We start from the raw sequence: 113244 nt of genomic DNA, 5'->3' as shown, positions 1-113244 counted from the left end.
GATTTCCTAACCATCTTGCTCGCACAGCGAAGGCATGATCCGCAAATTGCCTCCCTTGTTGCATGCCGGCATGCCGCTGCTCGTTCAGCTGACTCTGCTGCTGTTCGGCTTTGCCTTTGTCGTGCTCACGCCGCCGGCGCATGGGGCGATCTTGCTCGTTCCGCTCAATCGCGATGCGCGGGCGCATGTCATCGCTCTCGCGGTGGAGCGGGGTGCGCTTTTGATCGGCCGCGGGCCGTTCGAAGGATCGCTCGTCGTGCGGGGAGATAGGAAAATGCTTGGGGGTGCGTTGCTGCGCCGGGGAATCCTGCCGATCGCCGCCTCGGACACATCCTGTGGTTCCTCGACGGGCGGAGCGCTGGCAGCATGAGGGTGGCCGAACTCGATCAGATCCGAATGCGCAGCATGAGGATGATGACTGTCGTCAGTTGCTTGTTCGTCGTGCCGCTCGCCGCAGGCGTCGCTTTGGGGGCAATAAGCGGAGGCTGGCCGCTCGTCGTCCTGGCGGCCCTTCTGAATATCCTGCCCGTCCGGATGGCGCTGGCGCGCCGCCACGACCTGCAGGCGCGGCTCATGATGGGCGTGCTGGCGGCGGCACTCCCCGCCATGTTGACCTACGCATTGAAGGGGCATGTCTGGCAGATGGACATGCACATGTACTTTTTCGCCACGCTGGCGGCGCTGATGCTGCTGTGCGACTGGCGGCCGATGCTGCTGACCACTGTCCTCGTGGCACTGCATCACCTGCTGCTCGACTATATCGCGCCGGAATGGGTGTTCACAGGAACGGGAAATCTGGCGCGCGTGCTGGTTCATGCCGTCGCGCTGGCCACCGAATTTAGCGCGCTCACCTTGATGACCCTGCGGCTCCAGGCCCTGTTGGCCGCACAGGCCACGGCGCGGGCGGCGAGCGAACGGCTTGCAGCCGAAGCGGAGAATGCCATGGTCGAAGCCCGCAGCGCCCAGGCAAGTGCCGAACGTGCGCTGGCGAAGGCCGCCGACGCCGACCGACGTACCGCGGCAGAGCGCAGCCGTCGTGAAGACGGCGAGCGTGCCGCCGCTGCGACGCGAGCCGCCGAAATGCTCAACCTCGCCGAACAGTTCGAAGGCTCGGTCCGTGCGGTCGTTACATCGGTGGGAGCCGCAGCGACCCAGCTCGAATCGGCGTCGACCGCCTTGAGTGACCTCGCCAATGACAGTGGCCGGCAGAGCGCGGAGGTCGCCAAGCGCGCCGATGGCGCCAGCCAGGCGGCCCGCGCGGTCGCCAGCAGCGTTGTCGAGCTGTCGCACTCGATCACGGGAATCGCTGCGAGCGTCGACCAGCAGGCCGATCTGAGCGCCCGTGCCCGAAATAATTCAGCCACGGGAGACGAAGCTGTTCGCGCATTGGCGGGCCGCGCGACCGACATCGGCGAGTTCACGGGTCGGATCAGGTCGATCGCCTCGCATACCAACCTCCTTGCGATCAACGCTACGATCGAAGCCGCGCGCGCCGGCGCCGCCGGCCAAGGCTTTGCGGTGGTCGCCGCCGAGGTGAAGAGCCTTGCGTCGCAGGCAGCGCTCGCGACCGCCGAGATCACCGCGCTAATCGACGGCGTTCATGCCGGCGCCCGCATCGCCGAGGGATCGCTCAACGACGTCTCCTGCGTCGTCGACCAGCTTGCCGATGCCGCCGCGGGGATACGCAAGATGCTCGCCGAACAGCGGCGGACGGCGCAACTGCTCGAGGACAATGCGCAGCATACCGCGCAGGGTGCCGACGAGATGGCAGAACGCATCGGTGCCGTCGCGGCAGTGGCCAACGAAGCCGGTCGGCTATCGAGCCAGGTGCGCGGCGCGGCCGGCGACCTCGTCAGCCATGCTCAGGGCCTGGAGGCGGCGACGCGGACCTTCGTCCAGCGGTTGAAGGCGGCGTAGTTTGTTTTAGCCCTCACACGCCGGGCGCAGCACATCCGTGCTGCTTGGCTTCCTCGCAATAAGCTCGGGCGGCCGTTCGGCCTTGCGGAGCCGGGCCGGCTCCGACGCCGAACTCACAGCTGCGTATAAGTGTTTCGAAGAGGGAAGCGCGTGCAGCGCGTCCGAGCGAAAGCGAGGAAGCCAAGGCCGGGGGAGGCCGGCCGCCCGCCGTCTGAGGGAGCCATCGAGAATCGATGGTCAACAAAGAAGCGCAGCCGCGTTCACGCGGCTAAGCGCATCTCCATGCGATCCCAGATCTCGACCAGGGCCTGGGTCAGTTCGCGCATCATAGCTTCGCTGTGTGCGGGACCGGGCGTGAAGCGCAGGCGCTCGGTGCCGCGGGGGACGGTCGGGTAATTGATCGGCTGCACATAGACGCCATACTCGGCGAGCAGGATGTCCGATACCTTCTTGGCCTTGATCGGATCGCCGACCATGAGCGGGACGATATGGGTCGCGGTGTCCATCACCGGCAGGCCGGCGTCGGCGAACATCTTCTTGAGCGTGGCGGCCGCAGCCTGCTGTCCATCGCGTTCCACCGAAGACTGCTTGAGGTGGCGCACACTGGCCAGCGCTCCGGCGACCAGCACCGGCGCCAGCGATGTCGTGAAGATGAAGCCGGGCGCATAGGAGCGGATCACGTCGATGATCATCTTGTCGGCCGCGATATAGCCGCCCATCACGCCGAACGCCTTGCCCAGCGTGCCCTCGATCACGGTCAGCCGCTTGGCGGCATCGTCGCGATCCGAAATTCCGCCGCCGCGCGGGCCGTACATGCCGACCGCATGGACTTCGTCGAGATAGGTGAGCGCGTTATACTTGTCGGCAAGGTCGCAGATCGCGTGGATCGGGGCGACGTCGCCATCCATCGAATAGACGCTCTCGAAGGCGATCAGCTTGGGAACTTCGGAGTCTTCGGCCGCCAGCAGCTCTTCGAGATGTTCGAGATCATTGTGGCGGAAAACCCGCTTCACGCAGCCCGAATTGCGGATGCCCGCGATCATGGAGGCGTGGTTGAGTTCGTCCGAGAAGATGATGCAGCCGGGCAGCACCTTGGTCAGCGTCGACAGCGTAGCCTCGTTCGAGACATAGCCCGAGGTGAACAGCAGCGCGCCTTCCTTGCTGTGCAGGTCGGCAAGCTCATATTCGAGGTCGACATGATAGTGGGTGTTGCCGCCGATATTGCGCGTGCCGCCCGAGCCGGCGCCGACATCGTGGAGCGCTTCCTCCATGGCCTCGATCACCTTGGGGTGCTGGCCCATGGCGAGATAGTCGTTCGAGCACCAGACGGTAACGGTCTTCGGGCCGTTATGGCCGGCGAAGCAGCGCGCGTTGGGGAACATCCCCTTATTGCGCAGGATATCGATGAACACCCGGTACCGGCCTTCCGCATGGAGACGGTCGATGGCCTGGGTAAAAACGCGATTATAGTCCAAGAGCTCTGCTCCCCGCCGCCCCGCTCTACCAAGAGGCTGAATCGCCCGCCTTTTAAGGTGTCGTTCGCGCAAATGCCAGAGCGAACCTTTCGCAACAATATAGGCTAGAGAATCGAGATGCCGGCGAGGCCGCGCGCTGCCAGCCCGGCGCGCAGCGCGTCGCCGATCTGCAGCGGCGCGGTGAACACCGCCTCGCCCCGCGGCACCGCCGGCCATGCCTGTCCATCGGTCAGAAATGCCACCCGCCGGGCGATTCCGGGCCCGCCATCGACGAAGGCGAGCGGACGCGGTGCGGCGGCGGCCAGCTCGTCGGCGACCAGCGGGAAGTGGGTGCAGGCGAGCACCACCGTATCGATCCGATCGCCGCCGGGCTGATCGAGCAGGCCGCGAAGCACCGCGCCATAGTCGGCCGGATCGGTCGCCTCGCCGCGCAGCTTCGCCTCCGCCAGTTCGACGAGTCGCGCCGAGCCATGGCGCAGCACGATGCAGTCGGATGCGAAGCGGGCGGAGAGATCGTCGACATAGGGCTGGCGCACCGTTGCCTCGGTACCCAGCACGCCGATCGCCCGGGCCGCCGAGCGTTCCGCCGCCGGCTTGATGGCCGGCACCGTGCCGACCACCGGAAGGTCCAGCGCGGCGCGCACGGCCGCCAGCGCGATCGTCGAGGCGGTGTTGCAGGCGATCACGACCAGGCGGGGCTTGTGCCGCTCCACCAGCCGGCCAAGAAGCGCCGGCACGCGGGCTGCGATCTCCGCCTCGCTGCGGATGCCATAGGGAAAGCCGCCATTGTCGGCGACATAGATGTAGGAGGCTTGGGGGAGCAGCACACGCGTCGGCGCCAGCACGGAAAGGCCGCCCACCCCGGAATCGAACATCAGGATCGGGCGTTCGTCTGGCATCGCAGTCCCCCATAGTGCCGGATGATGCGTCGTGGAAGCGCCCTGCGCATCCACCGGCGCGGCGAAGCGTGCGTCTAATTAACCTGCATCATGCCGTACCCGTAACCTTCTGTGCACTTGTGTGTGTTGCCATGCACATTGCATCGCTTATGGTCAGCCGCGAAGGGGAGCAACGTTCATCCATGGTTTCGTTGATGGGATTCGCTACCCTTGTTGGCGCTTATCTGCTCGGCTCGATCCCGTTCGGGATCGTGCTCACGCGGCTGGGCGGCGCCGGCGATCTGCGCCAGATCGGCTCCGGCAATATCGGCGCGACCAATGTGCTCAGGACAGGGCGCAAGGGGCTGGCGGCGGCGACGCTGCTGCTCGATGGCGGCAAGGGCGCGGCCGCGGTGCTGATCGCGGCCCAGCTGGAGCCGGGGCTTGCGCTGCTGGCGGGCGCGGCGGCGTTCGTCGGGCATCTTTTCCCGGTGTGGCTCAACTTTCGAGGCGGCAAGGGCGTGGCGACGATGCTCGGGGTATCGCTCGCGGCTTGGTGGCCTGCCGGTGTCGCCTTCGCGCTGGTGTGGCTCGCGATGCTGGCGATCAGCCGCCGTTCCTCGGTCGGCGGGCTTGCCGGCGCGACGGCAGCGCCGGTCGCCGCCGCGGCCGGCGGCCAGTCCGCCCTGGTGCTGGTGATGCTCGCCATGGCGCTGCTCGTCGTGTGGAAGCACCGCGAGAACATCGCCCGGCTGATCGCCGGAACCGAACCCAGGGTCGGCGAGAGCTGAGCTGGACGCCCCGGACCTGAACTCGGCCGACCCGCCCACAGCCAATCTGAGCGGGGCCGAGCGCCTTGCCCGACTGCGGCTGATCCGCACGCCCCGCATCGGGCCTGTCGCCTATCTCCACCTGCTCCGCCGCTTCGGCAGCGGTGAGGGGGCGCTGGCGGCACTGCCCGATCTCGCCCGGCGCGGCGGCGGGCAGGTGCCGGCCGTGCCGCCGGTGCAGGCCTCGCAAGCCGAACTCGACCACATCGACCGGCTCGGCGCGCGCTGCCTGTTTCGCGGTACCGCGGCCTATCCGGCGCTGCTCGACCAGATCGAGGCCGCTCCGCCGATGCTGATCGTCAAGGGCGATCCGGCGCTGTTCGCCCGCCGCGTGGTGGCCATCGTCGGTGCCCGCAATGCCAGCGGCGCTGCCGTCCGTTTTGCCCGGATGCTGGCCCATGATCTTGGCGAGCAGGGCTGGCTGGTCGTGTCGGGCCTGGCGCGCGGCATCGACACCGCCGCGCATGTCGGTTCGATCGCGACGGGGACGGCGGCGGTGATCGCGGGCGGCATCGACGTGGTCTATCCACCCGAGAATGATGCGCTTCAGCGCGACATTGCCGAGCGTGGTCTGCTCATCGCCGAACAACCGCCGGGCGTCGAGCCGAGGGCGCGGCATTTCCCCTATCGCAACCGGATCATCGCCGGTCTGGCGGCGGGCACGGTGGTGGTCGAGGCCGCGCCCAAGTCCGGCTCGCTGATCACCGCCCGGCTCGCCACCGAGTTCGGCCGCGAGGTGATGGCCGTGCCGGGCTCGCCGCTCGATCCGCGCGCGCAGGGCTGCAACCTGCTGATCCGCGAAGGCGCGACGCTGATCCAGTCCGCCGCCGACATCGCCGAGGCGCTCGCGCCGATCGGCGGAGTCTCCGCGCGCGGCCCCTTCGGCTTCGAGCCGGCCCCCTCGGCGGCGGAGGCCGACGCCGATGATCGCGCGCGAACCGCGATCGTCGATCTGCTCGGCCCGGTGCCGCTGCCGGTCGACGAACTCATCCGGCAGACGTCCATCGCCGCCGGAACGGTCCAGACGGTGCTCCTCGAGCTCGAACTGGCCGGCCGTATCGAGCGCCATGCCGGCGGCCGCGTCAGCCTGATCGCCTGAAGCCCGCCGCGAGAGCCCCTTGACGACAGCTTCAACCGATCTCCACCCTCGTACGTGTACGTGCGTGCAAGAGGATTGCCCGAAGCTATGAAGCTCGTTGTCGTCGAATCCCCCGCCAAGGCGAAGACCATCGAAAAATATCTGGGGCCGGGGCATCGCGTCCTCGCCTCCTACGGCCATGTCCGCGATCTGCCGGCCAAGGACGGCTCGGTCGACCCGGACAACGGCTTCGCGATGGAGTGGGAGGCCTATGCCGACAAGGCGAAGCAGCTCAAGGCGATCGCCGACGAGGCGAAGAGCGCCGACACGCTGATCCTCGCGACCGATCCCGATCGCGAGGGCGAGGCGATCAGCTGGCATGTCCAGGAGGTGCTCAAAAAACGCAAGGCGCTGCCCAAGGACGTCCAGCGCGTCACCTTCAACGCGATCACCAAGCCCGCGGTGCTGGAGGCGATGGCCAATCCCCGCGCGCTCGACGAGGATCTGATCGACGCCTATCGCGCTCGCCGCGCGCTCGACTATCTGGTCGGCTTCACCCTGTCGCCGGTGCTGTGGCGCAAGCTGCCCGGCGCCAAGTCGGCCGGCCGCGTGCAGTCGGTCGCGCTGCGCCTGGTGGTCGATCGCGAGCGCGAGATCGAGATTTTCAAGCCGCAGGAATATTGGTCGGTCGCCGCCGACATGGAGCATGACGGCATCCCCTTCGTCGCCCGGCTGGTGCGCTGGAAGGGGCAGAAGATCGAGCGGCTGACGATCGGCAACGGCAAGGACGGCGAGGCCGCCAAGGCCGATGTCGAGGCCGGCCGCTTCTCGGTCGCCAGCGTCGAGACCAAGCCGCTCACCCGCAATCCCCCCGCGCCGTTCACCACCTCGACCCTGCAGCAGGAGGCGGCGCGCAAGCTCGGCTTCTCCGCCAGCCACACCATGCGGATCGCCCAGGCCCTCTACGAGGACGGCGCGATCACCTATATGCGGACCGACGGCGTGCAGATGGACGCCGGCGCGATCAACGAGGCGCGCGGCGCGATCGCCAAGCGCTACGACGCGTCCTATGTCCCCGACAAGCCACGCCAATATGTCGCCAAGGCGAAGAATGCCCAGGAAGCGCATGAGGCGATCCGCCCCACCGATTTCTCGAAGGATCGTGCCGGCGGCGGCGATCACGCCCGCCTCTACGACCTGATCTTCAAGCGCGCGCTCGCCAGCCAGATGGCGTCGGCCCGGCTCGAGCGCACCACTGTCGAACTGATCGACGGCACCGGCCAGCACGGCCTGCGCGCGACCGGCCAGGTCGTGCTCTTCCCCGGCTATCTCGCCTTGTACGAGGAAGGCCGCGACGACGAGGGCGACGAGGAATCGCGCCGCCTGCCGCGCATGCGCGAGGGCGATGCGCCCGCCAAGAAGGCCGTCACCGCCGAACAGCATTTCACCCAGCCGCCGCCGCGCTATTCGGAGGCGAGCCTCGTCAAGAAGATGGAGGAGCTGGGGATCGGCCGCCCGTCGACCTATGCCTCGGTGCTGCAGACGCTGAAGGACCGCGACTATGTCACGGTCGACAAGAACCGCTTCATCCCCGCCGAGAGCGGCCGGCTGGTGACGAGCTTCCTCGAGCGCTTCTTCGAGCGCTATGTCAGCTACGACTATACCGCCGGGCTCGAGGAGAGCCTCGACGACGTCTCGGGCGGCCGCGCCGGCTGGCAGGCGGTGCTCGAGGCCTTCTGGAAGGACTTCAAGCCCAAGACCGCCGAGGTGATGGAGCAGAAGCCGTCCGAGGTCACCAAGGCGCTCGACGAGTTCCTCGGGCCCTATCTGTTCCCCGACAAGGGCGACGGCACCGATCCGCGGCTCTGTCCGGTGTGCAGCGCGGGCAGCCTGTCCCTGCGCGGCGGCAAGTTCGGCGCGTTCATCGCCTGCTCCAACTATCCCGAGTGCAAATATACCCGCCGCTTCGCCCAGGCGGGCGGCGCCAATGACGGGGCGGATACTGGGCCGGTCGTGCTCGGCACCGATCCGGAGACCGGCCTCGAAGTGACGAAGCGGGCTGGGCGCTTCGGTCCCTATGTCCAGCTCGGCGACGGCAAGGACGCCAAGCGCGGCTCGATTCCCAAGGACGTGCCTGCCGACGAACTCGACCTCGCCATGGCGCTCCGTCTGGTGTCGCTGCCGCGCACCGTGGGCATGCATCCCGAGACCGGCAATCCGATTACCGCGTCGATCGGCCGCTATGGCCCCTATCTGCTCCATGACGGCAAATATGGCCGGCTGACCTCGACCGCCGAGGTGTTCGAGATCGGCATGAACGCGGCGGTGGTCAAGCTCGCAGAGGCGGCCGCCGGCGCCGGCCAGCGCCGCGGCGGCACCGAACCGCTCAAGACCTTCGGCGAGAGCCCGGTGACCGGCAAGGAGGTCAAGCTGATGGCCGGGCGCTTCGGCCCCTACGTCACCGACGGCGTCACCAACGCCACCCTGCCGAAGACCGCCGATCCTGACACGCTGACGCCGGAAGGCGCGCTGGAGCTGCTGGAGGCCCGCGCCGCCAAGGGGCCGGCCAAGGGCAAGAAGCCGGCGCGCAAGGCCGCCGCGGCGAAGACCCCCGCCGCCAGGAAGACCGCGGCCAAAAAGGCGCCCGTCAAGAAACCGGCGCCAAAAAAGGCCGCAGCGGCAAAGGAATAGCCCGCCAATCGATCTTCCTCGTCGGACCCGCACCTCACCTGACCCGATAAAGACACAAGCTGCCGCTACGGCCGTTCAACGGACGGACCGCGCCGAGCCGGGCGGAGTTTTATTCCCCGGCGCAGCCTCCGGTGATCGATCGCCGAACGGATGGGCCTCATCGAACAGTGCGAATGTATGTCCTGCCCTTGGCAGGGGTGCAGTCGCGCAACATTCAGCTTGACGATGTGAAGTACGAGGAAACGGCGAAATGACCCTTCGACAGATCCTGCAGTCCGCTACTCAAAAGAGCGAGGAGATCATCGACAAAATATCCAATACTTCGAACCAGGCAGTGAAGACGCGCGAAAGCCTGTTCGCAGAATTGAGCGATGAATTGTCAAGATATGTGGAACTTGAAGAGCGATATATATTGCCGATTCTCCGCAAAGACCCCGAGAATAAGGTCCTTGCGGCCGATGCCATGAAGGGTAACAAGGAAATCAGATCGCGGCTTGAGGAGCTTGGCGCCGCACCGAAAGACGATGATGCCTTCCTCGCCAAGATCGCCGATCTTAACAAGGGTCTACGGCAACATGTGCGCGACGAGCGCAAGGAGCTTCTTCCGGCCGTCCTCAAGGTGCTGAGCGAGGAGGAAGCGCAGGATATCGCATCCAAGATCCAGGACGGCCTGGCCGATGCGGAACGGGCCAGGCGCGAAGCCAGGCAGCGGCAGGCCGACCAGGCCCGGCGCGAGCAGGACGCCGCCGATCAGGCCGCCGAGGCACGGCGGAAAGCGGAGCGCGCGCAGAAGGCGGCGGAAGGCGAGGCTCGTCGATCGATCGCCGATGCTGCCGAAACGATCGAGCGAGAGGCGGCCTCTGCGGCGGAAGGCGTCCGCAATGTGGCCGTCGATATGGCCGAGAGCGCGCAGCGGGTGACCGAGGCCGCTGGCGAGGCCATGGCGATCTATGGCGGAACGGCCCGGCAGGCGGGCGACGATATGCGCGTGATGATCGAGGCGTCGAACAGCGCACTCAGGACGGCCGCGGAGATTCCGTCCGCGTGGATGGAGTGGACGAGCCGGATGGTGCGTTCCAACACGGAAGCGCGCCAGCGACTGATGGCCTGCCGAACGGTGAAGGATCTCGCGGAGACGCAGCGCGATATCTTCAGCAACGCCCTGCGCGACTGGATGGAAGGGAGCTCGAAACTGCTCGATATCACCCAGCGCGCCTCCAGGCAGGCGCTGCGCCCGCTCGACGCCCGCCTCCACTGATCGGCCCATCTCCCGCCTCATGCCAGACGGCGCCAATCCGACGATCGCCCCTCCCTTTCGGGGGAGGGGCACGGGGCGGCTCTCTCCTCGAAATCACGGCAACAAAAGCAACACTGGACTCGATGCGGTTCATTGGAACGGGAGCGAGTCTAGACAAAGTCGGTCGTCGTAAATGAACCCGCGCTCGCGCCTGCGACCAGAATGGCGGAATCGACGTTGTTCCCACCATCGCTGGAATAGAATAGATAGGTATCCGAACCCACCATGAGTGCTGCGATCTCGCCGCTGCCGCTGTGGCCATCGAAGAGCTGTTGGGCAACGGAAGCGGCCTCATCGCCCGCCTTCACCGTGCCCGTCAGAATGATGGTGGGAGCGAACCCGACCGAGATGTGATCCGTGCCGTCCACATAGTCGACGATGCGATCAGCGCCCGCGCTTATCGCGGATCCCTGCCCCGAAAAGAGGAAGATGTCCGCGCCGGCGCCCCCCGTCAGGACATCGCTGCCAAGATCTCCCGCCAGGAGATCATTGCCATCGCCGCCGGAAATGCTGTCATTGCCCTGGCCCCCACGTAAACTGTCATTGTCGGAACCACCGTCGATGGCGTCATCGCCACGATTGCCGTTGACGCTGTCATTGCCCGCGCCGCCCAGGATGCTGTCATTGGATGCGCCGCCCATGATCCTGTCGGACCCGTTACCACCATCGATGGTGTCGGCTCCGCTATTTCCCTGCAGATAGTCACCTCCATCGCCCCCGTGGAGTTCGTCTGCTCCGTCGTCCCCACCCATCGCCGACTGTCCGTAGATATGATCGTTTCCGGAGCCGCCCGACAGCGTATCCGCGCCGGGCCCGCCGAACAGATAATCGTGACCCGAAAAGCCATTGAGCACGTCGTCGAATCTCGTGCCGTGCAGGGCGTCGTTGCCGGAAAAGAGGAGTTCCAGTGCACCCATGCCGTCCGCACCGAATGCGTAGAATCTCGCTGCGTCCGAGGCGAGGCCGGTGACGTCGAACAAGGTGGCGCCGTTCAGGGTCTGGGTGATTCCGGCGATCGTTCCGGCAGTCGGCTCTCCACTCCCTGAAAGGGCGAAGCCCTCTCCAGTAACAATGCTATGCTTGCTACCGGATGTTGTCTCGAACGAAGAGCTTGAACTTGATGTTACAGCACCATCGAATATACCTCGGAACATTAGGTCGTTCATGATTAATGCTGCCGCGATGCCGCCAGACAATTGTGCCATGCCTACCTCCGCTCCCATTGCTCCGACCGATCTCTGCTGAAATCATCTCTCGCCGAGAGCGATTTCGCTAATGGCAGGGCATGTTAATTTAACTTCAGTTGTTGTTTTATATCACAGCTACTCGCTTCATATCTCGATTACGGGGTGGTAATCCCTAATACGTATCCCGGAACAAAAGAAATAGGACACAGCCTGGCCGGCATCGCATTGTATATTAGGAGATATGGTCGTGATCAGGAGGTGGCGGTGGAGGAACTGATCTAATAGACTCCTTGTCCGACACCTGCTGAGCAGCCTGATGACTGCGCCGAAACATAATTCGCCTGCCTCATGGGGCAGGGCGTTCCTACTTGTTCAACGATCGACTCTTATATTTTCGCTTTGGTTTGAATACCTTGCCGATCTAGCCACTGTGAAGGAGCGCCACGGCCCTCGACCGCCACAGAGCGGCTAAAGCGCTCGAAAAATCAAACCTCAGTTGCGGCGATCGACGGTAGGTTGCAACATGCGGACATGGGTGAACGATTGACCGCTACCAATATAATGATGGCTTTCGCCCTGTTCCTTTGGGGCGGGTTATACCTGCTCGGAAGCAGCATCATGTCTGGAGCAACCGACAGGCGGGTTCCTGGCCTGCCTGACAGCGGCGGGCTTTCAGCTGACGGCTGCGATACTCTCGATACTCGCCTTCTTTCCGTACATCATTTTCTACACGGGCGGGGTATGACGGGCAGGCTCGAACAGAACCTGCCGCAACGAGGCGGCCCGTTCAAAACTGGATACCCTATGGAGTGTATGAATGAGTAAGACAGTCGCGGTTTTCGGCGCCACGGGTACATCGGGCGGTGCAGCCATGCGCCACCTGATCGCGGCTGGCTTTCATGTCCGCGCAGTCACCCGGAACCCGGACAGCGACGCTGCGCGCCACGCCGCCAGCTTCGGGGCCGTCCCGGTGGCTGGTGACCTGAACGACCGCGCATCTATCCGCAACGCCATACAGGGTGCGGACGCGGTCTATTATGTCGGTACCTCGGCGGAAAATCGCTGGGACATTGGGCAGGCTGTTCAAGGCATCAATGCCGTTGACGCCGCGATCGAGGTGGGCATTCAGCACTATGTTTTCCAGTCCGCGCTCGTGGCGGATGCCCGGGGCGTGCTCATCATGGGATCGAAACGTGCGATTGAGGAGCGGCTTGCCGAGCTGCCTCTACGCACCACCATTTTGAGGCCCGGGTTTTTCATGGAAAACCTGCTGCGGTTCTTCGCTCCGGTGGAAAAGGACGGGAAACTGGTGTTCGCCATCCCGATCCCACCCGAGAAGGAAAACGGATTGATCGCCGCGGAGGACATCGGCAAGGCGGCTGCCGCGGTGATCTCCGATCCGGATCGATATGCCGGCGCCGAGATCAAGCTGGTGTCCGATGTCGGCAGCCCCAGTCAGATGACCCGGATATTGGGTGAGGAAATGGGCTGCGAAGCCAGCACGGTCTACATCCCGCTGGACGACATCAAGCGTGATTGGCCGCAGGGTGTTGACGATATCCACTGGCTCAGTACGCGCACCACGAAGGACAATAGCGCCGAACTTACGGCGCTCATCGGCAAGACGACAAGCTTCCGCGAGTGGACCAGGGAGATTTTCATCCCTTTCTTCAAACGCCTAAACGGCGAGACCAACGAGCCCGCCTGACGCGCCTCCTCGATCACCTGATGATAGCGCTTCCGAGTTACGCTTTAAGTGTATTGGCTCAAACGGCATTCTCGCTCGTATTCCCACCAGAAATTTTTTTTGGAGGAACAGCAATGGCGATCCGGATCCGTGAAGCAACTGTGATGGCGGCCATGGTGTTTCTAGCCACCGCACATCCTGCACAGGCTGAAAAAGGGACCACACCCAACGGCATCGGACAGGGTGCAACTCCTGGCAGCAGCGATGACGGTTCGCAGGGCGGCGGCGGCGACGCCAAAGGCACTCCCGCCCCCATTGCGGGCCTCGGAATTGGCGCGCTGGCAGCCCTCGGCTATTTCGTTCGAAGGTTGCGGGCACGTAAGGAGATATGAGTTCCGCATCCTTCCCACATTGTCGGGCCTGGGAGTCGGCCCTCGGCGGAACGGGCATAACCTAAACGATCCTTGAACTGATCGATAACAGGCCGTCATCCCGATCCGGCGCAGCTCGCGTTGGTGCCGCCAGCGACTAAACGGTCGCTGTCAGGCATCGGAACACCAATGGTCTTGGTCGGATGGTTACGATTGGAGCGCGATCACTCCTACTCATCGGCGCGGTGTTCCCCATTTGTTCTTGCCTTTTCACCGGTTTTGCGCTAGCTAAGCCGCACCGTCGAAAGGCCCTCGATGAACAAACCGACCGGCGATCCATCCCGCCTCCACGATCGAGCGGACCACGCCCGGCACCAAACCCCACAACCACAAATACTCGCCCGCGCCCCCCGCTGCGGCGCGCGCACCCGCTCCGGCGCACCGTGCCGCTCCCCCGCTATACGCGGCAATCAACGCTGCCGGATGCATGGCGGCAAGGGCAGCGGCGCGCCGCGCGGCAATCGCAACGCCTGGAAGCACGGCATCCACTCCGCCCGGGTCAGGGAGATCGCCCGCTATCTGCGCGCGGTCGGGCCGGCGGCGATGGCGCGCATCCTCTCGGACGCCGGGCTGGGAAAGGAAAAATATAAAAAACGGGCAGACAACCCCATGCACCCGGAAATTGCGGCGCGATCCGGCCCCGATATCCCCGCTTCGCCGGCAGGGGAATTGCCACCAGATCTTGTCGTCCCGGACTTGATCCGGGACCCCGCTGTCTTTGGTCGAGCCGATAAGCAAGCGGTAGAGAGAGAGAAGAAGCGGGATCCCGGATCAGGTCCGGGATGACGGTTTTTCGGGGGAGCGCAGGCGCCCGGCTACGGCCCCTTCGCCTCGCACGTCGCCCGATCTCGCGAGATTTCTCACCAGATCGTCTGGCCCGGGACGTGGGGAATGGAGCGGCTCTGCTTGGCGAGGAAGGCGCCCTTTTCCACCACGACAATGCTGTCGTAGAAATGCACCGCCCGGGTCAGGCGGCCGATGTCCGAGCAGGGCAGATCGTGCCCGATCTGGCGCTTGTTGTGCGGGTTGCCGGCATGGAGCTCGTCGACGATCCGCTTCATCCGTTCGATGAAGGTGGTCGGCACGCCGAGGCCGCCGCCCCATCCCGGCCAATAGCAGGCATGGGTGTCCTCGACGACATAGAGGGCCTCGCGGGGCATGTCCGGATAGAGGAAGTCGAAGGTCGCGTTGACATGCGCCGTCATGTGGCTGCCGTCGTCGAGCACGATGTCGGGATATCCGAACTCGTCGACGATCGATTTCAGGAAAGCAGGATCCGACTGGTCGCCGATCCTGACCGCGATCTGCTCATCCTCGAACCGCCGGCATTCCTCCCGGATGTCGACCGTGACGATCTGGGCCGCCGGTCCGAAATAATGCTTCCACATCCGGGACGATCCGCCCTGGCCGGTGCCGATCTCGAGGAACATGATCCGCCGATCGCGAAATCGCGAGAAATAGCGCTCGTAGATGGGAAGATATTGGAGCCACTTGTTGATCGGCTCGCCCTGGTTCGTCCAAAAATACTGGTTCAGCGACATGGAACAACCCGATGGCTAGAGGAAGATCGCCTCTCTGTCAGGAGCGGCCGCGGGCGATCAGAGCCCCATCGCCTTGTAGGCCGCCGCCAGCGTCGGCGCCGCCAGCGCGCGGGCCTTTTCGGCGCCCTTGGCGAGGATCGCGTCGAGTTCGTCGGGGTTGGCGTTGAGCGCCTTCAGCCGTTCGGCGATCGGCCCGAGCTTCTCGACCAGCAATTCGCCGAGCGCCGGCTTGAATGCGCCGAAGCCCTGGCCGCCGAACTGCTCCAGCACCTGTGCGGGCGTGCTGTCCGTCATCGCCGCATAGATGCCGACGAGGTTGCGCGCCTCGGGGCGGCCCTCCAGCCCCTCGACGGTCTCGGGCAGCGGCTCGGGATCGGTCTTGGCCTTGCGGATCTTCGACAGGATCGTCTCGGCGTCGTCGGTCAGGTTGATCCGGCTCATGTCCGACGGATCGGACTTGGACATCTTGGCCGATCCGTCGCGCAGGCTCATCACCCGCGCGGCCGGGCCGCCGATGACGGGCTCGGGCAGGGTGAACAGCTCGACGTCGAAATCGGTGTTGAACTTGGTGGCTATGTCGCGCGCCAGTTCGAGATGCTGTTTCTGGTCCTCGCCGACCGGCACATGGGTGGTCTGGTAGAGCAGCACATCGGCCGCCTGCAGCACCGGATAGCCATAGAGGCCGATCGAGGCGCCCTCGCGGTTCTTGCCCGATTTCTCCTTGAATTGGGTCATCCGGTTCAGCCAGCCGATCCGCGCGGTGCCGTTGAGCAGCCAGCACAGCTCGGCATGGGCGGGCACGTCGCGCTGGCGGAACAGGATCGCCTTGTCCGGGTCGATCCCGCAGGCGACCAGCGCCGCGGCCATCTCGCGGATGTTGGCGGACAGCGCCTTCGGGTCGTTATGGACGGTGATCGCGTGGAGATCGGCCAGGAAGAACAGGCACTCGCCCTCGTCCTGCATCTGCACCCAGCGCCGGATCGCGCCGAGATAGTTGCCGAGGTGCAGGTTGCCGGTGGGCTGGATGCCCGAGACTGTGCGCTTGTGGGTCATGATGCGCGGGCTTTTGCGGCGCGGGGGAGGGGAGGTCAAGGCGGTTGCCTTTTCTGCAGGCAAGGCCAACCCAGTAAGCGCTGCTCGTGTCGGTCATGATGATCTCCCTCCGGCTGCGAGGAGAGTGCGGAGATGCATTGTGCTGCGTTACCGCCGTCAGTTGTTTGAAGGCTGTCCAAACCAATCTACGTCGCCCCAGCGAAGGCTGGGGCCAATGGCTCTCTACAGCCAGATGCCGTCTAAGGAGGAAGCAGACATGGATTCCAGCCTGCGCTGGAATGACGATTGCGAAGGGGTTAACGCCGTCTTCTGAACTGCCCCTTCAGCGTCGCCATAGAATAGGCGCCCAGCCCGAACACCAGCCCGAAATAGACGACTGCCGCCGCCCCGATCATCGCCGACAGCGCGGCGATCCGCTCGATCAGGCTGCGCCCGGTCCAAGGGTCGATCCAGGGGTTGAGCGCGAACAGCAGGGCCGCCATCGCCAGCGTCGCCGCGATCAGCCGGATGCCGGTGCGGCGCAGGCGGTCATCGATCGCGAAATGGTCGCGGCGGCGCAGCATCGCGTAAAGCAGGATCGCATTGACCCAGGCCGAGATCGCGGTCGACAGCGCCAGGCCGACATGCGCCATCGGCCACATCAGGATCAGGTTGAGCACCAGGTTCACCAGCATCGCCACCAGCGCGATGCGCACCGGCGTCTTCGTATCGGCGCGCGCGTAGAAGCCGGGCGTCAGCACCTTGATCAGCACATAAGCGGGCAGGCCGAGCGAAAAGGCGGCCAACGCGCGCGCGCTGGCGATGGTGTCCTTCGCGTCGAACGCGCCATGCTGCAGCAGCGCGCGGATCAGCGGGGTTGCGGACACCATCAGCGCGGCGGTGGCGGGGAGGGTCAGCAGCAGCACCAGCTCGATCGCGCGGTTCTGGGTGTCCATCGCCGCGCGGGCATCGCCGCCGCCCAACTGGCGCGACAGGCTCGGCAGCATCGCCGTGCCGACGCCGATGCCGATCAGCCCGAGCGGCAGCTGGTTCAGCCGGTCGGCATAATAGAGATAGGACACCGACCCCTGGGGCAAGAACCGCGCGGCCAGCGTGGTCGAGATCAGCAGGTTGAACTGTACCGCGCCGGCGCCCAGCGCGGCCGGCCCGATCAGGGCGAGCAGCCGCTTCACCTCGGGGCTGAGTCGTGGCAGGCGGATGCGCAGCCGCACCCCGGCCTGCCAGCACGCAAGCACCAGCCAGCCGAGCTGCATTGCGCCCGAGATCGTCACCGCGATCGCCTGGGTCCGTGCCGTCTCGATGTCGCTATGGCCGCGGAAGAAGACCAGCCCGACGATCAGGCAGATATTGAGCAGGATCGGCGCCGCCGCGTTGACCCAGAAACGATTGATCGAATTGAGGATGCCGCCGAGCAGCGACACCAGCGAGATCAGCATCAGATAGGGGAAGGTGATCCGGGTATATTGGGTGGCCAGCGCGAACTTCTCCGGGCCGCCATCGGGGAATCCGCCGGTCATCGTCCAGACGATCGGGCCCGCGGCCAGCACCATGACGACGGTGAACAGGATCAGCACCGGCAGCAGCACCGACAGCACATCTTCGGCAAAACGCAGCGCGATCGCCAGGCCCTCGCCCGGTCGTTCGGTCTCGCCCTGGGCGACGGTGCGGTTGAACATCGGCACGAAGGCGGCCGAAAAAGCGCCCTCGGCAAACAGCGCGCGGAACAGATTGGGCAGCCGCCACGCGATCAGGAAGGCATCCGATGCGAAGCCCGCTCCCACAAAGCGCGCCATCAGCATGTCGCGCAGGAAGCCGAGGACGCGGCTGACCAGCGTCAGTCCCCCGATCGTGGCGCTGGCGCGGAGCAGGCTCATCGAACCGCTCCTACTCGTCGCCCCAGCGAAGGCTGGGGCCCATGTCTGTCTTCATCTGCAGCGGCATTTCATGCCGGGAGAGACATGGATCTCAGCCTTCGCTGGGATGACGGACTGGATGGGGTCATTCCGCCCTCAGGCTTCGCCTGCCGGCTGCGCCTCGGCGAGCTGCGCCTGCTGCTCCGCCTGCTGCATGTAGAGCGCGCCGAAATCGATCGGCTCGAGCACCAGCGAGGGGAAGTTGCCGTCGCGGATCGCGTCGGCGACGACGCGGCGCGCGAACGGGAAGAGCAGGCGGGGGGCTTCGGCGAGCAGGAAGGGCGGGATATGCTCTTCGGGCACGTTGCGGATGCCGAATATGCCGGCGTAGACCAACTCCACCGCATAGGCCGTGAGTTCGCCCATCTCGGCCTTCACGTCGATCTTGAGCGACACTTCGTACACGTCCTCGCCGACAGGCTGCGAACCGATGTTGAACTGGACGTCGATCCGGGGTTGCTCGGGCGCCTGGTAGATTGCCGGAGCGCTCGGATTCTCGAAAGAGAGGTCCTTCACATATTGGGCGATCATGGCGACCTGCGGCATGGTGTCTTCGCCGTTGCTCATCGACTCGGCGGCACCCGTCTCTTCGCTCATTGCACTCTTTCCATCATCTCGTGGGGGCCGGGTTATCGAGCGTTCCGCCCGCGCCCGGCAATGCGCCACGCGCCTAGCAGGCGGCGCGGGACGGAGCAATGGCAGGGTTATCGGAGCAGCCCGTGCGCTAATCGCGGCAGCAGCATTTGAATATTGACGCCATTGTCCCTATGTTAACGGACAGGCAGGCACATGGAGGCCCGGTGACCACGATTGTCATTCTTGCGATGGTGTTTCTTTTCGTGGCGTTCCGGCTTTGGAGCGTTCTGGGGCGTCGTACGGGACATGAGCAGACCATTGCACGCCCGGCGGAGGCCGCGCCTGCGCCGCTCGGTGCCGGGCGCTCGCTGCCCGACAGCTCGACGCCGGCGCTCCCGGCCCGCTCACCGGTGGTCGAGGCGCGTGCCGAAGCCGGGGTGCGGGCAATCTCGATTGCCGACGGCGGCTTCGACGCAGGTCATTTCCTCGAGGGTGCACGTTCCGCCTATCGCATGATTCTCGAAGCCTATTGGCGCGGCGACGAAGACTCGCTGCGCCGGCTGACCGACGATGGTGTCTATGAGGCCTTTTCCGGCGCTATCGCCGAGCGCAGGGCCGCCGGTCAGGTGCTCGACAATCGCCTCGTCTCGATCGAAAGCGCCGTCATCGAACAGGCCCGACTGGCAGGCCAGACCGCTAGCGTCACGGTGCGTTTCGAAGCCGACATCGCCGCCGTTACCCGGGACACCGAAGGCAATGTCATTGCCGGTTCGCTGACCGACGCGGTGCCGACGCACGACGTGTGGACGTTCAGCCGGAATGTCCGCTCCGACGATCCGAACTGGATATTGGTCGAAACCGACGAGGCAGCGTGATCCGCCGTCTTGGTGCGGGGCTTGTCGGCCTCGCGATGCTCTCCGCCTGTACCGTCGTTCCCACCCCCGGTGGCGCCGATCGCGCGCCGCCGCCGGCGCATCATGCGCCGCGCGTAGCAGCCCCGGCTCCGGCGCCGGTGACGCCGGCCCCGCTTCCGAAGCCCGCGACGGCGATTGCCAGCGGCATCCAGCCCGGCCCGGCCATCACCAGCTTCGCGATCGCGCCGGATGCCGCCAGCGCTGCGCTTGTCGCCTTCCGACTGTCCTGCCCCAGCCTGCAGCGCCGCAGCGACGCCAGCGGGCTCACGCTGGCGGGGGACTGGTCGCAGGTCTGTGCACAGGCGGCGGGCTGGGCGGACAGCGATGCGATCGGCTTCTTCTCGAACCAGCTGGCTGTAGTGCAGGTCGGCGATGGCCAGGCCTATGTCACCGGCTATTATGAGCCGGAGATCGCCGGCTCGCGTACGCCCGCTCCCGGCTATGAGGTGCCGATCTACAAGCGGCCGCCCGATCTGGTCGAAGGCGATCTCGGCGATTTCTTCCCCGAACTGAAGGGCAAGAAGATCCGCGGCAAGGTGCAGGGCGGCAAGCTCGTCCCCTATCCCGATCGCGGCGAGATCGAGGATGGCGCGCTCCGCGGCAAGGCGCTCGAGATCGGCTATGCCGCCGATCCGGTCGAGTTCTTCTTCCTCCAGGTCCAGGGATCAGGCCGCCTGCGGCTGCCCGACGGCTCGGTGATGCGGATCGGCTATGATGGCCAGAACGGGCGCGACTATGTCGGCATCGGCAAGCTGATGCGCGACCGTGGCCTGCTCGGCCCGGGCCAGCTTTCGATGCAGGGCGTGATGGCCTGGCTGCGCGCCAATCCGGCCGAGGGCGACGCGATCATGCGGGAGAATAAGAGCTTCGTCTTCTTCCGCGAACTCACCGGCGCCGGCCCGATCGGCGCGATGAACGTGCCGGTCACCGGCCGGGTGAGCGTCGCCGCCGATCCGGCGTTCGTGCCGCTGGGCGCGCCCGTTGTCCTCCAGCTGGACCGCACCGAGGCGAACGGCCTGTGGATAGCGCAGGACACCGGCGGCGCGATCAAGGGCGCCAATCGCTTCGACAGTTTCTGGGGCGCGGGCGATGACGCCCGGACCATTGCCGGCGGGATGAGCGGCCGCGGCCGCGCCTGGCTGCTGATCCCCCGCATCTCGGCGCAGCGTTTGGCGGAGGGCCATGGCGGGGCGGCGGCTCGATCCTGAGGAAAGCGCGCTCTGGCAGCGCGTCACCGCAACGGTCCGCCCGATCGCGCGGCGGCCGTCAAAGGCCGCGCCACCGACCATCGCCGAAACTCCGGCAGCGCCCGCCGGGAAGCGCGGCCGCGTTCCGCCGCCCAGGGTGCCCGCGGCAACGCCGGTCGCCCAGCAGAAGCCGCTCGCCGACAGCCTCGACGGCGGCTGGGACCGCCGGCTCCGGCGCGGCGTCACCCAGCCGGACTGGACGATCGATCTCCACGGCCACACCCTCGACAGCGCTCGCCGCACGCTCGATGCCGCGCTCGACCAGGCGTTGGCGGAAGGCGTGCGGGTGCTGTTGCTGATCACCGGCAAGCCGCCGCGCGACGGGGACCATGACATCGATGGCCGCCCCAGGCGCGGGCTGATCCGCGCTTCCCTTTCGAGCTGGCTGCAATCGTCCCACCACGCCAGCCGCATCGCGGCCGTGCGCAACGCCCATCCCCGTCACGGCGGCGCAGGCGCGCTCTACATCATCCTGCGCCGCGAGCGGGATTAGCTCCTGACGAGAAAGGGCCGTGCTACCTTTGAGCAGCACGGCCTCCTCGACCTTGGCGAGCGCCCAGCCCCGGTCAGTCTTCCGACTGGCTGCCCGACCGGGTGCCGGTCTTGCCATGTTGTCCCTGAGCCTTGGCGTTCTGGTTTTCCGCGTGCTGGTTCTGCGACTTGGCGGTGTCCTTGACCTCGCCCTTGCCCATCGCCGACACCAGGACATTGCCCGAGCCGCTGAAATTGCTGGCCGGCAGGCTGGCGGTAGCGTCGCCCACTTTCATGACGACCGACTGGACAGTGCCGTTAGCCGTGGAGCGGACATCCTGCACCGTACCGATCACCCGGCCGCCGGCATCGCGCACGACCATGCCGGGTGCGACATCGAAACTGCCGGCCGTACTGGCGGCGGCGGTTCCCGCCAGCGCGAGCTGGCCGAGGCTGCCCGTCGCGCTGCCGGCGGCATTGCCCGAAGCCGATCCGCCGGCCGTCGGCGCGGCGGTCGCGCTACCGGCCGTCGAGCGGGCTTGACCGGCGGTCGAGCGCGCAGCGGAAGCGGCGTTGCCGACGGCCCCGCTGACCGCGTCGGTGCCGACCAGCTGCGCATCGGCGCTGCCGCCGGCGGACCCTGTCGCACTGCCGGTGATGCCATTGACGGCACCGTCGACACTGCCTGCGCCGTGGCCGCCGCCCGATACCTTGCCGCTGCGGCGGTCGACACTGTGCGAGCCGCTGGCCGAGGCGCTGTTATCCAGCGAACCGGTCACGCCCGAGCCCAGCGAACCGACGCCACCCAGGCTGCCGGCCCCGCCAAGACCGCCGCCGATCATGCCGCCCAGACCGCCGCCGAGCCCGCCACCGCCCAGCAGCTGGGCCGACGCCGGCGCGGTCGTGATGGCAAGCGCGGCGGCCGCGCTGGTCAAGAATAGCTTGTTCATCGCTTTCATCCTATTTGGCCAACGGCGTCATGTGCCGTGCGATGAGGCAACGGTGCGGCCCATGGCTTTCATCCCGAAAACCGAATGTTTTTTATTTTTCACGACAGATCAATGCGTTGTGCAGGAGGCGCACACTACGCCACGGCCATAGAGTCGCGCCGATCCGCCTTTCGGCTGTGTCGTCTCAGCCGTCAGCAGCGCAATAGCGCGCGTTCGTGGTAGTGATCCAGCGACGGCGAGTCGCGCCAGCCGGCCGGCCACGAAAGGTGCTGCGAAGGAGGTGCCGCGCACCTTGATCGTGCCCCCCGCCGCGTTGGCCGCGATCAGGTCGGCGCCCGGCGCGGCGAAGTCGAGATGCGCGGCCCTGCCCGCCTCGATCAGCGTCCGGCCGCGCCCATCTACTCCCGTGACGGCGATCACCTGCGGACAGGAGGCGGGGAAGGCGGCGGGGGCGGCAGCGCCGTCGTTGCCGACCGCGGCGACCATCAGGACGCCACGCTCGTCGGCCGCGGCCACTACGCGTGACAGCAGCGGGTTCGGCGGGCCAGCGAGGCTGATGTTGACCACTTTTGCGCCGCTCGCGGTAAGCCATCCCAGCGCGCGCGCGATCGCCAGAGCATTGCCGCCGCGCGGGTCGCGGCCGTAGATGTCCGCGGCCAGCAGGCGGCTCTGCGGCGAGACACCGCGGAGAGCCCCGCGACCGACCAGGATCGAAGCGATGGCAGTGCCGTGGTTGCCGGGAGCTGGAGCCCCTTCGGCAAACCCTCGCTGGACGATGGTGGGCGGGAGCGCGGGATGCTGCGCCACCCCGCCATCGATCAGGCCGATCGTCGCCCCGGGACCGGTGGACGAAGTCGCCGGCGGATGATCGCTTCCGCCCGCTGGCGCGCCACTTTGCCGGTAGATCGGATTGGACTGGACCATCGCCGATGGCGCGAGCCTGGCGAGCAGCTTTTCCGCCTTGGTGAGCAGCATGCCGGGGGGCACGCGCAGTCGCGCCATGGCAATGCCGAGCCCTTCGACACCGCCCCGGTCGATGACCGCGAAGCCTGCTGCCGTGGCCGCCGCGATCATCGTTGGCGTCGGATCGAGGACGATCAGCTCGCCTTTCACCGCGGGATCGCCGCGTGCATCGAGCTCGAGCGCCTGCGGGTTGCGGCGGACCAACTCGCCGAGCTGGTCGAGCCGGAGCCGCGCCAGCCGATCGACCAGGCCGCCCGCCTGCTCGGTCGTCTCTTCCACCGCCCCGCCGATTCGATTGCCCAGCTGGTCGATGCCGCCGGTTGCCTGGCCGAGGCCGCCGCCGAGCGGAGGCAGCAGCTGGGCGATGGCCGCACCCGACATCATCAGCAGTGCGGCGAGTGCCAGAGGCGTAGCGCGGCTGCGCATGGGATCGACTTCCTTTCACGACCGTTATGATCAAACGGATTTCAGCTCCGGTGGTTTCATGGGATTAAACGCGTCGCGCCATCCGTTTCATCCTCAAGGACGGCAGCGCCTGGCAAGCGGGCTGTCGAAGGGCGCAAGGAAAGGGCCGACTTGACCCTGTTCGAACGCGAATTGCTGGCGTTGCTGCCCCGGCTGCGGCGCTTTGCGCGTGCGCTGGCGATCGACACCGCCGACGCCGACGATCTGTGCCAGAGTGCGCTTGAACGCGCGTTGAAGGCCGAGGCGCAGTGGGAACGAGGAACGAGACTGGATTCGTGGATGTACAGGATCATGCGCAATTGCTGGATCGATGAGGTGCGCGTTCGCAAGCGCCGTAGCCAGACCTTCGTTGCCGAAGAGGAAGGCGCCGAGGTCGGTCAGGCCGACGACCGCCGCATCGAGGCGCGCGTCGAACTCGGCAATGTCGACCGGGCGATGGCCGCACTGCCGCCCGAACAGCGCGAGGTCATCGCGCTGATCCTGGTCGAAGGGCTGGCTTATCGCGAGGCGGCCGAACTGCTCGACCTGCCGATGGGCACGGTGACCTCGCGGCTCGTGCGCGGGCGGCAGGCGCTGATGGAGATGCTGGGAGAGGTGGCGTGACCGAGGAACAGATCATCGCCTATGTCGATGGCGAGCTTGGGCCGATCGAGGCGCTGCGCTTCGAACGCGCGATGGAGGCCGACCCTGCGATCGCCGCCGGGGTCCGCCGCCACCGCAGGTTGCGTGCCATGATCGAGAGCCATTTCGCGCCCGCGACCGGAGAGCCCGTGCCGGCGCGGTTGACGAAGCTGGTCGACAACAATGTCGTAGCCTTTCCGCAGCGCCTGCGCAGCCGGTTCGGCGACAGCGGCCGCTATGCCGCACTGGCGGCGACGCTGGTCGCCGGGCTGGTCGCGGGCCAGCTTCTGCCGCACCGTGAAGCGTCGCCCATCGGGGAGCGCGACGGCGCTGTCGTCGCGCAGGGCGTGCTCGCCCGCGCCCTCGATACGCAACTCGCGTCGGAGCCCCAGGCGACGGACTATCATATCGGCGTCAGCTTCCGCAGCGTGGACAATCGCTATTGCCGCACCTTCAGCGGGGCGACCGGTGCGGGACTAGGCTGTCATGACCGTTCGGGCTGGACAGTTGAACGCTTCGTGGCCGGTGGCCCGAGCGAACGAAGCGCCGCCTATCGCCAGGCCGCAAGCCCCTCCGCCGAAATCCTCGCGGCCGCGCAGGACATGATGGCTGGCGCACCGCTGGACGCGGAGCAGGAGCGGAAGGCGCAGGCGCACGGCTGGCGCGAAAGCTCGAGCGGAAGCTGAACCCGTACTGTCAAAAGGACGGCGGTAGGTTTCAGCGCTGAAATATTCGGGCAATCTATCGGTTCGAAAGCGGCGGCACGCCACCCCCGCGGAAGGACTCCGCTCATGCCGCTCCAGCCGGTTTCGACTATTTTGCCACAGGGCACCCAGTTCAAGATCACTGCCGCCGGCTGCGAGAACGGCCGCCATTCGGCGATCGGCAGCAGCAAGGTCGAGATCGACGGCATCGTTCACGCCACCTGCCGCCATTGCGGCTGCGAGCTGATGCGGCTGGGTGCGTCTCGCCGCTGGTTCCGCACCGGCGAGATGGGTGGCTAGACTCGGATGGCTTTGCCTTGGTGCACATCCTGCTCCCGTTCGTGTCGAGCGAAGTCGAGACACGGAGCGCCGCGCTGCAGGTCAGTCCCTCGACTTCGCTCGCGACGAACGGATCAAAGTAAAGCGGTCTTGTTCTAGGCCAAGCCGGTCAGCGCCCCTGATTGCGCCAGCGGTGGATGACATGCTCCACGATTGCATCCTCGTCGCCGCTATGGCGCCACAGCTCCGAGAAGACCGGATCGTTCGACGCGGGGCGTAGCCCTTCTTCGAGATCGTCGAAAGCAACGCGGAACGGAATCGAGACGCCTTCACCGCAGATGATCGCCTCGCGGTTGCGCAGCGCCGGGATCGCATCGAGGAAGCTGCGCGCACCTTCGGGCATCGCCGCCTTCACGAAAGCCTGGTCGCGCTCGTTGTTCAGGCGCATCGCGATGATCGTGCCGCACTGGGACAGCACGCCTTCAGCCAGGTCTGACGGGCGCTGCGTCACCAGCCCCAGCGATACGCCATATTTGCGCCCTTCCTTGGCGATGCGCTCGAGGATCTTGCGAACCGGTCCATTGTTGGTCGAACGGTCCGACGGCACGTAGCGATGCGCCTCCTCGCAGACCAGCAGCACCGGATGCTGCGCCTGGCCGCGGGCCCAGATCGCATAGTCGAACACGCAGCGCGCCAGCACCGCGACCACCACCGAAGTAATCTCGGACGGCACGCCCGAGACGTCGATCACCGATATCGGCTTGCCGTCGCCGGGAAGCCGGAAGATTCGCTTGATGAAGCTCTTCATGCTGTCGCCGACCAGCATGCCGGAGAACATGAAATGATAGCGCGGATCCGAGCGGATCTCGTCGATCTTCTGCTTGAGCCGCAGATAGGGCGCGCTGTTCGATGCCTTGTCGAGCTTGCCCATCTCGGTCTGGATGATGTTGCAGAGATCCGACAGCACATAGGGAATTGGGCTGTCGACGGTGATCCGCGCGACCGTCTCTGCAGCGCGGTTCTTCTGCCGCGCGACGAGCAGGCATTTGGCAAGGATGTCGGCATCGGTCTGGCGCTCGGCGCCGGTCGTCGTCAGCAGCACCTCGCAATGTTCTTCGAAGTTCATCAGCCAGTAGGGCATGGCGAGATTGGTGACATCGTAGGACGCGCCGACTTCCGCGAACGCCGCGTCATATTCACCGTGTGGGTCGATCATCACGATATGGCCGGCGGGCGCCAACTGGCAGATGCGGTGGAGGATCAGCGCGGTGGCGGTCGACTTGCCGGTGCCGGTCGATCCCAGCAGCGCGAAATGCTTGCCGAGCATGGCGTCGATCAGCAGCGCCGCTCGGGTCGAGCAGGTCGGGTGAACGGTGCCGATTTCGACATGCGGGATACTGCCGGCGCTGAAGATCGCGTTCATATCGCTGCTCGATACCGCGTGCACCGGGGTGCCCGGCAGCGGATAGCGGGTAACGCCGCGGCGGAAAGAGATGATGCTGCCTGCGCCGTCGAGCGTGCCTTCGCCGAGGAAAGCGATCTGCGCGCTGATCTCGTTGCCCTCATGGCCGAGGCTGTGGACCGACGCGACCACGCAGCGGCCGCCTGCCGTCATCCTGAGCATCGAGCCGATCTCGCCCGCCATGGCGACGGCGGCATCGGAATCCTGCGCAATCAGCTGGAGCATCGCCGGATCGAGCCTTGTGTCGGCACCGCCGCCAGAGACCGTTTCGATCCGGCCCAGAGCAGCGGCGGCCAGCATCTCCGCGTTTCCGAAGGCATCTACGCCGGTAAAATCATTCATCTGGTCACCGCTTCCGCTGCATCGCGAACGGCGTAGCGGGCACCGGTTAATTCCGGGTTTCGCCCTTAGTAGCGGCTGCCGTCATTGCGCGAAAAATACCAATGTCCATTCGCGTCCAGATCCGCGCGGATATCGTCCTGCGGAAAGGTTCCTTCGTCGCCTCGCGTGCGATCGCCGATTTCCAGATATGTTACCTCCTCGGCGGAGCGATTGACGAGGTGATGGGCCAGCCCTGCCGCGGCGAAGCCAGCGCACATGCCGGGCGACAGCAGCACCTCTCCCGCTTCGGTCACGAGAGTTGGTGCGCCGCTCAGCACATAGATGAACTCGTCCTGGCGGCTATGGCGGTGCATCAGCGCCGACTCCGCACCCGGCTTCAATGTCGTGAGATTGACGCCGAAATTGGTCAGCCCGAACAGATCGCCCAGAGCGCGCTTCTCGCGCCCTGCGACGCGAGCCCGCAGGTGGTCGGGATAGCCGGAGGGCTTGGTGCGGGGCGCAACGGTTTGAGCGTTCACCGCCAGAAAATCAGGAGCTGGTTTGTCGGTCATCACTTGCGTCCATGCCTTGCCTTCATTCTCGCAGCCGCTTGAAGGCGGCGCTGGCGGCCCAGCCGAGGCCCAGCGACAGCAGCACCGCGAACAGGCCGTAGAGGAAGCTGTGCCGCACCGCCGCGCGGGCGACGAACGCCTCCATGCCCGACTTATCGATGTCGATGTCCCGCGTTGCGGCGGCGATCACGCGGCCTTTCTCAATGAGGAAGGTCTCGGCGGTATAGCGGCCGACCGGAACCCGCGCGGGGATCGCGATGCGGGCGCGATAGAGCACGCCTTCGCTGATCTCGACGCCCCGCGCCGTCTCGGAATAATAGCCGCCGCGGCGCTTGAGATCGATCAGCCCCTGCTCGAATCGGCGGTCCTCCGCAGGATCGCCGCCGCTCGCGGGCGACAGCTGGAGATTGTCGATTCCGAGTTCGTAGATCACTGCGGTGCGGCGATCCACGATCCCGTCGATCTTACGCGACGAGGCGAGCGCGTAGAAGGAGGGCACCGATCGGAAGTCGGCGCTGTCGGCATTGATCCACATGCCTGCAATCTTGCGCTTCTCGCGGATCAGCACCGGCTCGGCCGGACCCTTCACCACCACCGCGATCTGGGCGTCGTCGCTTGGCGCCTTGCCGCCCGGATAGAGGATGGCCCCGAACAGCAGAAGCTCGGCGCCGGTGAAGCTGTAGATGATCTCGATCTTGCGCTGCGAGACATCGGGCACCAGCCGCGGGCTTTCCGCGGAGGCGAGCAAGGGCGCGAGCAGCAGGAGGAAAAATCTTCTCACAGACCCTGCACCGTGAAGATCTCCGGTGGGCGCCAGGTCAGGCCCAGCAGCATCCGGATCGCCACCACCAGCACGATGAAGGCCAAGGCCAGGCGCAGATATTCGGGCTTGATGGTCTGCGCCATGCGCGCGCCGATCTGGGCACCGGTGACGCTGCCGATCAACAGCAGGCCGGTCAAGACGAGGTCGACTGCCTGGGTGGTTACAGCGTGGATCAGGGTCGTCGTCGCGGTGACGAACAGGATCTGGAACAGCGACGTGCCGACCACCACCCGCGCCGACATGCCCAGGATGTAGATCATGGCGGGCACCAAGATGAACCCGCCGCCGACGCCCATCAGCACCGTCATGACGCCAGTCAGGAAACCGAGCAGAAACGGCGCGAGCGGCGAGATGTAGAGCCCGGACTTATAGAAGCGCCAGCGGAACGGCAGCATCGCGATCAGCGGATTGTGGCGCTTGCCCTGCGGGCTGGGCCGCTCACCGCGCCACTCCGCGACCAGCGCGCCGATCGCTTCGCGCGCCATGACGAGGCCGATGCCACCTAGCATCAGCACGTACATGACGTTGACCACCGTATCGATCTGGCCGACATTCTGGAGGACGCGGAACAGGAAACCGCCAAGCAGCGATCCCAATGCGCCGCCCGCCACGAGCACCGCGCCCATATGATAGTCGACGCCACCGCGGCTGCCATGCGCGAGCACCCCCGAAACGCTGGCCCCGGTGATCTGCGGCGCCGACGAGGCGACCGCGACCGCGGGCGGAATGCCGTAGAAGATCATTAGCGGCGTGGTCAGGAAACCGCCGCCGACACCGAACATTCCGGACAGCAGGCCGACCAGCCCGCCCAGGCCGATGATGACGAGAATATTCACCGAGAGGCCGGCAATGGGCAGGTAAAGATCCATGACCAAGGGCTAGAGCATTTTGGGCGCACGAGGGAAGGGCGAGGTCATGGAAAATGCAGGTGGAGGGGGAGCCCCGCGCGAGCCCGCTTGCGAAGCCCGTCGGTTGGGAGCGGGGCGCTCCAAGCAGATATCCTCGTCCTGCCTTTGCAGAGAGCGGCCGATTGAATCTTGCCGACAGCGCATGTCGCGATATAGCTAGGTCATGGTTCCCTTTTCGTTCTGTTCTGTCGAGATGTGCGCCTTGCCTGAAGGTGGGCTGTTCCACAGCGCCTCGCGCAGCCTGTTGCTGGCCGACCTCCATCTCGAAAAGGCGAGCAGCTATGCCCTGCGCGGGCAGATGCTACCTCCTTATGATTCGATCGAAACGCTGCGCCGGGTCGCCGCGCTGATCGAGCGGACAGGGGCCGTAGCGCTCTATTGCCTGGGTGATTCCTTTCATGATCGCGGCGCCGCCGGACGGCTGCCGGACGAGGCCCTCGGCCTGCTAGGGCTGCTGACGGCGAAGGTCTGCTGGACCTGGATCGTCGGCAACCATGACCTGGCGATGTCGGATCCGCTCGGCGGGCGCATCGCCGCGTTGGTCGAGCTCGACGGCATGATCCTGCGCCACGAGGCCGATCCGCGCGAGATGCGGCCGGAGATTTCGGGCCACTATCACCCCAAATATAACGTCACCCTGCGGGGCCGGCGGGTGTCGCGGCCCTGCTTCGTCGCCGGACGGAGCAAGCTGATCCTGCCGTCCTTCGGGGTGCTGACCGGCGGTATGAATGCTGCCGATCCCGCGATATTGCGCGCTGTTGGTGCTGATGCCCGGGCGCTGATCGCGCTTCAGGAAAAGCTGCTGGATTTCCCGCTGGCGGCGTGAACCGGAACTATCCGATCGGGTAGACGGTCACCGGCTGCTTCTGGAAATGGTTCGGGAAGGCCACGCGCAACGCCTCGACCTTCGGAAGATCATTATAGACGATATAGGGATAGTCGGGCTTCCGGGTCAGGAAATCCTGATGATATCTTTCGGCCGGGTAGAAGCCGCGATAGCGCTCCACCTTGGTCACGATCGGCGCCTTCCACAGCTTTGCCGCGGCGAGCTGGGCCAGGTAGGCATCGGCAACCGCGTTCTGCTGCGCGGTGGTGGGGAAGATCGCGGTGCGATATTGTGTGCCGCGGTCGGGACCTTGGCGGTTGAGCGTGGTCGGGTCGGCTACGACTGCGAAGTAGATGCGCAGCAGCGTTCCGTAGCTCACCTGCTTGGGATCATAGGTGATCTTGACCGATTCGGCGTGGCCGGTCGAACCGGAACCGACCGTCTCGTAGGATGCGCTCTGGGCTAGGCCGCCCGCATAGCCGGATACCGCCGACTTCACGCCGTCGACATGCTGGAACACGCCCTGGACGCCCCAGAAGCAGCCGCCGGCAAGCACTGCGACGGCGCTGTTGCCGGCTTCGGGCGGATCGATCGCGGGCGCAGGTACGCGGACGATCGGCCCGGCATCGACCTTGGGTGCGGGCGCGATGGCAGGACTGCGGGTGGCCATGGTACCGGCCGCCGCCAGCAGCAGCAGCCCGGCCGACACTCCGGCGATCAGCGGCCGGTTAGGATTGTCCGTCAAAGGGGCATCCTTTTTTTCATCTTGTGTCCATTATGTCACACAGATGGGGGTGCGCCAATCATTATCAATCATTGGCGGTGCTCGTGAGCCCCCGACGCCGAACGGCAGGCATTGGTTGGCCGTTGCCTCGCGCGATGAACGCGGCGACGGTTCGCCGCGTCTCTGCCTCGCGTTGTCAATCTCACTACCGCAGCGCTGCCGTCGCCGCCTGGATACGCTCGCAAGCTTCGGTGAGGATCTTCTCGGACGTCGCGTAGCTCACCCGGAAGGCCGGCTCCAACCCGAAGGCCGCGCCCTGCACCGCCGCCACCCGCGCTTCGTCGAGGAAGTAGTCGATCAGGTCGGTATCGTTGGCGATAACCTTACCGGCGGGGGTCGACAGCCCGATCAGCGCCGACACGTCCGGATACACATAGAAGGCGCCTTCGGGGCATGGGCAATGGATGCCGCGCGCCTGATTGAGCATCGACACGACGAGATCGCGGCGCTTCTGGAACGCGTCGTTGCGGTCCTTCAGGAAGCTCTGGTCGCCGTTGAGCGCCGCCGTCGCTGCCGCCTGGGCGATCGAGCAGGGGTTGGAAGTCGACTGCGACTGGAGCTTGGCCATCGCCTTGATCAGCGGCTGCGGTCCACCGGCATAGCCGATCCGCCAGCCGGTCATCGAATAGGCCTTGGAGCAGCCGTTGATGGTCAGCGTGCGCTCGTAGAGATCGGGCGCGACCTGTGCGATCGTCGCGAATTCGAAGCCGTCGTACAGGATATGCTCATACATATCGTCGGTCATGATCCAGACGTGCGGATGACGGCGTAGCACCTCGGCTATGGCCTTCAGCTCGGCGGCGCTGTAGGCGGCCCCGCTCGGATTCGACGGAGAATTGAGCAGCAGCCACTTGGTGTTCGGCGTGATCGCGGCTTCGATCTGCTCGGGCGTGACCCGGTAGTTCTGGGCAGCGCCGGCCTTGATGAATACCGGCGTGCCGCCCGCGAACTGAACGATGTCGGGATAGCTCACCCAATAGGGCGCCGGGACGATCACTTCGTCCCCGGCCGAGACGGTCGACACCAGCGCGTTGAACAGCGTGTGCTTGCCACCCACGTTGACGCTGATCTGCGAGGCTTCATAGCTCAGGCCGTTGTCGCGCTTGAACTTCGCGGCGATCGCTGCCTTCAGTTCGGCGGTGCCGTCGACATTGGTGTATTTCGTCTTCCCGGCACGGATCGCCTCGATCGCGGCTTCCTTGACGAAGTCGGGCGTATCGAAATCGGGTTCGCCCGCGGACAGGCCGATCACGTCGACGCCCTTCGCCTTCAGCTCGAGCACCCGGCTCGTCATTGCGAGCGTGGGCGAGGGCGAGATGCGGTTGAGGGCAGGGGCGATGAGGCTCATGGCGAAGCGCTTTCGTGGTTGCGTCATGTGGGAAACGGGCGCGCTATAGGGGAGTAGTCGCCAAGCCTCAACCTCGGTCGTGCGGTCCCGCAACGAGCTTCGCCGCGATCAGGCCGCGCAGCGAGTTGCCGATGAAGAAGCCGTCCGTCAGATCGGGCGGGCGGACATCGCCTTCGACGGCCTGGCCATTTTCGAGCAGGCGTTCACGCAATATGCCCGGCATCAGCGATCCGGCGCGCGGTGTTACCAGCAATCCGTGCCGCTTCACGAAGATATTGGTGAAGCTGCCCTCGGTCAGTCGCCCGTCCTCGCGGATGAAGAGCACCTCGAAGGTGCCGGCGGCACGGCGGGCATCGTCGAGAAACGCCCGGTCGCTGGTCTTGTGCGCCAGGCGCGGGTCATCGGGTGCGACCGGCAGCGGCAAGATCGCGCAATCGACGGGGCCGTCGGGTTTGAGCGGCATGGGGCGCACCTCGATTGCGCGCGCGCCGCTGGGCGATAGCATCAGGCGGATCCGCGCGTCGTCGACGAGACGGAAGGTCGCCGCCTGGAGATCGTTTCGGCAATCATGGCGGTCAAAGGCGAAGCCGAGCGCTTCTGCGCTCGCCTTCATCCGCGCGAGATGCGATTCGAGTTCGACGAACCCGTCGATCGCTTCGAACCGCATCGTCTCGATCAGATCGAATGCCCCTGCCGCCATCGCGACCAAATGCCCCTGTCCCATCTGTGTAGTCACGGCCATGCTGCCCGGTTGGTTGCAACCCGGCAATATGTATCAGTCCAGTATCTCGCGGATTTCTGGCGTTGATCGTCGAACCCTGCAGTCCGTCACGGCTTGCAATGGCGGTTTGTAATCGTCATGTCGAGCCCATGAACAGCCCCGCCGACACGCCGCTAAAGGCCGTCATCATCCCGGTGACCGCTTTCCAGCAGAACTGCACCCTGATGTGGTGCACGCGGACGATGAAGGGTGCGTTCGTCGATGCCGGCGGCGATCTCGACCGGCTCAAGGCGGCCGCTGCCCAGCATGGCGTGACGATCGAAAAGCTGCTCGTGACGCATGGCCATATCGATCATTGCGGCGGCACCGGCATATTGGCCGAAGAACTCGGCGTGCCCATCGAGGGACCGCATCCGGAGGACCGTTTCTGGATCGCACGGCTCGGCGATGACGGCCGCAGCTACGGCATCGAGGGCAGGCCGTTCGAGCCCGACCGATGGCTCGACGACGGCGACCGGGTGACGGTCGGCGAACTGGTGCTCGATGTCTTCCATTGCCCGGGGCACACGCCCGGACATGTCATCTTCCATCACGCGCCGTCGAAGCTCGCGATTGTCGGCGACGTGCTGTTTCAGGGCTCGATCGGCCGTACCGATTTCCCCCGCGGCAACCATGAAGACCTGATCGCGTCGATCACGAAGAAGCTGTGGCCGCTGGGCGGCGACACTGCCTTCGTGCCGGGGCATGGCGCCATGTCGACCTTTGCACATGAGCGGGCCAGCAATCCCTTCGTGGGGGATCGGGCGGTCGGGGCCTAGTTTTTGTGCCCTCAAACGCCGGGCGGCCAGCATCCGCTGGCCTTGGCTTCGCGCCAATAAGGCGCGGCGGCGGTTCGGCGTTGCGGAGCACTGGTTGGCTCCGCCGACCAACTCGGCGTCGAGACCGCCAGAAGGCGGCAAGGCCGAACCGCCGCGTTAGCGTTTACTTTCCGACCCCGATCGAATCGCTCGTCACCGTCGTGATCGTGCCATTCTTCGTGGTGTAGGGAATGCTGATCGCGTAGCCGGCGAGTCCGACCAGGACGGCCCAGGTAATCAGCATACTGACCGCGCGGAATGGGTTGGGGGTCTGCTTGTCCATGCCGAACGGGTGCAGCACGCGGCCGAGTATATATATAATGCCGGCGCCCCACAGCCATGTCTGGGTTCCGCGCGCGAGTTCGATAAGGCCTATCAGGATCAGTACCAGCGGCGTATATTCGGCGAAGTTGAGCTGAGCGCGCATGCGGGATGCCAGAAGCGAATTGCCGCCATCGCCGATCAGCACTTTCGCCTTGAGCCGAATCGTCACGATGCGTATCGCAAGCCAGATGTTCACGATCGCGGCAGCGCCCGCGATGGTCAGCGTGATAGGCAGGATCATGTTCCCCTCCGTCAATAGTGGGGCTGATCTGGCAGGTCGTACCCATACTTGCAACGCGGAGCGAAATCGCTATAGGTCGCGCGCTCGCGACGAGCCCGGCCAATGCGTGACGGGCACTCGTCGCTTTATTTATTTAGATTTATCTAGCTAGGAATAGGTGCCGACATGGCCGTCCCCAAAAGAAAGACTTCGCCCTCTAAGCGCAACATGCGCCGCAGCCATGACGCGCTGCCGGTCGAGGCCTTTCAGGAATGCCCCAATTGCGGTGAGCTGAAGCGCCCGCACAATCTGTGCAATGCCTGCGGCCATTATAACGGCCGCGAGATCATTTCCGTCGAGGCCTGATCGGGCCATAGGGGGCAATGATTGTGGACGAGGCGCCGCGAATCGCACTCGACGCGATGGGCGGCGACGGCGGGCCAGCGACGATGATCGCCGGTGCCGCAATCGCCCGCGAACGCGATTCAGCGCTCAGCTTCATCCTGTTCGGGGATGAAGTCGCGATTCGGGCCGAGTTGCAGCGCCACGCCATCCTGTCGGACTCGATTGTCGTCCACTGTGACGATGTCATCACCGGTGACGATCGGCCAAGCCAGGCGATCCGGCGCACCAAGTCCAGCTCGATGGGCGCGGCCATCCTCGCCGTAAAGGCGGGGGAGGCTTCTGCTGCGTTGTCGGCCGGCAATACCGGTGCGCTGATGGCGATCGCCAAGCTCTCGCTCAGGACGATGCACGGCATCGACCGACCGGCGCTGGCCGCCTTGTTGCCGACCCTCGGCGACAATGACTTGGTCATGCTCGATCTCGGCGCGAACACCGACTGCGACGCCCGCAATCTCGTAGAGTTCGCGGTAATGGGTGCTGCCTATTCGCGCGTTGCGGTCGGCGTGCAATGTCCCCGCGTTCGGTTGCTGAACATCGGTACCGAGGAGATGAAAGGCACCGGCGAACTCAAGGACGCCGCCGCAACGCTGCGCGAGCAGACCAGCGGCCAATGGCGGTTCGATGGCTTCGTCGAGGCGGACACGCTGGGCCGCGGCGAGGTCGATGTCGTCGTGAGCGATGGCTTTTCGGGCAATATCGCGCTGAAATCGATCGAGGGCACGGCGCGTTTCATCACCGATCTCCTCAAGCGTGCCTTTTCCAGTTCGATCCGGTCGAAAGCGGGCTTCCTGCTGTCCAAGCCGGCGTTCGCGCTGCTGCGCCATCATCTCGACCCCAACAATCACAATGGCGCGGTCTTCCTCGGGCTCAACGGCCTGGTCGTCAAAAGCCATGGCGGCGCCGATGCGAACGGCACCGCCAATGCGATAGGCGTTGCCGTCAAGATCGCGCGTGATGACATCACGCGTCGGATCACCGAGGATCTCGAGCATTTCCGTAGTCGTGCGGTAGAACGGGAAGACGTCGCATGACTGTGGAATCGATGCGTCGCTCCGTCATTATCGGCACCGGGTCCGCCTTGCCGCGCCGCTATGTCACCAACGCGGAGCTGGCGCAGACGGTCGACACCTCGGACGAGTGGATCGTCGAGCGCACCGGCATCCGCGGCCGTTATATCGCGGGCGATGGCGAGACGACCTCCAGCCTTGCTGCCGAAGCCGCGCGCAACGCTATCGAGGCGGCGGGCATCACGCCCGCCGAGATCGGGCTGATCATCCTGGCCACCGCCACGCCCGACCAGACCTTCCCCGCATCGGCCACCATCGTGCAGACCGCGCTGGGCATCGACGATTGCGTGGCGTTCGACGTTCAGGCGGTGTGCTCGGGCTTCCTCTACGGCCTGACGGTGGCCGACAGCATGATTCGCAGTGGAGCGGCGACTTGCGCCCTCGTCATCGGTGCCGAGACATTCAGCCGCATCCTCGACTGGGAGGACCGCGCCACCTGCGTGCTGTTCGGCGATGGCGCCGGCGCGGTCGTTCTGAAGGCCGAGGATGGCGTACGCGGAATTCTCACCGCCAAGCTCCACGCCGATGGCCGGCATAATCAGCTACTTTATGTCGACGGCGGCCCATCGACCACCCAGACGGTCGGCAAGCTGCGCATGAAGGGGCAGGAGGTGTTCCGCCACGCGGTGACCAATCTCGCCGGGGTGCTGCGCGAGGTGATGGTCACGGCGGGCCTCGAAGTCTCCGATATCGACTGGCTGATTCCGCATCAGGCCAACCGCCGAATTCTCGACGCCACCGCCCGGAAACTGAGCCTTGCTCCCGAGCGGGTGATCGTCACGGTCGACCGACATGCCAATACGTCGGCAGCCTCGGTGCCGCTCGCGCTCGATGTCGGTGTGCGTGACGGCAGGGTGAAGCGGGGCGATTTGCTGGTGCTCGAGGCGATGGGCGGAGGCTTCACCTGGGGCGCTGCCGCGATCCGCTATTAAACCCCTTGTAAAACGGCTTTGATTCGCCTCGTCATGACCGTAAGGTAGCCGATACTCACTGCGTTGGGGGGCTGTATGGCGTTGGATCGGGGGACATTGACGCGCGCGGATCTGTCGGAGGAAGTGCATCGAGAAATCGGCTTGTCGCGGGCAGATTCGGCATCGGTGGTCGAGCAGGTGCTCGAACATATGTGCTGTGCGCTGGCCAAGGGCGAGAATGTGAAGATTTCCGGTTTCGGCAGCTTCATTTTGCGCGAAAAGGGAGAGCGCGTTGGGCGTAATCCCAAGACAGGTATCGAAGTGCCGATTGCGCCGCGTCGCGTGCTGACCTTTCGGGCCAGCCAGATGCTGCGGGATAGGATTGTTGCGGGAAATTAAGGCGACGTTTCAATGAGTTCGGGCGGAGATAAGGCCGAGGATGCATTCCGCACGATCGGCGAACTTTCGGCTGAGCTCGGCATCCAGCAGCACATTCTGCGCTATTGGGAAACGCGCTTTCCGCAGCTGCGGCCGCTCCAGCGGGCTGGCAACCGGCGCTATTATCGCCCGGCCGATGCGGCATTGGTTCGGCGCATCCACAGCCTGCTCAACGAGCAGGGCTACACGATTCGCGGCGTGCAGAAGCTGCTCGGCCAAAAGTCGTCCGTCGAGCCCGAGGCGCCTCCACCTCCGCCGATCGCGCCGCAACCGGTGCTGGTGGTGAACCAGTCCAGCCTGCCGTCCTCCGCCCGCGCGGAACTGATGGCGATTCGCGGATCGTTGATCGAGGCCCTGGCAGCGGACATGGATTGACCTCGCTCCCCCCTTGGGGAGAGGTTTGGTCTCCTAGTCCCGGTCGGGCCCTAGCGCGGGGTCGAGGTCCCTCGGCCGCACGAACAGCGACAACCTGCCTGCATTCGGCTGGACATCCTCCCAACGATCGACCGCGAAGCTGATCTCGGCGATGCTGGCCGTCGGGAACTTTTCCTCGACCTGATCGCGCGCGTCGTCGCCGGGCTTGTCCGGCACCATCATCAGCACAAGGTCCTCGAGACCAGGATTATGGCCAACGAGCAGCAGGCTGTCATAGCGGTCATCGGCCTCATGGACGACATCGAGCAACGATACCGCCGAGGCGAGGTAGATCCGCTTATCCCACGCGGGAGCGGGGAGCTCGCCAGCCCCCTCCGCCAGATGCTCGATCGTTTCGACGACCCGGATCGCCGGCGAGGCGACGATATGGTCGAAATCGACGTGATGCGCGCGGAGATATTCGCCGACCCGCTGGGCGGCGCGCTTGCCCTTGGCATTGAGCGGCCGATCGAAATCGCGCGAGACCGGGTCGTCCCATCCCGATTTCGCGTGGCGCAGCAGCGTAAGCTTCTTCACTATTCCTGCGCCCTCCCTCGGTCCCCCATCAGCTGATGCCCGAAAGCGGCGTCGGAAGAAAGTCTGGCGAGGGCGCATTTTCGCGCGCTGCCACGCGGGCCACGGCTTCATCCAGCGTCACCCGTAGAACCGGCACGCCTCCCGGAAAGGCTTCCAGCAGGCGAGACGGCGCGGCGGCGCCGAGCAGCACGAAATGGCCGCGGTCGGCGGCGCTGCGGATCAGCCGACCAAACGCCTGGCGCAGTCGGGCACGCACGATCCGGTCGTCGAAAATCGTTCCACCGCCGGCGGCCTTGCGCGCCGCGTGCAGCACGGTAGGGCGGGGCCAGGGAATCCCCTCCATCACCACCAGCCGCAGCGAATCGCCGGGTACGTCGACCCCGTCGCGCAGGGCATCGGTGCCGAGCAGCGAGGCGTGGGGGTCGTCGCGGAAGATATCGACCAGAGTACCGGTGTCGATCGGATCGACATGCTGGGCATAGAGCGGCAGGCCGTCGCGCGCGAGCCGGTCGGCGATGCGGGCATGGACGGCGCGCAGCCGTGAGATCGCGGTGAACAGGCCGAGCGTGCCGCCGCCTGCCGCGGCGATCAGCCGGTGATAGGCCTGGCCGAGCTGGGCGACGTCGCCACGCTTCAGATCGGTGACGACCAGCACTTCGGCGTGATTGGCATAGTCGAACGGGCTCGGCACCGCGACATGGCGCGGAGCATGGTCCAGATGAGCAGCGCCGCTGCGTGCATCGGCAATCGTCCAGTCCTCGCCGTCGCGCAGCGTCGCCGAAGTGACAAGCACGCCATGCGCGGGCTTGAGCACCGTTTCGGCCAGCGGGCGGGCCGGATCGAGCCAGTGGCGATGCAGGCCGATATCATATTCGCGGCCCTCGCCTCTATCGACTGCGAGCCAGTCGACGAAGTCGGGGTCGAGAGGGCCACCGAGTCGCGCGAGCATAGAAATCCAGGCGGCGACGAGCTGACCGCGCTGGGTGAGACCGGCGATGGCGCCCTCGATCCGTGCCCGCGCCTGCCCGTCCAGCCAGTCGGGCGCGTCATCCATCACCGCGGCCAGCCGCTGCTTGAGCCGCGCCATCGGCCGCACCAGCGATTCGAGCGCCTCAATCGCCGGCTGCGCCGCCTCGATCAGCTCGGGACCGGGCTCGCCGACGTCGGTTTCAAGTCCATAGCCGGCATCCTGCGCGCTGGCTCGCGCATAGACCGTGGCGCGCACTGCGGCGAGCAGGCGCTCAACCGGCCCGAGCGGCAGGTTTTCCGCCAGCCGGCCCAGCCAGCCATCGGCCGGCAACTGTGTCGCTGCTGCCGATGCGGCCTCGATCGCCAGCGCACCCTCGTCATCATAGCTCGCCACATCGGACAGCCGCGCCGCGAGGCCGCGGCGCCGGCCACGCGCCTTCGACTCCGGGCCGATGATCCAGCGGCGCAGTTCGATCGCTTCCTGACCGGTCAGCGCGGCGGCAAAGGTCGAATCGGCGGCATCGAAGAGATGATGGCCTTCGTCGAAGATTATCCGGCCGAGCGGGTGGCCCTCGTCGGTGCGGCGCTGGGCGAGGATCATCACCAGTGCATGATTGGCGATGACGATTTCGGCGGACTCTGATGCCCGCGCAGCACGCTCGATGAAGCATTTCCGGTAGTGCGGGCAGCCGGCATAGACGCATTCGCCACGCCGGTCGGTCAGCGCCGTCGATCCTGCTCGGCGGAACAGGGTCGGCAGCCAGCCGGGCAGGTCGCCGCCAACCATATCGCCATCGCGGCTATATTGCGCCCAGCGCGCAACCAGTTGGGCGAGCACAGCCGCCCGGTTCTGGAAGCCGCCCTGCAGTGCATCCTCAAGGTTCAGCAGGCAGAGATAATTTTCGCGGCCCTTGCGGACGACCACCTTCTGCCGCCGTTCCAGCGGGTCGGGGAACAGCCGCTTCGTCTCCTGGTCCAGCTGGCGCTGCAGCGCCTTGGTGTAGGTCGAGATCCACACCCCGCCGCCGGACTGCTGGGCCCAGAGCGAGGCCGGGGCGAGATAGCCGAGCGTCTTGCCGATGCCGGTGCCGGCCTCGGCCAGCACCATGTTGGGACGGCCATCACCTGTTCGCGGATCGAAGGCGCGGGCATTGACGGCGGCATAATGGCGCTGCCCCTCGCGGATCTCCGCGCCGTTGCCCACCAGCGCCGCCAGCCGGCCCAGCGTTTCCTCCTCGCCCAGCACCACGTTGCGCGGCTGCGGACGCGGTGCGGCCTCATCCCATTCGGGCAGGCGGGCGAACAGACCGCGTTCGGGCTTCGCCGGTGCGCGCAGCGCCTCGCCCACGGCAGCCGTCCACGGCCAGCGCAGCCGCCCGAGCGATTGCGCGCTGTTCCAGGCGCCCTTGCGTTCGGCCCATCCCTCGGGCTCCGCCATCCGCGCGAGCAGGGCGCGGGCCGCTTCGAGCAGGAAAGCCGGCGCTCGCGCATCGTCGACCGGCGGCCTCAGGCTCAGCGCGCGGGCGAGCCCGGCAGGGGTCGGGACGGCGAAGCGCGCCGGATGCACGAAGGCGAACAGCTCCAGCAGATCGAGGCCGGAAAACTCGGCGATGCCCAGCCGGGTTGCCGTAACCGCGGCGTTGAGCACGATCATCGGCGTCTCGGCTGCGCGTGCCGCCGCCTCTCCCCGCCCGATCCCGCGCACGTCGCCATCCGGAGAGGCGATCCAGATGCCGCCATGGGTGGCGTAGAGCGCGGGATAGGGCAGGGGAGCGGGCATTCGCGGCGAATGTAGGGGATCGGGAACGATAGGGGAACAGCTGTCACGCCGCCGTCGTACGAAAATGCGGATTTGGCGCAGAAGTGCAACCATCCACTGCGTCGTTCCAGCGAAGGCGGGACCTTTGCGCATCCACGAATATATCGCTGCACGTCGGCCCGGCGGAGGCCTGAGTCTCGAGAGGTAAGGGCGCGCGTGAGTCTCCTGAGATTCCGGCCTCCGCCGGAATGACGATCTGGGGTCGTGCGTACTTATGCAAAGGTCCCGTCTTCGCGGGAATGGCGGAAGTACATGTAGAGCTCACGCCGTCCACTGGCATGACGGTTGTTTTTCTCGCTAACGTCCCGCTACAGGGACCGATCATGTCAGATAGCATCACCCCCGCCCAGTTGCGCGAAGCCGCGCTCGTCTCCAAGGCCTGGCCCTATGAAGAGGCGCGCAAGCTGCTCAAGCGCTACGAGAAGGGCGCGCCGGACAAGGGGCATGTCCTGTTCGAGACCGGCTATGGCCCGTCCGGCCTGCCGCACATCGGCACCTTCAACGAGGTGCTGCGCACCACCATGGTTCGCCATGCCTATGAGGAGCTGTCGGACATACCGACCCGGCTGATCGCGTTCAGCGACGATATGGACGGCCTGCGCAAGGTGCCCGACAATGTCCCGAACCAGGCGATGCTCACCGAATATCTCGGCAAGCCGCTGACCAAGATCCCTGACCCATTCGAAAAATTCGAAAGCTTCGCGCATCACAATAATGCGATGCTGCGGCAGTTTCTCGACCAGTTCGGCTTCGAATACGACTTCCGTTCCTCGACCGAAGCTTATGAGGGCGGCGAGTTCGACGAGGCGCTGAAGGGCATCCTCCGCCATTATGACGCGATCATGGGCGTGATGTTGCCGACCCTGCGCAAGGAGCGGCAGGCTACCTATTCGCCGGTGCTGCCGATCAGCCCGAAGACCGGCATCGTCCTGCAGGTGCCGGTCGAAGTGGTCGATGCCGAGGCTGGGCTGATCCGCTTCACAGATGAGGGCGAGGTGGTCACCCAGTCGATTTTCGGCGGTAAGGCCAAGCTTCAGTGGAAGGTGGACTGGGCGATGCGCTGGGTCGCGCTGGGCGTCGACTATGAGATGTCGGGCAAGGATCTGATCGATTCGGTGACCCAGTCGTCAAAGATCGCGCGCGTGCTCGGCGCGCGGCCGCCCGAGGGTTTCAACTACGAGATGTTTCTCGACGAGAAGGGCGAGAAGATCTCGAAGTCGAAGGGCAACGGCCTGAGCCTCGATCAGTGGCTGACCTATGGGCCGCAGGAGAGCCTGGCGTTCTACGCCTATCGCGAGCCGAAGAAGGCCAAGCAGCTCCACATGGGAGTGATCCCCCGCGCGGTGGATGAGTATTGGCAGTTCCGCGGCAATTATCCTGCCCAGCCGATCGAACAGAAGCTCGGCAATCCGGTCCACCATATCCATAATGGCAGACCGCCCGAGGGTGAACTGCCGGTGACGTTCGGATTGCTGCTCAACCTGGTCGGAGTGATGGGGGATGCGTCGAAGGAGCAGGTCTGGGGCTATCTTGCCAATTACGTCCCCGATGCGGATGCGGCGCGATATCCGGAACTGGATCGGCTGATCGGCCATGCACTCGCCTATAATCGCGATTTCGTTGCGCCGACGCTGAAGCGCCGCAAACCCCAAGACAACGAGGCCGCGGCGCTGCGCGCGCTCGATGCGAAGCTCGCCGGCATGCCGGCCGCCGCATCCGCCGAGGATATCCAGAACGAGGTCTATGCGATCGGCAAGGACGAAGCCTATGGCTTTGCGTCACTGCGCGACTGGTTCAAGGCGCTCTACGAAACCCTCCTGGGCGCCGAGCAGGGCCCCCGCATGGGCAGCTTCATAGCGCTATATGGCATCGCCAACAGCCGCAAGCTGATCGCCGAAGCCCTAGCCTAGAGCGGTATGGACCGGTTGCACCGGATCGGCCGCTTCATGCCTATTGTCTACCGCGATTTCCGAGTCGTCAGAGGATTCGATCTGACTTTTTGTTGTACGTGGAAACCCTTAGCCTTGGCTAAGCGTTTCGCGTCCGGTCCATCCCCTTTCGGACTGGCATAGCGCGGCAACGCGCATGTCGACCGCGCCGTTGCGTATCATGCGGCGCGGTCACAGGGGATGGGCTCCCTCCCTCCCCTTGTTGTCATGCCGAACTTGTTTCAGCATCCACGCCTCCACACTGGAAGCTTCTCGAGCGGAAGAGTGGATCCTGAAACAGGTTCAGGATGACGTATCGGGTTTGATCGCACCCGCTACCGCGTCGCCTTCATCCAGGCGTCGATCTTCGCCTCGAGGACCGTCATCGGCAGCGCGCCGCTGTCGAGCACCTGTGCATGGAAGGCGCGCGGATCGAACCTTGCGCCGAGCGCCTTTTGCGCCAGCGCCTTTTCCTTGAGGATCGTCAGAGCGCCGATCTTGTACGCGAGTGCCTGGCCGGGAATGGCGATGTAGCGCTCGACCTCGGCTGTTGCGTCGCTCTTCCCGATGTTCGAGTGGCTGAGCATATAATCGATCGCCTGGTCGCGCGTCCAACCCTTGGCGTGGATGCCGGTGTCGACCACCAGCCGCATCGCCCGCAACATCTCGTCGGACAGGCCGCCAAATCGCTGATAGGGATCGGTTTCCATGCCGAGCTCCTTCCACAGCGTCTCGGCATAGAGCGCCCAACCCTCGACGAAGGCGGTGTTGCCGCCGAAACGCATGAACGCCGGGAGCGCCTCATTCTCCTGCGCCAGGCTGATCTGGAAATGATGCCCCGGCACCGCCTCGTGGAGATAGAGCGTCTCCATGCCCGGCGTGGTGCGCGATTTCAGGTCATAGGTGTTGTAGTAGAAGGTGCCGGGCCGCGATCCATCGGGCGTGCCCTGCTGGTAGCTTCCGCCGGCCTCAGTCTTCTCGCGATAGGGTTCGACCGCCTTGATTTCGAGCGGGGTCTTGGGAATCAGCGAGAACTGCTCGCGGACGCGCTCGTCGACCCGCTTGCCGATCCGGAAATATTCGTCGCGCAGCCATGCCGCGCTGACCGGCTGGAATTTGGGATCGTCGCGAAGATAGACGAAGAACTCGGCGAGGCTCCCCTTGTAGCCGACCCGAGTCTTGATCGTCTCCATCTCGCTGGTGATTCGCGCCACCTCCTTCAGGCCCAGCTGGTGGATCTCTTCGGCGTTCAGCGGCAGCGTCGTATTGGCCTCGATCATATAGGCGTAGAGTTTGTCGCCGCCCTTCATTCCCGAGAGCCCGACGCTGTCGCGCGCCACCGGCAGATATTCGTTCTTCAGGAAATCGCGGAAGCGGATGTAGGCGGGTCGGATGCCGTCGCGTATGACGGCGGCGGTCTCCGCCCGGAGACGAGCCTGATCGGCGGGCGATATTCCGTCCGGAAATTTGTCGACCGGCCCGTAGAAGGTCGAGCCTTCGACGCCTTGCGCGATCTGCAGGTTGAGCTGGTCGATCATGTTCTTGACCACCAGCTTCGGTTCGACGACGCCCGATTTGATTCCTTCGCGGAAGCGCGTGATCCACAGATCGATCTTCGCGACATAGGCGCGGTGCCGCTTCAGGTTGTTCTCATAGTCCGTCACCGTCTTGAACGGCGCGGCGCCTTCGCCCGAAGCGAAGCCTGGATAGGAAGTGTGGAAGCCGGAGAAATGGTCGACCGGCTGCACGGCGGTGACCGCCAGCAGTTCGGGCGCAAGCCCTCTCAAGCCGAGCCTGGTCTGCCATTCGAACACGTCATAGGCGATCTGTTTGGTCGGAGTCAGGCGCTTGCGGTCGATCCGCCTGAGCGCGGCAAGCTCGGCCTCCCCGGCGAGGCGCTCGGCCTCAAAATAAGCATCGGTGCCGAAATCGCCGAGGCGATCGGCATAGCGCAGATCGCCGCGATAGATGGCGCTCAGCGGATTGCGCTGAAGCGACGCTTCGTCGCTGTCGTGGAACAGCTTGATCAGGGCGGCTTCCTCGGCGGATGCTGTCTGGATCATCGGTTGCGCGGAGGGCGCTGCCAAGGCGGGTGCGGACATCGCGGCAAGGGCCGTCGCGGCGATGAGAATCGGTCTGATCGGCATGGGGAGGAAGGCATCCTGAATTGGGCGGGTCCCTGTGCTATTCTCCCAATACAGCGCAGGCAAGAAGCCCGGGCGTTTCCACCCGGGCTATCTGTGGCGGCTCTTACCAGAAGAAGCCGTTGTGGACTTCCAGGACGCGGCCGGTGCGGACGTTCACCAGGACCACATCGTTGCCGTAGCGAACCCAGCGATTATAGCCGCTGGTGCGCGGGAGGCGATAGCGCCACGGGTCCGAGATCACGTAGCGCGAGCTATAGTAATGCGGCTGGAAACGATATCCGGCGGCGACTGGACGATAGGCATAGCCGCGGGGGCCGACATAGGCCGGACGGCGATAGGCTTCGCGATGGGTGCGGCGATAGTCGCGCCAGTCCTCGCGTGCTTCGCGACGGGCGTCACGCAGATCTTCCCGAGCCTCGCGCACATCGCGCCGGTCGCCATATCGCTGCGCCTCGCGCAGATCCTGGCGCTGCTCGCGCACCTCGCGCTGGCTTTGGCGTGCCTCGCCCATCGACTGAGCCTGGGACATCGAGGGAATCGCCACCGCTGCCATCAAGGCCAATATCACCGGTTTACGCATCGGATCTCTCCTTCACTTCCGAAACTGTGTCGCGGTGGTCCAACAGGTCCGTGCCGCGACAGGCTCCGGTGTCGCACGGCAGGCCTGAACCGGGGGGGAATGCGATCGTCAGCGAAATGAAAGGATGCGGTGTGATCCGTACCACTCGCGAGATTCGGCTCGCCAAAACCGAAAGGCCCGGCGGCATCGCTGCCGCCGGGCCTCCTCGGCCACTCTCCTTGCCGAACCCTCTAGAGGAAGAAGGAGTAGATGATGTCGACGATCTCGCCGGTTCGGATGTCGACCAGCGCGACATCGTCGAAGTAGCGCACCCAGCGATAGTCGCCATAAGCCGGGGGCAGGCGATAGTAGAAGGGATCGTCGATCCAGTAGCTCGAGCTGTAGACCCAGGGATCGAAGCGATAGCCGGGCGACCAGCGCCGATAGCTGTAGCCATAGCGCCCTTGATAGCGCGGCATCCGATAGATGTTGCGGTTGTGGTTGCGATAGTCCTGCCAGCCATAGCGCCGGTCGTTGCGCCAATCGCGGCTCCAGTCGCGATCGTTGCGGCCATTCCAGTCACGCCGGTCAGTGCTCCAGCGGCGGTTGCCGTCGTCGCGGCCGTCGCGATTCCAATCGCCGGTGCGAACGCCGTCCCGACCATCGCGATTCCAGTTGTGGTCGTCCCGCCGGCCATCGCGGTTCCAGTCGCGATTGTCGCGGTTGCCGTCGCGGTTCCAGTCGCGGTGCTCGACGCTGCGGCGATCGACCTGATTGCCTTGTACTGCCTCATTGTTGCGCGCCATCGCCTCGCGGCGCTGCTGCCACATCCGGGCACCGTCAGCGCTGCGCTCACGCACCCCGCTGTCGATGCGCGACTCGACCGCCTGCCGCTGAATGACCGGGCGCTCGACCGCCTGCCGCTCCACGGCGCGCGCTTCCGAGCGCTGCTGGAAAACTTCGCGACGCGACTCGCCGCCGGCCGCCGCCGGCCGATCGCCGCCGCCTCGCTGCCAGCCGCCTTCGCGACCGCCGCGCTGCCACCCGCCGGCTTGCTCGCCGCCGCGATCGCGGCCGCGCTCCTGGGCCTGCGCCGCGATCGGCGTCAGCATCGCCGCGCCCAGCAACAAGCCGATCATGGTCCTCGAAAGGTTACGCATCGGAATACTCTCCACATGGGCGGCCAGGTGCCGGCCTTTTCGTGCTGATACGCCTTGTCGACTGAGTCCCCGCTGAACCCGATCGTCAGCAACCAGAAAGAATCGGCGAACTCAGCCGCCACCCTTCGCATCGAGCGCAGGAATCGCACGAGCGGCGTCGGCGGGATCGATGCCGGGCGGCGGTGCTGCCGCTATCGTCTCGCTGCCGGCGAGCACACGGCCGGCGCGGCGCACGGCACGGCGAATGCGCGGATAGGTGCCGCAGCGGCACAGGTTCGTCATCGCCCCGTCGATCTCGGCATCTGTCGGACCATGATTCTTGTCCAGCAGTGCGGCGGCCGCCATGATCATGCCGGACTGACAATATCCGCATTGCGGCAGGTTTTCCGCCACCCAGGCCTGTTGCACGGCATGGCTGCGATCGAGCGACAGCGCCTCGATGGTGGTGACGAAGCTACCCTCGATCGAGCCGATCGGTACCTGACAGGAGCGCACCGCCTGCCCGTCGATATGCACGGTGCAAGCACCGCAAAGCCCAGCGCCGCAGCCATATCTGGTGCCGGTCAGGTTCGATGCATCGCGCAAGGCCCAAAGCAGCGGAGTCGCAGGGTCCATCTTATAGTGGATCGGCTGGCCGTTGACGGTGAATCTTGTCATACCCCGTCATAGCGGGAAGCTGGCGGCCACACAGCGCAAAAAAGCGTGGCGAGGCTTGAAGAATCAAAGGGCCACTGGTAGGGGCGGCGCTTCACGGCGCGGAATGGCTTTCGCGGCGACACGCTGTTTTGCGTTGAAGCTGGAGACACCGTCGGATCGGCGGCGTGGATGGTTCGCTCCGCAAATGATTGGAGAATTGGGTTTTTTATGCAGATCATCGTTCGCGATAATAATGTCGACCAGGCGCTGCGCGCACTCAAGAAGAAGCTGCAGCGCGAGGGTGTTTATCGCGAAATGAAGCTGCGCCGCCATTATGAGAAGCCGTCGGAAAAGCGTGCGCGCGAACGTGCCGCCGCCATCCGCCGCGCCCGCAAGCTCGAGCGCAAGCGCATGGAACGCGACGGCGTCCGGTAAGATAATGGCGTAACCGGCGCCCGAATCCATCGGGCGGCGGCAGTTCATAATTGCTAGAGAGAGCGAGCCGCCTATGTCGGAAGTGACCGCCGTCCCCCTTCGTCCGATCACGAAGGGTTCGCTCGTCAAGCTGTGGGTCGGCGTAGCGGTAGTGATCGCCATCGCCATGTTTGCAGCCTATGCCGGCACAGCGAAGCAGGTCGCGATGGCGATGTCGCCGAACGAGTTCCTCGCGTCCAACGGCAAGAAGAGCGGCGTCGTGACGCTCCCCTCGGGCCTCCAGTACGAAATCCTCCAAGAAGGCAGCGGTCCCAAGCCGGGCCCCAGCGATGTCGTTCTCGTCGATTACGAGGGCAAGCTGGCGAATGGCGAGGTGTTCGACTCGAGCGCCCGCCATGGTGGTCCGCAGCCACTGCCGCTGCAGGGCATGATCCCCGGCTGGACCGAGGGGCTGCAGTTGATGAACACCGGTTCCAAATATCGCTTCTGGATGCCGCCGGCGCTCGGTTTCGGCGAGACGGGTGCGCCGCCGAAGATTCCGGGCAACGCGCTGGTCAGCTTCGACGTGACGCTGAACGCGATCATGCCGCCACAGGCTCTGGGAATGGGCGGGATGCCGCCGGGCCATGGCGGGATGTAACCCGCCAGGCTGCTGGACAAGATAAGAGAGGACGGGGCCGCAGCGATGCGGCCCCATTCTTTTGGGCGGGTGGCTGTCGCGTGAGTGATCCCCTCAGTGGAAGGCGCCGAACAACACTCCGTCATTCCGCGAATCAACGGAAACGCATCGCTCTGGGTTCAGTGTTCCGTCGTCCATGGATCCCCGCTTTCGCGAGGATGACGGCTATAGCCGGAGAGATGGTGAGCGAGCGAGTTCGCTCGAAAGCGGAACGGCAGCTCACCTTCCACGCAGGGCCGCTACTCCGCGGTGCGCTTGGCACGCTCCTCCAGAAAAACCTTGATCATCGCCACGATCGGGTCGGCCATGGCGAGTCCGACGATGCCGAACAAGGTGCCGAACAGAAGCTGCGCCGCGAGAATGAGTGCCGGGGCAAGGTCGACCGAGCGGCGCGCGACCCAGGGAACGATGATGTTGCCGTCGATTACCTGGACCGCGACATAGATGATGATCGCCCAGACGCCGGTGTCGACACCCGCGGAGAAGCCGACCAGGATGATCAGGACACCCGAGATGATCGAGCCGATGTTCGGCAGGAAGGCCAGGATGCCGGTCAGCAGGCCGAGCAGCGCCGCCATCGGTACGCCCGCGAGCGAGAGTGCGATGCCGGTGCCGAATCCCTCCACGGCCATGCCGATCAGCCGGCCGAACATCAGCCGGCGCATGGTGTAGCCCATGCGTTCGGAGGTTGCATAGAAGTCGGCGCGGCGGTGGATCGGCAGCAGCCAGGCGAAACCGCGCTCGTACAGCCGGGGCTCGGCGGCGATGAACACGCCCAGAACCAGGATCATCGCCATGCTCGATACCGCGCCGAGCGCGCTGCCGACCCAGGAGGTCAGCCGGTCGAAGGATCCCATCAATTCGCTGGTGATTGCCTGGCCGCCACCGGTCTTGGGCAGCATTCCGCGGGCCTGCGCCCAATCCAGGACGCGGGTAAGCTGCGACTCGACGACCACCCGCAGCGCTTCGAACTGTCCGGCGATCTGCGAGCCGGCGAAATACATCGTCCAGCCGAGGAAGGCGGCGACTCCGACGCAGATGATCAGCAGCCGCCAACCGCGCGGAACCGGCAGGACGCGGCCGAGCAGGCGGGTGCCGCCGTCGAGCATGGTTGCGAAGACGACGGCAGCAAACACCAGCAACAGGGGCTGGACGAGCAGTACGACCAGCGCGATTGCGCAGGCCAGCCCTAGCCACACCGCTGCCTTGTGCAGTTCGTGGACGGTCGTTGCCGAGCGGCTGTCCGACGGGCCGGGCTGCTCTATCTTGCGGCCCGCCATGTGTTCAGCGTTCCTCGCGCTGCGGGTGGAGGCTTGTTCCTGCGCGGCCGCCGCGGAGCGCCGAGAACCAGCTCAGCGGGTTCCACAGCTTGGTCGTGCCGTCGAGCGAGAAGGTGATGAATTCCGCGCGGCCGCCGATATTCTCGAACGGCACCGGCCCGTCGAGCCCGTTGCGATAGGCTGGCACCCGGCTGTCGGCCGACTGGTCGCGATTGTCGCCCATCACGAAAATATGGTCGGCGGGGATGGTGATCGCGGAATAATCGTCGATCTCGGGCATATAGCCCAGATCGATCGTGTCGTAGCTGCGGCCATTGGGCAGCGTCTCGCGGAAGCGGGGCAACGCGCAATAGAGCTTGCCATCGGGCCCGGTCATCCGGAAGCGGGCGACCTCATATTGGTCGCACGGGACATTGGCATCGACCGGGATCATCGCCGGCGCCTCGGGCATGCGCTTGACCGGCACGCCGTTGAGCACGACCACGCCGCCGCGCACTTCGAGTCGGTCGCCGGGCAGGCCGATCACGCGCTTGATGAAATCGGTGTCGGCTTGGGGCGGCTTGAGGATGACGATGTCGCCGCGCTCGGGCAGGCGACCGAACAGCCTTCCGCGCAAGAAGGGCAGCACATGGAAGCTGGGCGACACATAGGACCAGCCGTAGGGATATTTGGTAACCACCAGCCGGTCGCCGGTGATCAGTGTCGGCATCATCGATTCGGACGGAATATAGAAGGGCTTTGCCACGAAGCTGTGGAAGCCGAGTACCGCCAGAATCAGCCAGAAGATACCGCGCGCCTCGGCGAGCCAGTCGGTACCCTGCTTTTTCGGGGCGGCCGGTGTCTCGACCGGGGTGGCGGGCAGGTCGCTCGCATTGTCCATTTTATCACTCGGCTGATCGCTCACGCGATCCTCTCCTTAGAGCGGGCGGGCATATAGAATAACGAACGCCTGCGCCCAGGGGTGATCGTCCGTCATGGTCAAATGTACGTCCACCGCGTGGCCCGGCGGCGTCAGCGCGTCAAGCCTTGCCTTGGCCCCCCCGGTCAAAACCAGGGTCGGGGCACCGCTCGGCAGATTGGCGACACCGATATCCTTCATGAACACGCCAGCCCGGAAGCCGGTACCGACCGCTTTCGAAAAAGCCTCCTTGGCCGCGAATCGCTTGGCGTAGGTGCCGGCGCGGGTCAGCGGGCGCCGCTCGGCGCGCGCATATTCGCGTTCGGTGAACACGCGATCGATGAAACGCTGGCCGAATCGATCGAGTGACTTCTGGATACGCTCGATATTGCAGAGGTCGGAACCGATCCCGACGATCATATTATCCCTCTCATCAAGTGGAAGACGGGATTCACCTCGCCTCGTCCATCAGTGCGCGCATCCGTTTCACGACCGGGCCCAGCCCTTCGAAGATCGCTTCGCCGATCAGGAAATGGCCGATGTTGAGCTCTGCGATCTGCGGGATCGCGGCGACTGGCACGACATTGTCGAAGGTCAGGCCGTGGCCGGCATGCGGCTCGATGCCATTCTTGGCGGCGAGCGCAGCTGCTTCGGTAATGCGGGCCAGTTCGGCGCTGCGCTCCTCGCCTTCAGCATGGGCATAGCGGCCGGTATGGAACTCGACCACCGGAGCCCCGAGCGACAGCGCAGCCTCGATCTGGCGAGGGTCCGGCTCGATGAACAGGCTGACACGGATGCCTGCGTCTCCAAGCCGCGCAATCAGCGGCTTAAGGTGGTTATGCTGGCCCGCCGCGTTGAGCCCGCCCTCGGTCGTCACTTCCTCGCGCCGCTCGGGCACGATGCATGCGGCATGCGGGCGATGCTTCAGCGCGAGCGCCACCATCTCCTCGGTCGCCGCCATCTCCATGTTGATGGGCAGTTGGATTGCGCCGATCAGCCGGCCGATATCCTCATCGATGATGTGGCGGCGATCCTCACGAAGATGCGCGGTTATGCCATCGGCGCCGGCCTCGCTCGCAATCTGCGCGGCGCGGATCGGATCGGGGTAAAGCCCGCCGCGCGCGTTGCGAATGGTCGCGACATGGTCGATATTGACGCCCAGGCGCAGCCGGTTCACGCGGCGACCGTCGCGCGGCTGCCCGGCTTCATCGCGGGGATCGCCGCCAACTCGGGCGGCAGCGCATCGGCGGCATAGGTGGGGACTTCGAGTCGGATCAGCGGATAGAAGGGTACGCCGAGATCGGCGGTCCCGTTTGACCGGTCGACCAGCGACGCGGCGGCGATCACCTTGCCGCCAGCCTCCTCTACCGCCTTGATCGCCTCCCGCGACGACAGGCCGGTCGTGACGACATCCTCCATGAGCAGCACCTTCTGTCCGGGCTCGAGCCGGAAGCCGCGGCGCAGACCGAACACGCCCTCGGGCCGCTCGACGAACATCGCATCGAGTCCGAGCGCGCGGCCCATTTCATGGCCTGCGATGACACCGCCCATCGCCGGGGAGACGACCGCGCCGAGCTGGATCTTGATCTTGTCGGGAATCCTGAAGGCCAACGCCTCGGCGAGCCGCGCCGCCCGCGCCGGGTTCATCAGCACGCGTGCACACTGCAGGTAGCGGGGACTACGCAGCCCGGACGACAGGATGAAGTGCCCCTCCAGCAGCGCCTCCGCAGCCCGGAACTCAGCCAGCACATCGTCGTCCGTCATCATCTGAATCCCGTTTCCCGCTGCCGCTTTGCAGCATAAGGCCCAGATAGAGGTATGAGATAATCGCTTCAACCGCTTGCATTCGGCGCGAAGCGGTGCTTGAGGCACAGCGAAGCCGCGCCTATAAGGCGCTCGATTTCGTAGGGCCCGATAACAGGCAGGCGCGGATTCTAACGCGCTTCACGGGGGTAAGATGAAGACGTTCAAGACAATAATGATGGCGCTCTCGCTGGCTGCCGTGCCATTGGCGGTCCAGGCTCAAGAAGCTGCACCGGCTCCGGCGCCCGCCGCGGCCGCCCCCGCTGCGACGACGGCTCCTGCCGCGCCGGCCTTCGTGCACCGTGCGCCGGAAGCCGATATCGGCCAGCCGATTCCCGGCGGCTACAAGATCCAGCCGCAGGTCACCTCGATCGGCGAAGACGCGCAGTGGTTCCACAACGTTCTGCTGGTCCCGCTGATCACGATCATCTCGGTCTTCGTGCTGCTCCTGCTGGGCTGGGCCTCGTTCCGCTACCGCGCCAAGGCGAACCCGGTTCCGTCGAAGACATCGCACAACACCGTGATCGAGATCATCTGGACGCTCGTCCCAGTGCTGATCCTGCTGGTGATCGCCGTGCCTTCGATCCGGTTGCTCGCGCATCAATATTCGCAGCCCAAGCCCGACCTGACGATCAAGGTGATCGGCAACCAGTGGTACTGGACCTATCAATATCCCGATAATGGCGATTTCGAGCTCGTCTCGAACCTGCTGCCAGACGCCGAGGCCAAGAAGCGCGGCGAGCCGCGCCTGCTCGGGGTCGACGAGCGTGTCGTTGTTCCGGTGAATTCCGTCGTCAAGGTGATCGTCACCTCCAACGACGTGATTCATAGCTGGGCGGTTCCCGCTTTCTGGACGAAGATGGACGCCGTTCCCGGCCGTCTGAACGAAACCTGGTTCAAGGCCGATCGCGAAGGCCTTTATTATGGCCAGTGTTCGGAGCTGTGCGGCGCTCGCCATGGGTTCATGCCGATCGCAGTCGAGGTTGTCTCTAAGGACAAGTTCGCAGAATGGGTCCATTCCAAGGGCGGCAAGATGCCTGGCGAGGCGGCAGCAGCTGCTCCGGCCCCTGCAGCCGCAGAACCCGCAGCCGCGCCGGCGGCCGATGCCGCAGCACCGGGCGCTGCGCCCGCAACGCCAACCACGTCCCAGCCTGCGACTGCGCAGAAGTAAGGCCAGACCGATGACAGATACCACCGCATCTCCGTCGCAATTCCAGGCGCATGAGGAGCACTCCCATCATGACGCCGATCACAAGCCGGCGTTCTTCCAGCGCTGGTTCATGTCGACGAACCACAAGGACATCGGCACGCTCTACCTGATCTTCGCGATCTTCGCGGGCATCGTTGGCGGCGGTATTTCGGGTCTGATGCGCGCGGAACTCGCCCATCCCGGCATCCAGTATCTGCAGACCTGGACGCAGCTGATGGGCGGCGCCGCCGATCTGGATACCGCGCTTCACATGTGGAACGTGCTGATCACCGCGCACGGTCTGATCATGGTGTTCTTCATGGTCATGCCCGCGATCATCGGCGGCTTCGGTAACTGGTTCGTGCCGATCATGATCGGCGCGCCCGACATGGCCTTTCCCCGCATGAACAACATCAGCTTCTGGCTGCTCGTTCCCGCGTTCACGCTACTGCTGGGTTCGTCCTTCTTTTCGGGCGGTACCGGCCACGGTGCGGGAACCGGCTGGACCGTCTATGCGCCGCTGTCGACCAGCGGCTCGGCCGGTCCGTCGGTGGATATGGCGATCCTGTCGCTACACCTCGCGGGCGCTTCGTCGATCCTCGGTGCGATCAACTTCATCACCACCATCTTCAACATGCGCGCGCCGGGCATGACGCTGCACAAGATGCCGCTGTTCGTGTGGTCGGTGCTGGTCACCGCCTTCCTGCTCCTGCTGGCACTGCCGGTGCTCGCCGCAGCGATCACGATGCTGCTGACCGACCGTAACTTCGGCACGACCTTCTACGATGCCTCGGGCGGCGGCGATCCGGTGCTCTATCAGCACCTGTTCTGGTTCTTCGGCCATCCCGAAGTGTACATCATGATCCTGCCGGGCTTCGGCATCATCAGCCAGATCGTCTCGACCTTCTCGCGCAAGCCGGTGTTCGGCTATCTCGGCATGGCTTATGCCATGGTCGCGATCGGGGTGGTCGGCTTCGTCGTGTGGGCGCACCACATGTTCACGACCGGCCTTTCGGTCGACACCAAGATGTACTTCACCGCGGCGACGATGGTGATCGCGGTGCCCACCGGCATCAAGATCTTCTCGTGGATCGCGACGATGTGGGGCGGCTCGATCAGCTTCAAGACCCCCATGCTGTGGGCGATCGGCTTCATCTTCATGTTCACGGTCGGCGGCGTCACTGGCGTCGTGCTCGCCAACGGCGGCGTCGATAACTATATGCACGACACCTATTATGTGGTCGCGCACTTCCACTATGTGCTTTCGCTTGGCGCGGTGTTCTCGCTGTTCGCTGCCTTCTACTACTGGTTCGGCAAGATGTCCGGCCGGATGTACAACGAGTTCCTGGGCCAGGTTCACTTCTGGCTGTTCTTCGTCGGCGTGAACGTCCTGTTCTTCCCGATGCATTTCCTGGGCCTCGACGGCATGCCGCGCCGCATCCCGGATTATCCGGATGCGTTCGCCAAGTGGAACGCGCTGGCAAGCCATGGCTACGAGATCATGGCCTTCAGCATGATCTTCTTCTTCATCAACATCTTCTGGTCGATGTTCGCGGGCAAGAAGGCGGAAGGGAACTATTGGGGCGAAGGCGCGACCACGCTCGAATGGACGCTGTCGAGCCCGCCGCCGTACCACCAGTTCGAACAGCTGCCGCATATCGGCGACGACCATCGCCATTGATCGGCTGCTGAACTGAAAGATGGACCGTCGCTTCGACATGATCGTTCAAGCGGCGGTTTCATCGGGATCAAATACCATGGCGAGTAAAGCTTATCCTGTTGCAACGGCGGCCACCGCCGATTGGCGCGACTTCCTCGCGCTGACCAAGCCGCGCGTGCTGTCGCTGGTGGTGTTCACCGGATTGTGCGGTCTGCTCGCAGCACCCGAGGCGATCAATCCGGTGCTCGGCTTCACCGCCATTCTTTGCATCGCGCTTGGCGCAGGCGCCGCTGGCGCGCTCAATCAATGGTATGAAGCCGATCTCGATGCGATGATGAAGCGCACCGCGGATCGCCCGCTGCCAGCCGGCCGGATGGACCGGCAGACGGCGCTCCACTTCGGCGTGGGGCTCGGCGCTTTCTCGGTGATCCTCATGGGCCTGGCGGTGAACCTGCTGTCCGCCGCGATCCTGGCCGTCTCGATCCTGTTCTACGTGCTTGTCTATACGGTGTGGCTCAAGCGCCGGACGCCGCAGAATATCGTCGTCGGCGGCGCGGCCGGCGCCTTTCCGGCGCTGATCGGCTGGGCCGCGGCGACCGGGCGGGTCGAAACGCTGCCGGTGCTGTTGTTCGCGCTCGTCTTCCTCTGGACGCCGCCGCATTTCTGGGCGCTCGCGCTGTTCATTAATTCGGATTATGCGCGTGCCGGCGTGCCGATGCTGCCGGCAGTTGCCGGCCAGCGCGCCACACGCATCCAGATCATGCTCTACACCGTGCCGATGGCGGTCGCCGCTGTCGCGCCCTGGGCGATGGGGCTGACCGGTGCGATCTACGGCATCGGCGCAAGCCTGTTGTCGGGACTGTTCCTGCTGCTGGCGCTGCGCGTCGGCTTCAGCCGCGAAACCGAGCAGGCGAAGATGAAGCCGGAACGGCATCTGTTCGCCTTCTCGATCCTTTATCTGTTCATGACCTTCGGTTTGATCGTCGCCGACAAGGTGCTGGCATGACCCCCTACACGCCCGAGGAACAGGCCGAGATCCGCCGCCGGCAAAAGTCGCGCGCCGTCGTTACCGCACTGATCCTGGGCGGGTTCGTCGTGCTGTTCTACGCCATTTCCGTCGCGAAGATGCTGTGAGCCTCGCTATCCTCCCCCACGATCGCAACGCGCGGGTCGGCATAGTCGCGCTGCTGGTCGCGCTCGCGATGCTGGCGCTTGGCTACGCAGCTGTGCCGCTATACCGGATGTTCTGCCAGGCCACCGGCTTTGGCGGCACGACCCAGCGCAGCGAAACCGGCGTGGCGCCCGGCGCCGTCGTCGGCAAGATCATCAATGTGCGCTTTGATGCCAATGTCTCGCCATCGCTGCCTTGGCGGTTCGCACCGGAAAAAAATGTCGCGCGCGTGGCGATCGGCGCCAGGCAGATGGCCTTCTTCAACGCCACCAATCTTTCCGATCATGCGATCACCGGGACCGCGGCGTTCAACGTCACGCCCGAGCTGGCCGGCGCCTATTTCACCAAGATCCAGTGCTTCTGCTTCACCAGCCAGACGCTGAAGCCGGGCGAGACGGTGCGCATGCCCGTGATCTACTATGTCGACCCCGCGATCCTGAAGGATAAGGAAGCGGGCAAGTTCAACGAAATCACTCTGTCCTACACCTTCTTCCCCGACAAATCCGCTGTGGATTCCGAACGGGCGGGCGGTTAAGGGACGATCCATCAGACCATCAGGGGCACGGAAAATGGCCGGAGCGAAGAGCCACGATTATCACATCCTACCGCCGAGCATCTGGCCGCTGATCGGGGCCTTCTCGGCACTGACAATGGCCGCCGGCGGCATCATGTGGATGCACAAGGCTGCCTTTGGCGGCTATGTTTTCTTCGCGGGCCTGCTCGGCGTGCTGTTCACCATGTTCAGCTGGTGGTCGGACGTCATCAAGGAGGCGCATGCCGGCGATCACACGCCGGTCGTCCAGCTTCACCTGCGCTATGGCATGATCCTGTTCATCGCTTCCGAAGTGATGTTCTTCGTCGGCTGGTTCTGGGCGTGGTTCGATTTCTCGCTGTTCCCGCAGCCGCTGCAGGTCATAGATGGCGTCGTTTCGCTGATCGAGGGTCCCAACAGCGTCACCCATGCCGCGGGTGTCTGGCCGCCCAAGGGCATCGAGGTTATCGACGCCTTCCATTTTCCGCTGCTCAACACGCTGATCCTGCTGTGCTCCGGCACCACGGTGACCTGGGCGCATCATGCGCTGATCCATGGCGATCGCGACGGCCTGAAGAAGGGCCTGTGGCTCACGATCATCCTGGGCATGCTGTTCACGTCCATTCAGGCCTATGAATATGCCCATGCGCCGTTCGGCTTCAAAGGGCTGAACTATTCGGCGGCCTTCTTCATGGCGACCGGCTTCCACGGCTTCCACGTGCTGATCGGCACGATCTTTCTGATCGTCTGCCAGATCCGCGCCTATAAGGGCGACTTCACCCCGAAGCAGCATTTCGGCTTCGAGGCGGCTGCGTGGTATTGGCACTTCGTCGACGTCGTGTGGCTGTTCCTGTTCGTCGTCGTCTATGTGTGGGGCGGCTGGGGCGCGCCGGTCCACGGCTAAGCCTAGCAGCACTGAAAAATGGGGGCGCAGCGGCAGGACGGACCTGCCGCTGCGCCTTTTCTTTTGAGGACCAGGGAGCGCTTATGGCCGAAGATCCGATGCCGGCAGGGGCGCAACAACCGACCCCTCAAGCGGCGGCGATTCGCGGCCTCTGTCCCCGCTGCGGCGCTCCGGGCCTTTTCGCCAGCTTCCTTCGCTTCGCCGATCGCTGCCGGGCGTGCGGGCTGGACTATGGCGCATTCAACGTCGGCGATGGCGCCGCGGCGTTCCTGATCATGATCGTCGGCGGGATTGTCAGCCTGCTGGCCATTCTCGTCGAGCTCCGGTGGTCACCGCCTTTGTGGGTTCACCTGGCGCTGTGGCTGCCCCTGACAATTGCGCTTACCGTGGCGCTGCTGCGAATCGCCAAGGCCCTGCTGCTCGCGCTGGAATACAGGAATGCGGCCGCTGAGGGGCGGATACGGAAGACCAATTGATGCGCCGCCTGCCGATATTGCCCACTCTGGTTGTCGCCGCCGCCGTCGCCGCGATGATCGCGCTCGGTTTCTGGCAGATCCGCCGCGCCCATTGGAAGGATGCGCTGCTAGCCAGCTATACGCGGGGAGCAAAGGCGCCGGAACTCTACGGCTTGCCCACGGATGTTCCCGCCGACCAGCTGGCGTTCCGCCGCGCGCACGTGGTCTGCCGAATCGCAACGGGCCCCATTCAACTCGGTGGCGTCGATCACAGCGGCCGCACCGGCTTTCGCAACATCGTGGGCTGCACGCTGATCGACGGGCGGACCATCATGGCGGATCTCGGCTGGAGCGCGATCGGCGTCAAACCGGCGCTACCGGCAATCGGCCAGCGGATCGAGGCGAGCGGGCAACTCATCCCGGACGACGTGCTGGCGCGCCGCGTGGTCGGAACTGTGCAGCATGCGATGCCGTTGCTGCTGGTGCTGGAGGCCGCGGCGCCTGGGCTGTCACCGAGCATTCCGCCATCGATCGACATGATTCCCAACAACCATCGCAGCTACGCGGTGCAATGGTTCCTGTTCGCCGCGGTGGCGCTGGCGATTTACCTGCTCGCCCTGCGCAAGCGGAACCGGGCGCTGCGCTGAAGGAAAGCGGCAAGGACTGGCGCACATTGCCGGAGCAAGGCTTCCAGTGCTCCGGCAATGCCCAGCAGCGCGGCATCGCCGCCGATGCCGGCATCAATCGTTGGGAGGGGCTCGGAGATTGGCCGATGTCCGATCGGTCCACGAACGGTCGGTCGCTGGCAAGGAGCCGCGCCGCTACTCCGACAAGGCGATAATGCGCGTCGCGATGGCTGCTGCTGCTGCGCGATTCTCCACGCCGAGCTTGATGAATATCTGTTCGAGATGCTTGTTCACGGTCCGCGCGCTGATGTTCATGATCTCGCTCGCGTCGCGGTTCGACTTCCCCTGGGCAATCCAGAACAGAACGTCGCTTTCGCGCGGGGTGAGGGACAGGGCGCGCTGGAGCGCGGCGGCTTCCGCTCCTTCGCGCAATTCGATCAGGCGGAAGAGGTGGTCGCTGCCCAGTCCGCGCCCCAGATGGCTGATCTCGATCTGCCGGGCTCCGATTGCAATTCGTGTGACGGTGCGCTCCGCCTTGTCGGGGGTCGCCTCCATTGCCCGGATCATGCGGGCGATCTGGCCCGCCACCACCGTCCTTCCCATAGTGCCCAGTTCGTCGAGGAGCGCGGCCGCGAGTGCTGTTGTCCAGCGGGTCGCGCCGAGCGTATCGGTCGCGACGAGCCGGCGTCCGGTGACGTCCAGCGCCACCTGCGCGCTGCGCATCATCCGGGCGTTGGCCAGATGGACATGGATACGCGCCACCAGTTCGTCGAGCATGATCGGCTTGGTGACATAGTCGACCCCTCCCGCGTGCAGTCCATCCACCACATGGCCCGAGTCGCTCAGCCCGGTCATGAAGATCACCGGGACGGGATGGAGCCGTGGATCGGCCTTGATGCGACGGCAGGTTTCGAACCCGTCGGGCGGCGGCATCACCGCGTCGAGCAAGATCAGATCGGGAGTCATGTCCGCCAACAGCGCCAGCGCGCTTTCGCCATCATGCGCGAAGATCAGCATGAAACCCGCCGCCGACAGGGTGCGATTGAGCAGTTCACGCGCCTGGGCGTCGTCGTCGACTACCAGGACGACAGTGACGTCGCCGCCGGTCACGCCCCGCCTCCATGAGTCCATTCGACGCTGAGCAGCGTACCGATCCGCTCGATCAGCGCGTCGAACTCAATGGGCTTGGTCAGGAAGTCGTCATGTGGATCGTCTTCGCGGCGGCTGCGCTGGAAATCGTGAACATTGGCGGAGATCATCAGGATCATCGGATCGTCGCCATGTTCCGCGCGGATCATCCGCGCGGTGTCCCAGCCATCGCGTCCGGGCATTGTGATGTCGAGCATCACGAGGTCTGGCAGCTCGGCGCGACACATGGCGAGGCACGCATCGGCATTGTCGGCGAAGGCGAGGTCGAAGCTCAGCGGGGCGAGAACGTTTCCGATCATTGCGAGGTGCGCCGGATCGTCATCTGTGACGAGAATGCGGCGGCGCGGTCCCGCATAGCCGGTGATGCTGCTCCCGGCGGGCGCGGCCGTGCCCGACGGCGGCGCATCGGAGAGAAACATCCGCACTTTGAAAGTGCTGCCCGCACCGGGCCGGCTGTCCACCGACAGCTCTGCGCCCATGATCTCCGTCAGCAGCCGGGTGATGGTGAGCCCAAGGCCGATACCCGGTGCCGCGCCGGTGTTGCCGACCCGCTCGAACGGCTCGAAGATCCGCTGCAGATCGGCCTCGGCAATGCCTACGCCGCTATCGCTCACCTCGAACTCGGCGACCGGATCGCGCCAGCGGACGACCAGCGATGCCGAACCCGACGGCGTATATTTGATCGCGTTCGAGATCAGGTTGATCAGGATCTGCCGCAGCCGCTTCTCGTCGGTGAAGACATGGCCGGGGAGACGAGGGGATCGTTCATATTCGAAAGCCAGTCCCTTGGCCGCCGCCTGGAGCCTGAACATGTCGACGATCTGATCGAGCAGTTCGGGCAGCGCCACGCGGTTGCGTTCGATGCGCAGCAAGCCATTTTCGATCCGGGAGATGTCGAGCAGCCCGTCGACGAGGTTGACGAGGTGGCTGGCGCTGCGGCGGATTACCCGCACGGCATCGCCGACATGCTCGGTCGGATTGCGCTCGATGAGCTGGGCATAGCCTGAGATGATGTTAAGCGGCGAGCGTATCTCATGGCTGACGCCGACGATGTAGCGGCTCTTGGCGAGATTGGCGGCCTCCGCCACCTCCTTGGCGCGCTGGAGTTGGGCGTCGGTCTGCCGGTGTGCCTCGATCTCCTCGATCAGCATCACAGTCTGGCGATCACTCTCTTCCTCGGCCGCGCGCTGATTCTCTCCGGCGAGCACGAAATACCAGGCGATGAAGGCCGTCAGGACGAGCAGGCAGGCGAAGACGACCTGCATCACCGACCGAAGAACGCCGAGATCGATCCCGCTGTGCGCCTGTTGCAAGTAGATCAGCGTGAGCACGATGCCGATAGCGGCCGCGATCGCGGTGTAGAGCAGCGCGAACCGGACAAGCCGGCCGTGCGCCGCGTCGAGCAGCCAGCCCGGGAGGAAACGGCCGAGCACCGCCGAACTCTGGTCGGCCACCCGCGCTTCGACTTTGCAGGCATCGTGGCAGCGCGCCTCGAGCGTGCAGCACAGCGAGCAGATCGCCCCCTCATAGACCGGACAATGCGCCATGTCGGGGGGCTCGAACGCCGTTTCGCAGACCGAGCAGCGCACCTCGCTCTGCCCCTCGAACGGTTCGGCGGCGCGGGCGATATAATAGCGGCCACCGGTTGCCCAGGCGATCAGCGGCGCGGTGGCGAACGAGGTCGCCAGGCCGATCACCGGCGAATAGATGCCCGCCAGATGCCCGAACAGGCCCATGAAGCTGAGCGTCGAGACGACCAGCGACAAGGCCATCGCACCGACGCCTACCGGATTGATGTCGTAGAGATGCGCTCGGCGGAACTCGATGCCTTTCGGGCTGAGCCCCAACGGCTTGCTGATCATCAGGTCCGCAATGACCGCGCCGAACCAGGCGACCGCGAAGTTGCTGTAGAGCGTCAGCACCCGTTCCACCACGGTCTGGATGCCACCCTCCATCAGCATCAGCGCGATCGTCACGTTGAAGATCAGCCAGACGACGCGCCCGGGATGGCGATGGGTCAGCCGTGAGAAGAAGTTGGAGGAGGCGATGGAGCCGGCATAGGCGTTGGTGACGTTGATCTTGATCTGGCAGATCGCGACGAACAGCCCGGTCAGCACGAGCGCGATCACCGGCGCGTGCGACAATTGGCTGAACACCAGATAGTAGAGCAGGGTAGGGTTGGCGGTGTCGGCGTCCGGCACGGCATAGCTCAACGCGACTACGGTCAGGAACGATCCCAGCAGGATCTTGAATCCGCCCATCAAGACCCAGCCTGGCCCAGTCACCAGCAGTGCCGACCACCAGCGCACCACACCCGTAGTCTCGCGCCTTGGCAGAAAGCGGAGATAATCGACCTGCTCGCCGATCTGCGGCAGCAGCGACAGGAACACGGCGAGCGCGAGCCCGGTGCTGACCATGTCCAGCCCGTTCGCCCGTCCCTGATAGCCGGTCCACAGCGAGATCGCGGCCGGCCCCTGCTGGACGACGAACAGCAACGGCGCGAGCTGCAGCAGCAGCCAGACCGGCTGGGTCCAATTCTGCATCCGGCTGATCCGGCGAAAGCCATAGGCTGCGATCGGGATCACGGCGAGCGCGCTGACGATATGCCCGATCGGGAGAGGAAGGCCGAAGCACAGTTTGAGCGCCGCCGACAGGATCGCCGCTTCGATTGCGAAGAGGATGAACGTGAAGGAGGCGTAGACCGCCGAGGTGATCGTCGACCCGAGATAACCGAAGCCGGCGCCCCGCGTCAGCAGGTCCATATCGACGCCGTAGCGCGCGCCATAATAGCAGATCGGCAGGCCGGCGATCACGAAGATGATCCCTGCGATCAACAGCGCTACGCCGGTATTGTCGAAACCATAGCTGAGGGTGACCGTGGCCCCGATCGCTTCACAGGCTAGGAATGCTATGGATCCCAGCGCGCAGTTGGCCACCCACCAGGCCGACCAGCGCCGCGCCTTCTGCGCGGTGAAGCGCAGGGCGTAATCCTCGATCGTGTCGTTGTTGACCCACTGGTTATACTGGCGCCGGGTACGAACGATCCGCTGGCGCCGGATCTGTGCCGGATCTGCCTGCCGGATCGGCGGCGGCGGGGAGAGCCCGATGTTCAGGCCGGCCACATCATTGTTGCGGCAGCCAGGACGGCGACCAGCCCGGTCGTCTGACCGACTCGGCGCTGACCGACCCCGGTCGCCCATCGTGAGAGTGCGAGGCCGAAGCCGTGGAGCATGGCGGTCGAGATCAAGAAGCCCCCCGCAAATTGAGCCTGGCCGGCCCCCGCCGCCATCTCGCTGCCATGCGCGAAACCGTGGCCGATGGCAAATAAGGCGATCACACCAGCCGAGGCGGCAAGCGGCGCACGGACGTCTGCGAAGAGCGCCACGCCCAGCCCGACCAGCGATGCCGTGATCAGCATCTCGGCAATCGGCAATGTGCCGCCGGCGGCGCCATAAGCGAAGCCTGTGAGCATGAACGCCATGAACGCGGTGGGGCAAACCCACCAGCGCTGCGGAAAGGCTATTCCGGCCCAAAGCCCGACCATCAGCATCGTCAGCAAATGATCGAGGCCGGTGAACGGATGGAGCAGCCCGGCTGCGAAGCTCGATTGGGCGCCATGACCTGCATGAGCGAGGGCGGGGCTGGCGGCCAGCAGGAAAGGCAGCGCGATCCAAGAGAGGCGAGGCGATAAGAGACGATGATTCACGACATATTCTCCTTGCGGGCGCGAAGACCGCCGGTCGCCGTAACGAAGCCGGCGATCTCGGCGACGCCCTGACCGGCGCGGACATTGGCGAACACGAACGGCCGCTCGCCGCGCATCTTCTTCGCGTCGCGGTCCATCACCTCGAGGCTGGCTCCGACGAACGGCGCGAGATCGATCTTGTTGATGACGAGCAGGTCCGAACGGGTGATCCCGGGGCCGCCCTTGCGCGGGATCTTGTCGCCAGCCGAGACGTCGATGACATAGATGGTGATGTCGGCGAGTTCGGGGCTGAAGGTCGCCGCCAGATTGTCGCCCCCGCTTTCGATCAGGATAAGGTCGAGCATCGGGAAGGCGCGGTGCAGCTGCCCGACCGCGGCGAGGTTGATCGAAGCGTCCTCGCGGATTGCGGTATGCGGGCAGCCGCCGGTCTCGACGCCCAGGATGCGCTCGGGCGGCAAGGATCCCGCCCGCGTCAGGAACTCGGCATCCTCCCTGGTGTAGATATCGTTGGTGATCGCGGCGATGTCGTAATCGTCACGGAAATATTTGCAGAGCGCGTCCATGAGCGCGGTCTTGCCCGATCCGACTGGGCCGCCAATGCCGACCCGCAGCGGGGAGATGGTTTCGCTCATGTCCGGAACAGCCTCGTATATTGGGTTTCGTGCGCCATGCAGGCGAGATCGGAATAGAGGCTGGCGCTGCCCAGCTGCTCGAACGGATCGCTGTCGTCGACTGCGATCGCCTCGACCACGGCGCTGAAGACGCGCTCGCGGAGGTTTCTAAGTATGCGCTGGCCGTCGGTCTGGCCAAGCGGGATCAGCCGTTGCGCCGCTGACACCAGATTGGCCACGACGCCATGGAGAAAGGCGGTCAGAGCAGCCTCCAGCCCAATGCCCTGCGCGGCGGTTAGGCAGGCTACTGCGATCGGATAGCTCAGCGCGTCGTCGTCGATCGCGTCGAGCATGGCGAGTGCCGGCGCCGAGACTGTCGAGGAGGCAATGCGACGGAACGCAGCGCCCTGCGCAGTCGCCTCGACGCGGCGCTCATGGCTGGTCAACAGTGCAGCGGCGAGTTCGGCAAGTTCGGCGATCCGGTCGATATCGCCCAGCCGCACCGCACGATGGGCATGGACGAACATCACTGCGTCGGCACGGATCGTGCCATGCGCAATCATCGTCTCGATCCATTGTTCGGCCGACAGGCGGTCGATGGCATGGCCCGCCTCGACTGCCCATTCGAGGCCGCTGGAATGGGCAAAGGCGCCGATCGGATAGGATGGCGACATCCAGCTGAGCAGATCGTAGAGCGCATCCTCAGCCATGCGCGTGCCCATGGCCATGATGATGTCCATGGCCGGTCGGCAGCGCGGCATCCTCGGCATAGGCGCCGCCCTCGGGATCGAAAGGCGCCATGATCGCCTCGCAGTGTCCGCCCAGTCCGCGGACCATATCGGCGATGACGTGATCGTGGCGGATGCGCAGACGCGGCGGGGAGATAGTGCCGAGCAGCTGGGTCGGCAGATGCCGGTTGCCGAGATGCCAGGCGATGCGGACCAGCGTCCGCAGCTCATGAGCATGAATCTCGATGAGCGCCTCGGGCGCCGCCTCGATGCGGACGATGCTGCCGTCGTCCAGGGTCAGCCCATCGCCGTCGCGCAGCCGCACGGCGCGGGGCATGTCCAGCAGGACGCTGCTGCCGCCGTTGGTGTTGAACACCATGCGGCGGCGCGAGCGCAGATCATGGTCGAGCCGTAGCACGTCGCTCGCGCCCTCGGCGCTGCCGCTGGTGATACCGACGATCCTGCGCATCGGTCTCTCTCCCATCCTCAATAGAGAAAATAACGCTGCGCGAGCGGCAGTTCGGTCGCCGGCTCGCAGACCAGCAGCTCGCCATCGGCGCGGACTTCATAGGTTTCCGGATCGACGTCGATGTGCGGGAGTGCGTCGTTGAGTTTCATCGCCGCCTTGCCGATGCCGCGCGTGTTGCGCACCGGCAGCACCATCCGGTCGAGCCGCAGCCTATCGGCGATTCCGTCCTCGATCGCTGCCGCTGACACGAAGCTGATGCAGCTCGCGCCGATCGCTCGACCATAGCTGGCGAACATCGGCCGGCTGTGGACGGGCTGCGGCGTCGGGATGCTGGCATTGGCATCGCCCATCATAGCCTGGACGATCATCCCGCCCTTGATGACGAGATCGGGCTTGGTGCCGAAGAAGGCCGGCGTCCAGACGACGATATCCGCAAGCTTGCCGACCTCGACCGATCCAATCTCATGCCCCATGCCCTGCGCGATCGCGGGGTTGATGGTATATTTTGCGACATAGCGGCGCGCGCGCAGATTGTCGTTGTCGCCGCTTTCGCCGGGCAGGCTTCCGCGCTGCTGCTTCATTTTATGCGCGGTCTGCCAGGTGCGGGTGACGACTTCCCCCACCCGGCCCATCGCCTGGCTGTCCGATGAGATGATCGAGAGCGCGCCGAGATCGTGGAGGATATCCTCCGCGGCGATCGTCTCCTTGCGGATCCGGCTTTCCGCGAAGGCCAGGTCCTCGGGAATCGACGGGTCGAGGTGATGGCAGACCATCAGCATGTCGAGATGCTCGTCGATCGTGTTCACCGTGAACGGCCGCGTCGGATTGGTCGAGGAGGGAATAACATTGGCGAAGCCAGCCAGCTTGATGATGTCGGGGGCATGGCCGCCGCCCGCGCCTTCGGTGTGAAAGGCGTGGATGGTGCGTCCCTTGAAGGCAGCGATCGTGTCCTCGACGAAGCCGCTCTCGTTCAGCGTGTCGGTGTGGATCATCACCTGGATGTCCATCAGGTCGGCGACCGACAGGCAGCAGTCGATTGCCGCCGGGGTGGTGCCCCAGTCTTCGTGCAGCTTGAGCGCCGCCGCTCCGGCGCGGATCTGCTCGACGAGTGCGTCGGGCTGGCTGGCATTGCCTTTGCCCGCGAAGGCCAGGTTCACCGGCAGGCCCTCGGCCGCCAGCAGCATCCGTTCGATATGCCAGGGTCCCGGCGTGCAGGTGGTGGCGTTGGTGCCGGTGGCGGGTCCAGTACCGCCGCCGACCATGGTCGTTATGCCGGAGGCGATCGCCTCCTCGATCTGCTGCGGGCAGATGAAGTGGATATGCGCATCTACCCCGCCGGCGGTGACGATCTTGCCCTCGGCGGCGATGATCTCGGTGCCCGGGCCGATGATGATGTCGACGCCCGGCTGGACATCGGGATTGCCTGCTTTTCCGATCGCTGCGATCCGGCCGCCGCGCAGCGCGATGTCGGCTTTGTAGATGCCGCTATGGTCGAGGATCAGCGCGTTGGTGATGACGGTGTCGGCGGCGCCCTGCGCTCGGGTTCGCTGGCTCTGGCCCATGCCGTCGCGGATCACCTTGCCGCCGCCGAACTTGACCTCCTCGCCCAGGATGGTGGCGTCCCGCTCGACCTCAATGATGATCGCGGTATCGCCTAGGCGGACCTTGTCGCCGGTGGTCGGCCCGAACATGTCGGCATAGGCTGCGCGGGAGATGCGATAGGCCATCAGCTTCGGGCCTTCCTGGCATCGTCACCCCAGCGAAGGCTGGGGTCTATGTCTCTTTCCATGCTCGGTGACCATGCGCCGACCCGACGCAGCGCTCTTTGAGGCACGGGCCATCGCGCGGGATGGCAGATATGGATGCCAGCCTGCGCTGGCATGACGGTGGTCGGGTGAAGGAGCAGCCTCATCACTCCAGCGATCCCGTCACCATTGCGCGGAAGCCGATCACTGTGCGTCCTCCGCGAAACGGGATAAGCGACACCTCCCGGCTTTGCCCCGGCTCGAAGCGGACGGCCGTGCCGGATGGTATGTCGAGCCGCTGGCCATGGGCGGCGGCGCGATCGAACAGCAGGGCGGCGTTGGTCTCCTCGAAATGATAATGGCTGCCGACCTGGATCGGACGGTCGCCGCGGTTGGAGACGGTGATCACTGTCACCGGCAGCCCCTCGTTCAGGACATGCTCGCCGTCACCGGTGATGATTTCGCCCGGGATCATGGCGCGTGTCGTATCGGGTGGTGGACGCTGACGAGCTTGGTTCCGTCAGGGAAAGTCGCCTCCACCTGCACATCGTGGATCATCTCCGACACACCCGCCATCACCTGATCGCGGGTGACGACATGCGCGCCCGCCTCCATCAGGTCTGCGACACTGCGCCCGTCGCGCGCGCCCTCGAGCACGAAGTCGGAAATCAGCGCGATCACCTCTGGATGATTGAGCTTCACGCCGCGTTCGAGCCGGCGGCGTGCAACCATCGCAGCCATGGCGAGCAGCAGCTTGTCCTTCTCGCGCGGGGTCAGGTTCATGTCAGCAGTTCCATACGCGCGGCATCGCGCCGCTCTCGCGGAGCGAAGCGAGCGCGAGCAACAGGTCATGCCGAAGGATCGCACCGTCGCCGGCCAGTAGCCGCGCAACCGTCATCCCGTTCCAGCTACTTGCAGCCGCCGTCCCGCGCGCAGCATCGAGGGCCAGCTGCAGCGGCGCGAGCCGGGTGGCCGCGCGCGGCGCCGCCAGGATGATGACAGCCATCGCCCGCGCGCCGGCACCGATCGCCGGACGGCGCATCAGGTCGTCGATCGGGCCGTCGAGCCGCAGCGCGTCGGCATAGACCAGTCGCCCGTCGCGCCAGATCCGCCAGCGATCGACGAGCATGCCGCGTTCGACCACCTCATCCATCGCGGTGCGGCCCAGCACGACCGCTTCAACCCCGAGGAAGTCAGCATCGCCAGCGATACGAACCTGCGTGTCGCGGACCAGCCTGGCCTGGTCGAAGAAGATGCTTTCCTGTGGCAGCCATTCGGCCCGGGCGCCTTGCGCGACATGCAGCCGGGTCTCGATCGTCGCGGGCTCGTCGACCGCGCGGTAGATCTTTTCGGCAGCCTGGGTGGTGACGATCGCGGCGCTGCGCGCGCCCCAGTCGACCCGTTGGATCAGCCGGTCGCCACCGGTCAGTCCGCCGCTGGTATTGAGGATCACCGCGCAGGGTGCCTCGCGTGGCGCGGTGCGCGGCAGGCGGAACTTAAGGCAGCCGCTCTGATAACCGGCGCCGATCCGGGTTGTGCCGTCCTCCGCACGAAAGCCAAGGCGAATTTCGCCGCGACTGCGAACGGCCCTCATCGGCGATTTAGCCGCGATGGCCCCGGCAAAGCTGCTGCTCCGGCTATCTTTTTCGATGACTATGGCGCTGGCCTGATTCACCGGGCTTCCTCGCTGCATTGGCCATCATAGGCTCATAATTCCGGGCGCTGTTCAATCTTCAGCGTTCAAGGAAGGCATGGGGCATTTAACGTATTTACCGCGTAAGGCTCGACATCCGGCCCGTCAGTGTAACCTCCTACGTCAAATGACGCATATCTGGATTTTGTGCACCGCAGCAGTTTTCTATCGGCGAAGGAGCCGCCATCGGTGCGGCTTGCGGACGCGGCAGATCTCAAGCGGAGGACGACATGGGCAAGGGGCTTCAACGGAAGGTGCTGATCGGCGCGCTGCTCGCCAGCGTGGCGATGGTGAGTGGGTGCGGCAAGAAGGACGAGGCGGCGGGCAACGCGGCGGCAGGAGGCGAAGCCGTCAAGGTTGGCGTACTCCACTCGCTGAGCGGCACGATGGCGATCAGCGAAGTGACCGTGAAGAACAGCACCCAGATGGCGATCGACGAAATCAACGCCGCGGGCGGCGTGATGGGCAAGCAGATCGAGGCCGTCACCGAGGACGGCGCATCCGATCCCGCCACCTTCGCCCAGAAGGCGACCAAGCTGATCGACAGCGACGGCGTGGTTACCGTGTTCGGCGGCTGGACCTCGTCGAGCCGCAAGGCGATGCTGCCGGTGTTCGAAAAGACCAAGAACCTGCTGTGGTATCCGGTGCAGTTCGAAGGCAATGAGTGCTCGCCGAACATCATGTATTCGGGCGCGCAGCCCAACCAGCAGATCCTGCCCGCCTATGATTGGGGCAAGGAGAAGGGGTTCAAGAAGTTCTTCCTCGTCGGCTCGGACTATGTGTTCCCGCGCACCGCCAACCTGATCCTGAAGAAGCATATCGACAGCGACGGGCTGACGCTTTCGGGCGAGGAATATCAGCCGATGGGCGGCACCGATTTCTCGGGCGTTGTCGCCAAGATCCGCGCGGCCAAGCCCGACGTGATATATTCGACGCTGAACGGCGACAGCAACGTCGCCTTCTTCAAGCAGATGGCGGCGGCGGGCATGAAGTCCGACGTGCTGCCGGTCATGTCCTTCTCGATCGGTGAGCAGGAAGCGCAGGCGATGGGTCCGGCGCTGGTCGAGGGCAGCTATGCCGGCTGGAATTACTTCCAGACCGTCGACAATGCCGAGAACAAGAAGTTCGTCGATGCCTATAAAGCGAAGTTCGGCGCCGACGCGGTCGTTACCGATCCAATGGTCCATGGCTATATCGACGTCTACATCTGGAAGGCGGCGGTCGAGAAGGCCGGCAGCTTCGATCCGGCCAAGGTCCGCGCGGCGGCGGTGACGCTCGACGCAATCCCGACCCCGCTCGGCACGGTCAAGTTCGCGCCGAACAACAGCCTCGTCCAGACCGGCTATATCGGCCAGGCCGATCCCAAGGGCCAGTTCAAGATCCTGTGGACCTCGAAGGGCATGATCGACCCCGAGCCATACGACAAGCTCGCCTTTCCGGGGAAGGTCTGCACGATCAGCTGAGGCTCCGGCCCGCCACGTCCGAAAGCGTGGCGGGCCAGAGTAGTAGGGCTCCTCTTTCCCTATCCGTGGATTCCCGCGAAAGCGGGAATCCACGGATAGGGAAAGAAAAAGGTTCAATGCACCGCCGTCCATGGATTGCCGCCTTCGCGGGAATGACGGGTGAGGCGGGGTGGACGGACGGTACGAGCGGACCCAGCCAATCAAAGGCCGAACGCATGGACATCAGCTTTCTCATCGGACAGGTCTTCAACGGCTTCAGCGTAGCGTCGATCTACATCCTCGCCGCGCTGGGCCTGGCGCTCAGCTTCGGCCTGATGCGCGTGATCAACATGGCGCATGGCGAGATCCTGATGGTGGGCAGCTATCTCGCCTATCTCACCATACTGTTCGTGCCGGGGCCGCTGGGCATTATCGTCGCGATGTTCGTGGCGCTGATCGGTGCGGGGCTGCTCGGCGGGCTGCTCGAGATCACTCTGGTGTCGAAGCTCAAGGCCCGCCCGCTCGACACATTGCTTGCGACTTGGGGCGTCAGTCTGATCCTGCAGCAGGGGGCGAGGGACCTGTTCGGTGCGACTGGTGTCTCAGTGACCGCGCCGACGTGGCTCGACGGCGCGGTCACACTGGGTTCGCAATCTCTGCCGGTGGCGCGGCTGTTCATCATGCTGGTGGCGATCTGCGTGCTCGGTGGCCTCGCCCTGTTCCTGCGCCTGACCCGAGCCGGCCTGCTGGTCCGCGCGGTCAACCAGGACCGCGCCACCGCCTCGGCGATGGGCGTCAACGTCAAGCAGATCGATGCTTTCATCTTCGGCCTGGGCGCAGGTGTCGCCGGGGTCGGCGGCGTGGTGCTCGCGATGCTTGGGCCGGTCACGCCCAATGTTGGGCAGAGTTATATCGTCACAGCCTTCCTGGTCGTGGTGCTAGGCGGGCTTGGCTCGATCATCGGCACGACGATCGCTGCGGTGATGATCGGACTGTTCATGGCGCTGTCGCAGATATTCGTCGACGTCAGTTTCGCGCAGGTGCTGACGCTGCTCTTCGTCGTCCTCTTCCTCCAGTTCCGGCCGCAGGGTGTGATCGCTATCCGCTCCCGCGCGCTCGACGCAGAATAGGAGCCGATCCATGACCAAGCTCCCGACCAAGACGATCGCCGGCGCCGCTACCCTCGCCTTCGCCCTGATCGCCCCCTGGCTGCTGACCAGCTACGACCTCAACCTGCTCGGCCGCTTCCTCGCTTTGTCGCTGACCGCGATGGGGCTGGTGCTGCTGTGGGGCGAAGGCGGCGTGCTCAGCCTCGGGCAGGGCGTGTTCTTCGGGCTGGGCGGCTACGCGCTGGCGATGCACCTCAAGCTCAACGGATTGGGGAACGGCGAGCTGCCCGATTTCATGATGTGGAGCGGGGTCACGGCGTTGCCCTGGTGGTGGAGCATGTTCCGCAGCGGACCGGTCGCGATCCTCAGCGTCTTCCTTCTCCCCGGGCTGATCGCAGCAGCATTCGGCTGGTTGATGTTCCGGCGGCGGATCGGCGGCGTCTATTTCGCGCTGATCACCCAGGCGCTGGCGCTCGCCTTCGCCACCTTGCTGATCAGCCAGCAGGGCACCACCGGAGGGTTCAACGGACTCACCGATTATCACGAGCTGCTCGGCTTCAACCTCAACGACGACGCCGTGACCACCGGGATCTACTTCATCACATTGTTCCTGGTGGTGGGCAGCTTCTTCGGGCTGCGCTGGCTGCTCGGATCGCGCTTCGGCAAGCTGCTGCGCGCCTCGCGCGACGGATCGAACCGGATGCGCTTCCTCGGCTACGACCCCGCTCCTTACAAGGTCGTCGCCTTCACCATCGCCGCAGTGCTGAGCGGCGCATCGGGCGCGATGTTCACGCTGCATGCCGGCGTGGTGTCACCCGCGCTGGTCGGCGTCGTTCCGTCGATCGAAATGGTGATCTGGGCCGCGATCGGCGGGCGCACCTATCTGATGGGCGGCATCGTCGGGACGCTGTTGGTGAACTTCGCCAAGGACAAGATCTCGACCGCGCTGCCCGAATTGTGGCTCTACGCGCTGGGCCTGCTGTTCATCATCGCGGTGACCGCGCTGCCCAAGGGGATCGTCGGCGAGTTCGATGGCGAGCCGCGCTTCAAGCCGAGTAAGCTTGGCGACATGTTCGCGCGGTGGCGCGCCGGAAAGGCAGTGGCATGACCGAGGCAGTGATGCTCCGCATGGAAAATGTGACGGTCGATTTCGACGGGTTCAAGGCGATCAACGACCTGTCGCTGAGCATAGCTTCGGGCAGCATGACGGTGGTGATCGGCCCCAACGGCGCGGGCAAGTCGACAATGTGCGACACGATCATCGGCCGGGTCCGTCCCACCGCCGGGCGGATACTCTTCCACGGCGAGGCCATCCAGCGCGAGCTCGAGCACAAGATCGTTGGAAAGGGCATATGCCGCAAGTTCCAGACGCCGGGCGTGCTGGTCGGCCTGTCGGTGATCGACAATCTCGCCATTGCCGCGATGGCCGATCGCCGCTGGTGGAAGAGCTTCACCAAAGCCGGCGAGGAGCAGGCGCGCGCGAAGGCTGAGGAGGTGCTTGCCAAGGTCGGGCTGACCGAACGCGCCGAGGCGCTGGCCGGCAACCTGTCGCATGGCGAGAAGCAGTGGCTCGAGATCGGCATGGTCGTGGCCACCGACGCCGAACTGCTGCTGCTCGACGAGCCGACGGCGGGCATGGGCGCGATCGAGAGCACGCAGACCGCCGACATCATCAAGACGCTGGTCGGCAAGCATGCGGTGCTGGTGATCGATCATGACATCGACTTCGTCGCCCAGCTCAACGGCCACGTCATTGTGCTGCACCAGGGGCAACTGCTGCGCGAAGGCACGCTCGACGCGATCCGCGCCGACGAGGAAGTCGCCGCCATCTATCTCGGGAGGGCGAAATGACCGACCTGCTCAACCTACGCAGCGTCAGCGCAGCTTATGGCAAGGGCCAGGTGCTGTGGGACGTGGCCTTGGACATCAAGCCGGGTGAGGCCGCGACGATTCTTGGACGCAACGGCGTCGGCAAGACCACCCTGATGAAGACGATCATGGGCCAGATCCCCGTGGCGGGTGGCTATATCTACATCAACGGCGATGATGTGACGGGCATGGGCGCACATGAGCGCTCGCGGGCCGGGATCGGCTTCGTGCCGCAGGGCCGGCATGTCTTCCCGCATCTCACCGTCACTGAGAATCTCGAGGTCGGTCTGTCGGCGCTCGCGCGGAAGGGCTTCAAGGGCCCCAAAAAGATTCCCGACATGGTTTTTGACCTGTTTCCCAAACTGACGGAGATCGCGAACCGCAAGGCTGGCGTCCTTTCGGGGGGAGAGCAGCAGCAGCTGGCGATTGGACGGGCCCTGGCAGGCCAGCCTTCGTTACTGCTACTCGACGAACCAACCGAGGGCATCCAGCCCAATATCGTGCAGCATATCGAGGACGCGCTGTTGCGCGTGCGCACCGAACTGGGCGTCGCGATCATGATCGTCGAGCAGAATCTCGACTTCGCCTGGTCCTTCGCCGACCGCTACTTCGTCATGCAGCGCGGCCGGATGGTGAAGGAAGGGAAGACGGCGGAGGACAGTGCGGCGGATGTGGCGCATCTGGTCCATGTGTAAGGGGCAAGCGACAGTCGCGGACCGTAGCCGGCCTGCGATGCCCGCACCCCACTATCGGAGCGCGCCTACTTCCGTGAAGGACTGGGCCCGCAACGGGGGGAAAACTACCTCGAGCGGCTTGGTGTCGGGCAACACATAAACATATCCGCCTTCCTTCTGGAAAAGTGGGCGCACATCCTTGCTGTAGAAAGCCATCGGTACGTTGATGCACCCAAATGTTATGCGGTTGTCATCTATGGTCGGAGACAGCATCCGCTGGCGACGTCGTTCCTTCTTGCTGGCCTTCTTCGGGATGGGGTGGAGCGCAACGGACATGGCATAATCGACCCAGAGCACCTTTTGCCGTCCAGCGGCCCGTCCGAATTTGGCGAGGAACCGCCCCGCAGGCGTCGTTTTCTCCGCGGGCCCGATCTCAGCAAGATTCTTGCTGCCGATGCCGGGGGTGGCATCATCCCCCACTGCAACGCCGATCAATACCGGAACGCTGCCGAGCGCGTTCCGCTTCGCATCGAACAAAAAGAGGGAAGCAGTCTTCTTGTCGACGATGATATACGGCAGGGAACCATTATCCCCCGACGCAGCGATCCAATCGGCGACGCGCGCAGCGGCCGCCGATCGGCCCACCTCACCCCCAGCTTCCATATTGTCCGGCTGCGATGGCAGTGATCCTGACGGCTGAGCGTTCTCCATCACCCGTGCCGGCGCGGGTACAGCCAGCGCAAGTCCAGCAAGCGCCAGAAAGATATTGATCATCGCTTGAGGCGCTCGACACGAAGCAGTGGTCGCCCTGGGGAGGGGGCGACGCGGGAAATCACAATTGGATCAACATTCGCTGCCTTCCGGCATCAATTGCGCGGCCGCTTGCGCTGGTTTTCCTGCATCCGCTGCTCGATGCCATCCACCCGCGCATTGAGTTGATCAAGACGCTGGCCATCATTCTGGGCCTGCCCGGCTGCAGCCTGTGCTTGTGCCAATGCCGACTTCGCCGTGCCGTCGGTCTCCTGCAATTTTGCCTCGAGCGCATCGACGCGCTGGCTCACCGGCGCTATCTGCTCTCTCACAAAGTCCTTTGTGGCACAGCCGCCGAGGCTCAGCGCACTGACCAAAATCAGAGCTGCGGGGGCGATCTTCGTTACAGATGGGGACATGGCGATCTTCCAAATGGTTAATGAACTGCAACCCAAGGCGAGCGTTAATGTTCCGACAATTCGATTCCTTCCAGCTGTGCACCTTCTCAGGTGAGTCGATGGTGTTGGCGTCCTCATCCTGGCTGGGCGCGGAATGCCTGCAGGCGCACTCGAAGTCGGTATCGCCCGAAGCTGAGCAGGTCGGCTTCCACGAGCGGTAGCTTGGAACATGGAGATCACGTCGAACGCTCGGCTGTCGGTCGATGTGTGGAAGCAGCTAGTCAGATATGCAGGATATCCGATACTCCCTTTGCCATGATGAAGCTGACAGTGGAGAAAAGCATGTTTACACATGTGATGGTAGGTGCTGACGATATCGACGCTTCGAAGAAGTTCTATGATGCCATATTCGGCGTTCTGGGCCTTCCCGCCGGCGTTAAGGACCCATTCGGCCGAGTATTTTACCGGACTCCGAATGGGGCGTTTGGAATTACAAAGCCGATTGATAACCAAGCCGCTTCGATAGCTAACGGCGGAACGATTGGGTTTGCTGCCGTTTCGACCGAACAGGTTGACGCGTGGCATGATGCGGGCATTGACGCCGGTGGCACCACCTGTGAGGATCCGCCAGGCGTGCGGAAGCCCTTTGGAGCATATGGGGCCTATCTCCGCGACCCGGTAGGCAACAAACTTTGTGTGTCGTTCATGTTGTGAGAGGTGCATGCCCGCTTCCGGCTTGTCGGCATCGCCCTGAGCGCACATTTTCTCGGCTTAAGCCGGCAGCTTCTGTTCCGCCCTCAGCGAGGCGATATACGCCCGCCAGCCGCCGAGTGCCGTGATCTCCGGCGCTCCTTTCACGGCTGCCTCCGCGCTCAGGAAGCACGACACCTCGCCCCCTCCGGCCAAACTCACCTTGCCGATGCCGAGCGGCGCCGGAATGCGTTCGACGAAGCGGCCGAAGGCGGCGGGGCTTAGCGACCAGATCTCGATCTCGATGCCCGGGCCATCGCAGTTCGCGTCGCGGATCAGGCCAGGTTTGGGTGGCACCGTATTCGGGAGCACGAACAGGCGGTAGTCGGCTGTCGTCTTCTCCCGCCCGACGAGGACTGCGTCGAGGGCGATCAGTTCGTGGTGGAGCGCCATGCCCGAGAGGTGCGCGCCGACGACGGCAATGTTGAGCCGGTCATCGCCTGTGGATGCCGCGAGGGTCGGGGCGGGCAGGCGCGCGTCGCGCTTGCGGCCCATGCCGGCCCCGGCGGCGCGGTGGAGGCGGTCGGCGATCGGCTCGAGCGCCGCGTCGCAGAAGGGGGGTGCCGCCAGCGTGACGCCAAAGGAAAGCCCGTCCATCCTGAAGCCTGCCGGAACAGCAATTCCGGAGAGGCCCAGCAGATTGAAGAAATTGGTGTAGGTGCCAAGCCGGCTGTTGAGCAGGATCGGTTCGGCGAGCATGTCCGCCACCTTGTAGATGGTCGGCGCCGTGGGGAGCAGCAGCAGGTCGACCTTCGCCCATTCGGCCTCGGTGCGGCGGCGCAGCGCTTCCAGCGCATAAAAACCGCGAAAGGCATCGACCGCGGTGGATGCCTTGCCTGCCATGGTAATCGTGGCGACACTCGGGTCGACCGCCTCGATCGGTACGCCGAAATCCTCGAAGGCCGCCAGCCGCTCGGCCACCCAAGGGCCCTGGTACAGCAGCGTTGCGGTCTCGCGAAACGGGGCGAAGTCGATCTCGACCACGGCCTCGCCGATCCGCGTGATCGCTTCGGCGTAGAGCTGCGCGGATTCGCCATCGCCGAAGAATTCGCGATCTTCGGGCTTGAGCACGCCGACGCGCAGGCCTCGCTCGGGCAGGGTTTCGGGTGCGGCGCGACGCGAATAAGGATCGGATGCGTCGAAGCCCTCTGCGATCCGCCGCACCGCGGCGCCATCGCCCACCGTCAGCGCGAAGATGCTGATGCAGTCGAGGCTGCGGCAGGCGGGTACCAGGCCGGTGGTGCTGAGCAGGCCCGGCGTCGGCTTGATCCCGACGATATTGTTGAACGCCGCGGGTACCCTGCCCGAGCCCGCCGTGTCGGTGCCGAGCGAAAAGCTGGCCAGACCGGCGGCCACCGCTACCGCCGATCCTGAACTCGATCCGCCAGAGATATAGGCCGCATCGAATACCGAGCGCGGCGCGCCATGCGGCGAGCGGGTGCCGTTCAGCCCGGTCGCGAACTGGTCGAGATTCGTCTTGCCGATCATGATCGCGCCGGCCGCGCGCAGCCTCGCGACCACGGTGGCGTCGCGGTCGACAGGATGCGCGAAGGCGGGACAGGCGGCGCTGGTGGGGAAGCCCGCCACATCGATATTATCCTTCACTGCGAAGGGGATGCCCCAAAGCGGCAGGCTGTTCGGTGTCGGCGCCCGCGCCATCAGCGCATCGGCCTGGGCGAGCAACTCGGCCAGCGAAGCGCGCAGGATGAAGACGGCAGGATCGGCCTCGTCCATCCGGGTCGAAAGGCCGGCTGCAAGGTCTTGCGGCGTCAAGCGGCGATCGGCGTAGAGGCCGCGGATCGTCCCAAGATCGAGCAATGCGGGGAGGCTCATCTAATTTCCTTCGCTCAGCAGCGAGATGTGCGCGGAAACCACCCGCCAGCCTTCGGCGAAGCGCACCCAGGTCTGACTCTGCCGCCCCGGTACGGGCGCGCCAACCCTCTGGAACTCGGCATTGGCGGTGGCGAAGTCGGTGCCGAAGCTGGTGATCACCGTCTTGAGCAGTGCGCGCTGCGGCGAGCCGCCGACCCGAGCGAGGCGGAACGCCTTGATCGCCTCGATGCCGAAGAGATTTTGGCCCGGCCCGATCCGCACCGTGAACTCCGAGGGCCAGAAGAAGTCATCGAGGGCTTCTATGTCATTGGTCATCAACGCCTTTTCGTAATTCCAGAAAGCGTCGGTGATTGCGGCGAGCGTGACAGGGTCGTTGATCAGCATGGTTTCGCCGACGGGGCGGGAACCACGCCCGTCCGTTCGAGGTGGGCCGCGGCCTGGAGCGCGCGCGCCTCATGCCAGGGTGGTGCGATGATCTGGACGCCGATCGGCAGTGCGCCCTCCGCGATCGGCACGGTGACGATCGGCAGGCCGACGAAGCTCAGCGGCTGAGTGAGCAGCCCGATGTTCGCGCGGGTCGGCACCGCATGTCCGTCGACGTCGATCGTCGGCTGGCCGAGCAGCGGTGCGGTGCACGGCGTTGCCGGCGCGATCAGCAGGTCATGGTGGCGAAACGCCTCGGCAAGCTGTTCGCGAAACAGCGAACGGAAGCGCTGGGCCTGCAACAGCGCATTGGCCGGGAGCAACGCGCCAGCCAGCAGTCGGTCCCGCGTTGCCGGATCGAAGTCGGCGGCGCGACGGCGCAGGGACTCGAGATGGAGGTTGCCGCCCGAGGCGGAGGTTATCACGAACGCAGCCGCCCGCGCCTGTCGCGCGCCGGTCAGGCTGATCCGCGCCGTTGCGCCAAGCGCCTCGGCGACCCGCGCGACCGCGGCGCGGCCCTGCGCATCCGCCATGGCATCGAACCAGCCATCGAGCACTGCGGCGCTGCCGGTCCAGCGAGCGGCGAGCGCTGCATGGCTCGCATCGGCTGGGCGATCCGCGCAGGCGGCGTCGCCCGCATCGAAGCCCTGGATCACATCATAGACCAGCGCCAGATCGGCGACGCTGCGCGCGAAGTTGCCGAGATGATCGAGTTCGTGGACGAACGGAAAGGTGCCGGTGCGCGGCAGCCGCCCGAAAGTGGGCTTCAATCCGAAGATGCCGCAAAAGGAGGATGGCACCCGGATCGAACCGTTGGTGTCGGTCCCCAGCGAAAAATCGCACAGCCCGGCCGCTACCGCAGCGGCCGAACCTCCCGAGGATCCGCCGGCGCTTCGCTCAGGATCGAGCGGATTGCGCGTCGCGCCATAATGCGCGTTCTCCGTGGTGAAGCCATAGGCATATTCGTCCATGTTCTGCGTGCCGACGAGGATGGCGCCCGAGGCGGTCAGCCGCCGCAGCAGCACGGCATCCCGGGCAGCCGCCGTCAGACCGCGATTGATGATCGAGCCAGCGGTGGTAACTCGCCCCGCAACGTCGTAATTGTCCTTCACGCCGAACGGCACGCCGGCGAGCGGCCCCGGATCGCGGCCGGCCGCGACCATCGCGTCCACCGCCTCCGCCTCGCGCCGCGCTCGCTCGCCGAGGATTTCGGTGAAGCAGTTGAGTCGTGGATTGAGCCGCTCGATCCGGGCCAGCCGACTTTCGATCAGCGCTACGGCCGAGAGACGGCCTTCGCGCACGCCCCGTGCGATGGTGGCGATGCCGATCAGGTCGAACGGATGATCGAGCAGCCTCATGGGTGGAATACCGGCGCCGGCTCTACGATGGGATCGATAGGCCGATCGACGAACAGCGCAGCCTGGTCGAGCAGGATACGGAGATTGCTGGCGACCGTGGGAAGATAGGCGGGGTCGATCATCAACCCCGCCATCTTCGCCAACCGCTCGACATCCTCCAACGTCGCGCGGTCGGCGCTCATGCCGCCGCGTGCGCCGGCTCGAGGGCAGGAGCCGCGGCATGCGACTTCTTGAACGAGCAGGCGTAGAGGAAGACCGCGACCACCATGTACGCGGCGGCGACCGATGGCGTCTTGCCGACGCCGATCGCTTCGGAGTGGATCAGCCCGAAGAAGGTCAGCACGCCACCAGCGGCTGCGAAGGCCGACGCCTTGGCAAGCTTGCCGTCGATGATGAACACCGCGATCGACCCGAGGACGATGCCGCACAAGGTGGCGCCGCTGCCGAGCGTCTGCAGCCCGTGGTAGAGGACGCCGTTGTTGGCCAGCGCATCGAGCCCGACCTTCCCCGCATCGGTTCCCGCCGCGCCCAGCGCATTGTTGATCTGGGTGACACCCCAGGCCGCAATGTTGGGGACGAGCGCGAGTACGACCGCAGGGGCATGCCGATGCGGGCTTTCCTGGAAGGCCTGGGCGCCGATGAGCATGCCGATGTAAAGCAGGATCGGCAGCAGCGCGACGGCAGGAATAATCGCCATCATCAGCGCGACGACGCCAAACCAGGTGAGGAACAGCATCATCGCGCCGGTGGCCGCGGAATAGCCGGTGCGCCCGCCCATCGCCTTCCAGCCGGGATGGCCGATATAGACGGCGTTGATGAAGGGATTGCCCATCAGGCATCCGATCAGGCTGATGATGCCATCGGCGGTCAGCACGCGGGTGGTCGGGAAATGATCGCCCGCCGCCTCGGCGCTTTCGACATTGTCCATCGCTTCGACGAGATCGTAGATGCCGAACGGGATCGCGGTAACCAGGATCACGCCGATATATTTGAAGCCGCCGAGGATCTCGTGGATCGCCGGAGAGGGCAGGTGGAAGCCGAAATCGGCGAGCGCTCCGGTAACTTTCTCCGGTCCGATGCCGCCCAGTTCATAGCCCATTGCGTTGCCGATCCAGGCGATCAGCGATCCGACGAACATCGCCATCAGGCCACCGGGAATACCGCCGGGATATCGGAAGCCGCCCAGCCAGCTCGCCAGGATAACGGCGAGGCAGATCACGCCGATGATCGGCGTCATGAAGATCTGCGCGCCGGGGCTCAGCGAGATGAAGGTCAGCGAAATGCCCGCGAGCGAACCGAGCAGCGCCGCGCGCGGCGTGATCTTGCGGATCACCGGGGCGATGAAGCCGCCGATCATCAGCACGAAGCTCTGCACGAACACCCAGGTCAGGCCCGCGCTCCACGCGTCGACGGGATTGCCGGTGGAGAGCAGGATCGGCAGCATCACCACGAACACCACCACGAACATGTGCGGCACGCTGATCCCCGAAGGCAGCGCGCAGACGTCGTCGCGGCCGGTCTTCTCGGCGAGCTTCCGCGCAAGATAGGCGTAATAAACCGTACTCAGGAAGAGCATCAGCCCAACGGCGGGAAGGATCCGCCCGAAGATGATCTCGTCGGGAAGCTTCAGCACGAACCGCAACAGGCCAGTCAGCACCAGCACGTTGACGAGAATGTTGGTGCCGAAACCGAAAAAGGCGTTCCAGTCTCCCGGTGTCCACCAGGGCAGTTTCGCCGGGCCCGGCCCGGCTTTGGTGACGCTGGTCATGATGCAAACCCCCTTGCTTGGTTCATGCCGGTTCCGCCGGTGCGGTGAGCGCGGCGATGACGCCCGTGGAGTCGCCAACCCATCCGAAAATGCCGCCCTGGGCGGCGATCATCCGCAACGCGACGTCATGGAACTCGGGAAAATAGGATCCGGTGCAGTCCGACAGGACAAGGCAGTCGATGCCCCTGTCATTGGCCTCGCGAACCGTTGTGTGGACGCAGACCTCGGTGGTGACGCCGCAGACGATCAGCTGGGTAATGCCATGTTCGGCGATCAGGCCGGACAGCTCGGTGTTATAGAAGGCACCCTTGCCGGGCTTGTCGATCACCGGCTCGCCCGCGATCGGGTACAGCGCGTCGATGATGTCGTGGCCCGCCTCACCGATGACGAGAATGCGGCCCATCGGCCCTTGGTCGCCGATCGTCTTTGCGCTCTTGCCGCGCACCCGCTTGGCCTCGTGGAGATCGGAAAGATCGGGTTTGTGGCCTTCGCGGGTGTGCATGACGAAAAGTCCAGCTTGCCGAGCGGAAGCGAGCAAGGCTTTCAGCGGCTCGATCGACGGGCGGAGCTGGGAGATGTCGTTGCCGAGCATCTCCCCGAAGCCTCCCGGTTCGATGAAATCCCGCTGCATGTCGATGATCAGCAATGCGGCCCGCTGGGGATCGAGGCTGAAATCATAGGGTTTAGCAGGCACTGTGGACATGGCCGCTTCTCCATTTTTGGCACGCTTGGGATGACGTAGAACCGGTAACCTCCCGGTTAGAACCCCCAACCCATGCCGACGCCGAAGTTAAAGTGATTGCGCTGGTCGCCGTTGTTCAGCAGTTGCTTGGATGCGACCAGACCATCGTTGAACATGTGATAATATTGGCCGAACGCATAAACGCTGGCACCGGCCTTGCCGCCTAGGCTGAGCGGCACCGAAGCCTTCAGACCCGTCGAGAACACGCCGAGGTTGCTGCGGTCACCGCCGTTGACAAGCGTCGCGACGAGCGCCTTATTGCCCTCCGATACCCAGTATTCCTTAGGCCCGATCGACATCCAGGTCGGCGCCGTCAGGGTGAACCCCTTACCGGCGTAGGTCGGCGTCACACCCAGTTCGAAGTAGCCCGTCCCATCCGGTTTGCCGAGTACGACGGTCGACGACTTGCTGTTCACCGACCAGAATATGTTGGCGTGCGGATTGATTGAGAAGCCGTTCTTCGGCTTGTCAGCATATTTTAGCGTGAACTGGATGTTGCGTTCATCGTAGGGGATGGTGTCGGGGAAAATCCAATGCCCATACTCGATGCTGGCAGTTAGCCCCTCGGCGACTGGGACGCTGGCACCAACCCACCAGTCGAATTCGTTGAGAGGCTCGCCACCCGTGGCATGGCCCGGGTTGAGCGCAAGAAAGGTGCCCGCATAGATCGATACCCCGCTCGGGCTGTTCACCGAAAGCCCGTTGACCAGGTGAACCATGGCACCGTCCGTGGTGACGACGAGGCCGCGCGGCGTGACATAGTCTTTCTTGACGGAAACATCGCCGAAGCCGTGAAGCTCCCACGCCTCGGCCGATGCCACGCTGCTGCAGCAAGTGACTAGCAGCGCGGCGGTTACCCCTTTGTATATCGTTCGCATCTTGGGTCGCTCCCTGATTGGTTAGCGCCCAGACACCCCCTCTGCGAACACGCGCATACTCGATCTTTAAGACGAAATTTGTATGCGCAATGTCAGACTTGCATACAATATTTGAGTCGGCAACGGGATTGTCGCTTGGACCTCATATTTGTATGCAAGATTTCAGGCGCCCCATCCTGGCGGGCGCGAAGGTTGCCCAACGCGAACGGAAGGATGAACGTGTCGAGCGGGACGACGGTGGATAAGCTCGCCGACGATTTGGCGGAGGCCATCCTTTCCGGCGAATTCGCGCCCGGTTCCCGGTTGGACGAACAACATCTCGCTCAACGCTATTCAGTCTCGCGTACGCCGGTGCGGGAGGCACTACGTCAATTAGCCACTACCGGGCTGATCGAGATGCGGCCGCGGCGAAGTGCGGTTGTGGCCAGCGTGACCCCCGCCCAGCTCGAGGATCTGTTCGTCGCGATGGGCGAACTCGAGGCGACCTGCGCCCGGCTCTCCGCATTGTCGATGGGACCAACCGAGCGCCGCAGGCTACAAGCGCTGCACGACCAGATGAAGGAGATTGCGGCGCACAACGACCCGGCCGCCTTCGCGGATGCCAACCATGCGCTCCACACAATGATCTACAAGGGCGCCCATAATGCCGTCCTGGCCGAAACGGCGGCTTCGATCCGGCGGCGGCTCGCCCCTTTCCGGCGCGCGCAGTTCCACGTCGAGGGCCGGCTACCGCGCTCGCTGGAGGAGCATGATGCTGTTGTTTCGGCCATAGTCCGCGGCGATGCCGCGGCGGCTCACAGCGCGATGCTGTACCACGTCACGCTGGTCGAGCAGAGCTTCGAAGAATTGTGCACCGGTCAGGCCGCTGGCCTGAGCGTTGCCGAAGCTTGACGAACATCGAAAGCAATGCCCCATCCGGATTGGCATTCGCCAACAACCGGGCTAAGGAAGCGGTGATTTTCCGGAGCAGTCCGGGGAATCGATGATCGCACCGGTGCCCCGCGAGGGGCTTTAATGGGAATGCGGTGCGGGAGCTTGCTCCCAAATCCGCAGCTGTCCCTGCAACTGTAAGCGGATAGCGCGATGCGCAGGCTCTCTTTGCGGGAGCGACCACTGGAAGTCGCCTAAAGGCGCTCCGGGAAGGTGCGTATCAAGCCGTGACCCGCGAGCCAGGAGACCTGCCGGTGCACTGGTCGCTCTTGCCATGACCCAGGGGATGGTCTTGGCACGGTAATTCTCCGTCTGGGCGACGAAGCTGTGCGGCTGGGGCTGCACGGTCGTGTGGCCACGGGCGCTCCGGCGTCAGCCCGTGGCTGCGCGCCGGCCGGTAATCAACTGGCAAGCCCCATCCGATTGTCGCCTTGGCGCGCGGGGAGAATTGCCATGACCTGTCTGTCGCGGAATGCTGCACCATGGTTTCCGCAGGGATGCGGAACCGTTAGCGACGCCCGACCCAACTGAGAGCGGGTAATGAGCGGGTTCACGGCAAAGGGCTGGTGTCCCGATGCATGGCGGCCGATGATGTCGGGCGACGGACTGCTGGTGCGTGTAAAGCCCCGGCTCGGACGCATGACGGCTGCGCAGGTTCGAGAACTTTGTGCTGCGGCGAACCGGCACGGCAACGGCCTGATCGACGTGACATCGCGGGCCAACCTCCAGATTCGCGGTGTGGGCGAGGGCAACTGGCCGCAACTCGTTCAACAGCTTGTGGCACTAGATCTGGTTGATGCTGACGCCGACCTGGAAAGAAGGCGCAATATCCTGGTCGCGCCGGACTGGCAGGAAGGCGATGACACCGATCGGGTTGCGAGCGACCTCGCGGCCCGACTAGGCGAGCTACCCGAGTTGCCGGGTAAGGTGGGTTTCGTTGTCGATGCCGGGGTGGGATGCGCGCTAGGCTCCGATGGGGGGGATTTTCGCATCGAGCGCGGCGCCGATGGCAAGCTGATCCTGCGCGCCGATGGACGGTCCACCGGCGTTGCCGTGCCCCATGGGGGGGAAGCGAATGCACTGGTCGCCCTAGCCTGGTGGTTCCTCGAAAGCGGCGGTGGAGAAGCTGGGCGCATGGCCCGCCACACCGCCGAGCTGCCGAACTGGGCGACAGGAAACGTGCCGTCGATGACGTCGGTCGCACGCGTTCAGCCGGGGCCGTGTCGTCTCGGCATGGCCTTCGGTTTGCCCTTTGGCCGGCTAGAAGCATCGGTTCTTGCCGAACTGGTCGCCCAGGATAGCGGGACACAGGCCCTGCGGTTCACGCCCTGGCGGATCGTCTTGGTGGAAGGCGATCCGTCCTTTGCCTCCCCGCGCGGGTTGGTGACCGATCCTGCCGATCCGTTGCTGCGCGCCGACGCCTGCCCCGGCTTCCCGCATTGCCCACAAGCATCGGTGGAAACGCGTGACGTAGCGCGCCGCCTTGCACCGCTGGTTGCCGGGCGACTCCATGTGTCAGGTTGCGCCAAAGGATGCGCCTGCCCGCGTAGCGCCGACGTCACTCTGACCGGTCGAGATGGCCTCTACGATATTTCCCTCGACGCGCCGGCTGGCTCGCCGGCTGTCTGGCCGGCTCTCAGCCGGCTCGAGGTTCTTGCTCATTTTGGAGCCGTTTGATGCCGCATGTCTATGAAACCGATGGGGCGGCGATCTATCGCCAATCCTTCGCCACGATCCGCGCAGAGGCCGATCTTGCCCGCTTCACGGTCGATGAAGAGCCGCTGGCGGTGCGCATGATCCATGCTTCCGGCATGGTCGAGCTGGCTCCGCATATCCGCTTCTCGATCGGGTTTGCCAGCACGGCACGTGCGGCGCTGGCAAATGGCGCACCGATCCTGTGCGATGCGCGGATGGTGAGCGAGGGGGTTACCCGTGGGCGATTGCCCGCGTCCAATCCGGTAATCTGCACGCTCCACGATCATCAGGTGCCAGACATGGCGCGGGCGATGGGCAACACGCGCTCGGCAGCGGCGCTGGAACTGTGGCGGCCGCATCTGGCGGGCGCGGTAGTCGCCATCGGCAATGCGCCGACCGCCCTGTTTCATCTGCTCAATATGCTGGAGGACCCGGATTGCGCCCGTCCCGCAGCGATCATCGGCTGTCCGGTGGGCTTTGTCGGTGCGGTGGAGTCCAAGGCTGCGCTGTGGATCGCTCCGCCGGCGCCCTGCTGCGTCGTCGAAGGAAGGCTGGGAGGCAGCGCCATCACGGTCGCTGCCATCAACGCACTGGCGAGCCGCGCGGAATGAGCGGCCCGGTGGGAACGATCCACGGTGTCGGGCTGGGCCCGGGCGCGCCGGATCTGCTTAGCGTGCGGGCTGACCGGCTGGTGCGCGGTGCGGGCCATGTGGCCTATTTCCGCAAGGCCGGGCGACCCGGACAGGCGCGGCGCATCGCCGCGGAGATGCTGCGCGCCGATGCGATCGAGATCGCCATGGAATATCCGGTAACGACGGAAATCCCACTCGCTGATCCGCGTTACAATAGCTGCCTTTCCGGCTTCTACGCCGAATGCACCGAGCGGCTGGCCGCTCTCGCGCGGGCGGGCAAGGATGTGGTGGTGCTGTGCGAGGGCGATCCGTTTTTCTATGGCTCGTTCATGCACCTGCATTCCCGCCTGTCGGGGATGGTGCCGGTGGAGGTGGTGCCGGGCATCACCGGCATGGCCGGAGCCTGGAATGCGACGGGCCTGCCGATTACCTGGGGCGACGACGTGCTGACCGTGGCGATGGCGACCTTGCCGGAGGAGGAGCTTGTCCGCCGTATTCGCGATACCGATGCCCTGGTGGTGATGAAGATCGGACGCAACCTGGCCAAACTGCGCCGCGCCGTAACCGCTGCCGGGCGCGAGGATGTCGCCTGGCTTGTGGAACATGCTGCCATGCCCGGCCAGAAGGTAACGCGGCTCATCGATGCCGATAGCGTCACGCCCTATTTTTCCATCCTGCTGATCCATGGACAGGGACGCCGGCCATGAGCCAGGTTGCCGATGGCGGCTGGCTCGCGATTGCCGGACTGGGGCCGGGGAATGACTCGCTGATTACGCCCGAGGTGACCGCTGCGCTCGCCGGTGCCAGCGATGTCATTGGCTATATCCCCTATGTGGCGCGGGTGGCCCCGCGCGTGGGGCTGACGCTGCATCCCTCCGACAATCGGGTCGAACTGGACCGGGCCGCCCATGCGCTGGAGCTGACGGCGCAGGGCAAGCGGGTAGTGGTCGTGTCGTCCGGCGACCCGGGCGTGTTCGCCATGGCGGCGGCAGTGTTCGAGGCGCTGGAAGCCGGGCCCGCCCATTGGCGCGACGTGGATATCAGGGTCATGCCGGGCATCACCGCCATGCTTGCGGCCAGTGCGCGCGCCGGAGCGCCGCTGGGCCATGATTTTTGCGCCATCAACCTTTCGGACAACCTCAAGCCATGGTCGTTGATTGAAAAGCGCCTGCGGCTGGCGGCTGAGGCTGATTTTGCCATGGCCTTCTACAACCCGCGCTCGAAAGCCCGCCCGGAAGCTTTTGCCCGCGTGCTCGAAGTGCTGCGCGAAGCCTGCGGCGATGATCGTCTGGTGCTGTTCGCCCGGGCTGTGTCGACGCCCGAGGAGGATCTGCGGATCATCGCGCTGGAACAGGCTCGCGCCGATATGGCCGACATGCGCACCGTCGTTATCGTCGGATCGAGCCAGACCCGGATCATCGAGCGGGCGGGCGGCGCGTTTCTCTACACGCCCCGCTCGGCGATGGGCTCGGCATCATGACCCAGCCAGGCCAGCACTTCACTGGGGTGCCAGGTTTCCCGGCGCATCGGGATGATCGGTCGGTCGATCATCAGAACCGGCAGGCCCAGTTGCCGGGCGGCGATAAGCTTGGCCTCGGCTCCCGCGCCGCCGGCATTCTTGCACAGCAGCAGATCGATGGCGTGTTCCTGCAGCAGGCACATATCGCCATCCACGCCGAACGGGCCGCGATCGACCACCAGACTGTAGTGCGGCAGGGGCGGGGGCTGGTCAGGCGCATCCACGAAGCGCAGCAGATAATGATGCTGCGGCTGGGCAGCGAAGGCGTCCGCATGCATCCGCCCCAAGGCCAGCATGATGCGGCGCGGCGTCCCTGCCAGCGCTGCTACGGCGTCATTGATGCCGGCAACATGGCTCCAGCGGTCGCCGGGGCAAGCCACCCAGGCGGGGCGGGTAAGCGCGATATGTGCGACCCCGGTCAGCCGGGCAGCCTCGACGGCGTTGGCGCTCATCGTCGCGGCGAAGGGGTGGGTCGCATCGACCAGATGCGTCACCCGATGGTCGCGCAAATAGTCCGCCAGCCCGGCGACGCCCCCAAAGCCCCCGATGCGCACCGGCACAGGTTGCGGTTGAGGGGATTGCGTTCGGCCGGCGTAGCTCAGCGTTGCCCGGATGCTCCTGGCCGCCAGCAGGCGGGCGAGCGCGCTGGCCTCGGTGGTGCCGCCCAGAAGGAGAATATTCGGCATGGCTGACCCTGTTGCGCAGCTTCGGCAAACGCCGTGGTTGACGATCATCGGCATCGGCGAGGACGGGCTCGATGGCCTTTCCGCCGCAAGCCGGGCGGCGTTGGCGCAGGCCGAACTGGTCATCGGATCGGCCCGGCACCTGACGTTGTTGCCTGCGACTAGTTCGCGCGTGATCGAATGGCCAGTGCCGTTTGCCGACGGGATCGCTATCCTGATGACGCATCGCGGGCAGAAGGTGGCGATGCTGGCGTCGGGCGATCCTTTCTGGTTCGGGGCGGGCAGCAGCGTGACGCGCCATCTCGCGCCCAATGAGTGGGAGGCCCATCCAACGCCGTCCACCTTCAGCCTGGCCGCTGCGCGATTGGGCTGGCCGTTGCAGGAAACCGCCTGCCTTGGGTTGCACGCGGCACCGCTGGAGCGCCTGCGGCCACACCTCTTCGCTGGCGCGCGTATCCTGCTGCTGCTGCGTGATGGCGAAGCGGTGGTGGCGTTAGCGTCCTACCTGACGGACCGCGGCTTTGGCGCTTCCCGCCTGCATGTGATGGAAGCGCTTGGCGGGCCTCGCGAAAGAACCCGCACCGCATGCGCCGACGCGCTGGATTTCGCCGACATTGCTCATCCGGTCGCCGTGGCGGTGCAATGTGCCGGGGACGGGCAGGCATTGCCCTGCATATCTGGCTTGCCGGACGCCGTGTTCGATCATGATGGCCAGATCACCAAGCGACCCATCCGTGCCCTGACGCTCTCCACCCTCGCGCCCCGGCCGGGAGAACTTTTATGGGATATCGGTGCGGGCTCCGGCTCGATCGGCATCGAATGGCTGCTGGGGCACGCCTCCAACCGCGCAGTGGCGATCGAGGCGGACGCGCTGCGGGCCGAGTGTGCCCGCGCCAATGCCCTCGCGCTGGGCGTGAATCGGTTGGAGATCCTGATCGGCGGCGCCCCCGATGCCTTGCCCGAAGGCCCGATGCCCGATGCGGTGTTCGTCGGCGGCGGCCTGTCCGAGGCGCTGCTTGAAACGCTATGGGCGCGTCTGCCGGCCGGCACGCGCCTGGTCGCCAATGCGGTGACGCTCGAATCCGAAGCGCTGCTAGCCCGCTGGCACGGTGAAAAGGGCGGCGCGCTGATGCGGCTCGAGCTGGCGCAGGCGGCGCCGCTGGGTAGCCGTCGTGGATGGCGTTCGAGCTATCCGGTGGTGCAATGGAGCGTCGTGCTGTGATCGTCGCGGGTTTCGGCTTCCGGGCAGGGGCCGGGCTGGTCTCGCTGCGGGCGGCGCTGGAACTGGCACAACGGGGCAAGCCTGCGGTCACGCATCTCGCGACAGCGCGGGACAAGCTTGCCGCTGTGTCGCCCCTTGCCGATGCTCTCGGCCTGCCGTTGCGGGGGCTTTCTCCCGAGGAGTTGTCCGGGGTGCCAACGCTCACCTGCTCGGCCGCCAGCTTCGCCGCGCGCGCCACGGGCAGCCTTGCCGAAGCCAGCGCCCTCGTTGCCGCTGGTGACGGCGCGCGTCTGCTGGGCTCGCGCCATGTTTCTCCCGATAGGATGGCCACGTGCGCCATCGCCGAAGGATCTTTGCCATGACCGTTCATTTCATCGGCGCCGGGCCCGGCGCTCCAGACCTGCTGACTCTGCGCGGGCGAGACCTCATCGCTGCCAGCCCGGTGTGTCTTTATGCCGGCTCGCTCGTTCCTCCGGCGGTTCTCGACCATTGCCCACCGGGCGCCAGGATCGTCAACACGGCGCCGATGGAACTGGACGAGATCATCGCCGAGATCGCCGCCGCCCAGGCACAGGGGCAGGATGTCGCGCGGTTGCATTCGGGTGATCTGTCGGTGTGGTCGGCGATGGGCGAACAGTTGCGCCGCCTGCGCGCCATGGACATTCCCTTCACCGTGACACCGGGCGTTCCTGCCTTCGCCGCCGCCGCCGCCGCGCTCGAGGCGGAGCTGACCTTGCCCGAACTCACCCAGTCGCTGGTGCTGACCCGCACGCCGGGCCGGGCCAGCACCATGCCGGCGGCAGAAAGCCTCGCCAGTTTCGCGGTGACGGGGGCGACTTTGGCCATCCACCTGTCGATCCATAATCTGGCTCGGGTGGTGACCGATCTGATCCCGTCCTACGGAGCCGACTGCCCGGTGGCGGTGGTCTGGCGGGCGAGCTGGCCGGATCAGCGCATCGTACGGGCCACGCTGGCGACGATCGAACAGGCTGTAGCCGGCAGCATGGAGCGAACCGCGCTGATTGTGGTCGGGCGGGTGCTGGCGGCGGAGGGTTTTGCGGAAAGCAGTCTCTATGCGCATGGCTATGACCGCCGTTTCCGTCCGCAGGATGCCGCCTCGCGATTCATGGGCAAGGTCGAATGAGCGTACCGGGATTGATGATCTCCGCCCCCGCGTCTGGCATTGGCAAAACCACCGTGACTCTAGGGCTGCTGCGTGCGCTGACCGAGCGGGGGATGGCGGTGCAGCCGTTCAAGAGCGGCCCCGACTATATTGATCCGGCTTTTCATCGCGCAGCCTGTGGCCGGGCTTCGTTCAATCTCGACAGCTGGGCGATGGATGGCGGGCTGATCGATGCCATAGCGAGCGAGGCTGCAGGTGCGGACCTCGTCCTCGCCGAGGGCTCGATGGGTCTCTACGATGGCGTGGTCAGCCAGGGCGCCACGGGTAATGGGGCGAGCGCTGACATCGCCCGCCGCATGGGCTGGCCGGTGGTGCTGGTGCTGGATGTATCGGGTCAGACGCAGTCCGCGGCCGCGACCGCCCTGGGGTTCAAGCTTCTCGACGCCCAGGTTCCGCTTGCCGGGGTGATCCTCAATCGCGTGGCCAGTCCCCGGCATGAGCGTCTGGTGCGCCGGGGGTTTGAAGATCTGGAGATTCCCGTGCTCGGGGCGCTGCCGAGACGAAGCGATCTGGCTTTGCCCGAACGGCATCTGGGGCTGGTGCAGGCGATGGAGCACCCGACACTTGACGCCACAATCGCCGCTTATGGCGCCTTTCTGCGCGCTCATGCCGATCTCGACGCGATTGTCCACGCGGCGGGGGCGCAGGAGCGAGCACCGATGCCCGACTGGGGACGGCTGCCGCCGCCGGCCCAGCGCATCGCCATGGCTGGCGATGCCGCCTTTTCCTTTGTCTATCCGCATATGCTGGAAGCGTGGCGCCGCGCGGGGGCCGAGATTATGCTCTTTTCGCCCTTGGCGGATGAAGCGCCGGCCCAGGATGCGGATCTGGTCTGGCTGCCGGGAGGCTATCCGGAACTGCATGCCGGGGCCATCGCTGGCGCCACGACATTTCTTGCCGGGCTTCGCCGCCACGCGGAAACCCGTCCGGTCCACGGCGAATGCGGCGGCTATATGGTGCTCGGCGAGGCGTTGATCGACGAGGCGGGCAGGCAGCACCGCATGGCTGGCCTGCTGGGCTTGGTCACCAGCCATGCCGAACGCCGACTGCATCTTGGCTATCGTTCGGCCGAATTGATGGCGCCGGTGGCCGGCCTTGCCGCGGGGACCAGGTTGCGCGGCCATGAGTTCCATTATTCCACCATTGTTGAACAGACCGATGCGCCCCTGGCCCTTGTGACCGATGCCGACGGGGCCGTGGTAACCGAAACCGGTTCGCATCGCGGGCGGGTGACGGGCGGCTATTTCCATATGATCGCGACCCAATCATGATCGGCTCGGTTTCCTTCGTAGGCGCCGGACCCGGCGATCCCGAGCTGCTCACGCTCAAGGCATTGGCTCGGCTGCAGGCTGCCGATGTCGTGCTGTTCGACGATCTGGCGTCGGGTCCCATTCTCGATCGGGTGCGCCCCGCTGCCACTCTGGTCGATGTCGGCAAACGGGCCGGCCGGCCGTCGCCCAGCCAGGCAGAGGTAAATCGGCTGCTGGTGGCCCATGCTCTCGGCGGCGGCCATGTGGTCCGCTTGAAATCCGGCGACGCCGGAATTTTTGGCCGCCTCGAGGAAGAAATCGACGCTCTTCGGTTAGCTGGCATAGGGTTCGAGGTCATCCCAGGCGTCAGTTCGGCCAGTGCGGCGGCTGCGGCTGCGGCGATTCCGCTGACGCGGCGGGCGCGTGCCCGGCGCGTCCAGTTCATCACTGGGCACGGCGCCACAGGTACCTTGCCGCATGATCTCAACATGACAGCCTTGGCTGACGCACAGGCGACTACGGTGGTGTTCATGCCCAAGCGAACCTTCCCGGAACTGGCCGGACGGCTCATTGCTGCGGGCCTGCCGCCGCAAACGCCGGCGTTGCTGGCCGAGAATGTGGGCCACGCCGACCAGCGCCTGACGCGGAGCTCGGTCGCCGGATTGGCCAGAGGGCTGGCCGATGGCCTGGGGTCGGCGCCGGCGCTGATCCTCTATGGCCCTCTGATGGACGAAGCATGATCGAGCTTGCTCTCATCGGCATCGGCACGGGAAATCCGGATCATCTGACGGCCCAGGCGGTGCAGGCGATGAACTGCGCCGATCTGATCCTGCTGCCACGCAAGGGCAGCGCCAAGTCAGACCTGATCGACCTGCGGCGTGCCATCTGTGAGCAGGTGTTAACCCGCCCGGTACGGATCGTCGAATTCGACATGCCGGTCCGCGATACGGGTGCAGATTATGGACGCGCGGTAGATAAGTGGCACGATGCCATCGCCGCAGCATGGTCTGCCCAGATCTCCGTGCATCTGCCGGCGGGTGGGCGCCTGGCGCTGCTCGTCTGGGGCGATCCCTCGCTGTACGACAGCAGTTTGCGGATAGCCGACAGGCTGAAGGCCGGCGGTCAAACGCTGCGGGTGCGGGTCGTGCCCGGCATCACCAGCATTCAGTTGCTGACCGCCGCGCATGGCATTCCGCTCAATCCATTGGCCGGCGCGGTGACGATCACCACCGGCCGCCTGCTGCGCGCCCACGGCTGGCCCGAGACGGCGGACATGATCGTCGTCATGCTGGATAGCGGCTGTGCCTTCGAGGTGCTGGATCCGCAGGGCATTGCAATATGGTGGGGCGCCTATCTGGGTATGGAGCAGGAAACGCTGATCCACGGCTCCTTGGCGGAGGCGGCGCCGCGCATTGCCGCAAAACGGGCTGAACTGCGCTCACGCCATGGCTGGATCATGGATGTATATCTCATGCGAAGGGGGCAGGCCGATGTGCCTTGACCGGCGGAGGCGTGGGGGCAGCCATTCCTGGCAACCGAAGGATGTGCAGAAGGCAGGCAGAAAGTCACATCGGCCGAGGGCAATCCCGAGGAAAATGCCAGTCGGCCGCTGAACCCTTGCCTTATTCAGGATGTGTACTCGGGAAATATTAATATGCGTGCCGGTGACCGGGATAGGGTATTTCGGCTTTCGTGAGTCTTGGCCTATGGGCGTATCAGCATGTGGAGGAAGCATGTTCAGCGATGACGAGCTGAACGGGTGGTTTCGTCGGGAGGTGCTTGCGCTCGAGCCCTCGCTGACGACGTTTCTGCGGCGACATTGTTCGCAAGGGGACGAGGTCGCGGACCTGCGGCAAGAGGTGTATGAGAAGGCCCTACGCGGCGCCAGCCGGAGTTTGCCCAATCAGACCGCAGCCTATATTTTCGCGATCGCGCGCAACCTGCTCATCACCCGCGCCAAGCGCGCACGCATTATCCGCTTCGAATTTGTGGCCGATCTCGAAGCGCTGCCCCTCCATGCGGATGTACTGACACCTGAGCGGTACGTAAGCGCCAGTCAGGAGCTGGCGCGCGCACGCGCGGGTCTGGAGGGACTGCCGCCTCGCTGTCGCGAGGTGATGCGGCTCCGCAAGGTCCAGGGGATGAAAGTACGCGAGATTGCAGAACATCTTGGAATCGGCATCGATGCGGTGGAGCAGCAGATTACGCGAGGAATTCGTCTGCTCGCCAACCACATGCTTCAGGCGGCGGCTCCATTCGAGAGCGAGTGCGCTGCGATCCCCGTCGGCAAGCCCCGGAAGGGTTCATGATGTCAGCCGATATAGCTGAAACCCAGGCCTCGCGATTTCTCATGCGTCTCGACGAGGGCGACTGGTCTCCTGCCGACCAAGCCGAACTTGATGCATGGCTGAGTGAATCCCCCGCGCACAAAGCGGCCTATTGGCGGCTGGAGGAAGGGTGGCGCTTGGCGGATCGCCTGCGGGCGCTCTACGATCCGGTCGAGGTGCAGCAACCTACAAGGCCCAAATGGTTCTCTTTCAGGTCCTTCTCACTAGCGGCCTCGCTCGTTGTGGCGCTTGTTGGTTTCGGCATGTGGCCGCGGCAGGAGCGCGTACAGGTCATCCAACTCGAAACACGTGTTGGCGAGCGGCGCACCGCGCATCTCCCGGACGGAAGTACAATCGATCTCAACACCAACACCAATTTGCGCATCGCCCTCGAATGGGGAAGACGCTCTGCCTGGGTCAGCGGGGGAGAAGCCTATTTCCAGATCGCGCATGATCCGAGCCGACCCTTCGTCATCCATGCCGGCGCGCATGATGTGACGGTGCTCGGCACCAAATTCACGGTCCGCCGCGATGGTGACCTGTTGCGCGTCGCTGTCCTTCAGGGGGCAGTCCAGCTCAAAGGGGTCGGACGGAGTTCTGCACTTGGATCGACGGTGCTGCAAAGAGGATCGAAGGCGGTAGCAAATAGCGTGACTACCATCGTGACGCGCGAACCACTCGATCAGCTTGACCAGGAGCTACGCTGGCGCGACGGCGTAATGGTGCTGGATGGCAAGACGCTTGGTCAAGCGGTGGCGGAACTCAATCGCTACAGTCAGACTCCAATCGTGGTGAAGGACGAGCAGCTTGCCGCAATGCCGATTGGCGGGGCATTTCAGCTCGGCAATGTAGAAGGTTTCATCCGGCTACTGAGAGAGGTCTATGGTGTTCAAGTATCGCGAGCCTCCGATGGTAAAATAATTTTGAAACGCTGAGCTAGGGTTTTTCCCTCTCCGATGGTCTTACCTATTCGACGGCAACACAGCCGCACTAGGGGAGGGCCTCATGAAGAATTGGAAGCACGCGGCAGCTGCAACGATCTGCGGGAGCCTGCTCGCATATGCCGCGCCGGCAATCGCTCAGGGCTACACTGTTCCGCGAGGCGATCTGGAGCAGGCGCTGAAGCAGCTCGCACGAGAATCCGGGCTCCAGATGGTCTATCGGCCGGATCAGTTCGCAGGCGCCGTCACTGCGGGAACCAGCGGCAGCTCCTCGCCAGAGGCTGCGTTGATCCAGTTGCTTAAAGGCACAGGCTTCGAGGCCAGGCGCGATCCTTCTGGTGCCCAGGCGATCGTCCGAGCTGCGCCTAAACTGCGCCGCATCGCATTTCAGTCGGAGCCGCCGGTTCGGAGCGAGCCGGTGGTAGCGGCCGCGCCCGCCGATCCGATCGGCGGCGACATCATCGTGACCGCGCGCAAGCGGGAGGAGACGCTGATCGACGTGCCCGTCGCGATCACTGCTGTGACCGGGGCCGAACTGGAAAAACGCGGGATCAATTCGATGGATGGTATCGCCCGCCTCGTGCCCCAGCTGATCGTCGGCGACGGCGCCACCGCCCAGGGTGGCAGCATCGTGATCCGGGGTATCAGCGGTTCGGACGGCAATCCCTTTGCCGACCAGGCCGTTTCGTTCAACATTGATGGCGTGCAGGTGGCGCGTGCCTCGGTGCGTCGCATGGGGCAGATGGACATGCAGCAGGTCGAGGTGCTCAAAGGGCCTCAGGCGCTGTTCTACGGCAAGAACAGTCCTGGCGGCGTCATCTCCATCCGGACGGGCGATCCGACGAAGGAGCTTCAGGGCAAGGCCGCGGTCGGCTATGAGTTCAACGCGCATGAGTGGCGCGGCGAAGGCTATATCGCCGGCCCGATCACCGACACTCTTGGCTTTCGCATCGCGGCCTATGGATCGAAGATGCGCGGCTGGGTTGAGAACACCACGCCGCGCAACCTGATCACCGCGCCCAAGCATCGCTACGCGCCCAGGGCCGAAGAATTCGCGGTACGGGGCACATTGAAGTTCGAGCCCGCGGATAATTTCGACGCCCGCCTGAAGGTCACCTATGGCAAGCTCAAGGATGACGGATATACCTCGAACCTTCAGATCGTATCCTGTCCGAGCGGCGCGCCGCAGTCCGGCCAGATCGATGATTGCCGCGCCGACGACAAGGTTTCCGTGGGGGCGCGTACCCCGAATTTCGCCCTGCGCTATCCGGCTTTCGGCGAGAATGATGGCCAGTTGCGGGGCGCTCAGAAGCAGCTGCTGATCGGCTATGAAATGAACTATCGCCCGAGCGACGAGCTGACGCTGACCTCGGTGACCGGCCTCTATCATATGAAGGCCGATTCCTTCGTCAACGTGACCGCGACCTATATTCCTTCGCGCATGCTGGCATCCAATCAAAGGCTGAGCTTTACGGAACTGTCGGAGGAACTGCGCCTCACCAGCAATTTCGACGGGCCGGTCAACTTCATGATCGGCGGGCATTTCCAGAAGAGCAAGGCCACGCAGGGTTTGGCCGCCTTTCTCAACGGGACCGATTTCACGACAGTCGCGCCGCTGATCCCAGCAGTCGTCGCCAATTCCCATCATGAGCAGAAGGGCACCGCCTATTCGGCTTTCATGCAGATGCAATGGGACATCACCGATCAGATTCAGTTCTCCGGCGGTGGCCGTTATTCATATGAGAAGAAAAGGCTGCCGATAGCGGAGAGCGGAAATACCGTCGATCCTGTGACCGGTCTCCTTCTGCCACGGGTGCCCATTCTCGCCCAGGGTTCCAAGAATAGCTGGAACGACTTCTCGCCCGAATTCACGCTGTCCTACCATCCCGACCGGAACCTGAACATCTATGGGTCCTACAAGCATGGGTTCATTTCCGGTGGCTATAATGGCGGCGCCGCCAACTTCGCCCTGCCGCTCGATTATGATCAGCAGACCGTCAAGGGCTTCGAGGCAGGAGCCAAGGCGTCGCTGCTGGGCGGTGATCTTCGCACGAGCCTGGCCCTCTACAGCTATGAAGTGAAAGGCCTTCAGGTCACCATCAGCACCGGCGCTTTCCAAGAGCTCAAGAATGTCGGCAAAGTGCGGAGCAAGGGGGGCGAATTCGACTTCTCCTATCGAACCCCGCTGGAGGGGTTGAGCCTTCACGGCGCCGTAGCCTATAACAAGGCGCGCTACGTCGACTATTTCGCAAACTGCTACCGGGGTCAGAGCAAGGCTCTGGGCTGCGCGTTCGTGCCGGCGCCCGGCCAGCCTGGGGCGGGGGTGCCCGCTGCTCCGGGTGTCAATGGATCTCTGCAAAACCTAGCCGGCGGACAAGTTGTTCGTACGCCCGAATGGACCGGCAATGTGGGCTTCGATTATGAAACGCCGATCGGGTCCGGCATGAAAATCGGTCTGTCGACCAATATGACGTTCAGCGCGAGCTATCTTTCCGACCCGGCCTCCATCCCGGAGGGACGGGTGCCTAGTTACCAGCTGTTTGACGCCACGCTGCGCCTCTCGGAACAGGATGACCGTTGGGACGTCGCGCTGATTGGCCGCAACCTTACCGATAAATATTATTTCGTCAGGGCAAGCAATGTGCCCAACACTGGCACGGCACCGGGCAACGAAACTGGCCCTGCTATTCTCGGTGATCTCCAGTCCTATGTCAGCCGCGGTCGGGAAATCATGCTGCGCGTGTCGACCAAGTTCTGATGATGAGGAGTCGCTTGGTGCGGAATACCTCCAAATGGTCGATGATCCTGGCCTGCACGATTTGTGCGGGCCAGGGTGTGGCGCAATCCCCGTCGAAAGCGGGGGCCACATCCTATCCCACTCTCACCTATCCCACGACCAGCCGCGCGCCAGCCATACCGCCAAGCGAGGTCGGCCTCCAGACGATCGTCGCGCAGCCCTGGTACAGCATGACGACCAGCATGAAGGCGTTCGACGGGATGGACCAGAATCTCTTCATAGAGGGGCCTCTTTTCGACGCGCAGGGCAACCTGCTGTTCGTCGAAGTGCAAGGCGGCCGGGTTATGCGGCTTTCGCCCACGCAGGATCTGACGATGATTCTGCCGAAAAATGATGCCCACTCTTCTGGTCTGGCCTTTCTCAAGGACGGTCGTGTCCTTGTGGCAGGTGGCGGAGGCAGTATATTCTCAATCCGGCCGGATGGTACGGACAAGCTGGTCATCATTGATCCCAGGGCGGGTCATAAGCCTAACGACCTTGCCATGGACAAGGAGGGCGGTTTCTACTTCACCGATTTCAAAGGCAACAATGCCGACCGCACCGGCGGCGTTTACCACGTTGGTGCGGACATGAAGACGGTCACCCCTATCATCACGCATCTGTCGATGCCCAACGGGATCGCGCTCAGCCCCGACGGAAAGACTTTGTGGATCGGCGAGGTGGGAACGGGTTTCCTCCATCGCATCAACCTTGTGACGCCGACGCAGATTTCGCCCGTCGTCGGCACGACGATGCGCTACCATTTCACCGGGGCAACCGTGGATTCGCTGCGAACCGACAGCGACGGCAACGTCTATGCTGCGCTGGCTGGCGAGGGCAGGGTGATGGTCTTCAATCCCAAAGGCGTTCCGATCGGCCAGATACTGATCCCCGACCGGGATCGCGGAGAGCTGCTCTTCACTACCAGCATGGCGATCAAGCCAGGCACCCGCGAACTCTATATCCTGTCGAGCGACTATCCCGGGCGTAGGGCCAAGATCCATCGCGCCGGCGCCTTCGCCGAGGCCGCGATCCCACCCGATCCCTGAGATGCCACATGCCGTGGCGCTTTCGATGGTACGCTTCTGCTATGAAAACAGTGGTTATACCATTCTGCGAAAAGTCACTCCGCGCCTGTGACATGGAGCGATGGACGGGAGAGTTGCATGAACAAGGTTCAAGCGGTCATAGGCGCAATACTTGTCGGTATTCTGGGACTGGCCTTGCCCGGCATTGCCGCGAAGTCGGCCGTGGACTCATGTCCGTCCTCGGGCGATCTTAAGTTCCTGTGTGGGATTCAAAACCCCGAAGATCTGGCAGCTCTGCCAGGTGGACGCTGGATCATCGCGAGTGGGATGCGTCTTGGAAGCGGGCTTCACCTCGTCGACGGAACGGCTAAACGATGGGAGCGGTGGATCGCGCCGGCCGGTGCCAAGGCCCGGGCACCTTTTGAACAATGCAAGGTTCAGCCAGCGCCCGACGATCTGGCAATTCACGGCATCAACCTTCGCGAGCGCGGACGCGGACGTGCGACCCTCTACGCGGTCAACCATGGCGGAACCAATCCAGGCGTCGGGGAAAGGATAGAAGTCTTCGACATCGACGCGACGCACCGCAAGCCGACCCTGACCTGGGCGGGGTGCCTCCCCTGGCCTGACAAGCTGGCCGCCAACGCCGTTGCCGCAGCGTCCGACGGGACCGTTTACGTGACGGTGATGAACCATCCTGGCACCACCATAAAAGATTGGTGGACAGGAGTGCCGAAGCTGACCGGAGCCGTCTACAGATGGACCCCCGGCAGCCCCGCATTCGAACGTATGGCGGGGACCGACCTCGTCGGCAATAACGGCATCGAAGTGTCGGCCGACGGGAACAGGATATATGTCAACAGCAAGAGCGCGATCACCATCGGAGATGGCGCCATCACGTCCTTTACCACCACGAACCCCGCCAAGAAGCTGAGAAGCGTCGAGATCAAGGGCGGTCTCCCTGACAATATTCACTGGGTGAACGGGCGCCTTATCGCCGCGGGAGCGAGAACCGATGCTTGCCCCGCGGCGGCAGATGGCTTCCCTTGCACGAAAGGCTATCACGTCGAGGCAGTGGATCCCGAGACGCTGGCTGTGACGTTCTTGGCCAAGGCTCCCGCCGATCCACAATATTCTGGCGTTTCCTTTGCGCTTCCTGTCGGGAAGACCCTCTGGGTGGGCTCGTTTAGCGCAAGCAAGCTTGGCTATCGGCCGATGCCATGATGCGGATTGTGCAAGGCGGCTCGGCGTCGAAACTCGGTAGTGGGTGCAACGCGGGCCATGGTGCTACCATGTTGCAGCTTTTCTCCGGGACCCCACAAGCAAAATCAGAGCAGGGAGCGGTTTGAAAATCCCGGGCGACAAAGGCGCTGTCGAGCGCCTGCGGTCAGCGCTCACGAGCTTTACCGACCTCGATATCGTCACGCCATGACGTAGATGGACGCCTCCCCGGCGATATCCAGCCCTCTGTCAGCGCGGTCGTGAAGTCATGCTGCGCCTGGGAGCAAGTTCCGATGGTAAGGACAATCATCCTGTTGGATGCTTCCAATTGGCTGAATCGTCTCGGCCGGCCGATTTTCGCTGGCCAGGCAGCGGCAGAAGCCCCACCGCCTCGCGGCGGCTCGGTGCCCATATCCATGCGGCCTTAATCCAGCATAGATATCGCCACTAGGTAGGGGCCTTTTTTCTCGGCAAGCAATGGAGCATGATCGGCGCTGCCGGTAGTCGCGATTTTTTGAGTTGGGCGGAGAGACACTATGACAGATCCTAAATCCACTCTGGTGCCAGAGTTCAAGTCGAACGACCCCTATGCCTGGATACCCGGCGATCCCGCCTACAAGCTGCCGCAGGAGTGGCTCGAAAGTCCGGTGCCAGAGAAGCATTCGATGAGGATCCTCGCCTCCTATGAGGAGGCCGGTTTCTCTCGGGGTGGCGCCTATATGGGGCCGGCCTTTCTCGACCCTTCCTACGGATTACTGACGCTGGCCGAGCGCGAATTCATCGGCGTTGTCGTATCTTCCGTGAATTCATGCGTCACCTGCCTGGTCATTCACGGGCACTTGCTGGGAAGCTATATCGGCGATCATGGGCGAGCCAGACGAATCGCCATCAACTATCGATCTGTCGAATTGTCCGCACAGGAGCGCGCGATCGCCGACTATTGCGTCAAGCTCACGGAACAACCCGGCAGAATGGAACAAGCCGATCTGCAGAAGCTCCGCGATGTCGGAATCAGCGATGAGAAGATATATTACATCGTCGAAATGGCAGCGATGTTCAACCTGACCAACCGACTGACGTCGGGATACGGCCAGCGTCCGGACGATGACTTCATGCGGTCCATCGCTCCTTCTGATTAATAGAAGATAAAACGGCGGGAGTCTGATGGCAAAACGCAACGGGAGCCTGGCCGAGCTTGCGTGCCGGCACATACTGAACCGTGGCGACCTTCGGCCGGCTCCGCTACGCGAGTAACCACTTTGCCATTCAGAACCACGATCGCGGTGCATCGATAGCACAGCAAGCCGTCCGAAGCTCCCGTAACGTCCGACGATGCGATCCAGCAACGGCCCCCTTAAGAATTTTTAATTTCAGTTTTGCCTGAGGTACCGTCATATTTTTGGCTCTTACGTATAAATCAGAACGCGAGAGGGGGGGCATGCGCGAGCGGGAATCTTCGGATGTTCCTTTGCCAGGAGCCGAGGGTGATGCGCGGCGCAGCGCGGGCTTGCTGAGCACGCATATAGCTGCGCTGAGAGTCTATTTCAGGCGGCGGGTTAAGGGTGAGGCTGTAGATGATCTGGTACAGGACGTCCTGGTAAGCATTCAATCGCGGAAATCGAATGCCCCAATAGAAAACGCAGAAGCCTATCTGTTTACGGTAGCGCGAAACACATTGGCACGGCATCGGCGTACCAATAATTTGGAAGATAGCTCCGTTGACGAGTTCATGCACCATCTGCGGGACCCTCTGCCATTGCCGGACCGCTGCGTGCTTGGTCGGCAAGAACTTGATATTGCGATGCGGGCGATCGAGAATATGCCAGCCCGGACGCGTGACGTCTTCCTTATGCATCGGTTCGACGAAATGACCTATGCGGCCATAGCTGCCCGGATCGGAATATCCGTGAGCGCTGTCGAAAAACACATCATGCTTGCGCTGAGCATATTGGTCGTATCCACGGGGCGATGCCGGTGACTGCTGAAAGCGGCGATTTGGATAGCCGGGTTGATCCGGTAGCGCGCGAAGCCGCGATGCGTTTCGCGCGAATGCGGTCCGGAGCACTATCGGAGAGCGAAGTCGAAGATCTTGAAGCCTGGCTGCGTGACCAAGGCAATGCCGATGCGTTTGCTGATGTTGATCGCGTTTGGCGAGGAGTAGAACCGCTGCGGACGGCGCCGAAGCTCTTGGCACTCCGCGAGCATGCCCGACGCGGTTGGGCCACGCGCTCGTTCCGATCGTTGGGGGCGATCGCCGCGGCAGTGATGGCTGTTTTTGTATCGATCGGATTGACGTTTGTCGCACTTAGGCTTGAGCCGGAAATGCCTCGACAGGCACAGGAGTCGGCAAGATTTGTGACATCCACCGGCGAGCGAAAGCCGATCGCGCTTGCTGATGGTTCGACCATAATGTTGGATGCGGAATCCTCGATCCATGTGGAGATCGACAGTAGCCGCCGTTTTGTGCGGCTCGAGCGAGGCCGAGCCTATTTTGATGTAGCACACGACACGCGCCGCCCATTCGTCGTAGGCTTGGATGGGCGATCCTTGACCGCCTTGGGGACCGCTTTTTCGATAGACCTGGCGTCCAATCGTCTGGATGTCGTTCTGGTGAGAGGGCGGGTAAAGGTACATGGCCGTCCAGACGACGGAAATCTTTCGATTCAGATGGACGCGGGCACCCGACTTCTTGTTGCCGGCGGCGGCCGATGGATTTCAGAGAAAGCGGATAATCTCGCGGCGACATCCTGGATGCATGGGCGTCTCGTGTTCGAGAATGCGCAACTCTCCGACCTGTGCGCCGAATTCAATCGCTATACCGCCCAGAAATTCGTGATCGAAAATAACGACACGGCAGCACGACGCATAAGCGCGGTTATAAATGCCGGCGACGTTGAAACGCTTGTAAGTGCAATCGACGCGATGGGTATCGCTAAAGTATCGCGTAAAAGCGACGGCACAATCGTCCTCCGTTAAAAAATACTCGGAATCCGCTGAGGGGTTTCTGCCTGCTCCACTCATGTAAATGAGGCTCGAAACGAGCATGTAAGGAGGGGGCGATGAAAAAGGCAATTTTGTGCGCGAGCTGCTGCGTTCTGGGGCTCATTTCCTCGGGAGCGCTAGGCGCCCCGACGGCTTTTAACGTCCCACCACAGGACCTCTCAACCGCGCTCAAGGAATTTGCTTTGCAAAGCGGTAGCCAGGTTATCTTTCTGCCGAAATCACTAGCAGGAAAGCGAACCCGCGGAGTGGTTGGAACATTTGAAAATGACGAGGCATTGAGCCGATTGCTCAGCGACGGAAATGTCAGATCTCAGCGGACAAACGGTGCATATATTATTGGCATGCGCACCGCCGCGGTCCGACAAAGCGCTCCGTCGGCTGCAGTCGATGACGAAAATACCGTCGACACTGCGGCGCGCGATCCAGCCGCTTCGGATGCAACGCAGGAGATAATCGTCACGGCGCAGCGGAGGGCCCAACGTCTGCAAGACGTGCCGATCTCCATGATCAGCCAGAGCGGCGCGGATATTGCGCGGGCTAACGTCACCAATATCCAGGATCTGCAGAAGGTAATTCCGGGCTTGAACATCTTGACCACCGGCACCACCATGCAGCCCGTCCTCCGCGGCGTCCAGACGACGATCGGTGCAGCTGGCAACGACAGTCCAGTAGCGATCTATCTCGACGGACTTTACCGACCGAATCAGGTCGTAAACAACTTCGAGCTTCCCGATATTGAGCAGATTCAAGTGTTGAAGGGACCTCAGGGTACGCTGTTTGGGCGCAACTCAACCGGCGGAGCGATCCTTATAACGACCCGGAAACCTTCGCTTGATCGCTTCACCGGCACCCTTTCGCAAAGTGTGGGAATATACACCAGCGGCGGCAAGGGAACGGAGACCATATCCAAAGGCTTCGTAACCGGCCCTATCGTGCGGGACAAGATTGCCGCGAGCCTGTCTGCTGTTTTCGTCACCAACAGTGGCTACTTCAGGGATATCATCAGCCAGGGAGCCTATGGCAGGATTCGAGCGCATCAGATCACCGGCAAAATCCTGATCGAGCCCACCGACTCTCTCGAGATCACGCTAAAGGCCTACCACGTTCATCGCAACGACCGAGCTGCCATGCCCTTTAGTCCGCTAAACAACAATACCCTGGCCAGGCGCCTGTTTCCTAGCACGCCGCTGCCGCAGACGCCTTGGGAGATCGCATTTACGCAGCCGCTCGGGCCCGCGATCATTAAGGACCACGGTGGCTCCGCACAGATCTCCTGGAATCTGGATTGGGCAACTCTCAGCTCTTTGACCGGATATTCCAAGTCCTACGAATTTACGCCTGGGGATATCGACGCTACGGCCGCGCCTGTCGGCGTCACCGTCTCGTCGCAGTGGGATAAGCCTTTTCAGCAGGAGATCCTGCTCACCTCAAAGCCGGGTCGGTTCAACTGGATCGTGGGGGCCTTTTACTTTCACAACATATCCGGCTCGGCGACCATCAATGGCGCTTTCGGCGCTGTCCACACGAGTGCTATTGCGGGTTTTGCCGATGGCACCTTTGACGTGAGCGAACATTTGAGCATCGTTGGTGGAATCCGCTACAGCTCGGAGCGAAAAGCCCAGCATGCGGCATTCTACCCGAACCTTCGTGCGGGATTCGGTGCCGGTTCTCCGTTGCCGGACAACATTCCGTTGCTCGGGGATCCCGTTCGCTGGCATGCATTCACGCCGCGCGCCTCGATCGTCTATAAGTTTTCCCGTGATGCGAACATCTATGCTACGTATAGCAAGGGATTCAAGAGCGGCGGTTACAGTATCTCGGCTCTAAGCAAATTCGCCGTCGACCCGGAACAGTTGAACTCCTACGAAATAGGATTCAAGGCGGCGACACGTCGATACACTTTCAATCTTGCTGTCTTCCATTATGATTGGCAAAACCTGCAGGTGTCGGTCATTGGTACCCGCAACGGATCAACCTTCACCGGCATCGCCAACGCCGCCAGCGCCAAGCTGACAGGCATCGATGCCGACGGAACGATTGACGTCGGGGGCGGCTTCAGTATTCGGATGGGAGCAAGCTTCCTACCTGAGGCTAAATATGCGCGCTATCTGGGCGCAGTGGTCTATCCCATCAATCCGGACCGCCTGGGTGGAAACATTGCCAGTTCGATGGACGCCAGTGGATTCCGCCTAATCCGCGCGCCTAAGTTGACCGGTAGCGCCGGACTGGATTTCAGGACCGAGATTGGCGGCGGCGATTTCGAAGCATCGGCGAACGTCACGCACTCGTCGGCGTTCAACCATGAGGTGCTCGGTCGGGTCCGGCAGTCGGCCTATACGCTTGTGGACGGCCAACTGTCGTGGAGCCCGTCGGGGAGTGGTTTCCAGTTTACGATCTGGGGCAAGAACCTGACCAACAAGGCCTATACGACGGGGGCAGTGCCAACCCCTGTGGCGGACGCAGTGCATTACGCGCCGCCACGGGAACTGGGCGGCAGCGTGAGCTTTAAGTTCTGAGCTCCCGGACATACATGTTTCGGACGTGCAACACCAAGGCCGCCAAGCGTTTTCTTGCCAAGGCGCTCTTCCAATGTGGTGGTGGCATCATGGGAGAAGTGCGTCTGATCGAGAGAGACTTCGGTATCGATACCGCCTGAAGTGCAAAAGGAAGAAGACGTGAAGATCAATCAGTCTGCGCCCAATCGCAGCGATCCGGCCGCGACATCCGCCTCCATCTATGATGATGTTTGGGACATGGAGGTTGATGTCGTCATAGTAGGCAGTGGAGCGGCAGGGCTCATCGCGGCGGTGGAGTCCGCTGAGGTGGGGGCCATGACGCTGATCGTCGAGAGCCAGAACGAAGTCGGAGGAAGCTCGAGACTTTCTGGAGGATATGTCACTCTTTGTGAGACGGATCTTGTACCGGGCGGCCGCTCCGAACTGCTCGACGATCTCGATGAGGCTCATCATCACGACAGCCATTTCGAACTGTCCCGTCTCTATGTCGAGGAGGCTGCGAATACCTACGCCCGCTTGAAGGAGTTGGGAGTCGAGTTCATTGCAAGCCTGCAGTTCGCCCATATGCAAAGAGCCTGGGCACATGAACCCGGCGGAATTGGCGGTGGGGCGGAAATCATAAGCAGGCTCGAACGAGCCGCAAGGCGTCGCGAGGTCGACATCCTCCTTGAAAACCCAGCTCGCATGTTGGTCAGAAACGCGGCCGGCCGTGTCACCGGTCTTGTCGTAGAGGGGCCAGAGGGTATGCGACGCATAAAGGCGGAGCGGGCAGTCATACTGGCAAGCGGAGGATTTACTCGCAATGTCGAGCTGATCCAGAAATATGGGCGTGAGGGATCCCAATATTTTCTTCCCCTTACCGGAAACGGTTCGCTTGGTGACGGTCTTCGTATGGCGATGGAAATCGGAGCGGCGACGTCTTATCTCGAATTCGGTATAGCGCCCACAGTTCCTGTCGATCCGGTAATGAATACGCCTTCCCTCGTAAACTATAAGGGCGCCATTCTTGTCAACAAGGAGGGCAGGCGATTCTGTTGTGAATCTGATGTCTACGTCAATCTGTCCTGGGCGGGCGTGTGCCAACCCGACAGGCTGATGATCCAGGTATATGACAGCAAGATAAGGGAAGCCTATCTGAACTCGCCCGTTTCAGCAACGCTCGGGCCATCGCACGAGGTTTCTGCAGATACGCTTGCGGGGGTAGGGAATCTGCTGGAGGCTAAGTATGGCGTTGATGGTGCCATGATGGAGCGCACCGTTGAACAATATAACTCGGCGGTAGAGAGTGGCGCCGCTCTGGAGTTCGGAAGAGAATTTCTGGTCGGCACGTTGGGAGCGCTGGAGAAGATAGAAGCCGCGCCGTTCTTCGCATCGGTTCTGGTGCCAGGAACCACCCATTTCAATGGGGGGTTGCGGATCAGCCGCAACATGCAGGTGCTCAACTGCGACGGTGATCCCATTATCGGGCTCTATGCCGCCGGTGAAGTTACCGGTGGCTTTCACGGTGCTGGGTATATGTCAGGCTCGTTCATGGGAAGCGCGCTGATATTCGGCAGGATTGCCGGCAAGAACGCGGCAGACGAACGGCGCGCCTGGAAGGGTCTTGAACGGGGTAGCTTCAGCGGTGGACCGAGATGAGGGACTGTCAGAGGTTTCGTGTGCGGCCGGGCGGCTAAACATTACGCGGTCATCGCCCTGGTGAAGCGCTCACCGAAGATGGCGGCGAACTGAGCCTCGGCCATGGACCACTCCCGCGACGGTATTTGCTACTCTTTCTCCGACAGTTCAAGATCGGATAGAGCAGCTTGGCGGCGGCATCGTCGCTGAAGAAGTGTTGCCTGGCACAAATCTCAGCGGCTGGCCACGCGCTCCATCGAATCCGCAATGGCGAGCAGTCGTTGCTTGCCGAAATCCATAACTCTACGCGCTAGTTTCGGCGTAAGCGGATGCCGCGCCGGGTGCCGTGTACACGTGGCTTCGTTCAAAGCTGTTCTGTCGTACAAGAGGCTATTGCGTGGAACGGTTGCCAACCGACAACCGCCGCCCACGTCCAAAACCATTGAAATATTAGAACCCATATTGCAGACGCAAACCATATGTCCGCGGCCTGGCGGCGTTATAATAGACGCCATAGGGCTGAGCGGTTTGCACGTAGGCCGGATAGGCCTTGTTGAACACATTGTTGGCATAGAAGCCAACCCGCAGATTCTCGCCGGGAGGGCTGACATAGCCCGACGCATTCACCAGAAAGAGCTGGTTGTCGTGGTCGGCGCGCAGCTGACCGCCAGCCCCCGGCAGGAAGTCGATCGCCGAACGATAGGTAGCGAGACCCGCTAGCTGCGCCGTCCATGACCCGACGGCGAAATTGTAGCTTGCACTGATCGAACCCGACCATTCCGCAGCGAATGGCGGCACCGTGCCCGAGAGATCGATGGGACATGGGAACAGGGTCGCGCCGGGTGCAGTCGGAGTGTTCAGCGCCCGATTTATAGCAGACCAGCGCGGCGTTGGGGAACGGCTTGTAGCGTGCATGCTGCCACGAACCGCTGAGGCCGAGATTCAGCCCGTTCATGGGGGTGATCTGAGCCTCTGCCTCGACACCGTAATTCTCCATCACGCCGGCATTGCCGGTCAGCGTGCCGCCCGAGTTCAAATCGAGCGTCTGAACCTGCTGGTTCTTGTTCTTGGCATAAAATACCGCGGCGTTCAGGTGAGCCCGGTTGTTGAGGAACGACTGTTTGAGACCGGTCTCGCGCCGCCGCCCGATCGGTTAAGGTTTATCGCTGCCGTCGCGTGCGTAGCCCGGTGGAATCGCAGTTCAAGCTACGGCAAGCCCCGCCGCGTGACCTTCGCGGATGGCGGCGTGAAGGTTCCGAGCCGACTTTGCGTCGCCGACGAGATGAAGGTTCTGCGTCCGCCCGCGTAACTCGCGCCACAGCGCGTTGGCGGACTGTCGAAAATCGACCCTGACCACCACATCGGCGGGAACAACGTCGATCTGTTCGCCCTGCAGGACCCGAATAGTGGCCCGTCCCGGTTCGACGGCGACGAGAAGCGCCTGCGTCAGGATGCTGAATTTACCTAGCTTGTATAGCCGCTTGAGCGCGCCTGCATCGCGCATCGTTACTTCGATGAGGGGCGCGAAGCTGCCATGGCGGGTGACGTAAGTAACATCCATCCCACGGTTCAAAAGCTCCTCGCAACAGCCAATGGCCTCATAGTGACCGACATCGTCAACGACTACCGCGCTCCTGCCGAGATCTTTTCGCCCGCTATCAAGCAGATCGATCGCATCCATAATGTTCGCGCCGGGCGCGACCCGCACCTCGGCCGTCGGATTCGCGACCTGCCTTATTGGTCCCTCCAGTTTGTTTGTGCCGGTCGCGACAATAACGACGTCGGGTGCCTCGTTCAGCACCTCCTCGGCATCCAGATAGGTGGACAGGCGGACGTCCACGCCGAGCTTATAGACCTCCGCCTCCAGCCAGTTGGTAATGTCGCCGATCGCCTGAAGCTTTGGCACGCGGCGGGCATGATTGATCAGGCCGCCGAGCGACGGGGTTGCCTCGAACAGGATCACCTCATGGGCGCGCAACGCCGCGACCCTGGCCGCCTCCATCCCGGCGGGTCCGCCACCCACGATCACGACCCGCCGCCGCGGTGCCGACCGCTCCAGGAACTGTTCAGACAAGGCGGCTTCGCGTCCGGCTTCTGCGTTTACGACACAACCGATCCGTCCCTCCGCCAGCGTCCCGCCGATGCAGCCTTGATTGCATGCGATGCAGGGGCGGACTTCGGCTGCCCGGCCCTCTCGTGATTTCCTGACGAGTTCAGGATCCGCTATCGTCGCGCGCACCATGCCAACGAGGTCTGCGTCGCCCGCGCGGATCGCCTGCTCGGCGTCGTCCAGAGTGCCGAACCGGCCCGTGACCAGGCGCGGCACCTTTAGGCCTTGGCCGATCCGTCGCGCGGTGGGGAGCTGATATCCGGCGGGACGGTCCATCCCCGCGCTGACTTCGATCTTGTCGTAATAGTCGCTGTGCGAGATGTTTATATAGTCGATCAGGCCTTCATCCTCAACGAGCTTACAGACCGCGTTGGCTTCCTCGATCGAGAACACCGCCGGATCGCCGCTTTCGCTGATCCTCATACCCAAGGGGAAGCCTGCGCTTGTCCGAGCACGCATCTCCCGCAGACACTCCAGCAGGAAGCGCTGTCGGTTCTCAATCGACCCGCCGTAGCGGTCGTCACGCCGGTTCAGCACCGGCGAAAGGAACTGCGACACAAGGTAGCCGTGGCCCGCGTGAAGCTCAACGCCGTCGAGGCCGCCAGCCTCGACGCGCTGGGCCGCGGCGCCGAACGCCGCCACCAGTTCTTCGATCTGATCGATCGTCATCTCGATCGGCGGGCATGTCGAGTAGCGGGCCGGCACCGCGGATGGGGCCCAGGGCGGGCTCCCGTCAGCGGGCGTAAAGATGTGCCCTGGATGCGAGAATTGCTGAAACAGCTTCATCCCAGTGGGCGCGATCGCGTTCGCTAGCTTGCGATAGTGCGGGATGACTGAGTCGTCCCAATTGATCAGGGACATATACCACGACGGGTGGGCCGAGCAGGCTTCGAGGATGGAGAGACCGACGCCACCACGCGCACGCTCCAGATGATAGGCGATAAGATCGTCCGTGACAGGCTCGCGCGTGGCCAGCATCGTCACATGCGCGGGACGGACAATGCGGTTTGGCACTTCGACCGAACCGATCTTGAGCGGCGAGAAAACCCGATCATACATCCAATTCTCCTTTTGGTTATCGTTGGCCGTTTCGTTTTGAGGGGTTCCGGCGAGCGGCGACGATGTATTTTTGAAGCCGCTGCACGGCCTTTGATCGAGTGATCCCGATGGTCACCCGCATCGTGGCAAGCGATCGGAAGGATGCGAATAACGGCCCGCCAATCCACAGTCGGCCGAGATGCCTTGTGCTTTCCGTTCCAATTGTGGCAATCTCTGGCATGGCCTTTTCCAATCCTATCAGCATTTTGACTCGGAGGCCTATTGTGTCCGCAATCGGAAATGCTATGAGGAGGAACCGTCCGCTTAACGGATACGGAGGAATCCTCCGATTCGCAAGTGGGAACCGCTTTGGTCGATAGAAATTTAGCCCCCCGCAAGCCACGCGCTGATGCAGAGCGTAATCGTCTCCGCCTGATGACAGTGGCCAAGGAGGCATTTGCCGAAAAAGGCATCTCGGCAAGCCTCGAGGATATCGCGCGTGCGGCGGGCGTGGGAATCGGCACACTCTATCGCCACTTCGCAACGCGCGAAGCGCTGGTTGGTCAGCTTTATGAAAATGAAGGCGAACAGCTTGCAGAAGCGGCGGAGCGGCTTGCGCAGGCAGAGCTTCCCATTGAAGCTCTGCGTCAATGGTTGCTGCTGTTCGTCGATTATGTGTCGACCAAGCGGATCATTGTCGACGTTCTCAGCATGCCGGGCAGTGGCGCGGACAGAATTTGCGCGGTCGCGCGCGACAAGCTGATCGATGGGTGTGGCAAGCTTCTAGAAAATGTCAAACGCACCGGACGGATTCGGCGCGACGTGGAACCGATTGATTTACTGGTGGCAATCGGCGGCGGCGCGAACCTCGGTTACGTATCCGACTGGGAAGAGGGCGCCGCACGCCTGACCGACATATTGATAGCGGGCCTGACTTGTGAACAGTAATAGTTCTGCAGTAGGCTCTTGTTGCCAAATTCTCGGGTCGAGTGGCTGAACGGAACAGAAAATAGTCGAAAAGGGCAGATGGTTCAAAATGCCCAATCCTCGCCTGTTCTTGATGTACGCGTCTTCAGCATAGCCATCGCGACCTACCGCTCCACCGTCCGCTGATGCTCCGGCCGGGCCGTCAACGGACTGCCAGACCAGTCCTGGTAGATAGGATCTTCGGGATAGCGGGCGCCCCAGTTGGACATCTCTGGCACGCCAACGCTCAGCATCCAGTCGGTCTGCAGCTTCCTCACGTCACCCCAGTCCCAGATGCAGGTGCGCCGCAAGATCTTCCAGACCCCATTGCGTTTTTCGCACAGATCGCGGTACCGGCCGCCAAAGATGCAGCTGACATCCGGCTCCTTATACGCGACGACGCAAAGAAACATGCTCTCGCGCTTGGCTCGGTGGCCTTGTATTTCGGATAGCACGTTGCTGATGTGATGGCTGCACGAGTATAGCCGGTCGCGATATGCTTCAACTGCATCCGCCCATTTCGAGCCATCGCCCATATAGCCACCGTGATCGTCGTACGAGTCGGGCCAGTAGGTGTTCCGGATTCCCTCAATATCCATCCTATCTGCAGCGCGACCATACATCATAATATTATCATACAGCAGTTTATCGTCATATAATTCTTCCATTTGTGGCTCGGTCAGCGGCATATCCTTCTCCTTCTTTCTTCAACATTGACCATATCGCACTACGATCAATACGGCTTGTCGCTTCGCCGCACCGATCTTGAGCGGTGAGAAGACCCGACATACATCCAATTCTCCTGCTGGTTATCGTTGGTCATCTGGTTTTGCGCGGCTCCGGCGAGCGCCGACTATGTTTTTAAAGCCTTGGGGCCTTTGATCGCGTAGCGGATCCGATAGTCACCCGCATGGTGGCAGGCGGCGGAAAGGATGCGATAACAGCCGTCATCCACAGCCGACCCAGATGCATTGTGCAGTCCGCTTTATAATTGTGGAAATCTGCTTTTTCCGATCCTATTAGCATTTTCAGTTGGAGTCCTATTGTCCCTGCAAACGGAAGTTGTGGGGAGGCACCGTCCGCTTAACAAATACGGAGGAGTCCTCCGATTCGCAAGCGGGAACCGCTTTGGTCGAAATTTAGAGCCGTTCGATTATCCCACCGGGAGTTCAACCGGCAGCGGTGCCAACGTCCGCTTCCCATCTGTGGACGTCCCAAAAGGGGCAAGCGGTCAACAGCGCCCAAACGATCCGTACGAAGGTTTCCCATGTGCACGTCGACGGGCACGCGAGCGCCCCGTCCGTAATAATTGTCACTAAGGCTGACTCGTCTTCCGGTTCACGTCATATTTCTTATCGAACACGCGGTTCGTATAGAAGTCGATGCGAAGCTTCTCTCCAGGCGGGCTGACATCAGCTCCTGCTTAGCTGCTTCAGCGTAACAGGTTGGTAAGCTGTTGCAGGCTGTTCCAATCCGCATTGACGTCGCGCTCACCGCCGACAGGCTCGCCCTCCGCCGCGCGGATCGGATTGATGA

113 protein-coding genes, 1 pseudogene and 1 riboswitch are annotated in these 113244 nt (G+C 64.1%); of the genes and pseudogenes, 62 read left to right on the top strand and 52 right to left on the bottom strand.

What is annotated here, in order from left to right; all coding sequences use genetic code 11:
- Positions 1-34 precede the first annotated feature (34 nt).
- Together AAC645_RS06535 and AAC645_RS06530 are read left to right on the top strand one after the other, a co-directional pair.
- Complete coding sequence (locus AAC645_RS06535) at positions 35-370, top strand: hypothetical protein (RefSeq protein ID WP_340314720.1); 336 nt, start codon at positions 35-37, stop codon at positions 368-370.
- Between the two features lie 41 nt (positions 371-411).
- On the top strand, positions 412-1917 hold the full coding sequence (locus AAC645_RS06530) for a methyl-accepting chemotaxis protein (RefSeq protein WP_340314719.1): 1506 nt from the start codon (positions 412-414) through the stop codon (positions 1915-1917).
- A gap of 260 nt (positions 1918-2177) precedes the next feature.
- On the opposite strand, the gene hemA is transcribed toward AAC645_RS06530, so the two are convergent.
- Positions 2178-3392, bottom strand: a complete 1215-nt coding sequence (hemA, locus tag AAC645_RS06525; protein WP_340314718.1) for a 5-aminolevulinate synthase — start codon at positions 3390-3392, stop codon at positions 2178-2180.
- Positions 3393-3496: 104 nt separating this feature from the next.
- Positions 3497-4291: a glutamate racemase gene (gene murI / locus AAC645_RS06520; RefSeq protein ID WP_340314717.1), complete on the bottom strand. Its 795-nt coding sequence runs from the start codon at positions 4289-4291 to the stop codon at positions 3497-3499.
- A 194-nt stretch (positions 4292-4485) separates the two neighbouring features.
- Between murI and plsY the strand changes: the two genes are divergently transcribed.
- The 4 genes from plsY to AAC645_RS06500 all read left to right on the top strand — a co-directional run bounded on the left by plsY (position 4486) and on the right by AAC645_RS06500 (position 10127).
- Positions 4486-5061, top strand: coding sequence for a glycerol-3-phosphate 1-O-acyltransferase PlsY (gene plsY / locus AAC645_RS06515; protein ID WP_340314715.1), 576 nt, complete (start codon positions 4486-4488; stop codon positions 5059-5061).
- A 46-nt stretch (positions 5062-5107) separates the two neighbouring features.
- Complete coding sequence (gene dprA, locus AAC645_RS06510; RefSeq protein WP_340314893.1) at positions 5108-6199, top strand: DNA-processing protein DprA; 1092 nt, start codon at positions 5108-5110, stop codon at positions 6197-6199.
- An 87-nt stretch (positions 6200-6286) separates the two neighbouring features.
- Positions 6287-8869, top strand: coding sequence for a type I DNA topoisomerase (gene topA, locus AAC645_RS06505; protein ID WP_340314714.1), 2583 nt, complete (start codon positions 6287-6289; stop codon positions 8867-8869).
- A 250-nt stretch (positions 8870-9119) separates the two neighbouring features.
- Positions 9120-10127, top strand: a complete 1008-nt coding sequence (locus AAC645_RS06500) for a hemerythrin domain-containing protein (protein ID WP_340314713.1) — start codon at positions 9120-9122, stop codon at positions 10125-10127.
- 149 nt (positions 10128-10276) lie between these two features.
- On the opposite strand, the gene AAC645_RS06495 is transcribed toward AAC645_RS06500, so the two are convergent.
- Positions 10277-11362 (bottom strand): calcium-binding protein, encoded by a 1086-nt coding sequence (locus AAC645_RS06495; RefSeq protein ID WP_340314712.1) that lies wholly within the window; start codon positions 11360-11362, stop codon positions 10277-10279.
- 808 nt (positions 11363-12170) lie between these two features.
- Between AAC645_RS06495 and AAC645_RS06490 the strand changes: the two genes are divergently transcribed.
- The 3 genes from AAC645_RS06490 to AAC645_RS06480 all read left to right on the top strand — a co-directional run bounded on the left by AAC645_RS06490 (position 12171) and on the right by AAC645_RS06480 (position 14257).
- Complete coding sequence (locus AAC645_RS06490) at positions 12171-13061, top strand: NmrA/HSCARG family protein (RefSeq protein WP_340314710.1); 891 nt, start codon at positions 12171-12173, stop codon at positions 13059-13061.
- A gap of 113 nt (positions 13062-13174) precedes the next feature.
- Positions 13175-13432, top strand: coding sequence for a hypothetical protein (locus tag AAC645_RS06485; protein ID WP_340314708.1), 258 nt, complete (start codon positions 13175-13177; stop codon positions 13430-13432).
- A gap of 294 nt (positions 13433-13726) precedes the next feature.
- Entirely contained in the window at positions 13727-14257 is a 531-nt protein-coding gene (locus tag AAC645_RS06480) for an HGGxSTG domain-containing protein (protein ID WP_340314706.1), read from the top strand.
- Between the two features lie 74 nt (positions 14258-14331).
- Here the strand turns inward: AAC645_RS06480 and AAC645_RS06475 are convergent, their stop codons facing one another.
- From AAC645_RS06475 to secB, 4 genes are all read right to left on the bottom strand, one after another.
- Positions 14332-15012, bottom strand: coding sequence for an O-methyltransferase (locus tag AAC645_RS06475; RefSeq protein WP_340314705.1), 681 nt, complete (start codon positions 15010-15012; stop codon positions 14332-14334).
- Between the two features lie 57 nt (positions 15013-15069).
- Positions 15070-16065 carry a tryptophan--tRNA ligase gene (gene trpS / locus AAC645_RS06470; protein ID WP_340314704.1) on the bottom strand — a complete coding sequence of 332 codons (996 nt, stop codon included), beginning with the start codon at positions 16063-16065 and terminating at the stop codon, positions 15070-15072.
- A gap of 296 nt (positions 16066-16361) precedes the next feature.
- Positions 16362-17939 (bottom strand): murein biosynthesis integral membrane protein MurJ, encoded by a 1578-nt coding sequence (gene murJ, locus AAC645_RS06465; RefSeq protein ID WP_340314703.1) that lies wholly within the window; start codon positions 17937-17939, stop codon positions 16362-16364.
- A 135-nt stretch (positions 17940-18074) separates the two neighbouring features.
- Positions 18075-18575: a protein-export chaperone SecB gene (gene secB / locus AAC645_RS06460; protein WP_340314702.1), complete on the bottom strand. Its 501-nt coding sequence runs from the start codon at positions 18573-18575 to the stop codon at positions 18075-18077.
- A gap of 203 nt (positions 18576-18778) precedes the next feature.
- Here secB and AAC645_RS06455 point away from each other — a divergent pair, with 203 nt between their 5' ends.
- From AAC645_RS06455 to AAC645_RS06445, 3 genes are read left to right on the top strand one after another with little or no spacing between them, the layout of a single operon-like run.
- Positions 18779-19429: a Tim44/TimA family putative adaptor protein gene (locus AAC645_RS06455; protein ID WP_340314701.1), complete on the top strand. Its 651-nt coding sequence runs from the start codon at positions 18779-18781 to the stop codon at positions 19427-19429.
- On the top strand, positions 19426-20676 hold the full coding sequence (gene mltA, locus AAC645_RS06450; protein ID WP_340314700.1) for a murein transglycosylase A: 1251 nt from the start codon (positions 19426-19428) through the stop codon (positions 20674-20676). Before AAC645_RS06455 ends, mltA begins: the two co-directional genes overlap by 4 nt.
- Positions 20651-21208, top strand: a complete 558-nt coding sequence (locus AAC645_RS06445) for a Smr/MutS family protein (protein WP_340314699.1) — start codon at positions 20651-20653, stop codon at positions 21206-21208. Before mltA ends, AAC645_RS06445 begins: the two co-directional genes overlap by 26 nt.
- A 73-nt stretch (positions 21209-21281) precedes the next feature.
- Here the strand turns inward: AAC645_RS06445 and AAC645_RS06440 are convergent, their stop codons facing one another.
- On the bottom strand, positions 21282-22136 hold the full coding sequence (locus tag AAC645_RS06440; RefSeq protein ID WP_340314698.1) for a hypothetical protein: 855 nt from the start codon (positions 22134-22136) through the stop codon (positions 21282-21284).
- Between the two features lie 108 nt (positions 22137-22244).
- Positions 22245-23525: a S8 family serine peptidase gene (locus tag AAC645_RS06435; RefSeq protein ID WP_340314697.1), complete on the bottom strand. Its 1281-nt coding sequence runs from the start codon at positions 23523-23525 to the stop codon at positions 22245-22247.
- A gap of 150 nt (positions 23526-23675) precedes the next feature.
- Between AAC645_RS06435 and AAC645_RS06430 the strand changes: the two genes are divergently transcribed.
- The 3 genes from AAC645_RS06430 to AAC645_RS06420 all read left to right on the top strand — a co-directional run bounded on the left by AAC645_RS06430 (position 23676) and on the right by AAC645_RS06420 (position 25189).
- Complete coding sequence (locus tag AAC645_RS06430) at positions 23676-24167, top strand: RNA polymerase sigma factor (RefSeq protein WP_340314696.1); 492 nt, start codon at positions 23676-23678, stop codon at positions 24165-24167.
- Positions 24164-24871, top strand: a complete 708-nt coding sequence (locus AAC645_RS06425; protein WP_340314695.1) for an anti-sigma factor family protein — start codon at positions 24164-24166, stop codon at positions 24869-24871. The genes AAC645_RS06430 and AAC645_RS06425 overlap by 4 nt, the downstream gene beginning before the upstream one ends.
- A 105-nt stretch (positions 24872-24976) precedes the next feature.
- Entirely contained in the window at positions 24977-25189 is a 213-nt protein-coding gene (locus AAC645_RS06420; protein WP_340314693.1) for a hypothetical protein, read from the top strand.
- 148 nt (positions 25190-25337) lie between these two features.
- On the opposite strand, the gene AAC645_RS06415 is transcribed toward AAC645_RS06420, so the two are convergent.
- The 4 genes from AAC645_RS06415 to AAC645_RS06400 form a co-directional block, all read right to left on the bottom strand.
- Positions 25338-26972: an ATP-binding protein gene (locus tag AAC645_RS06415; protein WP_340314692.1), complete on the bottom strand. Its 1635-nt coding sequence runs from the start codon at positions 26970-26972 to the stop codon at positions 25338-25340.
- A 65-nt stretch (positions 26973-27037) separates the two neighbouring features.
- Positions 27038-27523 carry a cupin domain-containing protein gene (locus tag AAC645_RS06410; RefSeq protein ID WP_340314690.1) on the bottom strand — a complete coding sequence of 162 codons (486 nt, stop codon included), beginning with the start codon at positions 27521-27523 and terminating at the stop codon, positions 27038-27040.
- A gap of 22 nt (positions 27524-27545) precedes the next feature.
- The gene (locus AAC645_RS06405) at positions 27546-28304 is read right to left on the bottom strand and encodes a TIGR02186 family protein (protein WP_340314688.1); all 759 of its coding nucleotides are present in this window, start codon (positions 28302-28304) and stop codon (positions 27546-27548) included.
- Entirely contained in the window at positions 28301-29215 is a 915-nt protein-coding gene (locus tag AAC645_RS06400) for a sulfite exporter TauE/SafE family protein (RefSeq protein WP_340314687.1), read from the bottom strand. The genes AAC645_RS06405 and AAC645_RS06400 overlap by 4 nt, the downstream gene beginning before the upstream one ends.
- Before the next feature lie 202 nt (positions 29216-29417).
- On the opposite strand from AAC645_RS06400, the gene pdeM reads away from it, so the two are divergent.
- On the top strand, positions 29418-30080 hold the full coding sequence (gene pdeM, locus AAC645_RS06395) for a ligase-associated DNA damage response endonuclease PdeM (protein WP_340314686.1): 663 nt from the start codon (positions 29418-29420) through the stop codon (positions 30078-30080).
- A gap of 7 nt (positions 30081-30087) precedes the next feature.
- Here pdeM and msrA read toward each other — a convergent pair whose 3' ends face one another.
- The 3 genes from msrA to AAC645_RS06380 form a co-directional block, all read right to left on the bottom strand.
- On the bottom strand, positions 30088-30825 hold the full coding sequence (gene msrA / locus AAC645_RS06390) for a peptide-methionine (S)-S-oxide reductase MsrA (RefSeq protein ID WP_340314684.1): 738 nt from the start codon (positions 30823-30825) through the stop codon (positions 30088-30090).
- Positions 30826-31009: 184 nt separating this feature from the next.
- Positions 31010-32212 (bottom strand): pyridoxal phosphate-dependent aminotransferase, encoded by a 1203-nt coding sequence (locus AAC645_RS06385; RefSeq protein ID WP_340314683.1) that lies wholly within the window; start codon positions 32210-32212, stop codon positions 31010-31012.
- A 67-nt stretch (positions 32213-32279) separates the two neighbouring features.
- Positions 32280-32954, bottom strand: coding sequence for an aminotransferase class IV (locus tag AAC645_RS06380; RefSeq protein WP_340314682.1), 675 nt, complete (start codon positions 32952-32954; stop codon positions 32280-32282).
- Between the two features lie 128 nt (positions 32955-33082).
- On the opposite strand from AAC645_RS06380, the gene AAC645_RS06375 reads away from it, so the two are divergent.
- A complete protein-coding gene (locus AAC645_RS06375) occupies positions 33083-33751 on the top strand; it encodes an MBL fold metallo-hydrolase (RefSeq protein WP_340314680.1) in 669 nt (222 codons plus the stop codon).
- 163 nt (positions 33752-33914) lie between these two features.
- Here AAC645_RS06375 and AAC645_RS06370 read toward each other — a convergent pair whose 3' ends face one another.
- Positions 33915-34355, bottom strand: coding sequence for an MAPEG family protein (locus AAC645_RS06370; protein WP_340314679.1), 441 nt, complete (start codon positions 34353-34355; stop codon positions 33915-33917).
- Between the two features lie 165 nt (positions 34356-34520).
- On the opposite strand from AAC645_RS06370, the gene rpmF reads away from it, so the two are divergent.
- From rpmF to AAC645_RS06345, 5 genes are all read left to right on the top strand, one after another.
- Positions 34521-34700, top strand: a complete 180-nt coding sequence (rpmF, locus tag AAC645_RS06365) for a 50S ribosomal protein L32 (protein WP_340314678.1) — start codon at positions 34521-34523, stop codon at positions 34698-34700.
- Positions 34701-34723: 23 nt separating this feature from the next.
- The gene (gene plsX, locus AAC645_RS06360; protein ID WP_340314676.1) at positions 34724-35770 is read left to right on the top strand and encodes a phosphate acyltransferase PlsX; all 1047 of its coding nucleotides are present in this window, start codon (positions 34724-34726) and stop codon (positions 35768-35770) included.
- Positions 35771-35781: 11 nt separating this feature from the next.
- Positions 35782-36738, top strand: a complete 957-nt coding sequence (locus tag AAC645_RS06355) for a beta-ketoacyl-ACP synthase III (RefSeq protein ID WP_340314891.1) — start codon at positions 35782-35784, stop codon at positions 36736-36738.
- A gap of 75 nt (positions 36739-36813) precedes the next feature.
- Positions 36814-37116 (top strand): integration host factor subunit alpha, encoded by a 303-nt coding sequence (locus AAC645_RS06350; RefSeq protein WP_340314674.1) that lies wholly within the window; start codon positions 36814-36816, stop codon positions 37114-37116.
- 12 nt (positions 37117-37128) lie between these two features.
- Positions 37129-37530, top strand: coding sequence for a MerR family transcriptional regulator (locus AAC645_RS06345; RefSeq protein WP_340314672.1), 402 nt, complete (start codon positions 37129-37131; stop codon positions 37528-37530).
- A 33-nt stretch (positions 37531-37563) separates the two neighbouring features.
- Here AAC645_RS06345 and AAC645_RS06340 read toward each other — a convergent pair whose 3' ends face one another.
- Both AAC645_RS06340 and AAC645_RS06335 read right to left on the bottom strand, forming a co-directional pair.
- Positions 37564-38106, bottom strand: a complete 543-nt coding sequence (locus AAC645_RS06340) for a SixA phosphatase family protein (protein ID WP_340314671.1) — start codon at positions 38104-38106, stop codon at positions 37564-37566.
- Positions 38107-38134: 28 nt separating this feature from the next.
- Positions 38135-40855 (bottom strand): ATP-dependent DNA helicase, encoded by a 2721-nt coding sequence (locus AAC645_RS06335; RefSeq protein ID WP_340314670.1) that lies wholly within the window; start codon positions 40853-40855, stop codon positions 38135-38137.
- 362 nt (positions 40856-41217) lie between these two features.
- Here AAC645_RS06335 and AAC645_RS06330 point away from each other — a divergent pair, with 362 nt between their 5' ends.
- Complete coding sequence (locus AAC645_RS06330; RefSeq protein WP_340314668.1) at positions 41218-42804, top strand: lysine--tRNA ligase; 1587 nt, start codon at positions 41218-41220, stop codon at positions 42802-42804.
- A 353-nt stretch (positions 42805-43157) separates the two neighbouring features.
- Here AAC645_RS06330 and AAC645_RS06325 read toward each other — a convergent pair whose 3' ends face one another.
- The 4 genes from AAC645_RS06325 to AAC645_RS06310 all read right to left on the bottom strand — a co-directional run bounded on the left by AAC645_RS06325 (position 43158) and on the right by AAC645_RS06310 (position 47345).
- On the bottom strand, positions 43158-44969 hold the full coding sequence (locus AAC645_RS06325) for a DUF885 domain-containing protein (RefSeq protein WP_340314666.1): 1812 nt from the start codon (positions 44967-44969) through the stop codon (positions 43158-43160).
- Between the two features lie 103 nt (positions 44970-45072).
- Complete coding sequence (locus AAC645_RS06320) at positions 45073-45549, bottom strand: RcnB family protein (protein ID WP_340314665.1); 477 nt, start codon at positions 45547-45549, stop codon at positions 45073-45075.
- Positions 45550-45779: 230 nt separating this feature from the next.
- Complete coding sequence (locus AAC645_RS06315) at positions 45780-46688, bottom strand: RcnB family protein (protein ID WP_340314664.1); 909 nt, start codon at positions 46686-46688, stop codon at positions 45780-45782.
- Between the two features lie 111 nt (positions 46689-46799).
- A complete protein-coding gene (locus tag AAC645_RS06310) occupies positions 46800-47345 on the bottom strand; it encodes a (2Fe-2S)-binding protein (protein ID WP_340314662.1) in 546 nt (181 codons plus the stop codon).
- Positions 47346-47552: 207 nt separating this feature from the next.
- On the opposite strand from AAC645_RS06310, the gene rpsU reads away from it, so the two are divergent.
- Positions 47553-47759 (top strand): 30S ribosomal protein S21, encoded by a 207-nt coding sequence (gene rpsU / locus AAC645_RS06305; protein ID WP_029548939.1) that lies wholly within the window; start codon positions 47553-47555, stop codon positions 47757-47759.
- Positions 47760-47832: 73 nt separating this feature from the next.
- Entirely contained in the window at positions 47833-48399 is a 567-nt protein-coding gene (locus tag AAC645_RS06300; RefSeq protein ID WP_340314657.1) for an FKBP-type peptidyl-prolyl cis-trans isomerase, read from the top strand.
- Between the two features lie 278 nt (positions 48400-48677).
- Here AAC645_RS06300 and AAC645_RS06295 read toward each other — a convergent pair whose 3' ends face one another.
- Genes AAC645_RS06295 through pyrE form a run of 5 tightly spaced genes read right to left on the bottom strand, consistent with a single transcriptional unit; the run spans position 48678 to position 52380 of the window.
- Positions 48678-49718, bottom strand: a complete 1041-nt coding sequence (locus AAC645_RS06295) for an AI-2E family transporter (protein ID WP_340314655.1) — start codon at positions 49716-49718, stop codon at positions 48678-48680.
- Positions 49719-49722: 4 nt separating this feature from the next.
- Positions 49723-50598, bottom strand: a complete 876-nt coding sequence (gene lepB, locus AAC645_RS06290) for a signal peptidase I (protein ID WP_340314889.1) — start codon at positions 50596-50598, stop codon at positions 49723-49725.
- Positions 50599-50634: 36 nt separating this feature from the next.
- Positions 50635-51036 (bottom strand): holo-ACP synthase, encoded by a 402-nt coding sequence (gene acpS / locus AAC645_RS06285; protein WP_340314653.1) that lies wholly within the window; start codon positions 51034-51036, stop codon positions 50635-50637.
- 31 nt (positions 51037-51067) lie between these two features.
- Positions 51068-51793 carry a pyridoxine 5'-phosphate synthase gene (locus AAC645_RS06280; protein WP_340314651.1) on the bottom strand — a complete coding sequence of 242 codons (726 nt, stop codon included), beginning with the start codon at positions 51791-51793 and terminating at the stop codon, positions 51068-51070.
- Positions 51790-52380 (bottom strand): orotate phosphoribosyltransferase, encoded by a 591-nt coding sequence (gene pyrE, locus AAC645_RS06275; protein ID WP_340314888.1) that lies wholly within the window; start codon positions 52378-52380, stop codon positions 51790-51792. Before pyrE ends, AAC645_RS06280 begins: the two co-directional genes overlap by 4 nt.
- A 193-nt stretch (positions 52381-52573) precedes the next feature.
- Between pyrE and coxB the strand changes: the two genes are divergently transcribed.
- The 8 genes from coxB to AAC645_RS06235 all read left to right on the top strand — a co-directional run bounded on the left by coxB (position 52574) and on the right by AAC645_RS06235 (position 58977).
- Positions 52574-53590, top strand: a complete 1017-nt coding sequence (gene coxB, locus AAC645_RS06270; RefSeq protein ID WP_340314649.1) for a cytochrome c oxidase subunit II — start codon at positions 52574-52576, stop codon at positions 53588-53590.
- 10 nt (positions 53591-53600) lie between these two features.
- Positions 53601-55289 (top strand): cytochrome c oxidase subunit I, encoded by a 1689-nt coding sequence (ctaD, locus tag AAC645_RS06265; protein ID WP_340314647.1) that lies wholly within the window; start codon positions 53601-53603, stop codon positions 55287-55289.
- A 76-nt stretch (positions 55290-55365) separates the two neighbouring features.
- Positions 55366-56274, top strand: a complete 909-nt coding sequence (locus AAC645_RS06260) for a heme o synthase (protein WP_340314646.1) — start codon at positions 55366-55368, stop codon at positions 56272-56274.
- Entirely contained in the window at positions 56271-56402 is a 132-nt protein-coding gene (locus AAC645_RS06255) for a hypothetical protein (RefSeq protein ID WP_340314644.1), read from the top strand. The genes AAC645_RS06260 and AAC645_RS06255 overlap by 4 nt, the downstream gene beginning before the upstream one ends.
- Entirely contained in the window at positions 56399-56974 is a 576-nt protein-coding gene (locus tag AAC645_RS06250) for a cytochrome c oxidase assembly protein (RefSeq protein ID WP_340314643.1), read from the top strand. The genes AAC645_RS06255 and AAC645_RS06250 overlap by 4 nt, the downstream gene beginning before the upstream one ends.
- 34 nt (positions 56975-57008) lie before the next feature.
- A complete protein-coding gene (locus AAC645_RS06245) occupies positions 57009-57875 on the top strand; it encodes a cytochrome c oxidase subunit 3 (RefSeq protein ID WP_340314642.1) in 867 nt (288 codons plus the stop codon).
- An 83-nt stretch (positions 57876-57958) separates the two neighbouring features.
- The gene (locus AAC645_RS06240; protein ID WP_340314640.1) at positions 57959-58351 is read left to right on the top strand and encodes a DUF983 domain-containing protein; all 393 of its coding nucleotides are present in this window, start codon (positions 57959-57961) and stop codon (positions 58349-58351) included.
- Positions 58351-58977 (top strand): SURF1 family protein, encoded by a 627-nt coding sequence (locus tag AAC645_RS06235; RefSeq protein WP_340314639.1) that lies wholly within the window; start codon positions 58351-58353, stop codon positions 58975-58977. Before AAC645_RS06240 ends, AAC645_RS06235 begins: the two co-directional genes overlap by 1 nt.
- Before the next feature lie 174 nt (positions 58978-59151).
- Here the strand turns inward: AAC645_RS06235 and AAC645_RS06230 are convergent, their stop codons facing one another.
- The 10 genes from AAC645_RS06230 to AAC645_RS06185 form a co-directional block, all read right to left on the bottom strand.
- On the bottom strand, positions 59152-60066 hold the full coding sequence (locus AAC645_RS06230; protein ID WP_340314637.1) for a response regulator: 915 nt from the start codon (positions 60064-60066) through the stop codon (positions 59152-59154).
- Positions 60063-63227 carry a hybrid sensor histidine kinase/response regulator gene (locus AAC645_RS06225; RefSeq protein WP_340314635.1) on the bottom strand — a complete coding sequence of 1055 codons (3165 nt, stop codon included), beginning with the start codon at positions 63225-63227 and terminating at the stop codon, positions 60063-60065. The genes AAC645_RS06230 and AAC645_RS06225 overlap by 4 nt, the downstream gene beginning before the upstream one ends.
- Complete coding sequence (locus AAC645_RS06220) at positions 63215-63811, bottom strand: HupE/UreJ family protein (protein WP_340314634.1); 597 nt, start codon at positions 63809-63811, stop codon at positions 63215-63217. Before AAC645_RS06220 ends, AAC645_RS06225 begins: the two co-directional genes overlap by 13 nt.
- Positions 63808-64443 carry an urease accessory protein UreG gene (gene ureG, locus AAC645_RS06215; RefSeq protein WP_340314633.1) on the bottom strand — a complete coding sequence of 212 codons (636 nt, stop codon included), beginning with the start codon at positions 64441-64443 and terminating at the stop codon, positions 63808-63810. Before ureG ends, AAC645_RS06220 begins: the two co-directional genes overlap by 4 nt.
- On the bottom strand, positions 64440-65150 hold the full coding sequence (locus AAC645_RS06210; protein ID WP_340314631.1) for an urease accessory protein UreF: 711 nt from the start codon (positions 65148-65150) through the stop codon (positions 64440-64442). The genes ureG and AAC645_RS06210 overlap by 4 nt, the downstream gene beginning before the upstream one ends.
- The gene (locus AAC645_RS06205) at positions 65125-65619 is read right to left on the bottom strand and encodes an urease accessory protein UreE (RefSeq protein ID WP_340314630.1); all 495 of its coding nucleotides are present in this window, start codon (positions 65617-65619) and stop codon (positions 65125-65127) included. The genes AAC645_RS06210 and AAC645_RS06205 overlap by 26 nt, the downstream gene beginning before the upstream one ends.
- 17 nt (positions 65620-65636) lie before the next feature.
- On the bottom strand, positions 65637-67346 hold the full coding sequence (ureC, locus tag AAC645_RS06200) for an urease subunit alpha (protein ID WP_340314629.1): 1710 nt from the start codon (positions 67344-67346) through the stop codon (positions 65637-65639).
- A 184-nt stretch (positions 67347-67530) separates the two neighbouring features.
- Positions 67531-67839: an urease subunit beta gene (locus tag AAC645_RS06195; protein WP_340314628.1), complete on the bottom strand. Its 309-nt coding sequence runs from the start codon at positions 67837-67839 to the stop codon at positions 67531-67533.
- Entirely contained in the window at positions 67836-68147 is a 312-nt protein-coding gene (locus AAC645_RS06190) for an urease subunit gamma (protein WP_340314627.1), read from the bottom strand. The genes AAC645_RS06195 and AAC645_RS06190 overlap by 4 nt, the downstream gene beginning before the upstream one ends.
- Before the next feature lies 1 nt (position 68148).
- On the bottom strand, positions 68149-68958 hold the full coding sequence (locus tag AAC645_RS06185) for an urease accessory protein UreD (RefSeq protein ID WP_340314626.1): 810 nt from the start codon (positions 68956-68958) through the stop codon (positions 68149-68151).
- Between the two features lie 386 nt (positions 68959-69344).
- On the opposite strand from AAC645_RS06185, the gene urtA reads away from it, so the two are divergent.
- The 5 genes from urtA to urtE all read left to right on the top strand — a co-directional run bounded on the left by urtA (position 69345) and on the right by urtE (position 74172).
- Positions 69345-70520 (top strand): urea ABC transporter substrate-binding protein, encoded by a 1176-nt coding sequence (urtA, locus tag AAC645_RS06180; protein ID WP_422785803.1) that lies wholly within the window; start codon positions 69345-69347, stop codon positions 70518-70520.
- A gap of 116 nt (positions 70521-70636) precedes the next feature.
- Positions 70637-71629, top strand: a complete 993-nt coding sequence (gene urtB / locus AAC645_RS06175; RefSeq protein WP_340314624.1) for an urea ABC transporter permease subunit UrtB — start codon at positions 70637-70639, stop codon at positions 71627-71629.
- A gap of 10 nt (positions 71630-71639) precedes the next feature.
- A complete protein-coding gene (gene urtC, locus AAC645_RS06170) occupies positions 71640-72716 on the top strand; it encodes an urea ABC transporter permease subunit UrtC (protein WP_340314623.1) in 1077 nt (358 codons plus the stop codon).
- The gene (gene urtD, locus AAC645_RS06165; RefSeq protein ID WP_340314622.1) at positions 72713-73459 is read left to right on the top strand and encodes an urea ABC transporter ATP-binding protein UrtD; all 747 of its coding nucleotides are present in this window, start codon (positions 72713-72715) and stop codon (positions 73457-73459) included. Before urtC ends, urtD begins: the two co-directional genes overlap by 4 nt.
- Positions 73456-74172: an urea ABC transporter ATP-binding subunit UrtE gene (urtE, locus tag AAC645_RS06160; RefSeq protein ID WP_340314621.1), complete on the top strand. Its 717-nt coding sequence runs from the start codon at positions 73456-73458 to the stop codon at positions 74170-74172. Before urtD ends, urtE begins: the two co-directional genes overlap by 4 nt.
- Positions 74173-74223: 51 nt before the next feature.
- On the opposite strand, the gene AAC645_RS06155 is transcribed toward urtE, so the two are convergent.
- Entirely contained in the window at positions 74224-74925 is a 702-nt protein-coding gene (locus AAC645_RS06155) for a hypothetical protein (protein WP_422785799.1), read from the bottom strand.
- Between the two features lie 92 nt (positions 74926-75017).
- Positions 75018-75320 carry a hypothetical protein gene (locus tag AAC645_RS06150; protein WP_340314620.1) on the bottom strand — a complete coding sequence of 101 codons (303 nt, stop codon included), beginning with the start codon at positions 75318-75320 and terminating at the stop codon, positions 75018-75020.
- 47 nt (positions 75321-75367) lie between these two features.
- On the opposite strand from AAC645_RS06150, the gene AAC645_RS06145 reads away from it, so the two are divergent.
- Together AAC645_RS06145 and AAC645_RS06140 are read left to right on the top strand one after the other, a co-directional pair.
- On the top strand, positions 75368-75520 hold the full coding sequence (locus tag AAC645_RS06145) for a hypothetical protein (RefSeq protein ID WP_340314618.1): 153 nt from the start codon (positions 75368-75370) through the stop codon (positions 75518-75520).
- A gap of 121 nt (positions 75521-75641) precedes the next feature.
- Positions 75642-76013, top strand: coding sequence for a VOC family protein (locus tag AAC645_RS06140; protein WP_340314886.1), 372 nt, complete (start codon positions 75642-75644; stop codon positions 76011-76013).
- A gap of 57 nt (positions 76014-76070) precedes the next feature.
- Here the strand turns inward: AAC645_RS06140 and atzF are convergent, their stop codons facing one another.
- From atzF to AAC645_RS06105, 7 genes are read right to left on the bottom strand one after another with little or no spacing between them, the layout of a single operon-like run.
- Positions 76071-77882, bottom strand: coding sequence for an allophanate hydrolase (gene atzF / locus AAC645_RS06135; RefSeq protein WP_340314617.1), 1812 nt, complete (start codon positions 77880-77882; stop codon positions 76071-76073).
- Positions 77883-78266, bottom strand: coding sequence for an oxalurate catabolism protein HpxZ (gene hpxZ / locus AAC645_RS06130; protein WP_340314616.1), 384 nt, complete (start codon positions 78264-78266; stop codon positions 77883-77885).
- A complete protein-coding gene (locus tag AAC645_RS06125) occupies positions 78260-79663 on the bottom strand; it encodes an AtzE family amidohydrolase (RefSeq protein ID WP_340314614.1) in 1404 nt (467 codons plus the stop codon). The genes hpxZ and AAC645_RS06125 overlap by 7 nt, the downstream gene beginning before the upstream one ends.
- On the bottom strand, positions 79660-79845 hold the full coding sequence (locus tag AAC645_RS06120; RefSeq protein WP_340314612.1) for a DUF4089 domain-containing protein: 186 nt from the start codon (positions 79843-79845) through the stop codon (positions 79660-79662). Before AAC645_RS06120 ends, AAC645_RS06125 begins: the two co-directional genes overlap by 4 nt.
- Positions 79842-81431, bottom strand: coding sequence for a hypothetical protein (locus AAC645_RS06115; RefSeq protein ID WP_340314611.1), 1590 nt, complete (start codon positions 81429-81431; stop codon positions 79842-79844). Before AAC645_RS06115 ends, AAC645_RS06120 begins: the two co-directional genes overlap by 4 nt.
- A gap of 22 nt (positions 81432-81453) precedes the next feature.
- Positions 81454-82134 (bottom strand): cysteine hydrolase family protein, encoded by a 681-nt coding sequence (locus AAC645_RS06110; protein ID WP_340314609.1) that lies wholly within the window; start codon positions 82132-82134, stop codon positions 81454-81456.
- Between the two features lie 56 nt (positions 82135-82190).
- Positions 82191-82994, bottom strand: coding sequence for a hypothetical protein (locus AAC645_RS06105; RefSeq protein WP_340314608.1), 804 nt, complete (start codon positions 82992-82994; stop codon positions 82191-82193).
- 270 nt (positions 82995-83264) lie between these two features.
- Here AAC645_RS06105 and AAC645_RS06100 point away from each other — a divergent pair, with 270 nt between their 5' ends.
- The 5 genes from AAC645_RS06100 (at position 83265) to cobJ (ending at position 87788) form a co-directional block, all read left to right on the top strand.
- On the top strand, positions 83265-83942 hold the full coding sequence (locus AAC645_RS06100) for a GntR family transcriptional regulator (RefSeq protein ID WP_340314607.1): 678 nt from the start codon (positions 83265-83267) through the stop codon (positions 83940-83942).
- An 84-nt stretch (positions 83943-84026) separates the two neighbouring features.
- Positions 84027-84251, top strand: a riboswitch (cobalamin riboswitch).
- Between the two features lie 270 nt (positions 84252-84521).
- Positions 84522-85658, top strand: a complete 1137-nt coding sequence (gene cobG / locus AAC645_RS06095; protein ID WP_340314606.1) for a precorrin-3B synthase — start codon at positions 84522-84524, stop codon at positions 85656-85658.
- Positions 85658-86287: a precorrin-8X methylmutase gene (locus AAC645_RS06090; RefSeq protein ID WP_340314605.1), complete on the top strand. Its 630-nt coding sequence runs from the start codon at positions 85658-85660 to the stop codon at positions 86285-86287. The genes cobG and AAC645_RS06090 overlap by 1 nt, the downstream gene beginning before the upstream one ends.
- Positions 86284-87015, top strand: a complete 732-nt coding sequence (gene cobI, locus AAC645_RS06085) for a precorrin-2 C(20)-methyltransferase (RefSeq protein WP_340314604.1) — start codon at positions 86284-86286, stop codon at positions 87013-87015. The genes AAC645_RS06090 and cobI overlap by 4 nt, the downstream gene beginning before the upstream one ends.
- A complete protein-coding gene (cobJ, locus tag AAC645_RS06080; protein WP_340314603.1) occupies positions 87012-87788 on the top strand; it encodes a precorrin-3B C(17)-methyltransferase in 777 nt (258 codons plus the stop codon). The genes cobI and cobJ overlap by 4 nt, the downstream gene beginning before the upstream one ends.
- Here the strand turns inward: cobJ and AAC645_RS06075 are convergent.
- Positions 87752-88513: a cobalt-precorrin-6A reductase gene (locus AAC645_RS06075; RefSeq protein ID WP_340314602.1), complete on the bottom strand. Its 762-nt coding sequence runs from the start codon at positions 88511-88513 to the stop codon at positions 87752-87754. The two genes, cobJ and AAC645_RS06075, sit on opposite strands and share 37 nt — an antisense overlap.
- Between AAC645_RS06075 and cbiE the strand changes: the two genes are divergently transcribed.
- From cbiE to AAC645_RS05995, 16 genes are all read left to right on the top strand, one after another.
- Positions 88512-89732: a precorrin-6y C5,15-methyltransferase (decarboxylating) subunit CbiE gene (cbiE, locus tag AAC645_RS06070; protein ID WP_340314601.1), complete on the top strand. Its 1221-nt coding sequence runs from the start codon at positions 88512-88514 to the stop codon at positions 89730-89732. The two genes, AAC645_RS06075 and cbiE, sit on opposite strands and share 2 nt — an antisense overlap.
- Positions 89729-90094: a cobalamin biosynthesis protein gene (locus AAC645_RS06065; protein WP_340314600.1), complete on the top strand. Its 366-nt coding sequence runs from the start codon at positions 89729-89731 to the stop codon at positions 90092-90094. The genes cbiE and AAC645_RS06065 overlap by 4 nt, the downstream gene beginning before the upstream one ends.
- Positions 90091-90876: a precorrin-4 C(11)-methyltransferase gene (gene cobM, locus AAC645_RS06060; RefSeq protein WP_340314599.1), complete on the top strand. Its 786-nt coding sequence runs from the start codon at positions 90091-90093 to the stop codon at positions 90874-90876. The genes AAC645_RS06065 and cobM overlap by 4 nt, the downstream gene beginning before the upstream one ends.
- Entirely contained in the window at positions 90873-92186 is a 1314-nt protein-coding gene (locus tag AAC645_RS06055) for a cobyrinate a,c-diamide synthase (protein WP_340314598.1), read from the top strand. The genes cobM and AAC645_RS06055 overlap by 4 nt, the downstream gene beginning before the upstream one ends.
- A complete protein-coding gene (gene cobA / locus AAC645_RS06050; RefSeq protein ID WP_340314597.1) occupies positions 92183-92905 on the top strand; it encodes a uroporphyrinogen-III C-methyltransferase in 723 nt (240 codons plus the stop codon). The genes AAC645_RS06055 and cobA overlap by 4 nt, the downstream gene beginning before the upstream one ends.
- Positions 92902-93666: a precorrin-6A synthase (deacetylating) gene (cobF, locus tag AAC645_RS06045; protein ID WP_340314596.1), complete on the top strand. Its 765-nt coding sequence runs from the start codon at positions 92902-92904 to the stop codon at positions 93664-93666. Before cobA ends, cobF begins: the two co-directional genes overlap by 4 nt.
- A gap of 232 nt (positions 93667-93898) precedes the next feature.
- Positions 93899-94474: an RNA polymerase sigma factor gene (locus tag AAC645_RS06040; protein WP_340314595.1), complete on the top strand. Its 576-nt coding sequence runs from the start codon at positions 93899-93901 to the stop codon at positions 94472-94474.
- On the top strand, positions 94471-95427 hold the full coding sequence (locus AAC645_RS06035) for a FecR family protein (RefSeq protein ID WP_340314593.1): 957 nt from the start codon (positions 94471-94473) through the stop codon (positions 95425-95427). The genes AAC645_RS06040 and AAC645_RS06035 overlap by 4 nt, the downstream gene beginning before the upstream one ends.
- Before the next feature lie 70 nt (positions 95428-95497).
- Entirely contained in the window at positions 95498-98191 is a 2694-nt protein-coding gene (locus AAC645_RS06030; protein WP_340314592.1) for a TonB-dependent receptor, read from the top strand.
- A gap of 17 nt (positions 98192-98208) precedes the next feature.
- Positions 98209-99258, top strand: a complete 1050-nt coding sequence (locus AAC645_RS06025) for an SMP-30/gluconolactonase/LRE family protein (protein ID WP_340314590.1) — start codon at positions 98209-98211, stop codon at positions 99256-99258.
- A gap of 117 nt (positions 99259-99375) precedes the next feature.
- Positions 99376-100461, top strand: coding sequence for an SMP-30/gluconolactonase/LRE family protein (locus tag AAC645_RS06020; RefSeq protein ID WP_340314588.1), 1086 nt, complete (start codon positions 99376-99378; stop codon positions 100459-100461).
- A gap of 533 nt (positions 100462-100994) precedes the next feature.
- The gene (locus tag AAC645_RS06015) at positions 100995-101597 is read left to right on the top strand and encodes a peroxidase-related enzyme (RefSeq protein ID WP_340314586.1); all 603 of its coding nucleotides are present in this window, start codon (positions 100995-100997) and stop codon (positions 101595-101597) included.
- Positions 101598-101896: 299 nt separating this feature from the next.
- Positions 101897-102436 (top strand): RNA polymerase sigma factor, encoded by a 540-nt coding sequence (locus AAC645_RS06010; RefSeq protein WP_340314585.1) that lies wholly within the window; start codon positions 101897-101899, stop codon positions 102434-102436.
- Positions 102433-103434 (top strand): FecR family protein, encoded by a 1002-nt coding sequence (locus AAC645_RS06005; protein WP_340314584.1) that lies wholly within the window; start codon positions 102433-102435, stop codon positions 103432-103434. Before AAC645_RS06010 ends, AAC645_RS06005 begins: the two co-directional genes overlap by 4 nt.
- Positions 103435-103517: 83 nt before the next feature.
- Positions 103518-105977 (top strand): TonB-dependent receptor, encoded by a 2460-nt coding sequence (locus AAC645_RS06000; protein WP_340314582.1) that lies wholly within the window; start codon positions 103518-103520, stop codon positions 105975-105977.
- Between the two features lie 159 nt (positions 105978-106136).
- Complete coding sequence (locus AAC645_RS05995; protein WP_340314580.1) at positions 106137-107615, top strand: FAD-dependent oxidoreductase; 1479 nt, start codon at positions 106137-106139, stop codon at positions 107613-107615.
- 429 nt (positions 107616-108044) lie between these two features.
- Here the strand turns inward: AAC645_RS05995 and AAC645_RS05990 are convergent, their stop codons facing one another.
- The 3 genes and pseudogenes from AAC645_RS05990 to AAC645_RS05985 form a co-directional block, all read right to left on the bottom strand.
- The gene (locus tag AAC645_RS05990; RefSeq protein WP_340314579.1) at positions 108045-108392 is read right to left on the bottom strand and encodes a hypothetical protein; all 348 of its coding nucleotides are present in this window, start codon (positions 108390-108392) and stop codon (positions 108045-108047) included.
- Between the two features lie 115 nt (positions 108393-108507).
- A pseudogene (locus tag AAC645_RS20400) lies at positions 108508-108744 on the bottom strand (TonB-dependent receptor domain-containing protein); the annotation flags it as partial.
- A gap of 51 nt (positions 108745-108795) precedes the next feature.
- Positions 108796-110763, bottom strand: a complete 1968-nt coding sequence (locus AAC645_RS05985) for an oxidoreductase (RefSeq protein WP_340314577.1) — start codon at positions 110761-110763, stop codon at positions 108796-108798.
- Positions 110764-111177: 414 nt separating this feature from the next.
- Here AAC645_RS05985 and AAC645_RS05980 point away from each other — a divergent pair, with 414 nt between their 5' ends.
- A complete protein-coding gene (locus AAC645_RS05980) occupies positions 111178-111690 on the top strand; it encodes a TetR/AcrR family transcriptional regulator (RefSeq protein WP_340314575.1) in 513 nt (170 codons plus the stop codon).
- A 143-nt stretch (positions 111691-111833) separates the two neighbouring features.
- On the opposite strand, the gene AAC645_RS05975 is transcribed toward AAC645_RS05980, so the two are convergent.
- Positions 111834-112397 carry a nuclear transport factor 2 family protein gene (locus AAC645_RS05975; RefSeq protein ID WP_340314574.1) on the bottom strand — a complete coding sequence of 188 codons (564 nt, stop codon included), beginning with the start codon at positions 112395-112397 and terminating at the stop codon, positions 111834-111836.
- Between the last annotated feature and the right edge of the window lie 847 nt (positions 112398-113244).

The organism is Rhizorhabdus argentea (genome assembly GCF_037861105.1).
Taxonomy (GTDB): Bacteria; Pseudomonadota; Alphaproteobacteria; order Sphingomonadales; family Sphingomonadaceae; genus Rhizorhabdus; species Rhizorhabdus argentea.
The sequence above is the reverse complement of the archived record's forward strand: the minus strand, read 5'-3'. Positions and strand labels throughout refer to the sequence as shown.

Coding starts and splice junctions, on each gene's coding strand:
- AAC645_RS06535 (WP_340314720.1), top strand. CDS start 35: ATGATCCGCAAATTGCCTCCCTTGTTGCATGCCGGCATGCCGCTGCTC.
- AAC645_RS06530 (WP_340314719.1), top strand. CDS start 412: ATGATGACTGTCGTCAGTTGCTTGTTCGTCGTGCCGCTCGCCGCAGGC.
- murI (WP_340314717.1), bottom strand. CDS start 4,291: ATGCCAGACGAACGCCCGATCCTGATGTTCGATTCCGGGGTGGGCGGC.
- plsY (WP_340314715.1), top strand. CDS start 4,486: ATGGGATTCGCTACCCTTGTTGGCGCTTATCTGCTCGGCTCGATCCCG.
- topA (WP_340314714.1), top strand. CDS start 6,287: ATGAAGCTCGTTGTCGTCGAATCCCCCGCCAAGGCGAAGACCATCGAA.
- AAC645_RS06500 (WP_340314713.1), top strand. CDS start 9,120: ATGACCCTTCGACAGATCCTGCAGTCCGCTACTCAAAAGAGCGAGGAG.
- AAC645_RS06490 (WP_340314710.1), top strand. CDS start 12,171: ATGAGTAAGACAGTCGCGGTTTTCGGCGCCACGGGTACATCGGGCGGT.
- AAC645_RS06485 (WP_340314708.1), top strand. CDS start 13,175: ATGGCGATCCGGATCCGTGAAGCAACTGTGATGGCGGCCATGGTGTTT.
- AAC645_RS06480 (WP_340314706.1), top strand. CDS start 13,727: ATGAACAAACCGACCGGCGATCCATCCCGCCTCCACGATCGAGCGGAC.
- AAC645_RS06475 (WP_340314705.1), bottom strand. CDS start 15,012: ATGTCGCTGAACCAGTATTTTTGGACGAACCAGGGCGAGCCGATCAAC.
- trpS (WP_340314704.1), bottom strand. CDS start 16,065: ATGACCCACAAGCGCACAGTCTCGGGCATCCAGCCCACCGGCAACCTG.
- murJ (WP_340314703.1), bottom strand. CDS start 17,939: ATGAGCCTGCTCCGCGCCAGCGCCACGATCGGGGGACTGACGCTGGTC.
- secB (WP_340314702.1), bottom strand. CDS start 18,575: ATGAGCGAAGAGACGGGTGCCGCCGAGTCGATGAGCAACGGCGAAGAC.
- AAC645_RS06445 (WP_340314699.1), top strand. CDS start 20,651: ATGGCGGGGCGGCGGCTCGATCCTGAGGAAAGCGCGCTCTGGCAGCGC.
- AAC645_RS06440 (WP_340314698.1), bottom strand. CDS start 22,136: ATGAACAAGCTATTCTTGACCAGCGCGGCCGCCGCGCTTGCCATCACG.
- AAC645_RS06435 (WP_340314697.1), bottom strand. CDS start 23,525: ATGCGCAGCCGCGCTACGCCTCTGGCACTCGCCGCACTGCTGATGATG.
- AAC645_RS06420 (WP_340314693.1), top strand. CDS start 24,977: ATGCCGCTCCAGCCGGTTTCGACTATTTTGCCACAGGGCACCCAGTTC.
- AAC645_RS06415 (WP_340314692.1), bottom strand. CDS start 26,972: ATGAATGATTTTACCGGCGTAGATGCCTTCGGAAACGCGGAGATGCTG.
- AAC645_RS06410 (WP_340314690.1), bottom strand. CDS start 27,523: ATGACCGACAAACCAGCTCCTGATTTTCTGGCGGTGAACGCTCAAACC.
- AAC645_RS06400 (WP_340314687.1), bottom strand. CDS start 29,215: ATGGATCTTTACCTGCCCATTGCCGGCCTCTCGGTGAATATTCTCGTC.
- pdeM (WP_340314686.1), top strand. CDS start 29,418: ATGGTTCCCTTTTCGTTCTGTTCTGTCGAGATGTGCGCCTTGCCTGAA.
- AAC645_RS06385 (WP_340314683.1), bottom strand. CDS start 32,212: ATGAGCCTCATCGCCCCTGCCCTCAACCGCATCTCGCCCTCGCCCACG.
- AAC645_RS06380 (WP_340314682.1), bottom strand. CDS start 32,954: ATGGCCGTGACTACACAGATGGGACAGGGGCATTTGGTCGCGATGGCG.
- AAC645_RS06375 (WP_340314680.1), top strand. CDS start 33,083: ATGAACAGCCCCGCCGACACGCCGCTAAAGGCCGTCATCATCCCGGTG.
- AAC645_RS06370 (WP_340314679.1), bottom strand. CDS start 34,355: ATGATCCTGCCTATCACGCTGACCATCGCGGGCGCTGCCGCGATCGTG.
- rpmF (WP_340314678.1), top strand. CDS start 34,521: ATGGCCGTCCCCAAAAGAAAGACTTCGCCCTCTAAGCGCAACATGCGC.
- AAC645_RS06355 (WP_340314891.1), top strand. CDS start 35,782: ATGCGTCGCTCCGTCATTATCGGCACCGGGTCCGCCTTGCCGCGCCGC.
- AAC645_RS06350 (WP_340314674.1), top strand. CDS start 36,814: ATGGCGTTGGATCGGGGGACATTGACGCGCGCGGATCTGTCGGAGGAA.
- AAC645_RS06345 (WP_340314672.1), top strand. CDS start 37,129: ATGAGTTCGGGCGGAGATAAGGCCGAGGATGCATTCCGCACGATCGGC.
- AAC645_RS06335 (WP_340314670.1), bottom strand. CDS start 40,855: ATGCCCGCTCCCCTGCCCTATCCCGCGCTCTACGCCACCCATGGCGGC.
- AAC645_RS06330 (WP_340314668.1), top strand. CDS start 41,218: ATGTCAGATAGCATCACCCCCGCCCAGTTGCGCGAAGCCGCGCTCGTC.
- AAC645_RS06325 (WP_340314666.1), bottom strand. CDS start 44,969: ATGCCGATCAGACCGATTCTCATCGCCGCGACGGCCCTTGCCGCGATG.
- AAC645_RS06320 (WP_340314665.1), bottom strand. CDS start 45,549: ATGCGTAAACCGGTGATATTGGCCTTGATGGCAGCGGTGGCGATTCCC.
- AAC645_RS06315 (WP_340314664.1), bottom strand. CDS start 46,688: ATGCGTAACCTTTCGAGGACCATGATCGGCTTGTTGCTGGGCGCGGCG.
- AAC645_RS06310 (WP_340314662.1), bottom strand. CDS start 47,345: ATGACAAGATTCACCGTCAACGGCCAGCCGATCCACTATAAGATGGAC.
- rpsU (WP_029548939.1), top strand. CDS start 47,553: ATGCAGATCATCGTTCGCGATAATAATGTCGACCAGGCGCTGCGCGCA.
- AAC645_RS06300 (WP_340314657.1), top strand. CDS start 47,833: ATGTCGGAAGTGACCGCCGTCCCCCTTCGTCCGATCACGAAGGGTTCG.
- AAC645_RS06295 (WP_340314655.1), bottom strand. CDS start 49,718: ATGGCGGGCCGCAAGATAGAGCAGCCCGGCCCGTCGGACAGCCGCTCG.
- lepB (WP_340314889.1), bottom strand. CDS start 50,598: ATGGACAATGCGAGCGACCTGCCCGCCACCCCGGTCGAGACACCGGCC.
- acpS (WP_340314653.1), bottom strand. CDS start 51,036: ATGATCGTCGGGATCGGTTCCGACCTCTGCAATATCGAGCGTATCCAG.
- pyrE (WP_340314888.1), bottom strand. CDS start 52,380: ATGACGGACGACGATGTGCTGGCTGAGTTCCGGGCTGCGGAGGCGCTG.
- coxB (WP_340314649.1), top strand. CDS start 52,574: ATGAAGACGTTCAAGACAATAATGATGGCGCTCTCGCTGGCTGCCGTG.
- ctaD (WP_340314647.1), top strand. CDS start 53,601: ATGACAGATACCACCGCATCTCCGTCGCAATTCCAGGCGCATGAGGAG.
- AAC645_RS06260 (WP_340314646.1), top strand. CDS start 55,366: ATGGCGAGTAAAGCTTATCCTGTTGCAACGGCGGCCACCGCCGATTGG.
- AAC645_RS06255 (WP_340314644.1), top strand. CDS start 56,271: ATGACCCCCTACACGCCCGAGGAACAGGCCGAGATCCGCCGCCGGCAA.
- AAC645_RS06245 (WP_340314642.1), top strand. CDS start 57,009: ATGGCCGGAGCGAAGAGCCACGATTATCACATCCTACCGCCGAGCATC.
- AAC645_RS06240 (WP_340314640.1), top strand. CDS start 57,959: ATGGCCGAAGATCCGATGCCGGCAGGGGCGCAACAACCGACCCCTCAA.
- AAC645_RS06235 (WP_340314639.1), top strand. CDS start 58,351: ATGCGCCGCCTGCCGATATTGCCCACTCTGGTTGTCGCCGCCGCCGTC.
- ureG (WP_340314633.1), bottom strand. CDS start 64,443: ATGAGCGAAACCATCTCCCCGCTGCGGGTCGGCATTGGCGGCCCAGTC.
- AAC645_RS06210 (WP_340314631.1), bottom strand. CDS start 65,150: ATGGCCATGGGCACGCGCATGGCTGAGGATGCGCTCTACGATCTGCTC.
- AAC645_RS06205 (WP_340314630.1), bottom strand. CDS start 65,619: ATGCGCAGGATCGTCGGTATCACCAGCGGCAGCGCCGAGGGCGCGAGC.
- ureC (WP_340314629.1), bottom strand. CDS start 67,346: ATGGCCTATCGCATCTCCCGCGCAGCCTATGCCGACATGTTCGGGCCG.
- AAC645_RS06195 (WP_340314628.1), bottom strand. CDS start 67,839: ATGATCCCGGGCGAAATCATCACCGGTGACGGCGAGCATGTCCTGAAC.
- AAC645_RS06190 (WP_340314627.1), bottom strand. CDS start 68,147: ATGAACCTGACCCCGCGCGAGAAGGACAAGCTGCTGCTCGCCATGGCT.
- AAC645_RS06185 (WP_340314626.1), bottom strand. CDS start 68,958: ATGAGGGCCGTTCGCAGTCGCGGCGAAATTCGCCTTGGCTTTCGTGCG.
- urtA (WP_422785803.1), top strand. CDS start 69,345: ATGGTGAGTGGGTGCGGCAAGAAGGACGAGGCGGCGGGCAACGCGGCG.
- urtB (WP_340314624.1), top strand. CDS start 70,637: ATGCACCGCCGTCCATGGATTGCCGCCTTCGCGGGAATGACGGGTGAG.
- urtC (WP_340314623.1), top strand. CDS start 71,640: ATGACCAAGCTCCCGACCAAGACGATCGCCGGCGCCGCTACCCTCGCC.
- urtD (WP_340314622.1), top strand. CDS start 72,713: ATGACCGAGGCAGTGATGCTCCGCATGGAAAATGTGACGGTCGATTTC.
- urtE (WP_340314621.1), top strand. CDS start 73,456: ATGACCGACCTGCTCAACCTACGCAGCGTCAGCGCAGCTTATGGCAAG.
- AAC645_RS06155 (WP_422785799.1), bottom strand. CDS start 74,925: ATGATCAATATCTTTCTGGCGCTTGCTGGACTTGCGCTGGCTGTACCC.
- AAC645_RS06150 (WP_340314620.1), bottom strand. CDS start 75,320: ATGTCCCCATCTGTAACGAAGATCGCCCCCGCAGCTCTGATTTTGGTC.
- AAC645_RS06145 (WP_340314618.1), top strand. CDS start 75,368: ATGTTCCGACAATTCGATTCCTTCCAGCTGTGCACCTTCTCAGGTGAG.
- AAC645_RS06140 (WP_340314886.1), top strand. CDS start 75,642: ATGTTTACACATGTGATGGTAGGTGCTGACGATATCGACGCTTCGAAG.
- atzF (WP_340314617.1), bottom strand. CDS start 77,882: ATGAGCCTCCCCGCATTGCTCGATCTTGGGACGATCCGCGGCCTCTAC.
- hpxZ (WP_340314616.1), bottom strand. CDS start 78,266: ATGCTGATCAACGACCCTGTCACGCTCGCCGCAATCACCGACGCTTTC.
- AAC645_RS06125 (WP_340314614.1), bottom strand. CDS start 79,663: ATGAGGCTGCTCGATCATCCGTTCGACCTGATCGGCATCGCCACCATC.
- AAC645_RS06120 (WP_340314612.1), bottom strand. CDS start 79,845: ATGAGCGCCGACCGCGCGACGTTGGAGGATGTCGAGCGGTTGGCGAAG.
- AAC645_RS06115 (WP_340314611.1), bottom strand. CDS start 81,431: ATGACCAGCGTCACCAAAGCCGGGCCGGGCCCGGCGAAACTGCCCTGG.
- AAC645_RS06110 (WP_340314609.1), bottom strand. CDS start 82,134: ATGTCCACAGTGCCTGCTAAACCCTATGATTTCAGCCTCGATCCCCAG.
- AAC645_RS06100 (WP_340314607.1), top strand. CDS start 83,265: ATGAACGTGTCGAGCGGGACGACGGTGGATAAGCTCGCCGACGATTTG.
- cobG (WP_340314606.1), top strand. CDS start 84,522: ATGAGCGGGTTCACGGCAAAGGGCTGGTGTCCCGATGCATGGCGGCCG.
- AAC645_RS06090 (WP_340314605.1), top strand. CDS start 85,658: ATGCCGCATGTCTATGAAACCGATGGGGCGGCGATCTATCGCCAATCC.
- cobI (WP_340314604.1), top strand. CDS start 86,284: ATGAGCGGCCCGGTGGGAACGATCCACGGTGTCGGGCTGGGCCCGGGC.
- cobJ (WP_340314603.1), top strand. CDS start 87,012: ATGAGCCAGGTTGCCGATGGCGGCTGGCTCGCGATTGCCGGACTGGGG.
- cbiE (WP_340314601.1), top strand. CDS start 88,512: ATGGCTGACCCTGTTGCGCAGCTTCGGCAAACGCCGTGGTTGACGATC.
- AAC645_RS06075 (WP_340314602.1), bottom strand. CDS start 88,513: ATGCCGAATATTCTCCTTCTGGGCGGCACCACCGAGGCCAGCGCGCTC.
- cobM (WP_340314599.1), top strand. CDS start 90,091: ATGACCGTTCATTTCATCGGCGCCGGGCCCGGCGCTCCAGACCTGCTG.
- AAC645_RS06055 (WP_340314598.1), top strand. CDS start 90,873: ATGAGCGTACCGGGATTGATGATCTCCGCCCCCGCGTCTGGCATTGGC.
- cobA (WP_340314597.1), top strand. CDS start 92,183: ATGATCGGCTCGGTTTCCTTCGTAGGCGCCGGACCCGGCGATCCCGAG.
- cobF (WP_340314596.1), top strand. CDS start 92,902: ATGATCGAGCTTGCTCTCATCGGCATCGGCACGGGAAATCCGGATCAT.
- AAC645_RS06040 (WP_340314595.1), top strand. CDS start 93,899: ATGTTCAGCGATGACGAGCTGAACGGGTGGTTTCGTCGGGAGGTGCTT.
- AAC645_RS06035 (WP_340314593.1), top strand. CDS start 94,471: ATGATGTCAGCCGATATAGCTGAAACCCAGGCCTCGCGATTTCTCATG.
- AAC645_RS06030 (WP_340314592.1), top strand. CDS start 95,498: ATGAAGAATTGGAAGCACGCGGCAGCTGCAACGATCTGCGGGAGCCTG.
- AAC645_RS06020 (WP_340314588.1), top strand. CDS start 99,376: ATGAACAAGGTTCAAGCGGTCATAGGCGCAATACTTGTCGGTATTCTG.
- AAC645_RS06015 (WP_340314586.1), top strand. CDS start 100,995: ATGACAGATCCTAAATCCACTCTGGTGCCAGAGTTCAAGTCGAACGAC.
- AAC645_RS06010 (WP_340314585.1), top strand. CDS start 101,897: ATGCGCGAGCGGGAATCTTCGGATGTTCCTTTGCCAGGAGCCGAGGGT.
- AAC645_RS06000 (WP_340314582.1), top strand. CDS start 103,518: ATGAAAAAGGCAATTTTGTGCGCGAGCTGCTGCGTTCTGGGGCTCATT.
- AAC645_RS05985 (WP_340314577.1), bottom strand. CDS start 110,763: ATGTATGATCGGGTTTTCTCGCCGCTCAAGATCGGTTCGGTCGAAGTG.
- AAC645_RS05980 (WP_340314575.1), top strand. CDS start 111,178: ATGACAGTGGCCAAGGAGGCATTTGCCGAAAAAGGCATCTCGGCAAGC.
- AAC645_RS05975 (WP_340314574.1), bottom strand. CDS start 112,397: ATGCCGCTGACCGAGCCACAAATGGAAGAATTATATGACGATAAACTG.